General features: G+C 44.4%; 108 protein-coding genes, 1 riboswitch and 1 other annotated feature (2 of these 110 cut by a window edge). Of the genes, 71 read left to right on the forward strand and 37 right to left on the reverse strand.

Annotated elements, in window-relative coordinates; translation table 11 throughout:
* From CWO27_RS06800 to CWO27_RS06810, 3 genes are all read left to right on the forward strand, one after another.
* Window positions 1–126 carry the 3' end of a hypothetical protein gene (locus CWO27_RS06800; RefSeq protein ID WP_107898803.1) on the forward strand. Its footprint begins 354 nt before the window's first position, so only the last 126 of its 480 coding nucleotides appear in the window; the start codon falls outside the window, past its left edge; its stop codon occupies window positions 124–126.
* A 441-nt stretch (window positions 127–567) separates the two neighbouring features.
* Window positions 568–2,049: a serine protease gene (locus CWO27_RS06805; RefSeq protein WP_107898739.1), complete on the forward strand. Its 1,482-nt coding sequence runs from the start codon at window positions 568–570 to the stop codon at window positions 2,047–2,049.
* Window positions 2,050–2,417: 368 nt separating this feature from the next.
* Window positions 2,418–3,074, forward strand: a complete 657-nt coding sequence (locus CWO27_RS06810; protein WP_107898740.1) for a hypothetical protein — start codon at window positions 2,418–2,420, stop codon at window positions 3,072–3,074.
* A gap of 235 nt (window positions 3,075–3,309) precedes the next feature.
* On the opposite strand, the gene CWO27_RS06815 is transcribed toward CWO27_RS06810, so the two are convergent.
* Both CWO27_RS06815 and CWO27_RS06820 read right to left on the reverse strand, forming a co-directional pair.
* Complete coding sequence (locus tag CWO27_RS06815) at window positions 3,310–4,005, reverse strand: outer membrane beta-barrel protein (protein WP_107898741.1); 696 nt, start codon at window positions 4,003–4,005, stop codon at window positions 3,310–3,312.
* Between the two features lie 143 nt (window positions 4,006–4,148).
* Window positions 4,149–5,792: an amidohydrolase gene (locus tag CWO27_RS06820; protein WP_240699567.1), complete on the reverse strand. Its 1,644-nt coding sequence runs from the start codon at window positions 5,790–5,792 to the stop codon at window positions 4,149–4,151.
* A 262-nt stretch (window positions 5,793–6,054) separates the two neighbouring features.
* Here CWO27_RS06820 and CWO27_RS06825 point away from each other — a divergent pair, with 262 nt between their 5' ends.
* Window positions 6,055–6,573, forward strand: coding sequence for a lipocalin family protein (locus CWO27_RS06825; protein ID WP_048669028.1), 519 nt, complete (start codon window positions 6,055–6,057; stop codon window positions 6,571–6,573).
* A 98-nt stretch (window positions 6,574–6,671) separates the two neighbouring features.
* Here CWO27_RS06825 and CWO27_RS06830 read toward each other — a convergent pair whose 3' ends face one another.
* Window positions 6,672–7,046: a hypothetical protein gene (locus CWO27_RS06830; RefSeq protein WP_102432627.1), complete on the reverse strand. Its 375-nt coding sequence runs from the start codon at window positions 7,044–7,046 to the stop codon at window positions 6,672–6,674.
* 48 nt (window positions 7,047–7,094) lie between these two features.
* Window positions 7,095–7,400, reverse strand: coding sequence for a monooxygenase (locus tag CWO27_RS06835; RefSeq protein WP_055320113.1), 306 nt, complete (start codon window positions 7,398–7,400; stop codon window positions 7,095–7,097).
* A gap of 180 nt (window positions 7,401–7,580) precedes the next feature.
* Between CWO27_RS06835 and CWO27_RS06840 the strand changes: the two genes are divergently transcribed.
* Window positions 7,581–8,477 carry a LysR family transcriptional regulator gene (locus CWO27_RS06840; protein ID WP_107898743.1) on the forward strand — a complete coding sequence of 299 codons (897 nt, stop codon included), beginning with the start codon at window positions 7,581–7,583 and terminating at the stop codon, window positions 8,475–8,477.
* A gap of 42 nt (window positions 8,478–8,519) precedes the next feature.
* On the opposite strand, the gene CWO27_RS06845 is transcribed toward CWO27_RS06840, so the two are convergent.
* Window positions 8,520–9,134, reverse strand: a complete 615-nt coding sequence (locus CWO27_RS06845) for a TetR/AcrR family transcriptional regulator (protein ID WP_107898744.1) — start codon at window positions 9,132–9,134, stop codon at window positions 8,520–8,522.
* Window positions 9,135–9,334: 200 nt separating this feature from the next.
* Here CWO27_RS06845 and CWO27_RS06850 point away from each other — a divergent pair, with 200 nt between their 5' ends.
* From CWO27_RS06850 to cyoE, 7 genes are all read left to right on the forward strand, one after another.
* Complete coding sequence (locus CWO27_RS06850; protein WP_107898745.1) at window positions 9,335–10,450, forward strand: efflux RND transporter periplasmic adaptor subunit; 1,116 nt, start codon at window positions 9,335–9,337, stop codon at window positions 10,448–10,450.
* A gap of 8 nt (window positions 10,451–10,458) precedes the next feature.
* Window positions 10,459–13,557: an efflux RND transporter permease subunit gene (locus CWO27_RS06855; protein ID WP_107898746.1), complete on the forward strand. Its 3,099-nt coding sequence runs from the start codon at window positions 10,459–10,461 to the stop codon at window positions 13,555–13,557.
* Window positions 13,558–14,286: 729 nt separating this feature from the next.
* A complete protein-coding gene (gene cyoA, locus CWO27_RS06860) occupies window positions 14,287–15,183 on the forward strand; it encodes a ubiquinol oxidase subunit II (RefSeq protein ID WP_080585195.1) in 897 nt (298 codons plus the stop codon).
* 5 nt (window positions 15,184–15,188) lie between these two features.
* Window positions 15,189–17,267, forward strand: coding sequence for a cytochrome o ubiquinol oxidase subunit I (gene cyoB, locus CWO27_RS06865; RefSeq protein WP_048669033.1), 2,079 nt, complete (start codon window positions 15,189–15,191; stop codon window positions 17,265–17,267).
* Window positions 17,257–17,874 (forward strand): cytochrome o ubiquinol oxidase subunit III, encoded by a 618-nt coding sequence (cyoC, locus tag CWO27_RS06870; RefSeq protein ID WP_010439790.1) that lies wholly within the window; start codon window positions 17,257–17,259, stop codon window positions 17,872–17,874. The genes cyoB and cyoC overlap by 11 nt, the downstream gene beginning before the upstream one ends.
* Window positions 17,874–18,185, forward strand: coding sequence for a cytochrome o ubiquinol oxidase subunit IV (cyoD, locus tag CWO27_RS06875; protein WP_010439794.1), 312 nt, complete (start codon window positions 17,874–17,876; stop codon window positions 18,183–18,185). The genes cyoC and cyoD overlap by 1 nt, the downstream gene beginning before the upstream one ends.
* Window positions 18,186–18,193: 8 nt before the next feature.
* Entirely contained in the window at window positions 18,194–19,063 is an 870-nt protein-coding gene (gene cyoE / locus CWO27_RS06880; RefSeq protein ID WP_102432621.1) for a heme o synthase, read from the forward strand.
* Window positions 19,064–19,170: 107 nt separating this feature from the next.
* Here cyoE and CWO27_RS06885 read toward each other — a convergent pair whose 3' ends face one another.
* A complete protein-coding gene (locus CWO27_RS06885; RefSeq protein WP_012604427.1) occupies window positions 19,171–20,160 on the reverse strand; it encodes an efflux RND transporter periplasmic adaptor subunit in 990 nt (329 codons plus the stop codon).
* Window positions 20,160–20,771 (reverse strand): magnesium transporter, encoded by a 612-nt coding sequence (locus tag CWO27_RS06890; RefSeq protein WP_102480741.1) that lies wholly within the window; start codon window positions 20,769–20,771, stop codon window positions 20,160–20,162. The genes CWO27_RS06885 and CWO27_RS06890 overlap by 1 nt, the downstream gene beginning before the upstream one ends.
* A 1,016-nt stretch (window positions 20,772–21,787) precedes the next feature.
* Here CWO27_RS06890 and CWO27_RS06895 point away from each other — a divergent pair.
* The 4 genes from CWO27_RS06895 (at window position 21,788) to CWO27_RS06910 (ending at window position 25,406) form a co-directional block, all read left to right on the forward strand.
* Window positions 21,788–22,723, forward strand: a complete 936-nt coding sequence (locus CWO27_RS06895; RefSeq protein WP_102432619.1) for a LysR family transcriptional regulator — start codon at window positions 21,788–21,790, stop codon at window positions 22,721–22,723.
* A 216-nt stretch (window positions 22,724–22,939) separates the two neighbouring features.
* Window positions 22,940–23,317: a lactoylglutathione lyase gene (gloA, locus tag CWO27_RS06900; protein ID WP_107898747.1), complete on the forward strand. Its 378-nt coding sequence runs from the start codon at window positions 22,940–22,942 to the stop codon at window positions 23,315–23,317.
* A gap of 14 nt (window positions 23,318–23,331) precedes the next feature.
* Window positions 23,332–24,429, forward strand: a complete 1,098-nt coding sequence (locus CWO27_RS06905; RefSeq protein WP_107898748.1) for an alkene reductase — start codon at window positions 23,332–23,334, stop codon at window positions 24,427–24,429.
* A gap of 110 nt (window positions 24,430–24,539) precedes the next feature.
* Window positions 24,540–25,406: a DMT family transporter gene (locus tag CWO27_RS06910; RefSeq protein ID WP_057621756.1), complete on the forward strand. Its 867-nt coding sequence runs from the start codon at window positions 24,540–24,542 to the stop codon at window positions 25,404–25,406.
* Between the two features lie 64 nt (window positions 25,407–25,470).
* On the opposite strand, the gene CWO27_RS06915 is transcribed toward CWO27_RS06910, so the two are convergent.
* Both CWO27_RS06915 and CWO27_RS06920 read right to left on the reverse strand, forming a co-directional pair.
* The gene (locus tag CWO27_RS06915; protein ID WP_048658261.1) at window positions 25,471–25,899 is read right to left on the reverse strand and encodes a MarR family winged helix-turn-helix transcriptional regulator; all 429 of its coding nucleotides are present in this window, start codon (window positions 25,897–25,899) and stop codon (window positions 25,471–25,473) included.
* 17 nt (window positions 25,900–25,916) lie between these two features.
* Window positions 25,917–26,558 carry a cytochrome b/b6 domain-containing protein gene (locus CWO27_RS06920; protein ID WP_107898749.1) on the reverse strand — a complete coding sequence of 214 codons (642 nt, stop codon included), beginning with the start codon at window positions 26,556–26,558 and terminating at the stop codon, window positions 25,917–25,919.
* Between the two features lie 152 nt (window positions 26,559–26,710).
* Between CWO27_RS06920 and CWO27_RS06925 the strand changes: the two genes are divergently transcribed.
* A complete protein-coding gene (locus CWO27_RS06925; protein ID WP_107898750.1) occupies window positions 26,711–27,133 on the forward strand; it encodes a c-type cytochrome in 423 nt (140 codons plus the stop codon).
* A gap of 130 nt (window positions 27,134–27,263) precedes the next feature.
* Here the strand turns inward: CWO27_RS06925 and CWO27_RS06930 are convergent, their stop codons facing one another.
* The 3 genes from CWO27_RS06930 to CWO27_RS06940 all read right to left on the reverse strand — a co-directional run bounded on the left by CWO27_RS06930 (window position 27,264) and on the right by CWO27_RS06940 (window position 29,024).
* Complete coding sequence (locus tag CWO27_RS06930) at window positions 27,264–27,758, reverse strand: peptidylprolyl isomerase (RefSeq protein ID WP_048658268.1); 495 nt, start codon at window positions 27,756–27,758, stop codon at window positions 27,264–27,266.
* A 202-nt stretch (window positions 27,759–27,960) separates the two neighbouring features.
* Window positions 27,961–28,560 (reverse strand): thiol:disulfide interchange protein DsbA/DsbL, encoded by a 600-nt coding sequence (locus tag CWO27_RS06935; protein ID WP_102432615.1) that lies wholly within the window; start codon window positions 28,558–28,560, stop codon window positions 27,961–27,963.
* 89 nt (window positions 28,561–28,649) lie between these two features.
* Window positions 28,650–29,024 carry a hypothetical protein gene (locus CWO27_RS06940; RefSeq protein WP_102432614.1) on the reverse strand — a complete coding sequence of 125 codons (375 nt, stop codon included), beginning with the start codon at window positions 29,022–29,024 and terminating at the stop codon, window positions 28,650–28,652.
* 287 nt (window positions 29,025–29,311) lie between these two features.
* Here CWO27_RS06940 and CWO27_RS06945 point away from each other — a divergent pair, with 287 nt between their 5' ends.
* Complete coding sequence (locus tag CWO27_RS06945) at window positions 29,312–30,298, forward strand: glycosyl transferase family protein (protein ID WP_258185093.1); 987 nt, start codon at window positions 29,312–29,314, stop codon at window positions 30,296–30,298.
* Between the two features lie 99 nt (window positions 30,299–30,397).
* On the opposite strand, the gene CWO27_RS06950 is transcribed toward CWO27_RS06945, so the two are convergent.
* Complete coding sequence (locus tag CWO27_RS06950) at window positions 30,398–30,682, reverse strand: hypothetical protein (RefSeq protein WP_107898752.1); 285 nt, start codon at window positions 30,680–30,682, stop codon at window positions 30,398–30,400.
* Between the two features lie 184 nt (window positions 30,683–30,866).
* Entirely contained in the window at window positions 30,867–31,100 is a 234-nt protein-coding gene (locus tag CWO27_RS06955; RefSeq protein ID WP_107898753.1) for a hypothetical protein, read from the reverse strand.
* A gap of 304 nt (window positions 31,101–31,404) precedes the next feature.
* On the opposite strand from CWO27_RS06955, the gene CWO27_RS06960 reads away from it, so the two are divergent.
* The 4 genes from CWO27_RS06960 to udp all read left to right on the forward strand — a co-directional run bounded on the left by CWO27_RS06960 (window position 31,405) and on the right by udp (window position 37,055).
* On the forward strand, window positions 31,405–31,821 hold the full coding sequence (locus CWO27_RS06960) for a CBS domain-containing protein (RefSeq protein ID WP_048658272.1): 417 nt from the start codon (window positions 31,405–31,407) through the stop codon (window positions 31,819–31,821).
* Window positions 31,822–32,008: 187 nt separating this feature from the next.
* The gene (locus tag CWO27_RS06965; RefSeq protein ID WP_107898754.1) at window positions 32,009–33,472 is read left to right on the forward strand and encodes an MATE family efflux transporter; all 1,464 of its coding nucleotides are present in this window, start codon (window positions 32,009–32,011) and stop codon (window positions 33,470–33,472) included.
* Window positions 33,473–33,625: 153 nt separating this feature from the next.
* Entirely contained in the window at window positions 33,626–35,983 is a 2,358-nt protein-coding gene (locus tag CWO27_RS06970; protein WP_107898755.1) for a zinc/cadmium/mercury/lead-transporting ATPase, read from the forward strand.
* A 313-nt stretch (window positions 35,984–36,296) separates the two neighbouring features.
* Complete coding sequence (gene udp, locus CWO27_RS06975; protein ID WP_017632176.1) at window positions 36,297–37,055, forward strand: uridine phosphorylase; 759 nt, start codon at window positions 36,297–36,299, stop codon at window positions 37,053–37,055.
* Between the two features lie 197 nt (window positions 37,056–37,252).
* Here the strand turns inward: udp and CWO27_RS06980 are convergent, their stop codons facing one another.
* Together CWO27_RS06980 and CWO27_RS06985 are read right to left on the reverse strand one after the other, a co-directional pair.
* On the reverse strand, window positions 37,253–38,419 hold the full coding sequence (locus tag CWO27_RS06980) for a DUF1887 family protein (protein ID WP_048609362.1): 1,167 nt from the start codon (window positions 38,417–38,419) through the stop codon (window positions 37,253–37,255).
* 197 nt (window positions 38,420–38,616) lie between these two features.
* Window positions 38,617–40,608, reverse strand: a complete 1,992-nt coding sequence (locus CWO27_RS06985) for a methyl-accepting chemotaxis protein (RefSeq protein ID WP_048658275.1) — start codon at window positions 40,606–40,608, stop codon at window positions 38,617–38,619.
* A gap of 277 nt (window positions 40,609–40,885) precedes the next feature.
* Between CWO27_RS06985 and hinT the strand changes: the two genes are divergently transcribed.
* The 7 genes from hinT (at window position 40,886) to CWO27_RS07020 (ending at window position 47,470) form a co-directional block, all read left to right on the forward strand.
* A complete protein-coding gene (gene hinT, locus CWO27_RS06990) occupies window positions 40,886–41,236 on the forward strand; it encodes a purine nucleoside phosphoramidase (RefSeq protein WP_004736268.1) in 351 nt (116 codons plus the stop codon).
* 296 nt (window positions 41,237–41,532) lie between these two features.
* Window positions 41,533–42,924: a COG3014 family protein gene (locus tag CWO27_RS06995; protein ID WP_102478373.1), complete on the forward strand. Its 1,392-nt coding sequence runs from the start codon at window positions 41,533–41,535 to the stop codon at window positions 42,922–42,924.
* Window positions 42,924–43,307: a YcfL family protein gene (locus CWO27_RS07000; protein WP_107898756.1), complete on the forward strand. Its 384-nt coding sequence runs from the start codon at window positions 42,924–42,926 to the stop codon at window positions 43,305–43,307. Before CWO27_RS06995 ends, CWO27_RS07000 begins: the two co-directional genes overlap by 1 nt.
* A gap of 86 nt (window positions 43,308–43,393) precedes the next feature.
* Window positions 43,394–43,984, forward strand: a complete 591-nt coding sequence (lpoB, locus tag CWO27_RS07005; protein WP_048658277.1) for a penicillin-binding protein activator LpoB — start codon at window positions 43,394–43,396, stop codon at window positions 43,982–43,984.
* A gap of 184 nt (window positions 43,985–44,168) precedes the next feature.
* The gene (locus CWO27_RS07010; protein WP_102432606.1) at window positions 44,169–45,023 is read left to right on the forward strand and encodes a phosphotransferase; all 855 of its coding nucleotides are present in this window, start codon (window positions 44,169–44,171) and stop codon (window positions 45,021–45,023) included.
* A 108-nt stretch (window positions 45,024–45,131) separates the two neighbouring features.
* Entirely contained in the window at window positions 45,132–45,671 is a 540-nt protein-coding gene (ycfP, locus tag CWO27_RS07015; protein WP_048658279.1) for an alpha/beta hydrolase YcfP, read from the forward strand.
* Between the two features lie 509 nt (window positions 45,672–46,180).
* Window positions 46,181–47,470, forward strand: coding sequence for an NAD(P)/FAD-dependent oxidoreductase (locus tag CWO27_RS07020; RefSeq protein ID WP_048658280.1), 1,290 nt, complete (start codon window positions 46,181–46,183; stop codon window positions 47,468–47,470).
* 110 nt (window positions 47,471–47,580) lie between these two features.
* Here the strand turns inward: CWO27_RS07020 and CWO27_RS07025 are convergent, their stop codons facing one another.
* The 4 genes from CWO27_RS07025 to CWO27_RS07040 form a co-directional block, all read right to left on the reverse strand.
* A complete protein-coding gene (locus tag CWO27_RS07025) occupies window positions 47,581–48,126 on the reverse strand; it encodes a GNAT family N-acetyltransferase (RefSeq protein WP_048658281.1) in 546 nt (181 codons plus the stop codon).
* A 147-nt stretch (window positions 48,127–48,273) separates the two neighbouring features.
* A complete protein-coding gene (locus CWO27_RS07030; RefSeq protein WP_086712213.1) occupies window positions 48,274–49,041 on the reverse strand; it encodes a peptidoglycan binding protein CsiV in 768 nt (255 codons plus the stop codon).
* 62 nt (window positions 49,042–49,103) lie between these two features.
* Window positions 49,104–52,565, reverse strand: a complete 3,462-nt coding sequence (mfd, locus tag CWO27_RS07035; RefSeq protein ID WP_107898757.1) for a transcription-repair coupling factor — start codon at window positions 52,563–52,565, stop codon at window positions 49,104–49,106.
* Window positions 52,566–52,571: 6 nt separating this feature from the next.
* The gene (locus CWO27_RS07040) at window positions 52,572–53,141 is read right to left on the reverse strand and encodes a hypothetical protein (RefSeq protein ID WP_048658284.1); all 570 of its coding nucleotides are present in this window, start codon (window positions 53,139–53,141) and stop codon (window positions 52,572–52,574) included.
* A 227-nt stretch (window positions 53,142–53,368) separates the two neighbouring features.
* Between CWO27_RS07040 and lolC the strand changes: the two genes are divergently transcribed.
* Genes lolC through lolE form a run of 3 tightly spaced genes read left to right on the forward strand, consistent with a single transcriptional unit; the run spans window position 53,369 to window position 56,507 of the window.
* Window positions 53,369–54,577, forward strand: coding sequence for a lipoprotein-releasing ABC transporter permease subunit LolC (lolC, locus tag CWO27_RS07045; protein ID WP_102478377.1), 1,209 nt, complete (start codon window positions 53,369–53,371; stop codon window positions 54,575–54,577).
* Window positions 54,570–55,262 (forward strand): lipoprotein-releasing ABC transporter ATP-binding protein LolD, encoded by a 693-nt coding sequence (gene lolD / locus CWO27_RS07050; protein ID WP_107898758.1) that lies wholly within the window; start codon window positions 54,570–54,572, stop codon window positions 55,260–55,262. The genes lolC and lolD overlap by 8 nt, the downstream gene beginning before the upstream one ends.
* Window positions 55,263–56,507: a lipoprotein-releasing ABC transporter permease subunit LolE gene (lolE, locus tag CWO27_RS07055; RefSeq protein WP_107898759.1), complete on the forward strand. Its 1,245-nt coding sequence runs from the start codon at window positions 55,263–55,265 to the stop codon at window positions 56,505–56,507. It abuts the gene before it with no gap.
* A gap of 192 nt (window positions 56,508–56,699) precedes the next feature.
* Here the strand turns inward: lolE and CWO27_RS07060 are convergent, their stop codons facing one another.
* Window positions 56,700–57,212 carry a DUF2062 domain-containing protein gene (locus CWO27_RS07060; protein ID WP_048658288.1) on the reverse strand — a complete coding sequence of 171 codons (513 nt, stop codon included), beginning with the start codon at window positions 57,210–57,212 and terminating at the stop codon, window positions 56,700–56,702.
* Between the two features lie 17 nt (window positions 57,213–57,229).
* Between CWO27_RS07060 and CWO27_RS07065 the strand changes: the two genes are divergently transcribed.
* The 11 genes from CWO27_RS07065 (at window position 57,230) to pyrF (ending at window position 68,817) form a co-directional block, all read left to right on the forward strand.
* On the forward strand, window positions 57,230–59,560 hold the full coding sequence (locus tag CWO27_RS07065) for a DNA internalization-related competence protein ComEC/Rec2 (protein ID WP_107898760.1): 2,331 nt from the start codon (window positions 57,230–57,232) through the stop codon (window positions 59,558–59,560).
* Window positions 59,561–59,591: 31 nt separating this feature from the next.
* Complete coding sequence (gene msbA / locus CWO27_RS07070) at window positions 59,592–61,340, forward strand: lipid A ABC transporter ATP-binding protein/permease MsbA (protein ID WP_048664097.1); 1,749 nt, start codon at window positions 59,592–59,594, stop codon at window positions 61,338–61,340.
* Between the two features lie 14 nt (window positions 61,341–61,354).
* Entirely contained in the window at window positions 61,355–62,362 is a 1,008-nt protein-coding gene (gene lpxK, locus CWO27_RS07075) for a tetraacyldisaccharide 4'-kinase (RefSeq protein WP_055320128.1), read from the forward strand.
* Entirely contained in the window at window positions 62,343–62,522 is a 180-nt protein-coding gene (locus CWO27_RS07080) for a Trm112 family protein (RefSeq protein WP_004736429.1), read from the forward strand. Before lpxK ends, CWO27_RS07080 begins: the two co-directional genes overlap by 20 nt.
* Window positions 62,522–63,268, forward strand: a complete 747-nt coding sequence (gene kdsB, locus CWO27_RS07085; protein ID WP_009847141.1) for a 3-deoxy-manno-octulosonate cytidylyltransferase — start codon at window positions 62,522–62,524, stop codon at window positions 63,266–63,268. The genes CWO27_RS07080 and kdsB overlap by 1 nt, the downstream gene beginning before the upstream one ends.
* Before the next feature lie 276 nt (window positions 63,269–63,544).
* Window positions 63,545–64,225: a (d)CMP kinase gene (gene cmk, locus CWO27_RS07090; protein ID WP_017060237.1), complete on the forward strand. Its 681-nt coding sequence runs from the start codon at window positions 63,545–63,547 to the stop codon at window positions 64,223–64,225.
* Between the two features lie 106 nt (window positions 64,226–64,331).
* Complete coding sequence (gene rpsA, locus CWO27_RS07095) at window positions 64,332–66,002, forward strand: 30S ribosomal protein S1 (RefSeq protein WP_010439921.1); 1,671 nt, start codon at window positions 64,332–64,334, stop codon at window positions 66,000–66,002.
* A 121-nt stretch (window positions 66,003–66,123) separates the two neighbouring features.
* Window positions 66,124–66,408 carry an integration host factor subunit beta gene (ihfB, locus tag CWO27_RS07100; protein WP_010439923.1) on the forward strand — a complete coding sequence of 95 codons (285 nt, stop codon included), beginning with the start codon at window positions 66,124–66,126 and terminating at the stop codon, window positions 66,406–66,408.
* A 129-nt stretch (window positions 66,409–66,537) separates the two neighbouring features.
* The gene (locus CWO27_RS07105; RefSeq protein WP_017066774.1) at window positions 66,538–66,810 is read left to right on the forward strand and encodes a LapA family protein; all 273 of its coding nucleotides are present in this window, start codon (window positions 66,538–66,540) and stop codon (window positions 66,808–66,810) included.
* A gap of 12 nt (window positions 66,811–66,822) precedes the next feature.
* Window positions 66,823–67,998: a lipopolysaccharide assembly protein LapB gene (gene lapB / locus CWO27_RS07110; RefSeq protein ID WP_016769333.1), complete on the forward strand. Its 1,176-nt coding sequence runs from the start codon at window positions 66,823–66,825 to the stop codon at window positions 67,996–67,998.
* Between the two features lie 123 nt (window positions 67,999–68,121).
* The gene (pyrF, locus tag CWO27_RS07115; protein ID WP_107898761.1) at window positions 68,122–68,817 is read left to right on the forward strand and encodes an orotidine-5'-phosphate decarboxylase; all 696 of its coding nucleotides are present in this window, start codon (window positions 68,122–68,124) and stop codon (window positions 68,815–68,817) included.
* 102 nt (window positions 68,818–68,919) lie between these two features.
* On the opposite strand, the gene miaE is transcribed toward pyrF, so the two are convergent.
* Window positions 68,920–69,675, reverse strand: coding sequence for a tRNA isopentenyl-2-thiomethyl-A-37 hydroxylase MiaE (miaE, locus tag CWO27_RS07120; RefSeq protein WP_048658293.1), 756 nt, complete (start codon window positions 69,673–69,675; stop codon window positions 68,920–68,922).
* 143 nt (window positions 69,676–69,818) lie between these two features.
* Entirely contained in the window at window positions 69,819–70,583 is a 765-nt protein-coding gene (locus tag CWO27_RS07125) for a hypothetical protein (RefSeq protein WP_048658294.1), read from the reverse strand.
* A 322-nt stretch (window positions 70,584–70,905) separates the two neighbouring features.
* On the opposite strand from CWO27_RS07125, the gene cysB reads away from it, so the two are divergent.
* Both cysB and CWO27_RS07135 read left to right on the forward strand, forming a co-directional pair.
* The gene (gene cysB, locus CWO27_RS07130) at window positions 70,906–71,880 is read left to right on the forward strand and encodes an HTH-type transcriptional regulator CysB (RefSeq protein ID WP_017060244.1); all 975 of its coding nucleotides are present in this window, start codon (window positions 70,906–70,908) and stop codon (window positions 71,878–71,880) included.
* Window positions 71,881–72,032: 152 nt separating this feature from the next.
* Window positions 72,033–73,235 carry a methyltransferase gene (locus CWO27_RS07135; protein ID WP_102432598.1) on the forward strand — a complete coding sequence of 401 codons (1,203 nt, stop codon included), beginning with the start codon at window positions 72,033–72,035 and terminating at the stop codon, window positions 73,233–73,235.
* A 158-nt stretch (window positions 73,236–73,393) separates the two neighbouring features.
* On the opposite strand, the gene ald is transcribed toward CWO27_RS07135, so the two are convergent.
* Window positions 73,394–74,518, reverse strand: coding sequence for an alanine dehydrogenase (gene ald, locus CWO27_RS07140; RefSeq protein ID WP_017060246.1), 1,125 nt, complete (start codon window positions 74,516–74,518; stop codon window positions 73,394–73,396).
* A gap of 156 nt (window positions 74,519–74,674) precedes the next feature.
* Here ald and lrp point away from each other — a divergent pair, with 156 nt between their 5' ends.
* From lrp to CWO27_RS07170, 6 genes are all read left to right on the forward strand, one after another.
* Window positions 74,675–75,169: a leucine-responsive transcriptional regulator Lrp gene (gene lrp / locus CWO27_RS07145; RefSeq protein ID WP_004734558.1), complete on the forward strand. Its 495-nt coding sequence runs from the start codon at window positions 74,675–74,677 to the stop codon at window positions 75,167–75,169.
* A gap of 163 nt (window positions 75,170–75,332) precedes the next feature.
* Complete coding sequence (locus CWO27_RS07150; protein WP_107898762.1) at window positions 75,333–78,491, forward strand: DNA translocase FtsK 4TM domain-containing protein; 3,159 nt, start codon at window positions 75,333–75,335, stop codon at window positions 78,489–78,491.
* Window positions 78,492–78,566: 75 nt separating this feature from the next.
* Complete coding sequence (gene lolA, locus CWO27_RS07155) at window positions 78,567–79,163, forward strand: outer membrane lipoprotein chaperone LolA (RefSeq protein ID WP_048668726.1); 597 nt, start codon at window positions 78,567–78,569, stop codon at window positions 79,161–79,163.
* 64 nt (window positions 79,164–79,227) lie between these two features.
* Window positions 79,228–80,583: a replication-associated recombination protein A gene (locus tag CWO27_RS07160; protein ID WP_276605534.1), complete on the forward strand. Its 1,356-nt coding sequence runs from the start codon at window positions 79,228–79,230 to the stop codon at window positions 80,581–80,583.
* 142 nt (window positions 80,584–80,725) lie between these two features.
* The gene (serS, locus tag CWO27_RS07165) at window positions 80,726–82,033 is read left to right on the forward strand and encodes a serine--tRNA ligase (protein ID WP_048658298.1); all 1,308 of its coding nucleotides are present in this window, start codon (window positions 80,726–80,728) and stop codon (window positions 82,031–82,033) included.
* Window positions 82,034–82,268: 235 nt separating this feature from the next.
* A complete protein-coding gene (locus CWO27_RS07170) occupies window positions 82,269–82,535 on the forward strand; it encodes a DksA/TraR family C4-type zinc finger protein (RefSeq protein WP_048658302.1) in 267 nt (88 codons plus the stop codon).
* Between the two features lie 136 nt (window positions 82,536–82,671).
* Here the strand turns inward: CWO27_RS07170 and bioA are convergent, their stop codons facing one another.
* Window positions 82,672–83,949, reverse strand: a complete 1,278-nt coding sequence (gene bioA / locus CWO27_RS07175) for an adenosylmethionine--8-amino-7-oxononanoate transaminase (protein WP_102431575.1) — start codon at window positions 83,947–83,949, stop codon at window positions 82,672–82,674.
* A gap of 162 nt (window positions 83,950–84,111) precedes the next feature.
* On the opposite strand from bioA, the gene bioB reads away from it, so the two are divergent.
* Genes bioB through bioD form a run of 4 tightly spaced genes read left to right on the forward strand, consistent with a single transcriptional unit; the run spans window position 84,112 to window position 87,798 of the window.
* Complete coding sequence (bioB, locus tag CWO27_RS07180) at window positions 84,112–85,164, forward strand: biotin synthase BioB (RefSeq protein ID WP_048609384.1); 1,053 nt, start codon at window positions 84,112–84,114, stop codon at window positions 85,162–85,164.
* Window positions 85,151–86,314: an 8-amino-7-oxononanoate synthase gene (gene bioF, locus CWO27_RS07185; RefSeq protein ID WP_102431574.1), complete on the forward strand. Its 1,164-nt coding sequence runs from the start codon at window positions 85,151–85,153 to the stop codon at window positions 86,312–86,314. The genes bioB and bioF overlap by 14 nt, the downstream gene beginning before the upstream one ends.
* Window positions 86,315–87,118 carry a malonyl-ACP O-methyltransferase BioC gene (bioC, locus tag CWO27_RS07190; protein WP_102431573.1) on the forward strand — a complete coding sequence of 268 codons (804 nt, stop codon included), beginning with the start codon at window positions 86,315–86,317 and terminating at the stop codon, window positions 87,116–87,118.
* Entirely contained in the window at window positions 87,115–87,798 is a 684-nt protein-coding gene (bioD, locus tag CWO27_RS07195) for a dethiobiotin synthase (RefSeq protein ID WP_048658306.1), read from the forward strand. Before bioC ends, bioD begins: the two co-directional genes overlap by 4 nt.
* Window positions 87,799–87,911: 113 nt before the next feature.
* On the opposite strand, the gene CWO27_RS23545 is transcribed toward bioD, so the two are convergent.
* Entirely contained in the window at window positions 87,912–88,079 is a 168-nt protein-coding gene (locus CWO27_RS23545; RefSeq protein WP_017078977.1) for a hypothetical protein, read from the reverse strand.
* 277 nt (window positions 88,080–88,356) lie between these two features.
* On the opposite strand from CWO27_RS23545, the gene htpX reads away from it, so the two are divergent.
* Complete coding sequence (gene htpX, locus CWO27_RS07200) at window positions 88,357–89,220, forward strand: protease HtpX (protein ID WP_048658307.1); 864 nt, start codon at window positions 88,357–88,359, stop codon at window positions 89,218–89,220.
* A 286-nt stretch (window positions 89,221–89,506) separates the two neighbouring features.
* Here the strand turns inward: htpX and purB are convergent, their stop codons facing one another.
* From purB to mnmA, 3 genes are all read right to left on the reverse strand, one after another.
* Window positions 89,507–90,877 carry an adenylosuccinate lyase gene (gene purB / locus CWO27_RS07205; RefSeq protein WP_017057059.1) on the reverse strand — a complete coding sequence of 457 codons (1,371 nt, stop codon included), beginning with the start codon at window positions 90,875–90,877 and terminating at the stop codon, window positions 89,507–89,509.
* A 143-nt stretch (window positions 90,878–91,020) separates the two neighbouring features.
* Complete coding sequence (gene hflD / locus CWO27_RS07210) at window positions 91,021–91,638, reverse strand: high frequency lysogenization protein HflD (protein WP_009848813.1); 618 nt, start codon at window positions 91,636–91,638, stop codon at window positions 91,021–91,023.
* Window positions 91,639–91,681: 43 nt separating this feature from the next.
* Complete coding sequence (mnmA, locus tag CWO27_RS07215; RefSeq protein WP_017068076.1) at window positions 91,682–92,818, reverse strand: tRNA 2-thiouridine(34) synthase MnmA; 1,137 nt, start codon at window positions 92,816–92,818, stop codon at window positions 91,682–91,684.
* 204 nt (window positions 92,819–93,022) lie between these two features.
* Between mnmA and CWO27_RS07220 the strand changes: the two genes are divergently transcribed.
* Both CWO27_RS07220 and CWO27_RS07225 read left to right on the forward strand, forming a co-directional pair.
* Window positions 93,023–93,292, forward strand: coding sequence for a hypothetical protein (locus CWO27_RS07220; RefSeq protein ID WP_010439986.1), 270 nt, complete (start codon window positions 93,023–93,025; stop codon window positions 93,290–93,292).
* A 102-nt stretch (window positions 93,293–93,394) separates the two neighbouring features.
* On the forward strand, window positions 93,395–94,699 hold the full coding sequence (locus CWO27_RS07225) for an inosine/guanosine kinase (protein WP_017065317.1): 1,305 nt from the start codon (window positions 93,395–93,397) through the stop codon (window positions 94,697–94,699).
* Between the two features lie 194 nt (window positions 94,700–94,893).
* Here the strand turns inward: CWO27_RS07225 and CWO27_RS07230 are convergent, their stop codons facing one another.
* On the reverse strand, window positions 94,894–95,304 hold the full coding sequence (locus CWO27_RS07230; RefSeq protein ID WP_102433210.1) for an H-NS family histone-like protein: 411 nt from the start codon (window positions 95,302–95,304) through the stop codon (window positions 94,894–94,896).
* A 364-nt stretch (window positions 95,305–95,668) separates the two neighbouring features.
* Window positions 95,669–95,846: riboswitch (Lysine riboswitch) on the forward strand.
* A 112-nt stretch (window positions 95,847–95,958) separates the two neighbouring features.
* Between CWO27_RS07230 and CWO27_RS07235 the strand changes: the two genes are divergently transcribed.
* From CWO27_RS07235 to hisIE, 9 genes are all read left to right on the forward strand, one after another.
* Entirely contained in the window at window positions 95,959–97,551 is a 1,593-nt protein-coding gene (locus tag CWO27_RS07235) for a Na+/H+ antiporter NhaC family protein (protein WP_102433209.1), read from the forward strand.
* A 190-nt stretch (window positions 97,552–97,741) separates the two neighbouring features.
* Window positions 97,742–97,877: a sequence feature (His leader region), on the forward strand.
* A gap of 53 nt (window positions 97,878–97,930) precedes the next feature.
* Complete coding sequence (hisG, locus tag CWO27_RS07240; RefSeq protein WP_009848806.1) at window positions 97,931–98,827, forward strand: ATP phosphoribosyltransferase; 897 nt, start codon at window positions 97,931–97,933, stop codon at window positions 98,825–98,827.
* A complete protein-coding gene (gene hisD, locus CWO27_RS07245; RefSeq protein WP_102433208.1) occupies window positions 98,827–100,128 on the forward strand; it encodes a histidinol dehydrogenase in 1,302 nt (433 codons plus the stop codon). The genes hisG and hisD overlap by 1 nt, the downstream gene beginning before the upstream one ends.
* 9 nt (window positions 100,129–100,137) lie before the next feature.
* A complete protein-coding gene (gene hisC / locus CWO27_RS07250) occupies window positions 100,138–101,178 on the forward strand; it encodes a histidinol-phosphate transaminase (RefSeq protein ID WP_102433207.1) in 1,041 nt (346 codons plus the stop codon).
* 131 nt (window positions 101,179–101,309) lie between these two features.
* A complete protein-coding gene (gene hisB, locus CWO27_RS07255; protein WP_102433206.1) occupies window positions 101,310–102,398 on the forward strand; it encodes a bifunctional histidinol-phosphatase/imidazoleglycerol-phosphate dehydratase HisB in 1,089 nt (362 codons plus the stop codon).
* 25 nt (window positions 102,399–102,423) lie between these two features.
* A complete protein-coding gene (hisH, locus tag CWO27_RS07260; protein ID WP_017630681.1) occupies window positions 102,424–103,038 on the forward strand; it encodes an imidazole glycerol phosphate synthase subunit HisH in 615 nt (204 codons plus the stop codon).
* A gap of 43 nt (window positions 103,039–103,081) precedes the next feature.
* On the forward strand, window positions 103,082–103,819 hold the full coding sequence (gene hisA / locus CWO27_RS07265; protein WP_012604374.1) for a 1-(5-phosphoribosyl)-5-[(5-phosphoribosylamino)methylideneamino]imidazole-4-carboxamide isomerase: 738 nt from the start codon (window positions 103,082–103,084) through the stop codon (window positions 103,817–103,819).
* Window positions 103,801–104,574 (forward strand): imidazole glycerol phosphate synthase subunit HisF, encoded by a 774-nt coding sequence (gene hisF, locus CWO27_RS07270; RefSeq protein ID WP_017630683.1) that lies wholly within the window; start codon window positions 103,801–103,803, stop codon window positions 104,572–104,574. The genes hisA and hisF overlap by 19 nt, the downstream gene beginning before the upstream one ends.
* On the forward strand, window positions 104,571–105,221 hold the full coding sequence (hisIE, locus tag CWO27_RS07275) for a bifunctional phosphoribosyl-AMP cyclohydrolase/phosphoribosyl-ATP diphosphatase HisIE (protein WP_009848800.1): 651 nt from the start codon (window positions 104,571–104,573) through the stop codon (window positions 105,219–105,221). Before hisF ends, hisIE begins: the two co-directional genes overlap by 4 nt.
* 183 nt (window positions 105,222–105,404) lie before the next feature.
* Here the strand turns inward: hisIE and CWO27_RS07280 are convergent, their stop codons facing one another.
* The 4 genes from CWO27_RS07280 to CWO27_RS07295 all read right to left on the reverse strand — a co-directional run bounded on the left by CWO27_RS07280 (window position 105,405) and on the right by CWO27_RS07295 (window position 108,695).
* Window positions 105,405–105,929 carry a YchJ family protein gene (locus CWO27_RS07280; protein ID WP_102433205.1) on the reverse strand — a complete coding sequence of 175 codons (525 nt, stop codon included), beginning with the start codon at window positions 105,927–105,929 and terminating at the stop codon, window positions 105,405–105,407.
* Window positions 105,930–106,047: 118 nt separating this feature from the next.
* Window positions 106,048–107,265 carry an EAL and HDOD domain-containing protein gene (locus tag CWO27_RS07285; protein ID WP_102433204.1) on the reverse strand — a complete coding sequence of 406 codons (1,218 nt, stop codon included), beginning with the start codon at window positions 107,263–107,265 and terminating at the stop codon, window positions 106,048–106,050.
* Between the two features lie 123 nt (window positions 107,266–107,388).
* Window positions 107,389–108,123 carry a UDP-2,3-diacylglucosamine diphosphatase gene (gene lpxH, locus CWO27_RS07290; protein ID WP_102433203.1) on the reverse strand — a complete coding sequence of 245 codons (735 nt, stop codon included), beginning with the start codon at window positions 108,121–108,123 and terminating at the stop codon, window positions 107,389–107,391.
* A 77-nt stretch (window positions 108,124–108,200) separates the two neighbouring features.
* On the reverse strand, window positions 108,201–108,695 hold the full coding sequence (locus CWO27_RS07295; protein ID WP_017060275.1) for a peptidylprolyl isomerase: 495 nt from the start codon (window positions 108,693–108,695) through the stop codon (window positions 108,201–108,203).
* Window positions 108,696–108,885: 190 nt separating this feature from the next.
* Here CWO27_RS07295 and cysS point away from each other — a divergent pair, with 190 nt between their 5' ends.
* Both cysS and CWO27_RS07305 read left to right on the forward strand, forming a co-directional pair.
* The gene (gene cysS, locus CWO27_RS07300) at window positions 108,886–110,271 is read left to right on the forward strand and encodes a cysteine--tRNA ligase (protein ID WP_102433202.1); all 1,386 of its coding nucleotides are present in this window, start codon (window positions 108,886–108,888) and stop codon (window positions 110,269–110,271) included.
* A 97-nt stretch (window positions 110,272–110,368) separates the two neighbouring features.
* Window positions 110,369–110,947 (forward strand): thymidine kinase, encoded by a 579-nt coding sequence (locus CWO27_RS07305; protein WP_048658319.1) that lies wholly within the window; start codon window positions 110,369–110,371, stop codon window positions 110,945–110,947.
* A 125-nt stretch (window positions 110,948–111,072) separates the two neighbouring features.
* Here CWO27_RS07305 and CWO27_RS07310 read toward each other — a convergent pair whose 3' ends face one another.
* From CWO27_RS07310 to CWO27_RS07320, 3 genes are all read right to left on the reverse strand, one after another.
* Complete coding sequence (locus CWO27_RS07310; RefSeq protein WP_102433201.1) at window positions 111,073–111,738, reverse strand: YdcF family protein; 666 nt, start codon at window positions 111,736–111,738, stop codon at window positions 111,073–111,075.
* The gene (locus CWO27_RS07315; protein ID WP_107898763.1) at window positions 111,731–112,585 is read right to left on the reverse strand and encodes an NAD(P)H-binding protein; all 855 of its coding nucleotides are present in this window, start codon (window positions 112,583–112,585) and stop codon (window positions 111,731–111,733) included. Before CWO27_RS07315 ends, CWO27_RS07310 begins: the two co-directional genes overlap by 8 nt.
* Window positions 112,586–112,699: 114 nt before the next feature.
* Window positions 112,700–112,930, reverse strand: coding sequence for a TIGR02647 family protein (locus CWO27_RS07320; RefSeq protein ID WP_017630468.1), 231 nt, complete (start codon window positions 112,928–112,930; stop codon window positions 112,700–112,702).
* A 257-nt stretch (window positions 112,931–113,187) separates the two neighbouring features.
* On the opposite strand from CWO27_RS07320, the gene CWO27_RS07325 reads away from it, so the two are divergent.
* Together CWO27_RS07325 and focA are read left to right on the forward strand one after the other, a co-directional pair.
* A complete protein-coding gene (locus tag CWO27_RS07325; protein WP_102433199.1) occupies window positions 113,188–114,495 on the forward strand; it encodes an ATPase in 1,308 nt (435 codons plus the stop codon).
* Between the two features lie 362 nt (window positions 114,496–114,857).
* On the forward strand, window positions 114,858–115,343 hold the 5' portion of the coding sequence (gene focA / locus CWO27_RS07330) for a formate transporter FocA (RefSeq protein WP_048614492.1). The gene runs 357 nt beyond the window's last position; 486 of the gene's 843 nt are visible here — the first part of the coding sequence; the start codon lies at window positions 114,858–114,860; its stop codon lies off the right edge, out of view.

The raw sequence follows: 115,343 nt of genomic DNA on the forward strand, positions 1-115,343 counted from the left end.
TGGAATGGTGTGGTTGCGTTCTTTGCTGTGGTATTTACGATTCTGATTGCCGAAGTGATTGTATCGAAGATCTACTTTACTCTTGATGATAAGCAAGACGCAAACTTGAATGAAAAGACAGCGTAAGCGAAAGTTGAATAGAAATCGAGAGTTTGAAACGAACTCTCAACTGAGAAGGGTTAGCAGTTTTGCTAGCCCTTTTTGGTTTCTGTTTACCTGCATTCCATTTATCGATTTCTTACTTATTTAATAATCCACGCAGTTTTAAGTGTGGCAGTTCAAGGCTTTCTCTATTGACTATATGAAGAGTATAGCTCTGCCGAAACTATCTTCAGAATAGCAAAATACGCTGCTTACCCATGATTCTTTTTGTGTTCAAGTCGCACACCAATTTGTACAGTCAGAGTGGTGTGAATCAATACTAATTATTTCTATCTTGTTGAATATTAGAGTGTACTTTAGGTGTTGAGATTTCTTTACTGAAAATCAAATATGCATTTTGTGTCATATTGTTTATTAGCACATATGTTTGTGGAGGGAACACTACAAATCGATATAGGAAATCTAATGAAAGTAATCTTATCTAACCTTGGGTTAGCGACAACATGTCTATTTTCTTCGTTCGTAAATGCGCAACCACAGCTCATAGTTCAGCCACAGCTTTCGATTCAACCACACCTACCTGTTATTGCTGATGAAGTGATGTATCAACTGTCACATCAAACGTTGACTGAAACATCGGGCGATCGATACACGCAGCAAATTGAACACGCGAGCGCGTCATTCATTAAGCTTCATTTCAATTCGCTTGTTATACCCAAAGGTAGCCTGTTGCGTTTGAGTTCGAGCACCAGTGATGAGGGTGTTGAATATCATGAGAGTCAGACAGATTGGTTTGCTCAGTCTATTTCAGGTGACACCATGTTGATTGAGGCGATGCCAAACGCAAACGGCCAATACCCTGAATTCGAGATAGACTACTACATGGCGGGTAAGAGTGCAGATGAGGAGGCATTGGCAACACTATCGACATGTGGCGTTAACGAGCGCAGAGATGTTGCCTGTTGGAAAGAGTCTCATCCAGGTAAGGTGGCTTGGACAACACCCGTTGCAAGGCTATTAATCAATGGACGTAGTTTGTGTACCGCTTGGCGAGTTGGGCCAAATAACCATATGTTCACCAATAACCACTGTGTCGCATCAGAATCAGAACTGAGAAATACAGAGGTATGGTTTAACTATCAGCGCCGTACTTGTGACGGCTCTATGGCCACCACGGTTAAAGTCATGGGAAGTAAGATACTCAGCACCGATTATGATCTGGATTACACACTGTTTACCGTCGATGATTTTTCAAAGATAGCGTCGTTTGGTTATCTAGGGTTAGACGCTGAAGAGCCGATGTTTGGTGACGGGATTTATATTCCTCAACACGGGGCGGGTAAGCCGAAAGAGCTCGCTATTGAGAGTGATCAAAATGGTTCAGGATTGTGCCAGATCGATGTGGCTTCAGCGAATGGGCGAGGAGTAAATACGGATACTGGCTATTTCTGTGACACGATTGGAGGCTCGTCTGGGTCACCTGTTCTGCGAACCGATAACAACAAAGCCATTGCTTTGCATCATTTCGGAGGCTGCGAAAACCAAGGCGTAAAAATCAGTAAAATTTGGCCATTAGTGGCTTCGTATTTCAATGACGAGCTACCTAACGGCTCAGTTGGTGAGCCTAAGAATGAGATCCCAGAAGTGACTTTAGGAAGCCTAATAACCGATCTCGCCGCGACGTCCGGCCAACAAAAACTGTTTGTGCTCAAAGCCGCAAACCGTACCAGTGATGTAACTGCAACTATCAAGCAAGGAGTGGGTGACGCCGATCTCTATATTCGTTCTGGCGCGCAACCAACGAAAAGTACTTACGATTGCCGACCTTATCGCTCTGGCAACTTTGAAAGCTGCGAGGTGCCTATGGCGGATGAAGATCTCTATATCATGATTAATGCGTTCCGAAGTTTTTCCGGATTATCCCTGTTGTTGTCAGAGTCTCAATAATCAACGAGAAGTCAGTTTACGAAATTCATAATAAAGGCGAGTCGGTTAGGCTCGCTTTTGATTATTATAATTAAACAGAATGATTAATAAAAATGGAGATGGTGGTGATATTTGATAGTTTTAAATATCTAATATGTTAATAGTAAATACCATTTCCTTAATTGTTATAAGGTAATTCTATTAATATAAATCCATAATTTTTTTGAGGCGTTTAATCCTGTTTATATAAAAATATACCCGACACCAAACTTTAATATTCATAAAAGTAATCATTGCTTTAACCAAGATCACAAATATCAATGAGCACTGTATTGCATATTTTGTTTTTGAGTTATTTTCCTGCCGCCAATCATAAAGGAAAAATAATAATGAAAAAAACAATAGCGTTAGTGTCTGTAACCGCCTGCCTAAGTCCGTTTACTTATGCTGATAATAGTAACGTTATCACCGGTGAATCGCCTGAAGGTGTCTACGTTCAATACCAATCGATGAATCAAGTGACTGAATCGATGAAGCAAGATGGCTTTACTTTGCATCGTTGTGGGATCAACACGCTTCGCAATAACATCCAAGCAAATCAAGGCTTGGAAGTCCCTCATAGTCAGATCCAATGTGTGTATTCAAAACCGGGTCAATCAACGAGTGATGAGTCTGAGCTAATCTATTGGCATTTGAACATTCTTTATAGCATGGAGAATGAAAACTTCGTTGCTGAGAGTGAATTTGCTGAGCGTTATACCAGCGAGATCTATACCCATAGCCCTGAATATCTTCTAGACATTGGTCCGCATTATTACCGTCAACGCTCGGAAGTTGAAGCGTTGGGAATGAAGGTAGGTGAATGTAACCTACAAAAAATCTATTACTTTAGTGCACCTACGGAAGAGTCATACTTGTCAGATATAGCATCTTGCCCTGTATATAAGGCCGACGGTGAGCTTTCTGGTAATATTACAGTGGAAATTAATCATACCCCGGCTAATTTGGGTTACAGTGAGCGTCTTGTCAAATTTTACGCTATTTAATCGTGTGAAACTTTGAGCGGATTTTTATATTAATAATCTGACCCATATTCATTTGAAAATTCTAATTTAGTATTAAATGAAAAAGGGTTGGTAATAAATACCAACCCTTTTAGGTCTATCGAAGTTTATGTACATATAGAGATGCCACAGAAAACTCAGAATCGTGTTTTTATTAAAAGGGTTAAAAATCTGAGCTATATAGCATTCAGTTTATAAGCCTCTATTAAATAGAGATTTAAAAATCGTATTTTAGACCAACTTGTGGCATGAATTCGCCTAAGTCGGCACCTTGAGCTTTAAGCTTTCGATAGCCGAGAGCTGCTTCAAAAGCCCAATTGCTGCCGAATTTCGTATCGGAAATGGCATACGTTTCGTATAAGTCAATGTCCTGACCGCTCTCTTCAAGCTTACTAATGCTACCCAAAACTTTCAGTGTCCAATTCTCACTCATATGAATGAAAGAGCCTAGCTCTAAACCATAACCATCCGCGGTGTAGCTCGCATCAGATATATCAGGTGGTGTTATACCATTTTTGCCAGGAGTAGAGCTTCCGGTTGTACCTTTGTAGCTTTGTTTAAATGACGTCTTGTTTACTTTTATATAAGGTGAATAAGAGCCTAACTCGAAGTAGTAGCCGATGCCGAAATCTTGCTTTGTTGTTGAAGCATAGGTTGTTGTTGAAAAATGTTGGCTTTGAAAGCTAGGGCCATCAAATGAGCTATAACTGATGTTGTAGTCAGCAAAGATATGGTCGTAGAAATTCCAAGATAAACGACCGTACCCACTAAGGCTACTTTCTGCATGCCCAATTACTGAGTCAGATAGGCCATCATCAATGCCATATTGAGCACCAAATGAGATAGAAGAGAAGTCATTCGCAGCAGCAGGTAAAGACGTTAACGCAGCAAGTAAAATTAAATGTTTCTTCATGTGTAACTTCATTATTTGTAAAAAGTTGCGGCATTGTAATTACTTTATTTAACCTGTCTGTTGCGGAAACTAACATTCTGAAAATGATATGTAATGATTGTTTTCTTGTGGTGAATAATGTTGCTTATTGTTGGTTGTAAAATCTATTCACCATTTTGATACACCACATCGCCACGCAGTACAGTCATCAATACTTGAGTCTTGGCGATGCCTCTTGCTGACAAGGTGGTGATGTTTTTATCTAGAATGGCGAAATCTGCAGACTTCCCAACTTCAATTGTCCCCGTAATATCATCAATCCCTAGACTTTTAGCTGCGTTGAGGGTGTAAGCGTCGATGGCTGTATAGATATCGGTTAGACCTGTTTTACCCATGATTAAGCTGTTCGCGATGCCGACTAAAGGATTGATGTCGTGTACGTTCCAGTCACTGCTTAACGTGATATTGGCATCGGTTTTGAGGATTGCGTCGAGATTCATCATGGCTTTGGCACGGCGAGCACCTAAGAAGGCATTGGCCCATTCGTGATTGTGTTGCGCGACGTAGTCTGAGCCAACTTGGAAATCTGCAGTTACGCCAAGTTGTTTAAATCGTGGAACGTCCTCATCATTGATCAATTCAACGTGGGTTAACGTGTATGGCTTTTGCGAACCTTGTTTACGCACGCTCTCTATTGCATCCAAAGATTCACGAACCGCACCGTCACCAATAGCATGTATATGAGCGCTAAAGCCGATTTTTTCTAGGGCCGTTAACCACTGTTTCATCTGTGCTGGTGGAATGTAGTTCAAGCCATTAGGAGAGCTTGGTAAATAGGTATCTAAGTAAGGGGCAAGCGTTTTTGCCGTGCCATTGATAAAAATACCATCGCTGTACATTTTCACCTGTTCGACCAGCAGTAGGCGGCTTTTGTCATCGGAATATATTTTCTCAAACACTTCCAATTGAGAAGGCAATGCCATGGAAGGGTAAACCCAAGGACGCAATGAGACGCGCGCTGTGAGATCTTGGTTTTGCTCGGCTTCTAGCCAAACGTCATGCCAACCGCGCTTCCAATACATTCTACCGTCTCCTATGGTGGTGATGCCGTGGGCAGCCGCTTCTTCAAGGCCGTATATTAAGCCTTGGTAGCTCTGCTCAAAGAGCTCGCTTTGACTGTTCCACGCCATTTCCATGACTTGATCACCGGCGTTGTCCAGTAAGATGCCATTGAGCTTACCGCTTGCAGGATCTTTTAAATATGCTCCGCCTTGTGGGTCTGGTGATTGCGGACTAATTCGGGCGATTTTTAGCGCTTTGGAGTTAACCCACATTGAATGTGAAGTCTGCTCCATGATCACGACTGGTCGATCGGGGAAGACACTGTCGATGATCTCAAGTGGTGTGTATTCAGAATCGCTATCGAGAGTCGATTCCAAAGAAAAGCCATAACCCATTAGCCAACCTCTGCCAACGGTATCAGCATTGATCTTACAGGCTTCTAAGTAGAGGATTTGCTCTTCGAGTGTTGCTTCAGAATCGAGTTCACAGGTGCCACCCAGCTCTGAGGCCGCTTCGAAAACATGGTTGTGGTTGTCTATGAATCCTGGAAGGACGAAGTTTTGTTTTAGGTCGATAAATTCAGCGTCAGAGCTAGCAAATTGTCGCGCTTGTTGTTCACTCCCTATGAAAGAAATCTTGCCGTTCTGCGTGACGATACTGTTGGATTCATAGTGACCATAAATGATCGCGTCAGTAAAAACGCGACTATCGGAGGCTGTGACTGTTAATGATGTAGCCAAACCCATTGTACAAACGAGTTGTTTTAATAGTCGTACTTTTAGTTTTGAGTGCATTTTCATAGTGATTCACATTAATAACTTCCCCGTCTATTGTAAGGTTAGAATAATTGATTGGCTGAATCTAAGTTTTATTTCTAAAGAGTTAAACTTACGTTTGTCGAATAAATGTTAGGTAAGTCACTGATTAACAGAGTAAGAACTGAACTTTCCTTTAAAGTTAACGTATAGGGTTATCTATAACGAATAAATTTATCGAGTCGAGGTTATGATGAAGAAAATATTATTGCTGCTGAGTGTCATTCTGTTGGGTGGATGCGTGGGGATGCCAGAAACCGTAAAGCCAGTTCAGCAGTTTGAATTGGATAGATACTTAGGGAAATGGTACGAAGTGGCTCGCTTAGACCATTCTTTTGAGCGCGGCTTAAGTAATGTGAGCGCTGAATACAGCCTACGCGATGATGGCGGCGTGAAAGTGATTAACCGCGGTTATTCGGCTGAAGAGGGCGAATGGAATGAGGCAGAAGGCAAAGCGTACTTTGTTGAAGGTAGCGACCAAGGTTACTTAAAAGTGTCGTTCTTCGGTCCGTTTTATGGTGCCTATGTGGTATTTGAATTGGAAGAGGAAGGGTACCAATACGCCTTCGTTTCTGGGCCCGACACTGATTACTTATGGCTACTAGCAAGAACGCCTGAAGTCGCACCTGAAGTGATGGAAAAGTTTAAAGCGATGTCGAAAGAGCGTGGGTTCAATACCGATGAGCTGATCGTTGTGGAACATACCCAATAAACCGATCGCTGTTATTGGTTAGAGTGATTGAGTGATTGAGTGATGATTGATAAGGCACAGAGGATGAACTTCTCTGTGCCTTTTTAATTATCTGAGAGTTAGTCTTGCTTACGCACTTGCAACACGCTCAGTACTGATAGCGAAAGGAAGAACGCTGGGTCGCTCCAACCAAAGCCAACAAAGATGCCCGTGAAAGCGGCATACAGAGTGATGATCGCACCGAGCATATTGGTGACAACCAAGCCTTGGATGAGTTTCTTGGCACTGACTCCCGTTTCAATATCTCGCAGTAACCATGTTATCGCTGCAATACCACCAAGGAAGATACTGGTATGTTGAGAGAGAAAATAAGCGTACTTATCATTAATTTCCACGCCGTACATAGGCCACATGACCGTTGGTAGAAAAAACAACGCGAAGGCAAAACCTGCGTAAATGATGCCGTGTAGGCTTAAAAACGTTTTATTGTTCATTTGTTATCTCTCTATCTCGTGCCTTTCGCTAATTCTTTATTCATTCCATTAGCCGTTGATTGGGCCTTTGTTAATGGTAGTTAATGGCTGGTTCACGTCAAAAATCACGCCGCGAACTTCATCTACGCCCATCTCTTTCAAGCGAGCGGCATGCATGGCTAAGTAAGCCTCAGCACTGAGTTGATCTTCAAAAAGGTAGACACCACCGCCCAGTTTTTCGGTTTGGTTTTCTGTCCAGATTTTCCAGATCATGCCCGGCTCGTTGTTGATGGACTTAGCTAGGTCTACGAGTGCGTTCGACATCTCTTCACCGAAAGGGCCGTTAAATTCAAAATCAACTTGCAGTAGTTTCATGGTGTTTCTCCGTTTAACAAATTTCGTTTAACAAAATCCGCTGAAAAATAGGTGTTTAAGACAAACAAGCCATTCTCGTTTGTTGTTGAGATTTATATTGCCTGTTGAAATAGATATTACCTGTAAAAAACAGACAGGAAAGTTCATAATATTGCCATTAACTGTCAGGATTTTAGACCGATGAGATTAAAGACCACCCTCGACCAATGGCAAACACTCTATGAGATAGACCGTGCTGGCAGCATTCAGGCGGCGGCACTGCAATTGAATAAGAGCCACACCACGCTGATTTATGCGTTGAGAAAACTGGAAGATCAATTGGGCGTGTCTTTGGTTCAGGTTGAAGGTCGAAGGGCAGTGTTATCGGAAGATGGCAAAGCCTTATTGCGTAGGGCGAGCAGCATGCTGGAACAAGCGCGAGAGCTTGAGCTGATCAGTGAGCAGTTAGCAAAGGGTGTGGAATCTGAAATTGTGGTCGCAGTTGATCACCTATGCTGCCTTGAGCGTCTTTATAAGCCGATGGCTGCGTTTATGGCAGAGAACAACACCACTTCAATCCAAGTGGTTGAAACATCCTTGTCGAAGACCACTGAAATGGTCACTCAAGAACGAGCCGATGTTGCCATCATCAACCTGCCAATTACCAATTACTCGGCCGAAGCCTTTGGGTTTACCAGGATGGAGCCCGTTGTAGCCAGTTCGCACCCGTTGGCTAACGTGTCATCCATATCGCTCAACCAGTTGTCGTCGCTACCACAAATAGTGGTGAGAGATTTAGGCTCGGTTGAAAAACTGGGCGAGAAAAAGGATGTGGGTTGGTTGAAGTCGAGCCAGCGTATTACGGTCGATAATTTTGACCACGCCTTTGGAGCGGTAGAGCAGGGTGTAGGGTATTGCAGGCTACCTAAACATATTGTCGATAGCCGAGGAAGTGACAAGCTCACTGTGTTGAACGTGGAAAATGGCAGTGGCTATCAAGTGCCGCTGCATCTGACTCTGCCGAAAGGTGCGAAGACAGGCCCAGCCGCAAAACGTTTCTACGAACTGCTTCTTGAATCAGCCCAGAATGCGAACTAAGTGCTATGAGAAACTTAACTATGAACTATGAGTTATGAGCTATTAACGAGGCTGGTTGCCGTTCAAGAATAGCGCGACACATTCACGAGTGTAGTGAAGCCTTTCTTCTTCTGACTCGCCGCTATCGTGGCCGAAGAACGACCAATACGCCGACTTACCATGAAACATCAGCAACAGTTGACGTGCCGCTATGATTGGCGAGCTTGTAGAAGAGAGCGTTAAGTCGCTAGACTCTATCTTTGTCTGCAAGTAATCAGCGAGTAACTTAGTGGTCTTCTGTGGCCCTGTTTCTAAATAAATAGAGGCAATTTCTGGGTGCGTGTTGGATTGACTCACCGCGTTCTGAAAGGTTTGTCGAGACTGTTCATCAAGTAACAAATCCTGAAACTTCACACCAAATTTCACCAACTCATCACCCACCGCCGCATTCATATCAAAGGCAGCAGGGCTAAGTTCGCGCTCTGCACACTTGGTTTGCATGCAGGTTTCGAAAAGTTCGTCTTTATTTTTAAAGTGAGAGTAGACCGTTTGCTTGGAAACGTTCGCCGCTTTGGCTATCTGATCCATATTGATCTTGAAGCCATGCTCAGAGAAAAGCTGGCTTGCTGCGGTTAAGATCTGCGATCTCTTCTGTTCACTCTTGATGATTTTAGTCACGTGCTGTTTCTCATTGCTTGGTACTTGGTGTTGCTCAGTTCAATGCATTTCGTTCTGCGTTAAGCATTATGCTTTTTGTGATGGTTTTATCAATCATTAACGATGAAACTTACTTTTAACACAATCAAACTAGACAGTCTAGTTTGGTTTGGTTAGTCTAAAAAAAGAATAGGATTGAGTACCGCATAGGAACAGGAAGTATGTATAAATTGATGAAAGGAAGTGCGGTGGCGTTGTCTCTATCGGCTTTTCTTGTTGGATGTGGCGAAAAGGAACAAGCCCAAGATTCGGTTGATTCAACCAATCAAACGGCTTCGAGCGTCCAAACCATTTTAACTGTAGAAACGATGGCCTTAGCGCTGTCTTCCTCTTATGCAGTGCAGCGTGAATATGTTGGTGTGGTTAAGGCAGGTCAGCAAGCTAATTTAGGTTTCGAGCTGGCAGGTAAAGTGAATGAGATTCTGGTTGATGTCGGTGACATAGTAACCGAAGGTCAACCCCTTATTCGATTAGACACTCAACTGTTACAGACTGAATCGAGCCAGCTAAAAGCGCAAGCAGAAGAAGTGAAAGCTCAACTGAGCCTTGTTGCGGCGAACCTAAAACGTCAACGTTCATTGAAAGCGAAAGGCTTCAGTGCCGAAGCGGAGATTGATTCACTAACCAGTGAGCAACGTGTGTTACAGGCTAACTTACTGCGCATTGACGCCTCGGTAAAAGGTAACGACCTAAAATTGGTTAAATCGACGATTCTTGCGCCGTATTCGGGCACCATCGCAACGCGTTTTGTATCGCTCGGCGATGTGGTCAATGTCGGCAATCCAACTCTTACATTGCTGGCATCGGAAGGCAAAGAAGCCTTCATCGGTATTCCTGCTCACCAAATGCAAAAAGTCACCTCACTTTCTTCCCCTAACATTCGAGTTGGACGTACAGATTATGCCGTGGAGCTGTTGAATCCGGGAGCCATGGTCGACACGCAATCCCGGAGTGTCGGCTTACGTTATCTTTTCCCCGAACAAGCGTCTGTTTTAGAAGGTCAACTTGCGTACCTTAAATTTGATGAACAGATTGATGAGCAAGGTTACTGGGTGCCATTAACGGGTTTGATTGATGGCTTGCGCGGTGTGTGGAATATCTTTGTGATTGGCGATGGCAACAAGGTTGAACGTAGAAGTGTTCAAGTGTTGTTTGCTAACAATCAACAAGCGTACGTGAGTGGTGCGATTGAAGATGGTGAGCAGGTTATTGCGAGTGGTTTACATCGCTTGGTTCCGGGCCAAACCGTGAAGCCAGTAAGCACTGCTGCTGAATAGGGAATAGTATGAAAATCATAGAGACTATTTCCAATACTCGACTGCTCATCTTGATGACGGCGCTACTGATGGTGAGTGGTATTTCTGCGTTCATGACACTGCCTCGTGCAGAAGACCCAGTAATCATCAACCGTTATGCAAACATCACAACCAGCTTTCCCGGTGCCAGTGCCGAACGTGTAGAAACCTTGGTCACTGAGGTGATTGAGAACAAACTGCGTGAGCTGAGTGAAGTTAAACTGGTGAGCTCAACCTCAAGGCCGAGCGTGTCGATTGTCACGCTAGAGCTTAATGACACCATCACTGAGCCCGAACCCGTCTGGTCGCAAGCGCGTGACAAGCTATCTGATATCGAATCCATTTTACCTGCGGGTGCGCATTCTCCCGATCTCGATAGCGACCATACCTATGCTTTCACGACCATCGCATCTCTGACTTGGTCTGGCGCAGGTGAGCCTGACCGTTTAACTCTCGGGCGTTATGCCAAAGAGCTCGCCAAGTGGTTACGAACGTTGTCGGGTACCGAATTCGTTGATGAATACGGTATGCCGCAAGAAGAGATTCAAATCAGTTTACGTACGGCCGATGCCGCTGCTCTAGGGCGTTCAAGTGCCAATATCGCCGAATCGTTAGAAGGGGCAGATGCTAAGAACTCGGCGGGTGAACTGGTCAGTGCGTATTCACGTTTTGGTTTAGAGATTGAATCAGAACTTGATTCCATTGAACGCATCAAGCAAGTCCCAATTGCCACCGACAGCAATGGCCACATCATCCGTATGGAAGATATTGCTTCTGTGAAACGTGGTGAAAAAAAACCACAAGACCAAATTGCCATTATTGATGGTGAGCCGGGAGTCATTGTCGCGGCAAGAATGCACCCTGATCTGCGTGTTGATAACTGGACGTCTCGAGCCAACGCGCTGATTAGCAAGTTTGAGCAAGAGTTACCAAGTAACGTTAAGGTGACAGTACTATTTAATCAGCAAGGTTATACCGAGACTCGCTTAGACGATTTAGGTAAGAGCTTGATGATCGGTTTTGGTCTGATCTTGATTGTACTGTTCGTCACCTTGGGTGTTCGTGCTGCGATCTTAGTGGCGATTTCTCTGCCGTTAACTTCATTGCTGACGCTGTCGATCATGAAAATGACCGGTGTGCCGATTAACCAGATGTCGGTGACGGGCCTAATTGTGGCTCTCGGGATCATGGTGGATAACGCGGTGGTAATGGTTGATACCATTCAAGCTTATCGCCTGAAAGGGCAGCAGCGCGCTGAAGCGACCATGAATGCATTGAAGCATTTATGGGTACCGTTACTGGGCTCGACACTCACCACTGTCCTAGCCTTTGCACCGATCATTCTGATGCCTGGCGCTTCGGGTGAGTTCGTGGGGGGAATTGCGATTACCGTGTCTTTCTCGTTGATCGGTTCTTACATTATTTCACATACCTTAATTGCAGGCTTGGCGACCAAGTTACTACCGAAACAACTCAGTGATGTGGATAAGAAAGGGCAGCACCATTGGTATATGACGGGCTTGAGAATTCCTGCATTAACACGTTGGTTCTCATCTTCTGTTCGCTTTGGTGTCACGCATCCAATCATTACTATTGCGTTGGTGTTGTTGGTTCCGTTTACCGGCTACTGGAGTATGTCTCAACTGACTGAGCAGTTCTTCCCGCCATCAGACCGAGACATGTTTGAGATTCAGGTATACATGCCACCTCAAGCCAGCATTTATGCGACGAAAAATACCTCGGAAAAAATAGACGACATCATTCATCGCTATCCAGAAGTGGAGCGCATTGATTGGCTAGTGGGTGCTAACTTCCCATCTTTCTATTACAACTTGCAAGCAAGGCAAAACAACGCGCCTTACTTCTCACAAGCGATGGTTAAAACAGAGAACTTTGACCAAGCCAACGCACTAATCCCTGAGTTGCAAAAAGTGCTAGATAACGAGGTGCCGGAAGCACAAATCTTGGTACGAAAGCTTAATCAAGGGCCTCCATTTACTGCGCCCGTTGAGCTGCGTGTTTATGGTGAAAACCTCGATACATTAAAAGCGATTGGTGAAGATGTTCGACTGATTCTGGCAGGTGTGCCTCATGTGACTCACACACGAGAAACACTGCAGCCGGGTACGCCGAAGGTGTGGTTGAAGGTTGATGAGGACACTGCGAAACTTAACGGGATTTCACTCAACCAATTTGCAGGTATGCTGCAAACTACGCTAACAGGCCGTGAAAGTGGCTCTGTGATAGAGGGCAGTGAATCGGTACCAATCCGTGTTCGTGTTGCAGATGATGCGCGTGAAAACTTAGCGCATCTGAGTAACATTCGTTTGCCGATTAGTTCTGATGTTTACTCAACGGGGATTAACGTTTCAACTTTAGCAGAGCTTGAACTGACGACCAGTCGCGGCGCGATTACTCGTCGTAACGGACAACGAGTGAATACCATTGAAGGCTACATTGAAGCGGGCGTCTTACCACAAACCGTCCTTAACGAGTTCCAAAAACGCTTAGAAAGCTATGAGATGCCATCGGGTTATACGATTGGTTTTGGTGGTGAATCAGCTGAGCGTGACAATTCAGTCAACAGCCTTATTTCGAATGTCGCCGTTGTGGTGGTATTGATGGTGTTAGTGGTGGTGATGTCGTTCAACTCGTTCCGAATGAGTAGCATCATCTTCATGGTGGCAGGATTAGCTGGTGGCCTAGGGTTGCTGTCGGTGTGGATCTTCGGGTATCCATTTGGCTTTACGGTGATCATCGCTATGCTCGGGATTGCGGGCTTAGCGATTAACGCTGCTATCGTGATTCTGACGGAATTGAAACTCGATGAACAAGCTTCATCCGGTAATGTGGATGCGGTAGTTGAGGCGGTGATGTCGTGTACGCGTCATATCAGCTCAACCACGATAACAACCGTTGGCGGTTTTATGCCATTGATCATCGCTGGTGGTGGCTTCTGGCCTCCGTTCGCGGTCGCGATTGTTGGCGGAACGGTATTAACCACGCTTATTTCTTTCTACTTTGTGCCTGTGGTTTATCATTTAATGACTAAAAACCAGCGTAAGAAAGTCGTCATAGCAACAGCATAATCCCTCTCTTAAGGACGATTACTCCTCTCCTTTGAGGGGAGCAATACTCACTGAAATACATCAAAATACTCATCAAATCGGCTTTTTAGATCGATCTTTTCCATTGTTTTTCGGTACCTCACTGGCATTATTATCAATGAAAAGTAGTGTGTTATTCGAATATCTAATGGGTTGCTGTCTGAAGTGATGTCTTTTCTAAATACCTTTAAAATCGTATGTGAATTCATAAATTTGACATGTGTCACACTTTGCTTAATTCGCTCTTTCTAATGTAATCAATCATTGTTGCTTCTACTGCGTGTTTACTTTTCTCTCTCCCGTTTCGCTTTAATCCTTTTCCGCACATGGCTCAACTCGTGTGGCACGTATATGGTGTGCGTCTGAATTGCATCAATTTCCCACATCTTACTTTCATAACTGGAAGGTTAGTTTCCAAGTTTGTTTGGTGAGCTTTCAATTTCAACTCCTCATAATGCGCCAAATGTAACAATGTATTTCAAAGTGTAACAATTAAGTCATATTTTTTGTGTGGTTTTAACTGTGCGGCAATGTTTCGGCTACGCTGTGCTGTCGTTTTAATTCGGCAGTTTTAACTGTACTGAGAAGGGTTTAATTCAGTTTCGCTTTGAGATGCGTCGTTTCACATGCTCAACACATAAATATTCTAATGACCATGACAACCAGTACTCGGGCGTTCGTTCTGAGGCTGGATAACCATCGAGAAAGTTAATGGAAGCTTCAAGATATAAACGCATTTTATCGAGAGCAAATCTGTCGAGGATTGGTTTGGTGGGAACCGTCCTGATGCTCGAAGGATGCAATTCAGCATTGCTCGACCCAAAAGGTAGCGTTGGCGTTCAGGAAAAGGAGCTAATTATTACTGCTCTGTTGCTGATGCTGATTGTAGTCATCCCCGTGATTCTGATGACCATCTACTTTGCTTATAGATACCGTGAAAGCAACACCACAGAAGAGTATGCACCTGACTGGGCGCACTCAACCAAGATTGAAATAGTGGTATGGACGATTCCAATCATCATTATTGCGATTCTGGCCACCATCACTTGGCGAACAACACACGAACTGGAGCCTTCCAAGCCTCTGGAGAGTGACGTTAAGCCTATGGTGATCGAAGTTGTCTCTCTGGACTGGAAATGGCTGTTCATCTATCCGGAGCAAAACATTGCGACGGTTAACTATGTTGCGTTCCCGAAAGATGTACCGGTGACGTTTAAGCTGACTTCAGACAACATCATGAACGCGTTCTTTATCCCGCGTCTTGGTTCGCAGATTTATGCGATGCCGGGAATGGTGACCAAGCTGAACTTGATTGCTAACCATGAAGGCGACTTCAAAGGTTTTGCATCGAACTACAGTGGTAAAGGGTTCTCTCAAATGAAATTCACCGCATCAGCAATGCCTGACCAAGTGGCGTTTCTAAACTGGGTGGAAAAAGTGAAGGCTAGCCCAGACCGTATTGAAGATTGGGAGCAGTTCCGTTCATTGGCTGCGCCAAGTGTTGCTGAACCTGTGACTTTTTTCTCCAGTATCCCACCATTTTTATTCACTGATGTCGTGACCCAGCACCCTGGTTCAATGAACTGTTTGCCGGAAACCCAAGGATAATCGTCATGTTTGGAAGATTAACTCTAGACTCAATTCCCTACCACGAACCCATTATTGTAGTCACTTTAACCATGATTGCTTTGGTGGGTGCTTTAGTGGTGTTCGCGGTAACTAAAGCAGGTAAGTGGCAATACCTTTGGAATGAATGGTTTACGTCTGTAGACCACAAAAAACTGGGCTTCATGTACATTGCGGTTGCGATGGTGATGTTAGTTCGTGGCTTTGCTGATGCGGTAATGATGCGTAGTCAGCAATTGCTTTCTGCAGCCGGTGAGACGGGCTATTTACCGCCACATCACTACGATCAGATCTTCACTGCTCACGGCGTGATCATGATTTTCTTCGTAGCGATGCCATTGGTTATCGGTTTGATGAACATTATCGTGCCGCTGCAAATTGGTGCTCGTGATGTTGCATTCCCTTACTTGAATAACTTGAGCTTCTGGCTGTTTGTGGTGGGTATCATTCTAACCAACATGTCACTGGGCTTAGGTGAGTTTGGCCGTACGGGTTGGTTAGCGTATCCACCGCTTTCCGGCATTGAGGCAAGCCCGGGAGTAGGTGTCGATTATTGGATATGGGCACTGCAAATATCCGGTGTGGGTACCACACTAACGGGTGTGAACTTCTTTGCGACCATTTTGCGCATGCGTACTCCGTCTATGCCAATGATGAAGATGCCAGTGTTCACATGGGCATCTCTGTGTGCCAACATCCTGATCATCATCTCTTTCCCGATCCTAACTGTGACCATTGCGTTACTGACTTTGGATAGATACATCGGCACGCACTTCTTCACCAATGACCTTGGTGGCAACGTGATGATGTATGTGAACCTGATTTGGGCATGGGGACACCCTGAGGTGTACATCCTAATCTTGCCTATTTTCGGAGTGTTCTCTGAAGTTACTGCGACTTTCTCACGTAAAAAACTGTTTGGTTATACCTCACTGGTATGGGCGACGGTGGCTATCACTATTTTAGCGTTTGTGGTTTGGCTGCATCACTTCTTCACCATGGGTTCAGGCGCCAATGTGAATGCCTTCTTCGGCATTGCAACTATGATTATCTCTATCCCGACCGGGGTTAAGATCTTCAACTGGTTGTTCACCATGTACAAAGGTCGTATCCGCTTTACCACACCTATGTTATGGACGGTCGGTTTCCTTATCACCTTTACGGTGGGTGGTATGACAGGCGTATTGATGGCAGTTCCGGGCGCAGACTTTATTCTGCATAACTCGGTATTCCTGATTGCTCACTTCCACAACGTAATCATCGGTGGCGTAGTGTTCGGTTGTTTCGCTGCTATTGGTTACTGGTTCCCGAAAGCGACGGGTTTCACTCTGAACGAACTTTGGGGAAAACGCGCATTCTACTGCTGGATAATCGGTTTCTTGATGGCGTTCTTGCCGCTTTATGCTCTGGGCTTTATGGGCATGACGCGTCGTTTGAGCCAAGACATCAATCCTGAATTCTTCCCTCTACTGGCGGTTGCGGCTGCAGGTACGGGCGTGATTGCGATGGGTGTTGTTTGTCAGTTCGTTCAGATTTACGTGAGTGTTCGTGACCGCGACCAAAACCGAGATCTAACCGGTGACCCGTGGGGCGGACGCACATTCGAATGGGCAACGTCTTCACCACCGCCGTTCTACAACTTTGCAAAATTGCCTAAGGGCGATGAGATCGATTCGTTCTGGTATCAAAAGCAAAGTGGTGAGTTTGATCCAACTCAGGAAGAAGAATACGAACGTATTCACATGCCTAAGAATACACCGACAGGCATTTATGTGTCTGCATGGGCGTTGGCATTTGGCTTCGCAATGATTTGGTACATCTGGTGGCTAGCGGCGGCAAGCTTAGTGGGCATCGTGGTGACGTGTATTCAACACAGCTACAACGACGATGTGGACTACTACGTGGAAGTTGAAGAGATCAAAGCGATTGAAGCGGCTCGACGTGCACAGCTTGAAGAAGCTAAGAGACAGTCAGTGAAGGGCGACAACTCTGGTCGTGGTAACAGCGCTGACGGTGACAGTGATAACAACAATAAAGATGATTTGGAGACGACGTATGCAAGCTAATACTCCGTCACACACTTATGATCTTGCACACTCGCATGATCATCACCACGAAGCTGCGGGTAACAAGTTGTTTGGCTTCTGGGTTTACTTGATGAGTGATTGTGTCCTGTTTGCCACACTTTTCGCGACTTATGCCGTGCTTGAGAGTGGTTCAATCGCAGGGCCTACAGGCAAAGACATCTTTGAACTGCCGTTCGTGTTTGTCGAAACCATGATGCTGCTGTTCAGTAGTATCACCTTTGGCTTTGGCATGATTGCAATGAAGCGCAAAGACGTTACGGGACTGAAGCGATGGATCAAAGTTACTTTCGTATTGGGCTTAGCCTTTATCTGTATGGAAGTGTATGAGTTCCATCACTTGATTGCAGAAGGTTATGGTCCTCAAGAGAGTGCGTTCCTTTCTGCGTTCTTTACCTTGGTTGGCACACACGGGTTGCACGTAACGTTTGGTCTGATTTGGATGGCAGTGGCGTATCACCAGCTTTCAACCAAAGGCTTGAACGACAACATGTCGATGCGTTTCCAGTGTTTAAGCTTGTTCTGGCATTTCCTTGATATCGTTTGGATTTGTGTATTTACCATTGTGTACTTAATGGGGGTGATGTAATGGAACAGCATCTAGACAGCGGTGCAACGGATTATGTGAAAGGCTTTATTGCGTCACTAATTCTGACCATTATTCCGTTCTACATCGTGTGGTCACATGCGCTACCAAGCACGGAAACTTACGTGATCTTGTTCGGTTGTGCGCTGGTGCAAATCTTTGTGCACTTTAAGTACTTCTTGCATATGGAAGCGAAATCTTCCGATGGGCGTTGGAACTTGGTGTCACTGATGTTTACCGCCATCGTTGTATTGATTCTTATCGCTGGCTCGGTATGGATCATCTACAACATGAACGTCAACATGAAGTTGTAGGCTAGGGTATGCTGAAAAGATATCTGTCTATTACCAAACCGGGCATCATTTTCGGCAACCTGATTTCTGTTGCGGCGGGGTTCTTCCTCGCCGCAAAAACAGAACCAGCCAGTGCGATGTTGTTACTGACAACATTAGCGGGTGTGGGACTTGTGATTGCATCAGGTTGTGTGGTCAACAACATCTTTGACCGAGATATCGACCAGAAAATGAAACGAACCCAGAACCGTGAATTGGTTCAGGGCAACATCAACACAGACGTCGCATTTATCTATGCGTTAGTCATGTTGTTGGCAGGCACGGCGTTGCTGTTTCAATTCGTTAATCCGATGTCTGCGGTGGTGGTGTTGCTTGGTTATGTGTTCTACGTTTTTTTCTACACCATGTGGTACAAGCGTAATTCAGTTTACGGCACCTTAGTGGGCAGTATTTCTGGCGCGGTTCCACCATTGGTTGGCTACCTTGGCGTGACGAACTACCTGAGCTTAGAATCCGTTCTGCTGTTCATCATGTTCTGCTTATGGCAAATGCCACACTCGTATGCGATTGCGATGTTCCGCATTCAAGACTACCGAGATGCAGGCATTCCCGTGTTACCGGTTAAAGAGGGTGTGGATAAGGCCCACAAACATATGAAAGCGTATGTGGTCGCTTTTGGCGCGGTTGCTCTGGGGTTATTTTTACTCGGAGAGGCGGGTTATGAATACCTAGCCGTGTCGGCAGCCGTTTGCTTTATGTGGACCAAAGTGACGTTCCGTAAGGTCGACTGCCTCAACTACATTCAGTGGTCAAAGACTGTGTTTAAGGTGTCCCTGCTGGTGGTAATGAGCATCAGTGGTGTGCTGGGACTGGAGTTGATTCCACTGCCTTTTTCGTAAGGTTGGAACAAGATTAACCTATCAAGCAGTTCGCACCAATAATATAAATACCCCGACGAGCGGGGTATTTTTGTTTATCTTCTATCCAACTCTTACGCGTAACTTGTTTACCAAGCCCCTAAGTATGACTTGTAAGATTGTAGGCGAACGGTTGCTGCGCCAATCACATCAATGAAGCCCCAGAATGGGTGTGGCTTCTCAGCCGAGATCCAAGCCGCGCCAGTTGAACCAATCGGGATGTTGTAACCTTCTGGTTCGATGATCTCAAGTACGATAGTACGACCTAAACCATTGCCGTTTCTTACTACGTGTTGACCGACACTTTGTGGCCCCTGAAGTGGAGAAATACTCGACTCACCGGTACCTGCATTAAAGCTGTGTACTTTTGCCCGGAACACGTGACCTGGATAAGCGTCTACGAAGAACTCAGCAAAGTCACCCACTTGAACATAGCCGTAAGTTTGGTCAGAGATGCGCATCTCTAAGAACTTTTTGCTGGTGTTGTAAAGGTGCATATTCCCCATTACCGAGCCTTCCGCAATGTTCACGATAGAGACTTGGCCATCAAATTCAGCTCGAATGGTTTTCTTCTCTTGTGCCCAGTTAACTTTCTGCAAGTCGGCTTTTAATGACACAAGTTCAGCGTGCAGCACTCGAAGATCGGAGTCGTATTTTTCCACGTCACGCATATTGAAGATTTCAGGTGACGTTTCAGCGCGCTCTAAGTCGCGATTCATTTGCTTGATCTCTTCTTCTTTCTGAACAATTGAAGATTCGATCTTTGCTTTGTCTGCGGCAGAATCAATGTCGACGAGTGTGTAAATTACGTCGCCTTCTTTAACCATTTGGTTGTGTTCAACAAGCACTTGGTCGATCTGCTGACCAAAGATAGGTGACATCACCGCGTGTGGTGCTTTAACTGTGGTTGAGTTGGTTAAATCAACGGGTGCCCACAAGCGAGAGATAACTGCTAATACCGCAAGAATCGTTACACCGCCAATGGCAGCCCATGTGTAGTTTTTGAAATTCTTCTTAAGTGCGCCTGTCGCAAACAGTGACCATACAATTAGGATGTATGGAATCATCATCTCTTTCATTATGCGACCTCTTTATTTGTTGGAGTCTTTTCTTTTGAAGGCTGAGCTTCTGAAGACTGTTCTACTGGAGATTGTTTCGTTTGAGACGGCTCTGTTACCGATTCTTCAGGTGATACGTGGACTACGGCGGCCTCTGTACTTGTCGCATCTTGTTTAGGCTGTACACCACGGCGAATTACATCACTCAGTGATTGGCCAATATGTTTCCAGTTCGCCAATGCGATAACCAAGGCGATCACCCAGAATGTTTTACTGATGAAGAGTCCGCAAAGTGATAGTGCAAACACGATCTGAACGTGAGCGCTCTTATGCTCTTTTGCTTTATGCACACCTAGTTCATGCAACTGCCACATGCCGTAAACACCGGCTAATACCACAGCAATGGTCACTGAGAACAAGTAGCCAGAGAAGTACTCCATCTGGAAGAAGTTCATCATCATTTCATTGGGATGATTGTTGAATTGAGACATGTCGATGTCTTTAGAATGGATTGTGCCTAACGGTGCAAGAGCCCATGCACCAGCAAACATCACCGCCATAAACAGGCAGAATTTAATCAAGACCATTACAATGGCCCAGATTTTCTGGAAAACGAGTTTTATAAAGTTCATATCTCAACCTACATCAATAAGAAGAGAGAATTTGCAGCCTAGAAGTGACCTTTAATGACATCTTAAAAAGTAGATGTCTATTATGTGGGTAGATTGGTACGCATAATAAACAAAAGTAATAGATGCTATTTAAAGTGATACTACTCAGTCCAGACAACCGATTCTCGGTATCAAGAAGCGAATATGCTCCCTTACAAATCAATCTTATTATTTGTCAGTAGACGCAAACAGAATGGTAATTAGACTATCGACTTAACCTTCGTAGCGACTGTCTTTATTATGGGCTGCGCCTCGACCATAGAGGGCTGTTTCATGATAATTGACATGCCACAGTAAATATTTGTTATTTTTCTGTTTGGGCTAATAATTGATTTGCTGGCAGGATAATAGGAAGAGTTTTGAGCAGTATCTACCCAGTATACCGATTTAACAATATCGTAATTACGATGAATTGGCATGGCGCAAAATCGGCAAGTTGAATTATTTGCTAGTGCTCAAATTCGGCTTTAAAACATTGTTAATTAAATTGGCTTGGATCAATGAAATGACTAATAAAAGTATCAATAAGAGAGTTGATAGAATTTATCTTTTTACACGCTTTTTACAATAAAAAGAGTAATACGAATGAATGATGAATTATATACGTACGACAATAAAATTCATTTGCCAGAAAGTATTCATAAAACCTTAAGAAACACATTAATGATACGCTCAGTATATGATTGTAGCTATTAACAAGAACACCTTCTTTGAGCGCTGAATTAAAAATATTGTAGCTATAATTATTTAGATGTATACCTCAATCACTCTGAACACAGTGTCATGACAAGCGAGACAATAGTCCGTTTTATCATTGTCATTAGAGCGTCACTAATTGGCGAGGTTTTTCATCTAAAAGAGTAGTGTATCACGGGATATTAGTGTCTCAATTTATAACTTTAAATTTGAGATTCTTATTTTATGCTATCGTTTTTACGATAGCATAGTGCTTATGGCAGCCTTGAGAGTAATGATATATGAGTAACGACATTCCAAATTTCAATTTACTTGCTGTCTTTTCTGCGGTGATGGAGCAGGGGAGTTTAAGTAAAGCTGCTGATCAACTTAGTACCAATCAATCGACTATTAGTACTGCCTTAGCACGTTTAAAGAGTGATATTGGGCAGGAGCTTTTTGTCCGAAAAGGACGGGGGGTGGTGCCTACTGCATATTCTCAAAGCTTGTATGAGCAAATTAAAGCACCGATCAATGAGTTAAATGGTGTCTTTCAATCGATGACAAATTTTGATGAGCAAGTTTCTGAGCGTAAGTTTGTTATTTCTTCACCTGAACACCTTCAGTGGGTATTGCTCAATAGTTTTGCGGCTCTTCCAAATCAAAACCTCTCGCTTGAAGTCTATGATCAACCAGATAATGATGATCGTATCTATGAAAATCTTCTGACTCAAGAGTTTGATGCGATGATCGATATTTTGGTTCCTGAACATCCTAGCATCGCTAGCGAAACCTTGTATCAGGGAGATTTTGCCATTGTGTGTCGTGAGGGGCATCCACGAATTCAAGGTGAAATCAATGAAGCTCAGTTTATGACCGAAAAACATGCTGTTTTAGATCGAACTCGCCGTAAAGTTCGCAGTTTGAATCACTACACATCTTTAGATCTGTCCCAGCGTAAAATCGTATTTCATGGGCGTTCGCTGTTCAGTAATATCTTGCTGTGTAGCCAATCCGATTACATCACTGTAGTGCCTTTATCCATGGCCGTGCAGTTTCAAGAAAAGTTAAGTTTACAGCTGTTCAAGCCACCTTTTGAATATCAGCCGATGTCTCATTACCTGATTTGGTTGAAGAAGCAGAACAGCGACCCCGCTCATAAATGGTTTCGAGAGCAAGTGATTAATACATCTGATGCGATGTCGAAAACGCTTAAAGATAGGCGTTTGCGGTTTTAATTGAGAGTCGAAATCTAAGGGGAGCATTGGCTTCCCTTTTTTGTGTCTCTTAGTTTGTATTAGTCAATATGTTAATAACAAAAAATTATCACAATGAGAATTTATGATAATTTCATTTATTTGCTGTCAGCTCGTATATTAACCCTAACAAAGAAGTGGATAACCTCCACTCACGATTATATCGGCTCAGGTTACTGGGCTTAAAAAGGGTGAAATATGAAATTCCTACACACAATGATTCGAGTTGCTGATCTAGACAAGTCTATTGAGTTCTACACCAAGGTATTGGGTATGAAAGAACTTGAGCGCCATGACAATAACGATTACCGCTACACATTGGTTTTTGTTGGTTATGAGCAAGGCGGCACCACCATCGAACTGACTTACAACTGGGATACCAACGAGTACGAAATGGGCAATGCATTTGGCCATTTGGCATTGGGTGTGGAAGATATTTACGCGGCATGTGACAAGATTAAATCGCTGGGTGGCAATGTGACTCGTGAAGCGGGCCCTGTAAAAGGTGGTTCAACACACATCGCTTTTATCACTGACCCAGACGGCTACCAAATCGAACTGGTTCAACTAGGTTAATCGAGGAAATAACAATGACAAACGCACTATTTCAACCAATTCAACTTGGTAATATCGAACTAAAAAACCGTATTGTTATGCCTCCGATGACTCGCTCTCGTGCAACGCAACCTGGTAATTCAGCAAACGACATGATGGCGGCTTACTACGCTCAGCGCGCTTCTGCAGGTTTGATCATCGCTGAAGGCACACAAATTTCACCTATGGGCCAAGGTTATGCTTGGACACCAGGTATCTACTCTCAAGAACAAATTGCTGGTTGGAAAAAAGTAACCGATGCCGTACATGAAAAAGGCGGCGTTATTTTCGCTCAGCTTTGGCATGTAGGTCGTGTAACACACCCAGACAACATCGGTGGTGAACAACCAATTTCATCTTCAGCTATCAAAGCGGAAAACGTAAAAGTCTTCATCGATAACGGCACTGATGAGCCGGGTTTTGTTGACGTGGTTGAACCTCGTGAAATGACGAAAGAAGACATCAAAGAAGTGGTTGAGCAATATCGTCAAGCAGCCCTTAACGCAATCGAAGCAGGCTTTGATGGCATTGAGCTTCACGCAGCAAATGGCTACTTGATTAACCAATTCATTGATTCTGAAGCAAACAACCGTACCGATGAATACGGTGGTTCAACTGAAAACCGCCTGCGCTTCTTAGGTGAAGTGGTTGAAGCGATGGTTGAAGCGATTGGTGCTGACCGTGTTGGTGTTCGTCTTGCTCCGTTTACTTCGTTAAATGGCACGGTTGATGCGACGCCAGTTGAAACTTACACAGCGGCAGCCGCGTACCTAAACCTATACAAGATCGTTTACCTCCACATCGCAGAAGTAGACTGGGACGATGCGCCTGAAACGCCAAAAGCGTTCAAAGCTGCGGTTCGTGAAGCATTCAAAGGTGTGCTGATTTACGCAGGTAAATACGACAGTGGACGTGGCGAGCGAGCAGTCGCAGAAGGCGTGACAGATATGGTTGGCTTTGGTCGTCCATTTGTAGCAAATCCAGATTTGCCAGCTCGTATTCAAAATGGTTTTCCTCTAGCTCCGCACGATCCAAATACTCTGTTTGGCGGTGCTGAAAAAGGCTTAACGGATTACCCAGAATACGCAGGCTAAAAACTGCTGCCTGAAACAGAGTATTAAGATAGTATCTTGATCCTGTTGAGAGTTTATAAAAAGCAACCTTGCAGAGCCTGGTTGCTTTTTTGTTATTGGAACGAATAAAAATGATGAACGTGAAAGCAATGCGTGGCGAGCTTTACCTCTTGTGTGCCACTTTACTGGCAGGGGTAGGATGGATTGCATCTAAGCTTGTGGTCATGGAAATGCCGGGACCTGTGTTCATTGGTGTGCGTTTTGTTGTCGCGAGCCTGATTCTACTGCCATTCTGTATTCATCATATTCGCAATCTCTCATTTAAGCAGATCCTGTCATTGTGCGGTGTCGGCTTACTCTTGTCTGCCTCACTTCAGGTGTGGGTGTTTGCGGTTTCGGTAACGGAGAGTTTATCGGAAGGGGCATTTATCATGAGCCTCGCGATGATCATTGCGCCATTCGTCTCTTGGGTTCTGTTTCGAGTAAAGCCTAATCGCGCATTTTGGATGTCATTCCCTATCGCGATCCTTGGTATGTTACTGCTTACCCTCACCAATGGTTGGCATGTTGAACAAAGTCAGATCTACTTCTTGTTGGCTTCTATGTTGCTATCCATTCACTTTGTGATGAACAAGCGTGTGATCACCAATATTAAGCCTATCGCATCAATCTGTGTGCAATTGTTTGTTGTGGGTGTGAGTGGTTTAGCCTTTGCTTCTATGACAGCTCAGCCGGAGTTCGAAATCACCAAAACCTTAGTGTTCTGGTTTATCGTATCTGCGGTGATCGCAACGTCTATTCGTTACTTGTTGCAAACGGTCGGTCAGCACTCCGTGAACATGGAAGTGGCGGCATTGATCATGATTCTTGAGCCAGTGTGGACATTGTTACTGAGTGTCAGCATGTTGGGTGAAACAGTTGAGGTACAAAAGCTGGTCGGTGGAGCGGTGATCATTGCTTCGCTGTTTTGCTATATCAAATGGTCGCGGAAAAAATAAACCCTCGTTCAGGGCGAGGGTCTTATTCAGTTTCTAAGTGGTTACTTTAGCGTGAGCTATTGATCTAGACAGCTGCGACCATTTTTTTAAGTAAACCGATCATCTGTTGCTGCTCTTTTGCATCAAGCGAGGCCATTAGCTCTTCATTCAACTTCACAGGGATGGGTATTAACACTTCTTCAAGTGCTTTACCTTTCTCTGTTAGGTAGATTCTAAAAGAGCGGCGACTGTGTGGATCTACTCTACGCTCTACCAGTTCAAGCTTTTCCAACTTATCTAATGTTCGTGTTGTCGTTGAGTTTTCTACTTTCGACTTAGCGGCAATATCACGCTGGGTAACGCCTTCTTCTTCCCATAAACACATCAAGGTTGGCCACAATGCGATGCTTAAGCCGTGTTTCTTTAGCTCAAGGTCGAAATCTTTGGTCGCTTTGTTGGCGATAACATTGATCATCCATCCAAAACTATTCTGTCTATCAAACTCTTCTGGCATTGGTTAGCCCCTAATTCTTATGACATAACAACTATTGTCATCGTAACTAATACCGATGCAATTAGCACCAACAATGCTTTTCTATTTGATGAGAAAGCCAATTGAGTGCCATTTCCGGAATGAGCGGTAGATAACGATTGATTTTGTTTGCCTGTGATCATAGCGAGCACTAAAGGCTTTGAACGCAGTTTGTAGGTCAAGATAGCCAATAAATGCAGTGCTACAAAAGCGATTAACATACGTGCGGCAATAGTATGAGCTGTGCCGAGTAGGTCAAAAACATCGTCTGTGATGATGATTTCTGAATATGGCAATGTGTCGAAGAACCCAGCTATCGCTAGGCCAGTTATGCATTGGGCGAATAAGGTTGTAATCATCCCCACAACCATCCAAGCACCTAGAGGATTATGCCCCGGCTTAGGTTGAACTCGGTCTCGTAAGTACAGCCAAGCAGATCGAGGTGAGCTCATAAACTGCGAAAAACGGCTGGTATCGCTACCAATCATTCCCCAGACCAAGCGCCAAAGAATCAAACTAAACAGTGCTAGCCCTAGATAAATGTGTGGGCCATTGCCACTAAAGCCTGATGCCGCTAGACCAATGAATAGTGTGGCTTGTAGCCAGTGGTACAGTCGAGTCGGTAGATCCCAAATTTTCATTGTTCAATTTCCTGCTTGTCATTTTTCAAAGTGAGGTTAATTTACACAACAATAGTTGCGCGCGCAACTGTTGTTGTGTAAATTAAATGCATCTCATCGATTCCCGATTGAAAGATCAACAAATCAACCGACCAATGAACAGGAGTGACACTATGAAAAAACTGACTATCGCTTTACTTATCGCCGCGCCAGTAATGGCTATTGCTGCAACTGAAGTTGTGAATAATCGCCAACAGGCTTTCAGCTCAATTGAAAAACTCAATAAACAAGTGTCTTCAGAATTAGGAAACCGAAATACAGATTGGAAAAAGGTTGAGGAGTTAAGTGAAATGTTGGTGGAACATGGTGATGTCTTGAACGCGAGTTTTGCTGAAGCTGATACAGGAGGTAAGGCCAAGAAGGAGGTTTGGAGCAAGCCTGAGAAATTTAACCAACTGATGTTGCAGATGAATCAAGGCTTTGCAGAGGTTTACCAAGCGAGTGTTGAACAAGACTTGTTGAGTGCAGAGCGAGGGTTAACTTCTGCGAATAAGACGTGCAAAGGATGTCACCGTACTTATCGTTCTCGTTGGTAACGATTCTAACAACGAGCTTTGAATATAGGTGGTAAAGTCGACCCCTTACCACCATAGTCCTATCGCGCAGCCTTCTTTTCTTTGTGCAATCAATTCGAATGCACTAGGGGCGGGAAAGTACGTGAGTGAATTAGTCGCGAACAGTGACTTTAGTAATCACAATATCTTCGCAAGGTACATCTTCATGTCCCCAACGAATGGTCGTTGGCGCGGCTGCGATCTTGTTTACCACATCCATACCTGCCGATACTTTACCAAATACAGCGTAACCCCAGCCTGCGTTGGTTGTTGAGGTGTGATCGAGGAAATCGTTGTCATCAAGGTTGATGAAGAACTGTGCCGTTGCAGAATGTGGTGCATCAGTACGAGCCATCGCTACAGAGCCAATCACGTTCTTTAAGCCACGGTTTGCTTCGTTGACGATGGGTGCGCGAGTTGGTTTTTCTGTCATGTCGATAGTGTGCCCACCACCTTGAATCATGAAACCTTCAATAACACGGTGAAATGTCGTGCCTTCGTAGAAGCCATCTTGGCAGTATTTAAGGAAGTTTTTCGATGTTACTGGCGCTTTTTCAAGGTTCAGTTCAATTTCAATGTCGCCAAAGTTTGTGGTCAGAATGATCATAAAGGTCCCAATATTTGAGTGTTAATACTTTGAAGGCTACAGCACAGTGGTTAGCTTATTTGAGTGCAGTATATGAAAAATTGTGGAGGATGCCAGTTAACAATGCTTCCCAAGCGGATTTATGGGAATGGTGAGTGGCTAGGGAGACTTCATATATAAGAAAGCCAGCGATGAATCACTGGCTTTGAGATGAAAAACGGACTTAGAGCGTTAGTAGGTAATTCACTAGTTGGTTGTACTCTTCGTAGCTCTTGATTTGATCCGGTTTCACGATGTATTTGTTGTTAACCAGAACTCCAGGAACACCTGTTAGTGTGCTTTGCTCAAACTCTTTATCGAAACGTTTTTGCATCGAGTTCACTGCAAAGCTGTTGTATGCTGCATCAAACTTCTTCGCATTGATACCGTTATCAATGAAAACGTCACGCAGTTCTGCTTCATTTTTTGGTGTTTGTTGCTTCTCATGGATCTGAGCAAACATGGCAGGAACCATGCTTTCTTCAGCGTCTAGCGCAACCATGGTCGCGTAAGCCTTCGCCATTGGCACTGCCATGTTGTTACCCATAAAAGCGACGTGCACTTTTTGGAAGCTTGCTGACTTTGGCAAGTCTGCTTTTAGGTACTTAATGACCCCTTCAAACTTGTAACAATGTGGGCAGTAGAAAGAGAAAAATTCGGTAACGACAGGCTTGTCGGCCTTTGCTACATCAAGGATTTTGTAGTGCGTGCCTTCTTCAAATTGTGCGGCGTTTACTGAAGCGCTTAAGAGTAGAGCAGCAAAGAGGCTAAATAGTTTTTTCATGTGTTAATTTCCTAAATTCGGATGTCATTTGATACAGCAAAAATGCTGTTATAACTTGGTGGCAGAGATTGCCAAACAGGGACAAACGATTAGGAAATAGGGGGGCGGTATGGCGCTTGTGGTGCAAAAATCGCTTTGTGCGAAGATTCTTTTTCTATCAGTGCCAGTGATTCAATCTGCGGTTCGAAAGATTCAGAAACGATAAGTGGTGGCATTTTCAGTAGACAGACCGATCCACAGCAGTGGTGCTCAACGTTGGATTGTACGCTGGAAAAAGGTGTTGGGGCGCTCTCTACAGAACTGATGTTAGAAGCAGAGAAAGATAAGCTATTGGCAGAAGTTGATTGAGCTTGGGGGGCTTGCAGAGCATTGCTGCTCGCGATGCTGTCCACACTAATGGTGGCCATTAGCATAGCGAAGAGCATGAAAGCGTGTACCCAAATTTTGTTAATCAACTTTGGCATCAATTCTTAGTCTTGGTATATGAACGTGTGTTGGTGCGAATAAAATTGTGCAACCGCTAACCGTAAAATAGGTAAAGTGCAAACGTTCCGATAATACACGACTTGTTTCAGCATCTCTAATCAAACCCGATGAAACTTGCCAGGGTTCTATTTTTGTTTGACCTATCAAGGTGCGCTGCATTCGTTAATTTTACCTCAATCCGTGTATTGATAATTAGGGAGCAGCTGTTGAATCGCTTTGCAATGGACTGCGGGTATCATAGAATCGAAAACGTATGCGAATTTTATTGATATCAACGGAAGAGAATAAACAATCAATGAGTAGTATTTTAGAGTGTATTCGTACAGTTGGACGAGGAGAAAGAGGGCGTAAGCCTTTATTGTTCGAACAAGCCTACCGCATCATGGATGAGTATTTAAGCGGAGAAGTCGGCGACGACCAAATGGCTATGCTACTGATGCTGATTCGTGTGCAGAATGAAACCAATGAAGAGATCGCTGGCTTTGTAAAAGCGTTTCAATCTCGAGTGCCAGATTTAGGTGCTGATATTGATTGGCCGTGTTATGCAGGTAAGCGTAACGATAACGCCAGTGGTAAACCTTGGAACTTGCTGGCAGCAAAAATCCTCGCTGACAGTGGTTATAAAGTCTTAATGCATGGCTACATGGACAAACCGAGCGGTAGGACACACGTTGAAAGCCATTTGCAAGATGTTGGTGTGCAAAGTGCAGAGAACCCTGAACATGCTAAGTCGATTCTTGAACAAGACGGCATTGCTTATTTACCGCTAGCTAACTTTGCTCCCGAAGCGCAAACCATGATCGGTTGGAAACACCGTTACGGATTAAGAACACCAATTAACACGGTAGTTCGAGCATTGAATCCCGGTGGTGGTCGTTTAGGTCTGCGTGGTAGTTTCCATCCTGGCTTCCCACAACTTCATGCGGAAGTTGAGCATGTCATTGGCAATAAATCCCACTCGGTGATTTCATTCAAAGGGATGAACGGTGAGTCGGAATATAATCCTAAAGTTAGCCAAACGGTGTGGATGAGCTCTCCTGATAAAGTCGAGTCGTTCTACTGGGAAGAGATGATGAACTTAGAACTGCCACTTCCTCGTCAATGTGTACTTGGTACGTCGACTGAAGAGATGGCGCTAATGGCGAATACCGTTGTCGACAGCATGACAGCTATTCTCTTTGCAGAAACGCACGATAAAACTGAGGCATATCAGAAAGCGGTGCGCTTGTGGCATGAGTATTGTGCGCGTTAGATGATGGTTTTTAACCAATCAGAGAAGGTCAGCGAGCGCTGGCCTTTTTTATGTTTGGGCATTAGCAAAGGGCTTTTTGCTAATGCCCAAACAATAGAGCTACTTCACTCGCATCAATCGATGCATTTTGTCTTCGAACTGAATCTCAATGACTTGTGAAATTTTCATTTTCTCAACTCGTTCAAGCATTACTGCTTGATAGGCTCGCTTCTTCATCCACTCTAACGGTTCTTTAAAGCCATCTTCATTAATCACAAATGACTGATCGGTAATAGAGTCTTCAAAGATATGAACCACCCAAATGCGTGATTGGAAATCCAATAACTCGCTAAAGTAGCTTTTTAACTTAGATAAGGAGTTAGAGAGATACGTTCGAGAAGACATAGTAAACCGTATTTAGACAATGAAAATCGGCAAGGGCACCGTCTGATCATTATAGCCTTTACCCGTTAGGCTTGTCAGGGCGAATTCGGCAGCCATTATGGCTAATGCTAATGCTAATGCTAATGCTAATGCTAATGCTGCTGTGGCTGCCAGTTCGTGATTAACCAAACCAGTGTCGGACTCACTATTTTACGAATAGGCCGAAGTCGATCTCTTGCTCTCTTTGATACTTCACCAGCTTCACTTTTAGGTCGTGTTTTGCTGCTAAGTCAATGGCTAAGCACGACATGCGTTTTATCTCATCAACGCAGCTTGAAATAAGCGGTTTTTCTTGATTATCTATAGTGGCGATGAGTGTGTTTTCTGTGCCGTCGTTATCTGCATAAACATACGCGTACATGTTGTTGTCGTGTTGCATAAACTTCCTAAATCCGGATTTCTAATTATTAGTGCGGAGAAGATTACAGGGTTTATCTACTCAGGCTAGTTCGGCTAAGTAAGGTTAAGCAAGGGAAAGTAAGGCTTTGTAAGGGCTCTTTTTTTTCCTTTTTTCTGGTGGTCTAAAACGTGCTCAAGCCTTTGTTTGTCTCGCTTTGTTGTCTTGTTAGGTTTTGCCTATCAATAAAATTGTTGAAATCCATTTAGTAAAATCAAGATTTTAGACAACAATTAACTTAACAAGATAGAAAAATATATAACGCAAAGTATTTAGGGAGAACGCAATGCATTCTATTAAAGTGAAAGATTACATGACGCAGCAGGTTGTGACATTTACTCCTGATATGCCGTTAAGTCTAGCGTTAGACAAAGTGATGCGTAGCCACCACATGGGTGGACCCGTAATCGATGATAACGAACAAGTGATAGGCTTCCTTTCTGAGCAGGATTTACTCGAGAAACTTGTGAAGGTCAGTTACTTCTGCCAAGACACACACCTTGTGGGTGATTGCATGCACCAAGAAGTACTGTCGGTGTCACCTGACTTATCCATTATTGAATTGGCGGACATGATGCAGGTGGGCAAACCTAAAGCATACCCTGTAATCGATAATCGAAAACTGGTGGGTATGATCACCAGAACCGATGTTTTGAGAGCAATCGGCAAGAACTTGGAAGAATGCTTCAAACATCAGGTATAGTAGCGTGTTAAGAACGATTATTTTTCTCAATACCCTCAATTGAAAAAAGGCGCACTAGCGCCTTTTTTATGTATAGCACTTTTCTTGGTCGATCCTTTCTTTGTGGATCCCTAGCCTGTTGATTAGTTGATTAGTTGATTAGTTGATAGGGCTTTAGCTCTTGGGTATTCCAACTTTTGGAGGTTTCATGTCAAATCAAACGGCAAAGTTTGTTGAAGGTTCAACGATGCGCCACATATTGGTGATGTCGGGGGCTGGCTCTGTCGGTTTGATGGCGTTATTTGTGGTTGATTTACTCGACATGTTGTTTATCAGTATGCTCGGGCAGGTCGAATTGGCTGCTGCGGTAGGCTTTGCAGGTACGCTGACTTTTTTCTCTACCTCTGTTTCGATTGGTACTTCCATTGCCATGGGCGCATTAGTGTCCAAAGCCATCGGCTCAAAGAATCAAGAACACGCTCGAAACCTAAGCACCAGTATCATGTTGACTGCGTTTGTTATCAGTTCCACCGTAACGGCAATCATGTTCGCTTATATTCCAGAGCTGCTAGCCGCGATAGGCGCCAAAGGCATTGCAGCCGAGCGTGCTCAAGCTTACCTACAGATTTTGTTGCCAAGTGGTCCATTTTTGGCGTTGGCGATGGCCGCGGGTGCGGGCTTGAGAGCGGCGGGCGATGCGAAACGTTCGATGTGGGCGACTTTGTCAGGCGGTATTGTTAACGCGATTCTCGATCCTCTGTTTATTTTTGGTTTTGGTTGGAACATCGAAGGGGCAGCTATAGCTTCGGTTGTTGCTCGCTTCTCGGTGCTGTTCTTCTCGCTTTATCCTCTGATTCGCAGCCATCAGCTGGTGGCTCCACCTTCGTTTGTGCAATGGCGCCTTAATATTCGACCAATATTGGCGATTGCGCTGCCTGCGATTATCACCAATACCGCAACGCCTATCGGTAATGCGATTGTGACGACAGGTATCGCACAATATGGTGAGGATTTTGTCGCGGGCTTTGCCGTGATCGGTCGTCTAACACCGGTTTGTTTTGCGGTTATCTTTGCCTTGTCTGGCGCTGTGGGACCAATCATTGGTCAGAACTTTGGTGCAGAACGCATGGACAGAGTTAAAGAAACACTCAATAACTCATTGCTGGTGACGACACTTTATACCATTGCCGTTTGTATTCTGTTGTACTTCGTTCAAGGTTATGTCGTTCAAGGCTTTAGCTTACAAGGTGATGCGGCCGTTATTGTTGCTGCGTTTTGTACTTATGTAGCGCTGACCTTCACCTTTAACGGCGCACTGTTTGTTGCCAATACCTCCTTTAATAATCTAGGTAAGCCTCTTTATTCAACGGCGTTGAACTTAGGCAAAGCGACGTTAGGTACTCTGCCGTTCGTTTATCTAGGTTCACAATGGTATGGCGCTTTGGGTGTTCTCTATGGTCAAGCCTTTGGTAATGTTCTGTTCGGGATTTTAGGTATTTTGGTACTTCGACATCATATTGCTGAGTTAATGCAGGGCTCTCAAGTTGATCCAGTGGAAGATGATGTGTCGATTGTCAGCTTGAACACTCAGCCATTCTGTTCACACGATGCGGTTCTTATTGATGATGTATCGGCGAACCGTGAAGAGTGTGCGGAGCTTAAATCTCAGTAAGCCATCGGCGCTGGCATAATATTTTTGTTTTCTTGATAACTTCTTCTTGACCTTGGAGTAGCCTCCAAGGTTTATACTTTTGATGAACTTAAGGTTCTGTTGCTCGTGAGTCAGCAACAACCTCAAGGCTTTTGAGTATTAAGGAGATACATTATGTGCGCAAAACATGCAGCGTGCCGCTCAACAAAAGTGGACGTTCAACCTCAAGCGGTGGGAGCTGGTTGCTCTAGCCCTAAAATTTCCAGCATTACGGCAGCAGGTACTTCATCTGGCTGTTGTAGTTCTTCTTCTGCGGCTCCTTCATCGTCAGGGGATGATTGTTGTAGTTCGGACAGTGGAGAAGAGGACAGTCAGTCCTTACCCTCATCTTTCGACGCTCAATTTTCGAAAAGTTGGTTGGTTGCCGGAATGGACTGCCCAGCTTGTGCAAGAAAAATAGAAAACGCGATCAGCAATATTGACGGTGTTATTCAAGCGAAGGTTCTCTTTGCTACCGAAAAGCTGGTTGTGAAATTCGATAATGAAAGCCTTGCCGACACCATTGAACAGGTCTCTATTAAAACGGGTTTCCCTCTTACGGAAGTCGGTTCAAAGAAAGAAAAACAACAACCTGAGACTTTTTGGCAAGCTCATATCCAACCTAATTTACAGATTATCGCGATTGCAGCGGCAATGCTGTTTGCTGCGCTTCTGAAAAGTACCTCTCCTCAATTAAGTGAAGGCTTGTTTACGGTAACTTGTTTGCTTGGTTTATATCCGGTGGCGAAGAAAGCGGTTCAGTTGGCACGCTCAGGTACACCGTTTGCTATTGAAACCTTAATGAGTGTTGCCGCACTGGGTGCTTTGTACCTGGGTGAAACCGCGGAAGCGGCGATGGTTCTATTATTGTTCTTGATTGGTGAGCGCTTAGAAGCGTTTGCTTCATCTAGAGCAAGAAGTGGCGTTCAAGCGTTAATGGCATTGGTACCAGAAAATGCAACTAAGATTATCAACGGTGAACGTGTTGAAGTAGCAGTCAGTGAACTGGTTCCTGGTGATGTGATTGAAGTGGCTGCGGGTTCTCGTTTACCTGCTGACGGTCAATTGATTACAGACGCGGCGAGCTTTGATGAAAGTGCGTTAACCGGTGAATCTGTTCCTGTTGAACACACCGAAGGTAACAGCATTATGGCTGGTGCCGTCGTCGTGGACAAAGTGGTTCGTATAACCATCACTTCAAAACAAGGTGAAAACGCAATCGACCGTATTCTTCACTTGATTGAAGAAGCAGAGTCTCGTAAAGCACCGCTGGAACGTTTCCTTGATAAGTTCAGTCGTTGGTACACGCCATTGATGATGGTGGTGGCTTTACTCGTTATTATCACGCCACCACTGTTGTTCGCTCAACCTTGGGAAACATGGGTATACCGTGGCCTAGCGTTATTATTGATTGCTTGTCCGTGTGCGTTAGTTATCTCGACGCCAGCAGCGATTACTTCTGGTTTAGCGGCAGCAGCGAAACGTGGTGCACTAATTAAAGGCGGTGCAGCACTGGAGCAGCTTGGTAAAATCCAAACTATCGCCTTCGATAAGACGGGCACACTGACCGAAGGTAAGCCTCAGGTTACGGATATTCAGCCTCTTTCGGGTTGGCAACAAGATGCGATGCTGCGTGTGGTTGGTGCAATTGAAGTTGGCTCTACTCACCCATTGGCGCAATCACTTGTCGCTAAAGTAAAAGATCTGAATATTGAGATTCCTGAATCACACAACAAGATCGCACTTATCGGTAGTGGTGTTGAAGGTGATGTTGATGGCGTTAAGTATCAGGTTCTGTCACCGTCTAAAATAGCGTTCGATCTTGGTGCCGATGTGGTTTCTCAGGTAGAAGCATTGGAAGGCGAGGGCAAGACGGTTGTGGTTGCTCTTGAGCTTAAAGATCAAGAAGAATCAAAAGAGCAAAATACGACAGTGATTGGTCTGATTGCTTGGCAAGATACGTTACGCAGTGACGCTAAGCTTGCGATTGAACGACTCAATGATTTGGGTATTCAATCTATCATGCTGACTGGCGATAACCCGCGCAGTGCAGCAGCGATCAGTAGCAAGATTGGTATGCAGTACAAGGCAAGCCTATTGCCAAGCGACAAGGTATCTTACGTTGAAGAGCTGTCTCAACAGTCGCACGTGGCGATGGTCGGTGATGGCATCAATGATGCGCCAGCAATGAAAACGGCGAATGTCGGCATCGCGATGGGTGGTGGTACGGATGTCGCTTTGGAAACGGCGGATTCAGCGCTGACTCATAACCGTTTAACTGAGCTGCCAGCGATGATTGAACTGTCGCAAGCGACCATGAATAACATCCGTCAAAACGTAGCCCTTGCGCTTGGTTTGAAGGGCGTATTCTTGGTGACAAGCTTGTTAGGTATTACTGGCTTATGGGTTGCAGTGTTAGCGGATAGTGGTGCAACTGCATTGGTGACATTGAACGCATTGCGTCTGCTTCGATTCAAGTCTAAGGCGGATTAAGTTCAGATCTCTGACATAGATTATGTCTTATTCAAAGCGACGAATATAGAAAGCGTCTAATCTAAAAAGCGCCTTTAGCGGTAATACGTTAAAGGCGCTTTTTGTCTCATTAGTATGCAACATAGGTATACGGATTACTTATTTTTGTGATGCCAATCGGTTTTTTGTGAAACTTGAATTCTTGTTGCGATCATTCGTGTGACATGCGTCACTTCATTTTGTAATGAGCTTGGTTAGAGTGTGTTCGTACCCCACGAATTTACTATGAGCTTAAATAAGGGTAAAAAGCCCAATAAGCCAAAAGGAGCGAACTATGTCTCAAGCTGTTTTCCACTTAGGTGTTACTGAAGCAGATCTTAACGGTGCTACTCTTGCGATCATCCCTGGTGATCCTGCTCGTGTGCAAAAAATTGCAGAAGAGATGGAGAACCCAGTATTTCTTGCTAGTCACCGTGAATACACGCTTTATCGCGCAGAGCTAGACGGCAAGCCAGTTGTTGTATGTTCAACAGGTATCGGTGGCCCATCTACTTCTATCGCTGTAGAAGAGCTTGCTCAACTTGGTGTTCGTACTTTCCTACGTGTTGGTACTACTGGTGCTATCCAACCTCACGTAAACGTGGGTGACATGATTGTTTCTACAGGTTCTGTTCGCCTAGACGGCGCTAGCCTGCACTTTGCTCCAATGGAATTCCCAGCAGTTGCTGACTTCGAAGTGGCAACAGCGATGAAAGCAGCGGTTGAAGAATCAGGCGCAGCAGTTCACATGGGCGTAACGGCTTCAAGTGACACTTTCTACCCAGGTCAAGAGCGTTACGATACGTTCTCTGGTCGTGTTGTTAAGCGTTTCCAAGGTTCTATGCAAGAATGGCAAGACATGGGCGTTCTAAACTTCGAGATGGAATCTGCAACGCTGCTAACTATGTGTGCAAGTTCTGGTCTGAAAGCAGGTTGTGTTGCGGGTGTAATCATCAACCGTACTCAAAAAGAGACGCCTGATCACGACACACTAAAAGTAACAGAAGCGCGTTCAATCAAAGTAGTTGTAGAAGCTGCTCGTAAAATGCTTTAAGTTGCAAAAAAGATTTAAGTCTTAAACTGACTGCAAATTTTGAAAATGGCCGTATCGAATGATGTGGCCATTTTTTATGTGGCAGAGAAAGTGGACAAGAAAAAGTATCAGATACAAAAAAGGCGAGTGACTTAATCGTCATTCGCCTTTTTAACAATCTGCTTAAGAGCATTTAGCTCTCATGAGTTTATTTGTTTTTAGTACTCTAGATCTTCACTACCACCCGCAGCCGTAAACCATGCCGTTAGGTGTGTTTTAAGATCTTTCAATTCGTCAGGGCCAATCAATGCAAGGCCAAGATCTTCTGCTCGTGTGATGTCGTTATGGCGAAGAGGGCGGAAGCTCACTAACATTGCACGTGCTTGTAGGCCACCCAATAGGTCTCTAAGCGATTCCAGTTTGTACAAGGTGTCATCACCATCGTCACGCATACCTTTGGTCTTACATTCGATGATGTGCAGCTTATTGTTCACCACTGAGGCAACATCAAGCTCGTTACGAACTTCTCGTTCACCCAGTTGACGGTATACCTGAACATTCAAAGAACGATCTTGAATGGTCGGCATGTCATCTTGGATTTGTTTCACTGTGCTGTGAACCAGAGTCTCCAGCCATTCACCGTTTGAGAAGCGGCGTGCGTCTTCATTAGCAAAAGTTAAAATACCATTGTCGTAAGTCGCAATCTTCGCTTCAACTAAATCGCTCAACAGCATGTTCAGTTCACGGTAACCTTGTTGCTTCTCAGAGAGACCAACATCAAGCTTCTGTTCTTTACGGCAGGTCGTTGCAAGGTAGTTTAATGTCGCAAGGCCTGGGCCCAATTCTAACGCGTTACTTGCCCAACGTTCACCCAGTTCATAAAGTTTCTGATCAAGTTGCGGAGATAGCTGAACATCGCTGAACTCGCCACGAGCCCCAAATACCGTTAGGTAGTCGTCGATAGTAATGCGGTCTTGAACTTGTGCGTCTTCTTTTCCGTTCGGGTACAACCAGCACAGCTTGTCACTGTTTGGTTCAACCACGAAGATTGGCCAGTGGTAAGTACGGAATACTTCGTACACCGAAAGTAGGCGGTGACGCAGGCCACAACTAGCGTTGAGCTTCACTTCTTGACCGCGAGCTTTGAGGTCTTCGGCAAGAGTTTGGATAGATTCTTTGATTACAGATGTGTTTACGATGGTCGGAATTTCGAAAAACTCACTGGTAATGTCGCGCTTCTGTAAAACGCTGTCTAAACGTTTGTACATACTGACTTGATTCTTGTCGCCGATAAACACGATGTGAGTGCTGACCGTTCGGTTATCAAGTAAAGGGGTGAGCAAGCGAATAGGGTCTTGATCGATAATGCCAACATGAACAGCCATATAAATTCCTTAATAGCGGCTCGCTCATAAAGGTGAAAGAAAAAACGGGAAGCAGCAAGCCTTAATAATCATATAATGACAAAGCTCATAAAAAACAAGGGCAACCCTTGATAAAAGTTGCCCTAGCTCAATTAGTTACCACTATTGGGTATGAAGTCTCAACAATCTCACTAAATATCTATCGATTCTTCATTTATCTATAGTTTGAATTGATGTACTAAATCACCTTGCTGATTTGCCAGAATCGTTAGGTTTTGGCTGGCTTCTGCAATTGATGACATCGCTTGGTAACTCTTATCTGCGATGTGGTTGATGTCTTCGATATTACGCGCGATATCGCCAGACGTTTCACTCTGCTCTGCGGCTGCTTGAGAGATATGTGTGCTCATGTGGCTAATCTCTAGAATCAAGGCTTGGATCTCTTCCATCGCACTGTTTGCACTTGAAGCTTGTTGGACTGACATGTCCATGTCGCTCATACAACTTTCAATCACGTTACTTGCTGTTTTCGAGCTTGATTGCAGGTTGCTGATCATGGTTTCGATTTCTGACGTTGATTGAGTGGTCTTTTGCGCTAGCACTCGTACTTCATCGGCAACAACTGCAAAACCACGACCTTGCTCGCCAGCACGCGCTGCTTCGATTGCCGCATTAAGTGCAAGTAGGTTGGTCTGTTCAGCAATGCCACGAATAACGTCAAGGATTGAACCAATCTGACTACTCATTTGTTGTAGCTCGCCCACAGCACCCACAGACTCAGTAAGGCGAACCTCAAGCTGATTGATAGTGCTAATGTTGGTGTTCATGATCTGACGACCAGACTCAGAAGCCGATTCTACTTGTTGAACCATGGTGAGTGAGCTTTGCGCGCTGTTTGCTACTTCTTGTACAGAATGAGACATCTCTGTCATTGCGGTCGCGACAGTTGCCGTTTGTTCACGTTGGCTGTTCAGCTGAGCTTGCGTTTCAGAAGAAGTCTTTTGGTTTACGCTTGCTGTCTTGGTTAAGTCATCTGAAGCATCATTCAGCTTCACAAGGATATTGTGCAAGTTGTCCGCCAAGGTGTTGATGTGGCGACTCACACGGCTGAATTCGTTGTCGTAGCGAATATCGATACGTTGAGTCATATCGCCTTGAGTCAGGCCTTCTAATGTCCCGAGAATGCGAGTTAATGGCTCTCTTACGCTATGTGCTATGTGGTAACCAATCGCTGCAGCGAATACGGTCACAATGATGCCAATTGCGATCGCATTGAATAGGCCTTTGTCGTAGATGCTGCTTGCGTCAGCTAACGACGAGTTCAGTTGCTCTTCAGCGGTCACGTTGAATGAATCTAGCACTGCCATTGCTTGGTCTACTTCTACGGCTAGGTTTGCAATGTTGATATACAGAGCTTCTTTCGCTTTCAAGTAGTTGTTGTGTTTGTCCAAGACACCGCCTTTCTGACCAACATCTTTGGTGAACTTTTGAACTGATTCATCAAAGACATTTTTAAGTGCTGGTAGTTGTGTTGATAGGCCACGATAAGCGTAGTTAAGGTGAGTAACGGCCTTTTTATTTTGGTTAACGGCTTTTTGAACGAAGGCTACATCAGAGCTAGCAAGTGCATCAGAGGTAATGACTTCTGCGTCTTGCAGTTTAATGAAGTAGCTTTTTGCCATTACTTTTACAGAGATGCTTTTTTGGTCGGCTACGTACTCTTTCATGCCAACGGTTAATTCTGAATGTAAGCGTTGGAAATCGCGAGACGCTTTTTGTACTTGTTCTTGTGCTTCAAACATAGCGACGTAGTTGTTCATCGCTTCGTCTGCTTCGGCGAAGTAGCGCTCTTCCATCGCTCTTAATTGGGCGATACGTTCGGTGAGCGAAACATTGTTTTGGCTTGCTGCTTCTAAGTTACCTAGCACTTCAGAAAACGAGTTTTGTGATGCAGCAAACTCTGTACGCATTGCAGACATGCGTTCAGCGTTTTGTGTGGTTAAGAAATCTTTGAATGACTTATCAGCAGAGAGCAATTGCACACTTGTTTGATTTGAAAGCGCGACAAGTGGTAATGAGGTTTCTGAGACACTCTCAAAATTGCTGTGTATCTGATTCATGCTGTTCATCATGATGGTTATCGTGACTGCGAACATGATGATGATCAGTGCGAAACCAGCGTACATACGCTTGATCACAGATCCCTTCATGGCTTTCTCCCTAAATAAAAATGCTGACCTAATGTCAGGTCAAAGTAAAACTAACAAAATTATCAGCATTCTATTGAGCTCCGCTTGCGCATTTTATGACGCACACGTCAAAAATAACCCTCAGTTATAACCAACATGCCATTCTTGAGAGCTGAGGCTCGTTTTCTTTGATTTGAACGGTGTTTTTTATTATGCTTTAAAGCAGATTTATTGTGGTTTGATGCGGCATAGCGCATACTCAAAGCATTAAAAAATAAATGTTTTATCGGAGAGAAACATGGCTGAAGAAACCATTTTTAGTAAGATCATCAATAAAGAAATCCCTGCAGATCTACTATACCAAGACGATTTAGTAACCGCATTTCGTGATATTAACCCTCGCGCGCCAAGCCATATCCTAATAATCCCTAACAAGTTGATTCCAACAACTAACGATGTTGAAGTCGAAGATGAAGCGATGATGGGCCGCATGTTTACCGTTGCTCGGAAGTTAGCAAAAGAAGAAGGCATCGCAGAAGATGGCTATCGTCTTATCGTGAACTGCAACTCTCACGGTGGCCAAGAGGTTTATCATATTCACATGCACTTGGTTGGTGGCCGTCCACTTGGTCCGCTATTAATGAGCTAATAAAAAGTTAATGAGCTAATGAAAAGCTAACGAGTTACTGAAAGTTAATGAGCTAGTTTAAACGAGATCATTAGCGGGTTAACACTAGTAGTTAGTTGGAAAATTTGTAGTTTGTATGCCAACTTTAAGTTCTATCTGTTGTCTGAATATCGGCATCGCCTAGGCAGAGGCTAAATCAGTAGGGTTTCAACTGGCTTGAGATCCTTTTTACAATACGTTTCGTTTTGATAATGAGACCACGAAAGGTCAGCAGACCCTAACAAAGTTGGCATTTTAAACATGCACGGAGACGATAAGTGAAGCAACAGTTTAGATTCGCTTCAATTGCCCTGTTATCGGCGTTGACCGTAGGTTGTGCGAGTATTTCTGCAGGAAGCCTATTTAGTCATTACAGCGCACAAAACAAAGCGATCTACCAAGCCGTTAAATCTGGAGATTATTCAGAGGCTCAGCAAGAGCTACCAGATTACGCGGCAGGCGACATCCTTGATAACTTTGAAAGAGGCAGAATTAACCTGCTGGATCAAAAATATCCTGAGAGTAAGTCTTCGTTTGAAGTGGCTGATCAGGCGGTTACTGAGCAGCAACGAAAAGCCGTAATCTCAATCTCAGACAGTGCAACCAGCGTGGGTGCGTTGGCTGTGAATGACAATATTACCGAGTATGTGCCAGCCGATTATGAGTTGGGCTTTCTTCATCTCTATCTCGGTTTAAATTACCTCAAGAAAAATGATTTAGAAGGTGCGGTGATCGAAATGCGTCGCGCCAACCAAGTGCAAGAGCAAGCGAAGAAGCAACGCGAAGCTGAGTTAGACCGGGCAGCTAACGATGCGAAGAAGCAAGGTTTGTCTGCCAATGTCGGTAGCATCCTTGCCAACTACCCAGATGCGGGTAAAAAACTGCAGTCGGTACAGAATGCATATCTGATGTTCTTGTCTGGTCTGCTTTATGAAGCTTCGAATGATCTAAACAGCGCTTATGTTGATTATCGTCGTGCTTTGGCTGTGATGCCAGATAACCAAGAAATCATCGACAGAACCATGGCGACAGCCGCTCGTTTAGGGATGCGACAAGATTTAGCGACACTAGAAAAACGTTATAAGCAGTCTTCTAAACTTAATGTAGGTGAAGGGAGAGTAATTGTTCTTCAAGAACAGAGCGCTGTGCAAGCTATGGACAGTTGGCGACTAGATTTACCTGTTTATGACAGTCGCGATCAGGGAGCGATATACTCTCTTGCGCTGCCATATTACCCGAGCCAAAACGTAGAGCGTTTTTCTGCATTGCGAATCAGTGGGCAGCCGCTACAAGAGCATTTGATTACCGATGTAAATGCAATGGCTCAAAACGATTTATCTGAGCGTATGACGAGCATTGTTATTCGCCAAGCGCTACGTGTGGTTGCGAAAGATCGCATTCGTAAAGAAGCCACCAAAGGCGATGATGTCGGTAATATTCTGTTCAACGTGTGGAACACACTGACAGAGCAACCAGACACTCGCAGTTGGCAATCTTTACCAGCAGAGATTAAGAGCAGCACGTTTGTAGCAAACAGTGGTCAATATACGTTGGAGGCTGGCGCTAAAACGTATGACTTTGATATTCGAGAGGGGCAGACCACCTTGGTGTGGATTTCTCGACAAGGAAACAACGCAACAATGTGGCATAAACAGCTAGGGAGGCTGTAATGAAAAAGTGGTTAGTGAGCTTAGCAGCGGTTATGGCTCTGTCTGGTTGTGCTGATAATACAGCTGGTGTAAGGGTCGATAGTCTGACTCAGAACGTTTTCTTTGGTGACAATGTATTGGGCAGCCGCTTACAGGTTGAAGATATCCGCACTGATTTAGTCGACGGTCATACGCGAGGAATCGTTCGTTTAAACAGTAACTATAAAGGCGATCAACATATCCTTTATCGTTTTTACTGGTACGACGATGCCGGCCTTGAGGTCAACCTAAAGCAAGGCCCTTGGAAGCAAGCGATTGTGCGTGGCTTTGAAAGTATTTCGTTGTCGGAAGTGTCGGTAAACCCGAAAGCGACTCAGTTTAGAGTTCAGTTCCGAGAGCAGTAAGTTAGATAAAACGGATCTAATGGTTCGTAAATATAAGAATTTAAGAGTGTGGGTAACCCCACTCAGTGATAAGTTGAGGAAACAAAATGAAAAAGAGTGTCATTGCGCTACTAGGTTTAGCGGTTATTTTAGGCGGTTGTTCGAACAAGGTAAGCTACGGTGATGCACAAGCAGTAGAAACCACGACAATCGATTTCGGTTCAACTGACCTTCAAACGATTGCGGGTGAAATGGTCGATAGCATGATGGCGTCTGGTTCAGTGGCTTACATTACTCGTGAACAGCGTCCAATCGTGTTCGTTGAGCGAATCAAGAACAAAACAAGTGAGCACATCGATACTGAGTCAATCACTGACACAATCAGTACTAAAATGTTGAATTCTGGTAAGTTCCGTTTCGTTGATATGGATCGTGTTGAGTCTGTTCGTGATCAACTGAACTTCCAAAACAACGATGAGCTTGTAAACCAAAGTTCAGCGATTCAGTTTGGTAAAATGGTGGGCGCTCAGTATATGTTGTACGGCAACCTATCAAGCATCGTTAAGAAAGCGGGTAGCGATGAAGACGTATACTACAAAATGACGATGCGCCTAATGGATCTTGAGTCTGGCTTGATTGAGTGGGCTGACGAGACTGAAATCCGTAAGCAACAATCTAAGAGCCTTCTAGGCCTTTAATTTCGCTTACTTGCCAACTAACGCAGCCAGTTTTGACAGCGCTAGTCTTGGCTGCGCATAGTTTGGCCACATATAGCTTGGTCACACGCCAATGCAGTGCATGATGTGCTGTTTATGAAGAGACACTGGCTTTTGGTCAGTGTCTTTTTTGTAGGGAAATGAAGACGTTTATAGGGAATGAGCAATGGCAATTTTTTCTTGGTCTGAGGCTAAGCTTCTTGATACCAGTCTGAGTTCGCTTGATGGTTACTTTTCTGAGCCTCCAGTTAGAGCTCAGACATTAACAGGCGGTTTGACCAATCGATGTTGGAAATTGGTTGATGTCGATGGCACTGCGTATGTTTGGCGGCCAACCACAGCTATCACTAAAGCCTTCTTCATCTCTCGTCATGAAGAGTACCAAGTGTTGTCGGCAATTGAGCGTCTCGGCATCGGGCCAAGCCCAGTGGTGGTGAATGAGCAGGGTTTATTGGTTGAGTGGATTGCAGGTGAGACACTTTACGAAGATCTAGAGCTCGATGACCTGTTGAAAACGCTGATCTCTGTGCATCTGGTCAATACTGCGCGATTACCACTGCAACCATTCAGTTTCACAGCGCGAGTCGACCACTATTGGCTGCAGCTTGATGCGATTCATAAGACCGAAGCCTGCACTAAGGTTTATCAAGAGTGGCGCGTGGCTCCGAGTGTTACCAATGTCGACCTGTCTTTGTGCCATTTTGATTTAGGTGGTTATAACCTGGTGAGAAACAGTGACGGTATTAAGATTATCGACTGGGAATACGCTGCGCTAGCAGACCCTAGACTCGATTTAACCTTGACCATTGCGGTTACTGGAGTGCCGGCTACTGAAGCGGTTGAGAAGTACTGTCAGCTGCGAGGTATCCATGATGTTCAGCCTTGGCTAGATGGTGTAGCAGCGTGGTTACCAAGAAGCCAAATGATGGCGATGCTTTGGTATTTACTTGCTCATCAGCTTTGGGGCGATGAAAGTTATTTGCAGGAAGCAGAGGCTCTGAGTCACACTTTATGTAGCTAGGATCACGTTTAGGAAGTGAAAAATATAATTTCTCAGCTGTTACCTTTAAAACCTTGTTTTTCGTGTTAGATTGATCAAAACGTACCAATATTCAACGGGGGAGGTACAATGATTATCTATCTACATGGCTTCGACTCAACAAGCCCGGGCAATCACGAAAAAATACTGCAGTTGCAATTCATTGATGATGACGTTCGTTTCATCAACTACAGTACTTTGCATCCAAAACACGATATGCAGCATTTGCTAAAAGAAGTGCATAAAGTGATAGAGCAATCAGATGATCCGCATCCAATTATTTGTGGTGTAGGTTTAGGTGGTTTCTGGTCTGAGCGCATTGGTTTCTTGTGTGGTATTAAGCAGGTGATTTTCAATCCAAACTTGCAACCTGAAAACAACATGGTAGGTCGAATTGACCGTCCTGAAGAGTACGAAGATATTGCGACCAAGTGTGTTGAGCAGTACCGTATGAAGAACAAAGGTCGCTGTTTAGTGGTGCTTTCTCGTGAAGATGAAATTCACGACAATAGCAAAACAGCCGCTGCACTCGAAGATTACTACGACGTAATCTGGGACGAGAAAGAGAGTCATAAATTCAAAAAAATCTCTCAACATCTTCAGGCAATGAAAGCGTTTAAGAACGCTTAATTACTCCGGTTATTTTATAAAAGCAGCACTCATTTGGGTGCTGCTTTTTCACATCTGAATCTTAGATATTGGTATTGATAAAACAGTTGTATATGTTTTATCGGTCGGTTTGTGCATTTATAGATAAGTTTGCGCAAACGTTAACTAATTAGCCGCGAATCCTCATTGTGGGTAAGGATTTTTGTTGCGGTCATCTTTTTGCTATATATAATGTTCTTAAGCAAAATATTTTGACAAATATCAAAAAAAATTGAGAGCGAGTGAAAAACTTGCCCATAATTTGCGTTCTATCTCTCAGCTAGACGCCTTTTTTATCCATGTGAGCAAAGCGACAAACGAATGTTTGTTGTTTGTTATCCCTCTAACTACTCGGTGAGCTGTCGTTATTCTTTTTCGCGGTTATCCAATATGTCACAGCCTTATCAACAAGGCCGAGTAGATACATAGAATTTATCGGTTGGAGTAATCGAGCCGAACCCCATTTATTCATTTTGTAGAGGATTGTCATTGTGACAAAAATTATCGTAGTAGGCGGCGGTGCTGGTGGTTTAGAGCTAGCAACTAAGCTAGGCCGAACTTTAGGTCGTAAGAAGCGTGCCCAGATCACTCTGGTAGACCGTAAAGCAAGCCACCTATGGAAACCATTACTTCATGAAGTAGCAACTGGCTCACTGGATGAAGGTGTTGATGCATTAAGCTACCGCGCACATGCAAAAAACCATTACTTCGACTTCCAAATGGGCAGCCTGAACGACATCGATCGTGAACGTAAAGTGATTGCACTGAGCGAACTGAAAGATGAGCACGGCGAATTGCTGATGCCAAGTCGTGAACTTGAATACGACATTCTTGTTATGGCACTAGGTTCAACGTCGAACGACTTCAACACTCCAGGTGTTCGTGACAACTGTATTTTCCTTGATAGCCCAGAACAAGCGCACCGTTTCCGTACTGAAATGAATAACCAGTTCTTAAAGCTTCACGCTAAGAACGGTCAAGGTACGGTAGACATCGCGATTGTTGGCGCGGGTGCAACAGGTGTTGAGCTTTCTGCAGAGCTACATAACGCAGTAAAAGAGCTTCGTACTTACGGCTTCGGTGATCTAGATTCAAGCAAGCTGAACGTGAACCTAGTTGAAGCGGGTGAGCGTATTCTTCCGGCTCTACCTCCTCGTATTTCAAGCGCAGCACACTCTGAGCTAACGAAGCTTGGTGTGAATGTTCGTACTAATACTATGGTGACTCAGGCGGACTCTGACGGCCTAACAACCAAAGATGGCGACAAGATCCCAGCACAAATCATGGTATGGGCAGCAGGTATCAAAGCACCAGACTTCATGAAAGATATCGGTGGTCTTGAAACCAACCGTATCAACCAGTTGGTTGTGAAAAACACGCTGCAAACAACACTGGATGACAACATCTTTGCTATCGGTGACTTGGCACAATGTACCCAAGCAGATGGTTCATTTGTTCCACCACGTGCACAAGCGGCTCACCAAATGGCAAGCTGTGCATTCAGCAACATCATTGCTAAGCTGAACGGTCGTGACCTAAAAGACTACATCTACAAAGATAAAGGCTCACTGGTTTCGTTAAGCCGTTTCTCTACCGTAGGTAGCTTGATGGGTAACCTAACTAAAGGTTCGATGATGGTTGAAGGTCGTATTGCTCGTGTGGTTTACATCTCTTTGTACCGCATGCACCAAATGGCGCTTCACGGCTTAATCAAAACATCACTGATGATGCTGGTTGGTCGTATTAACCGTGTACTTCGTCCAAACCTAAAGCTTCACTAATCAGCTAAGCCTTATAAGGGCATTTCGCTGATAATAAAAAAGAGCTCTTCGGAGCTCTTTTTTGATCGTGTTGATTGAGTACTATCGCTGGTTGCAGCTAATTGAAGTAGTTAAGAGGTTGGAGGTAGCACAGAATAAACCACGCCATCTTTCGGTTTACCGTTAAACAGAAATCGATTCTTGGCAATGGTTTCTCGCTCAGCGCCACACTTCTCTATCAGCTTTTGGCTTGGTAGGTTCTCGGTATCGCAGACAATCTCCAAGCGCGTTAACTTCAGTTGCGCAAAGCAAAATTCAAACAAGGCCAGCATCGCTTCTTTGGCTATTCCTCTCCTTTGAAAGTCATCACTCACCCAATAACCTAAACTCGCCATATTGAAGGTGTGATAAAGCTCATTGATCGCCACCATTCCGACCAGCTTATCGGTTTTTCGCTCAAAAATACCAAAACCAAACGCGTCGGCTTTCACCCAGTTCAGGCGAGTTGCTAGAATAAACTTCTCGGCTTCGACGATAGAAAACTCATCGTGGCACCAATCTACCCAAGGTAATAAACTCGGTGAAGATTTGATCAGCTGAGCAAACTCTTGAGCATCTGAGGCTTCAATGATTTTGAGGCTTAGATTTTGTGTATTGATCTGAAAGTCTGGGCTCATAGGACGTACCAAATAACATGTAATGGCTAATAAAACGCCCTCACAATGGAGGGCGTATTGAATGCTTAATACAACTTCAATTCTTTATATCAAGTTCCACTCTCTATAAGAATAGTTGAGCTGCTAGCTGAAGACTGATTACGTGGTTTATTGAGCGACGCGACGTACTTGAATCACCATGCCAAGAAGCGGGTGGTCTAGGTAGTGAGTCTCTGTACTGCGCATGCGACGTTTTTGGTCCATGCGGTAGCTTTTAAGGAACTCTTGCACTTCAACGGTCGGAGAGATCTCAGTAAGGTTACCCACCTGAACATTGCTCTCTGCACCACTTACTGGCGAGTCTAGCTCGATTTGCTGTTCTTGCAGCGTCACTTCACGAACGCTTGGCGCTTTTAAATCCAGAGTCGTTTCAGCATATAGATAGTGCTGTACGTAGATCTGTAGCTTGCCGTCTAATTCGTAAAGCGGTTTATCAATAGTCTCTTCTTGGAAGCCATCTGGGTTTGATGCAGTGACAGCACCTTTCTCAGAGCCGTCGGCATTAAACTGTTTAGAGAAGTCTTTACCTGCTTGAATGTGGAAAACAGGTGCTGAACTTTTACCTTGGTCACCTTGACGCCAAGCAGTATGCATCAGAACTTCAAAGCCTGCGTGTTTGCGTAGCTTGTCCTTCTGAGGCGTTAACTTGTATTCCGAGTAAGGAAGCATCTGCACGCCTTTCTTCGCTCGGTACTGGGTATCTTGAAATGAACCAACGCGCTCAAGTGAAATCTTAGGCTGTGTGTTTGGCCAAGATTCATTTACTTTTTCTGCATCAACAGCGCGCTTAAAAATGATCACTTCTATATCAAATTGTCTCTGTGCCAAACTTGGCAGTGAGACGAACAATAGTAGCAGTGGGATCAGTCTTTTCATTTTTACTCCGTCTTCCAGCCGAACTATCGGCTGGATAATTTATATGTGCAGTGGGTTGGGTCTTATGCTGAAGGCAGCAAGTTTTGTCTGAATTCGCCCAATAAATCACTAACAAATTGAATTCGTTTCCGTCTGTCGACCAATGGTATCGTAAACTTGAACTTAGTTGGTCCTTCCATTGAAAACTTTTGCGGTTGAGATTGCAACAGTTTAACAAGGTAGTTCGGGTTTATGTCAGCATCCGGGTAGAATTCGATAAATCCGCCTTTATCGTGCGCTTCAATTTTCTTGGCTTTGATAGATGCCGCCGCTAATTTAAGCTCGGAAACCGATAATAAGTTCTTGGTTGCATCAGGAAGAATACCGAAGCGGTCGATAAGCTCGACTTTTAGCTCTGCAAGTTCATCCGTGTCACTCACGCTCGCAATACGCTTGTATGTTGATAAACGCGTGTTGATGTCTGGAATATAGTCGTCTGGCAATAGTGCAGGCAGACGCATCTCAATTTCAGTTTGTTCACGCAATAGATCATCAAGTGAAGGCTCTCTACCTTCTTTCAATGCTTCTACTGCTTGCTCAAGCATCTCCATGTACAAGGTGAAACCAACCGACTGGATTTGACCACTTTGCTCATCGCCTAATAGCTCACCAGCACCACGAATCTCTAAGTCATGGGTTGCTAGCGTAAAGCCTGCACCTAAGTCTTCAAGTGAAGCTATGGCGTCCAATCGTTTGACCGCGTCTTTGGTCATTGCTTTCGGGGGAGGTGTTAGCAAGTAGGCATAAGCTTGGTGGTGAGAACGGCCCACACGACCACGCAATTGGTGAAGCTGAGCTAAACCAAGGTTATCGGCTCTGTCCATCAAGATAGTATTAGCTGTTGGTACATCGATACCGGTTTCGATGATGGTTGTACACACCAACAAGTTAAAGCGCTGGTGGTAGAAGTCATTCATGATGCGTTCCAGTTCGCGCTCTCGCATCTGGCCATGAGCCACGGTAACGCGCGCTTCTGGAATCAGCTTCTGTAGTGACTCTGCTGTTTTCTCAATCGTGTCGACTTGGTTGTGCAGGAAGTAAACCTGCCCACCACGCATAATTTCACGCAGCACCGCTTCTCTGACGATCGCATCATCACTTTCGCGAACGAAGGTTTTAATTGCCAAGCGTCGTGCGGGTGGTGTTGCGATGATAGACAAATCACGCATACCACTCATTGCCATGTTCAGCGTTCGCGGGATTGGTGTAGCAGTGAGCGTTAGGATGTCGACATCCGCACGCATTGCTTTCACTTTCTCTTTCTGACGTACACCGAAGCGGTGTTCTTCATCGACAACCAGCAAGCCAAGGTCTTTAAACTTAATATCGCTAGAAAGAAGCTTATGAGTCCCCACCAAGATGTCGACCTTACCCTCGGCGACATCTTGCATGATCAACTTCTGCTCTTTAGCTGATTTGAATCGGGATAGAACCTCGACACGAATCGGCAAGTTGGCGAAACGGTCGCGGAAATTTTCGAAGTGTTGCTGCGCAAGTAGGGTAGTAGGGACTAAAACCGCCACTTGTTTGCTGTTATCGGTACACACAAACGCTGCGCGCATCGCGACTTCGGTTTTACCAAATCCAACATCACCACACACCAAACGGTCCATGGCTTTTGCTTGGCACATGTCAGACATCACTGCATTGATGGCCATAGCTTGGTCATCGGTTTCTTCGAATGGGAAACCAGACTTGAAAGTCGCGTATTGGCCACGGTCGAGCACAAATTTGTAGCCAGGTTTCAGCTCACGCTTAGCGTAAACATCAAGTAGCTCCGCTGCAACATCACGGACTTTCTCTGCGGCGCGTTTACGAGCTTTTTGCCACGCTTCGCCACCGAGTTTATGCAGTGGTGCAGAATCTTCAGCGCCACCAGAGTAACGCCCGATTAAGTTCAAAGACGCAACTGGCACGTAGAGCTTGGCATCGTTTTGATACTCAAGCGTTACGTATTCGGTTTTCATGCCGCCGGCTTCGAGTGTTTGCAAGCCGATGTAACGACCAATACCGTGGTCAATGTGCACAACAGGCTGACCCGGTTTAAGCTCTGCCAAGTGGCGAATTACGGTATCGCTATTAACGCTTTTCTTATCTTTCTTACGACGCTGAACAACACGATCGCCAAGTAAGTCGCTTTCACAGATAAGGGCGATGTTGTGCTCTTCATGGATAAAACCGTGTTCAGCAGAGCCAAGGATCAGGCTGAACTTATCTTTGCCTTTAATCGCTTCGTCGAGGTTTTCAACTTCGCTTGGACGAACTTTTATTCCTCGAAGCAACTCACTCAGAGCCTCACGGCGACCTTCAGACTCAACTGAAAAAACCACTTTGCCTTCGAAGGCTTCAGTGAACTTTCTTAGGTTTGCGAGTGGCTCTTTATTCTGATGCTGAACACTGAGGTCAGGCAATGTCACGACCGGTAAGTTAGTGCGGCCTGCTTTCTCTTCAATCGAATCTAGGCTTAGGTTGACTTGTGGCTTCTGTTTGAAGTGTGCGAATAGCTCGTCTTTCTTTAGCCATAGTTGTTCAGGTGTCAGCAGTGGTCGTAATGGATCAACACCGCGCTGTTCGTATCTGTGAGCAACATCAGCAAGGAACGAATCAACAGCTGTTTCTACGTCACCAAGAACTAAGAGTTGCGCTTCATCGGCAACGTAATCAAACAAGGTTTCTGTGTGATCGAAGAACAGCGGTTGCCAATACTCAATACCAGCAGGCCAAGTCCCTTTTGAAACCTGCATATAAACCGATTCTGGTTCGCGGCGGGCATCAAACTGTTGGCGCCAACGAATACGGAAATCTTCAATCGCTGTTTCCGAGGTTGGAAACTCATGAGCAGGTAGAAGGCGAATCTCGGAGATATCTTCGATAGAGCGTTGATTCTCAGGATCGAAGGTACGAATCGTATCGATTTCATCATCAAAGAAGTCTATACGATATGGGTCTTTACTGCCCATTGGGAATAGGTCGAGAATAGAACCACGGCTTGCGTATTCACCTGGGCCAAACACTTGATCAACGTAACGATAGCCTGACTTTTCAAGCTGCAAGCGCAGTTTCTCAAGCGAGTAGAGATCGCCCGTTTTCACCATTAGAGTGTGCTGCAGCAAAAAGTCGCGCGGTGACTGGCGTTGCAATAACGTGCTGATCGGAACGATCGTGATGCCGTCTTTTAATGTCGGCAAAGCATAAAGGCGTGCGATACGATCTGAGATGATCTCTTGGTGCGGCGAAAAGCTGTCGTAAGGCAGTGTTTCCCAGTCTGGGAATAGTGCGACTTCATGTGCCGTAAACTGTTCAATTTCAGATTGTAGCTTAAGTGCGACTTGTGGGTCTGGCACTGCAAGTACGGTATGGCTGTTGTGCTGCTCTGCGAGTTTAGCAATGGCCAAAGCGAGAGACGAACCGACTAGGTTACCGATATGCTTTTTGTCACCGGCACCTTTAAGTTTAGGTAGTGTAAATATGGATTTTTTGGTCATGTTAATTTACTTGTTATCTCGGTCTAGAGAGCGTTGACGCAAGAGTTTCTGTTGTTGATGAAGTGCCGCTTTAATTAGCAGGTCTTGGTCGGTATCGCGAAGATGAGCGTATTTAAATTTGATTTCGAAACCTGAGTCTTTCGCTTCGCTAGCAAATACTTCTGCGTAGCAATAAATGGCTGCTGCTGGGTGCTCTAGGAAAAGTTTGGCTTTTACTAAGCGACCCGGTTCGATGTCTACTTTTGAAAAGCAGGAAAACTGACTCGCACCAAATGAATAGGTGTGAGTACGAAATTTCTCATCATCTTGCTGCGATAACATAAAGCTCAACAAGAGGTTTAATTTTGAGTTTTGTGCATCCAATAAACTGGTGACATTCTTCAAGTCGCTGTTTTTCAGTTCAGCGCGAGCACTGTCAGCTAACAGATCCAATTGGCTAAATTCACTTGCCACCACAAATGGTGCTGGGATCTCAGATTCGAATTGAATTTGAGAGGGTAAAGTGAAGCCGCTGTCCATTGGTTCAATATTAGCGGTAAGGCTATGGTGAACGGTGAAAAACTCTTGTTCTGTCATGCGTTAGTTCCTTGAAGTGATCTATTGATTATCGCTATGTGGCCGCAGTAATCAAGGTCAGTTAATTGAAAGTCTCAAATAGTTGTTTGAAATTTGGCAATTTGACAAGGTTCTGTTTTTCAAGCCTAACTAATTGAGTTAATTCACTCTATATTTTCAATTAACCCCTACACAGTAACAGCAATACCCGTTACATTAACCCGCATCCCCTTTAGATGGTTCAAAGTATGTTTCATCCTATTTCGTTGTTTGTTGGCCTACGCTATTTGAAAGGCCGTTCAGGTGATCGCTTTAGCCGTTTTGTTTCTTATATGTCGACGGCAGGTATCACCATTGGTGTGCTGTCTTTGGTTACTGTTTTATCGGTAATGAATGGATTCGAAGCGCAGTTAAAAGACCGAATTCTTGGTGTTCTTCCTCAGGCCGTGGTTTATGAGCAAGGCGGCACCACCTCTCTTTCTGCTAAAGCGCCTAATTTTGCAGAGCAAATGTCTCTTAATGGTCACGTTGAGCCGATTGTTCGCAGTGAGGCAGTAATTCAGAGTCCGGCTCAGTTATCTGCAGGGCTGTTAATCGGCATTGAGCCTAATTCAGATGACCCTCTTCAGAACCACTTAATTGCAGGTCGATTGTCTTCACTTAAAGCGGGTCAGTATCAGCTATTTCTTGGTCATACCTTGGCGAGAAATTTGAAGGTATCTATGGGTGACAAAGTTCGCCTGATGGTGACCAGCGCTAGCCAATACACACCATTAGGTCGTATTCCAAGCCAACGAAATTTCACTGTTGCTGGTATTTTTAATACTGGCTCTGATATCGATGCTCAATTGATGGTGACAGATATTAAAGATGCTGGGCGTTTGATGCGCTACAAATCAGATACCATTTCAGGCTGGAGACTATTTTTTGAAGACCCGTTTGAAGTCGCAGAGTTATCGACTCAACCATTACCTGAAGGTTGGTTGTGGAGTGATTGGCGAGACCAACGTGGCGAGCTGTTTCAAGCGGTGCGCATGGAAAAGAATATGATGGGCTTGATGCTTGGTCTTATCATCGGTGTTGCTGCATTTAATATTATTTCCGCGCTTATTATGGTGGTGATGGAGAAGCAGTCTGAAGTCGCGATTCTTAAAACACAAGGCATGACCGATGGTCAAGTCATGGGAATTTTTATGGTTCAAGGTGCAAGTAGTGGCGTGATTGGGGCGCTCTCTGGTGGAGTATTGGGCGTTGCCCTAGCAATGAACCTTAATACTATTTTAGAGGCGATGGGGGTTGCTCTATTCTCATTTGGTGGCCAACTACCAATTTTAATTAACCCAATTCAAATCGCCGTTGTTGTGGTTCTGGCTATCGCACTTAGCTTGATTGCCACTGTATTCCCTTCTTATCGTGCATCGTCTGTGAAACCTGCTGAGGCCCTTCGTTATGAGTAATTTTCTTCAATGTAATGATATCCGTAAAACGTACCGTGAAGGCTCGTTAGATACAGAGGTGCTCAAGGGAGTCAGCTTTGAAATCGAAAAGGGTGAGCTAGTAGCAATCATCGGCACCTCTGGCTCGGGCAAAAGTACCTTACTACATATCTTAGGCGCGCTTGATGATGCCTCTGCAGGCAGTGTGAGTTTTCTTGGTCAGGACTTAGCATCTTTGAGTTCAAATAAGCAAGCGAAGCTTCGCAATCAACATCTCGGTTTTGTTTATCAATTCCACCACCTTCTTTCTGATTTTTCTGCACTAGAAAACGTAGCTATGCCGTTACTTATTGGCGGCGAGAAACCTGTGAAAGCAAAACAAGAAGCTCAACTGTTACTTGATAAAGTTGGGTTAAGCCACCGTGTTGATCACCGACCTTCAGAACTTTCTGGTGGTGAAAGACAGCGTGTGGCAATTGCTCGTGCATTGGTAAACAAACCTGCTTTAGTTTTAGCTGATGAGCCGACTGGTAACCTTGACCACAATACCGCATTGTCAATTTATGACTTAATGCGTGAGCTCAACCGTGAATACGATACCGCCTTTTTAGTGGTGACCCATGATGGCGAACTCGCAGCCAAAATGGACCGTCAATTGCACATGCAAGATGGCTTGTTGGTTAACGTAGAAAAAGAGGAGAGCTAAGTGTTTTCTTCTTTATCTCTATTGATAGGCGGTCGATTTAGCCGAGCGAAACAGCGAGACAAGATGGTGTCGTTCATCTCTTTGTCTTCGACAATCGGCATTGCGGTTGGTGTCGCCGTGATCATTATTGGCCTGTCGGCCATGAATGGTTTTGAGCGTGAGCTTGAATCACGCGTGCTTTCTGTTATTCCACACGGTGAGTTTGAGGGCGTGAACGAGCCAGTAACTCGCTGGGAACATGTGATCGAACAGTCCGAAAAACACGACAAGGTTATGGCAGCTGCGCCTTATGTGAAAATTACAGCGCTTGCTGAAAAGGGCAAAGAGTTGAAAGCGATCGAAGTGCGCGGCGTTGACCCTAAGCGTGAGCAAGAAGTCTCGAGCTTGTCTAACTTCATCGACAAACAAGCTTGGAGTGAATTTAAGTCGGGGCAACAACAGATCATCTTGGGCTCAGGTGTAGCAGATGTGCTTGGCGCTAAAGTCGGTGATTATCTGACTTTGATGATTCCAACGGTGAATGGTTCTGTGAAGGTTCAGGCGCCAAAACGTGTTCGAGTGAAAGTGGTGGGTTTGCTGACGCTTAATGGTCAGATAGACCACAGCTTGGCTCTAATCCCTATTGGTGATGCTCAAGTCTACGCAAACTTAGGTGAAGCGGTGACTGGAGTCTCTTTAAAAGTGACCGATGTGCTGAACGCGAACTCTATTGTGCGCGAAGTGGGCAATCAGCTTGATGTGTACGTGTATCTACGAAGCTGGCAACAGAAGTTTGGCTTCTTGTATCGAGATATCCAATTGGTTCGCACCATCATGTATCTGGTGATGGTACTGGTTATTGGCGTCGCTTGTTTCAATATTGTCTCGACTTTAATGATGGCAGTGAAAGACAGAGCATCAGAGATCGCGATCTTAAGAACCATGGGTGCATCAGATGGTCTAGTGAAGCGCATCTTTGTTTGGCAGGGCGTATTCTCAGGTGTGTTAGGCAGTTTAGTGGGGAGTGCGATAGGTGTGTTGGTGGCACTTAACCTCACTACGCTTATTAAAGGGCTTGAAAAGCTTGTCGATCACCAGTTCTTGTCCGGTGACATTTACTTTGTCGACTTTTTGCCATCACAGTTGGATATGACGGATGTTGTTGTTGTGTCCGGTACTGCGATTGTGTTGAGTTTGCTGGCGACATGGTATCCAGCATCACGAGCGGCGAAGTTAAATCCGGCCTCGGTGCTTAGTTCTAAATAATCAGCAGTCAGTTCTCTAGTAGATACAAAAAAGGATCCCAATGGGATCCTTTTTTATTGAATTCAATTCGTGTTCTTTACGACTTTCGTTACATGCCAATCTTGCAGAGGTCAGCGGCTCATCTGATTTTAACTTGTGTGCATTTTAAGTGAAGCGCATACAAGGTTAGATTGAATGACAAGGAACGGTCGTTCAGTACCTTGCTTGTCGCTTTTTCCAACTTCTTACTACTGAGTAACGCCATAAACCGCGAATACCAAAGTAGCCAGTCATTGCTGAAACCACCCCACAAATCAGACAACCCAATAAGAACGGAGGCCCAATGGTGCTCATCTGCGCCAAGATGAAGTCCCAAGACAATTCGAAGTGAAAGGCTTGCGGCGGAACATGCATAACAAACGCCCCGACTTTATAAGCAAAGTAGAAGAGAACGGGCATGGTGACCGGGTTACTGATCCAAACAAGTGCGACAGCCAGAGGCAGATTAACGCCACATGCGACGGCAAGGCCTGCAGACATAATCATTTGACTTGGTAGAGGGACAAACGCCATGAATAACCCAACAGCGAACGCGCCAGCCGCAGAGCGACGATTAAGGCACCATAAGTTGGGGTTGTACAAAACATTGCCAAAAACTTTCAATGCTTTCTGACGCTTGATTAACTCATGGTCAGGCATAAATCGTTTGATAAACTTTCTTGGCATAGGAGGAAGCTACTCTCTTGTTTAACACTTGGTTCTTGATTTCATTTGCTGCGACAGTTGTGTCTGCCAGCTTCTGGCCTGTGATGCCACATTGGGTTTGGGCACCATTGATGCTGTTGCTACTGCTAGCATCAACAAAGTATAGCGTTTTCCGGAGTGCAAGAGGTCCAGTAACAGCATTGATACTAGTTATCTGCCTAGGGAATGCGATTGAAATACAAACGAGTCGCTTATTCCAATCAGGGCAGAATACTACCATAAATGCTTCGGTTGTTAGTCTTTTTAGTGAAAATAGCCACGGTTTTGAAAGCGTAATAGTAGCCAGATCAATTAGCGGCGAAAAATTAATCTCTCCTCAATTGATAAAATTGCGTTTATTCACCCCTTTTAAGTTAACGCTTGGAGATGATGTCAATTTATCTGTGTCCATAAAGCCTGTATGGGGCAAACTCAATGAAGCAGGCTTTGATTTAGAAAAGTACTTGTTTAGTGCAGGCGTGGTTGCCAATGCAACTTACAGGGCCGATACCAAATATCGAATACACTCTAGCACCAACTTGCGAGCCCAATGGTTTGAAACCAGCCTTGAAAGGTTAAGTCGGCTGACAAACCAAGACCTCATTATGGCTTTAAGCTTTGGGTATCGGGAGCTCATTCATCCTCAGCGGTGGGATTTACTTAAAAGTAGTGGCTTAATTCATTTGATGGCTATCTCGGGACTCCATATCGGGATTGCCTTTGGTTTCGGTTATCAGTTAGGCAAGATATTCAGGTTACTTTCACCTTCATATCTTTGGCTTCCTACGATGTTCGGGCTCGGTTTGGCCTATTTCTATAGTTGGTTTGCTGGGTTCACGCTGCCAACTTTAAGAGCTTTAGTGATGTGCGTCATCGCCAGTTATTTTTTGTGGCGTGGGCAGAATATCAGTTTGCTTCGGTATGTCGCTTTAAGTCTGTGCGTGGTTCTGCTGATTTGGCCGTTTTCAGTCTTGTCGAGCAGTCTTTGGTTGTCCTTTGGTGCATTGGGCGCCGTTCTATATATCGCTTTAAATTGTCAGCCTTCATCTTCAGTCTCTACATTTTTCGATCGAGTATTGTTGCTCATTAAGATCCAACTGATACTTACACTCCTGATCGCGCCGTTTTCCATGCTGTTTTTCAAAGGGGTCAGTTTAGTCTCTGTTTTCTACAATTTACTTCTTTTGCCTTGGGTATCGATGGTGACGATCCCGCTGTTGTTTCTGGCAATGTTTCTTAGCTTAATATCGGAGTCAGTGTCTAGTACGCTTGAACTCGGAGTGATAGAGAATGGTTTTGTTAGCCAACTGTGGAAGTTGGTCGACTTGTCGCTTGAGCCTCTCGTATATAGCCTTCCTTTCTCTGAGCGATTTTGGATTCAAGTCGATAATCATACAATTGAGTTATTTGTATTCCTTATTTTGTTTTTCGGCTTTGTTGGTCGATACCTCAAGCAAGCACTATCGATATTGCTAATTGCGCTGTTTGTGCTGTGGTGGGAATTCAGCAAACCCCAGCAAGAAAAGCTAACCATCGATATATTGGATGTTGGACACGGGTTGTCTTTAGTGTTGGAAAAGAACAATCAGATTGTTGTTTATGATCTTGGCAATGCGTGGCCAGGAGGCTCGGTTGTTGAGTCTTTGTTGATTCCTACTTTGAATCAGCGGGGGATTCATGAATTAGAAGGCGTGATTGTGAGTCATTTCGATTCTGACCATGCTGGTGGTTATCCGGCGTTGCTTGAAAACTACAACCCTAAGTGGATAAGAACCAGTCAGAATATTAATCAACAACCCCAATCTACCACTCCAGCTCTGCCTAATATTCAAGCATGTACTCTTGGTGAGGTTTGGAACTGGCAAGGTATTGTTTTTGAAGTGTTATGGCCTCCCAAGCAAGTGAAGAGGGCGTACAACCCACATTCGTGCGTGGTCAAGATATCAGACTCAAATACAGATTTCTCGATGTTGCTCACTGGCGATGTTGAACTAGTAAGTGAGTGGTTACTTGCCCGTGAAGGTGAACGGCTTAGGAGTAATGTCATGTTGGTTCCGCATCATGGCAGTGATTCGTCATCGATTAAGTCGTTTATTGAGGCCGTGTCACCTCAGCTGGCGATAGCTTCTCTAGCCAAAGGAAATCAGTGGGGAATGCCAAGTGCGTCTGTTGTTGAACGCTATCAGGAAGCGGGGAGTACTTGGCTAGATACTGGAGACAGCGGACAAATAACCATCACTCTTAGCAAAGAAGGTTGGCAATATCATGCGATTAGAGAACAACAAGGCGGGCAGTGGTATAGGCAGATGCTTCGTAAGGGAGTAGAATAGATAGATTATTGTGAGAAAATTAAGCGATTCTATGTCAACACAAACAGATGAAACTACCTGGGTCACATTTAAAAGACTTTGGACTTATATTCGACTATATAAGGCCGGCCTAGGTGTTGCGGTAATTGCGCTTATTATAAATGCCGTTTCTGATACCTATATGATTTCCTTACTAAAGCCGTTACTTGATGAAGGCTTTGGTAATGCTGAATCTGACTTTTTACGTACACTTCCACTTATTATCTTTGCCATGATGTTCGTTCGTGGTGTCAGTGGTTTTGTTTCAACCTACTGTTTGAGCTGGGTCTCTGGCAATGTGGTTATGGAAATTCGTCGTAAAATATTCAGCCATTTCATGCACATGCCTGTGTCTTTCTTCGATAAAGAACAGACTGGTGCTCTGCTATCCCGAATTACTTACGATTCAGAGCAAGTGTCTGCAGCAACCAGTAAAGCGTTAGTCAGTATTGTCCGTGAAGGTGCAAGTATTATTGGCTTACTGACGCTGATGTTCTGGAACAGTTGGCAGTTGTCTTTGGTGTTATTCGCTGTAGCACCTCTTGTGGCGTGGGCGATCAGTATCGTATCGAAGCGATTCAGAAAGATCTCTAAGAACATGCAAACCAGCATGGGTCATGTTGCTTCTTCAGCTGAACAAATGCTGAAAGGGCATAAAGTGGTTCTAACTTACGGTGGTCAAGATCTCGAAAAACACCGCTTTGATAAAGTTAGTAACCAAATGCGCCAACAAAGCATGAAGCTAATCACTGCTCAAGCGGCCGCTAACCCAATTATTCAAATGATCGCATCAGTTGCGATTGTTGTTGTTCTATTCCTTGCTAGTGTTGATTCTATTAAAGCCGAGCTCACTGCTGGTACGTTTACCGTTGTCTTCTCTGCAATGTTTGGTTTGTTGCGTCCACTAAAAGCGCTAACTAACGTAACATCTGAATTCCAACGCGGTATGGCAGCAAGTACGACGCTATTTGGTTTGATGGATCTAGATACAGAACAAAACAAAGGCACGTTGAAACCTGAAACCGTAACCGGTGACGTTGCAGTAAAAGATGTGACGTTTACTTATGACGGTGCAGAGAAGCCTGCACTCGATAAGGTGAGTTTCAATATACCGAAAGGTAAAACAGTCGCACTTGTTGGCCGTTCTGGTTCTGGCAAGAGTACCATTGCGAACTTATTTACTCGTTTTTATGACGTAGACTCAGGCTCAATTGAACTTGATGGTCACGATATTCGTGATTATGAGTTGAGAAATTTGCGTGAACACTTTGCTCTCGTTTCCCAAAATGTACATCTATTTAACGATACGGTGGCGAATAACATCGCTTACGCAGCGGAAGAACAGTATTCACGTGAACAGATTGAACACGCGGCTAAGCTTGCTCATGCTAGTGAGTTTATCGAAGGCATGGAAAATGGCATTGATACCGTTGTTGGTGAAAATGGCGCGAGTCTTTCTGGTGGTCAAAGACAGCGTATTGCGATTGCCCGAGCTCTATTGAGAGATGCACCTGTTTTGATTCTTGATGAGGCAACATCAGCACTGGATACAGAGTCAGAGAGAGCGATTCAATCCGCACTAGAAGAGCTGCAGAAAGACAAAACAGTATTAGTTATTGCACACCGACTCTCTACCATCGAGCAAGCCGATGAAATTCTAGTGGTTGATGATGGTCATATTGTAGAAAGGGGAGCACATGCTGAATTAATCGCGCATGATGGCGCCTATGCTCAATTACACCGAATTCAGTTCAGCGGATAAGATTAGGTCTTGTTGTGATCGAAAAGATTTGGTTTAACAACCACCCGTTGAAATATCTTCTCTGGCCGCTATTGTGGCCACTGAGTTTGCTGTTCAAAATGATCAGTGGCCAACGTCGTGACGCTTATCTATCGGGTAAGAAAGAGACCTACCGTCCGCCATTGCCAGTAATTGTTGTTGGTAATATTACCGCTGGTGGTAATGGTAAAACACCGGTCGTGATTTGGTTGGTTGAGATGCTCCAGGCCAATGGTTTTAAACCTGGTGTCGTTTCTCGTGGTTACGGTGCAAAAGCACCAAGCTATCCGCTGGTTTTGGATGAGAATACGCCAGCAGAACACTCTGGTGATGAACCTCGTTTGATCCGAAAGCGAACAGGAGCCCCTGTTGCGGTCGACCCTGTGCGCGCGAATGCGGTGAAGGCTTTACTGAGCGAAGGGGTGAATGTCATCATCACTGACGACGGCCTTCAGCATTATGCACTTGAACGTGATATTGAATTTGCGGTTATCGACGGTGCGAGACGCTTTGGTAGTGAGTGCCTAATTCCTTTAGGCCCATTAAGGGAGCCTATATCTCGTTTAGATGACGTAGACTTTTTGGTGAATAATGGCGGTAAAGCGCACGGGCGAGAGTTCTCGATGTCTTTGCTTCCAAGCCAAGCCGTTAACCTGAAGACAGGTCAGAAAAGGTCTGTGGCAGAATTACAGAAGCTGGTGGCTTTTGCAGGTATTGGCCATCCACCACGTTTTTTTAAAACATTAGACGATCTTGATGGTGATGTGGTGTTCACACAGGGTTTCGCTGACCATCAAGATTTTGATAAAGATGAACTTCATGCCTTAGCTAAGAAAGGCATGAATCTGATTATGACAGAAAAAGACGCTGTAAAATGCGAAGAATATGCTCAAGATAACTGGTGGTATCTTCCAGTTTCTGCGCAGTTTGATGAAGATTCGCAACAGCAAATTTTAAAAAGAATAAAAGAGGTTATGGAATACTATGGATCACCGTCTACTTGAGATCGTTGCTTGCCCTGTATGTAAAGGTAAACTAACTTTTGACAAGGATAAGCAAGAGCTTGTTTGTAAAATTGATCGCCTTGCTTACCCAATTAAAGAGGGTATTCCTGTTCTTTTAGAACCTGAAGCTCGCACCGTTTCAATGGATGAGGGTAAGTAATGTCTTATACGGTTGTTATACCTGCAAGATACCAATCGAGCCGTTTACCAGGTAAGCCTCTGGCTGACATTGGTGGCAAGCCGATGATTCAATGGGTATACGAACAGTCGATGAAGGCAGGTGCTGATAACGTTATTATCGCTACCGACGACGCTCGAGTTGAAAAAGCGGCTAAAGCATTTGGCGCGACCGTTTGTATGACATCACCGAATCATGAATCAGGCACTGAGCGTCTAGCTGAAGTGATTGAAGTTATGAAGATTCCAGATGATCATATTATCGTGAATGTTCAAGGTGATGAGCCACTTATCCCACCTGCGATCATTAATCAGGTTGCGAATAACCTTGCGAACAGTACAGCTCCGATGGCAACGTTAGGTGTGGAAATTACTCATGCTGATGAAGTGTTTAATCCTAACGCAGTTAAAGTTGTAACCGATAAAGACGGTTACGCGTTATATTTTAGCCGAGCAACCATCCCTTGGGATCGCGATGCTTATGCGAACAACGGCACTGCAGCAGAATCGCCTTTGCTTCGTCATATTGGTATCTATGCTTACCGAGCGGGTTTTATCAATACCTACATCAATTGGGAACCAAGTACCCTAGAACGAATTGAGTGCCTAGAGCAACTACGCGTGCTTTGGTACGGTGAAAAAATCCACGTAGACGTTGCGGCTGAAGCGCCTGCTGCTGGGGTTGACACACCTGAAGACCTAGAAGCGGTTCGAGCTATTATTGGCTAAGCTTCTTTGAGCTGATCATAAAACACAGTAGAGCCTTGCTTGTTGCGAGGCTTTTTTCTATCTATCGAAAAGTACGCTATCGATAAGCGCGTGGGTGTCTTATTGACTTACGCAAACGGATATTGAGCTGGTTGCATTTGTTTATGCATCATCAACACGGAATTATCTGAGATTTACCTCGCTCGACTTCCAATTTTTCTCTATAATATGCCGCCTATAAAGTAGTGGCGAATCGCTAGTACAGAATAAAACTTACGACAAAACGTGGAGTAAAAGATGCCTTCTCAAAGCCCAGTGATTACGGTTGATGGACCAAGTGGTGCAGGTAAAGGTACCCTGTGTATGTTACTAGCAGATAAGCTAGGCTTTCATCTTCTAGATTCAGGCGCGATCTATCGCGTATTGGCTTTAGCTGCAATTCACCATGGTGTGGATACAGAATCAGAAGATGCTTTAGTACCGCTTGCTACACACTTAGACGTGCAGTTTATTGCTGAAGGCGACTTAGTTAAGGTTATCCTAGAAGGTGAAGATGTGTCTGGAGAACTTCGTAAAGAAGAGACTGGCATGGCGGCTTCAAAAGTTGCTGCTTTACCTCGCGTTCGAGAAGCACTGCTTCGTCGTCAACGTGCATTCAGCGCTGCGCCTGGCTTGGTTGCCGATGGCCGTGACATGGGAACGGTTGTGTTTCCTGAAGCTGAAGCGAAAATATTTTTAGATGCAAGTGCTGAAGAGCGTGCGAGTCGCCGCCTTAAACAGTTGCAACAGAAGGGGTTAGATGTTAAATTTGACGACCTTTTGAGCGAGATCCAAGAGCGAGACGACCGAGATCGTAATCGCCCAGTGGCGCCACTTCGCCCTGCAGAGGATGCTCTAGTGCTTGATTCCACCTCAATGAATATTGAGCAGGTAGTAGAAAAAGCACTACACTATATTGAATCGAAACTGGCTGGGTAATTTCGCCGAGCTAGTACGAACGTTGGTCGCAAGGATGATGACCGGCGAATTTATCAACCCCATGCGGTAGGATACCCATGGACGTTTAATTATTGAAGATTAAATAATGACTGAATCTTTTGCTCAACTCTTTGAAGAGTTTCTATCTGAAACTGAATTCCAACAAGGCAGCATCGTTAAAGGTACTGTAGTAGCTATCGAGAACGGTTTCGTTCTTGTAGACGCTGGTCTTAAGTCTGAATCTGCTATCCCTGCTGAACAATTCAAGAACGCTGCTGGCGAACTTGAAGTTGAAGTTGGTGCTGAAGTAGACGTAGCTCTAGACGCTGTTGAAGATGGTTTCGGTGAGACTCAACTTTCTCGTGAGAAAGCTAAGCGTCACGAAGCTTGGATCGTACTTGAGAAAGCTTGCGAAGAAGCTGAAACTGTTGTTGGTATCATCAACGGTAAAGTTAAAGGCGGTTTCACTGTTGAACTTAACGGTATCCGTGCTTTCCTTCCAGGTTCTCTAGTAGACGTACGTCCTATCCGTGACACTGCTCACCTAGAAAACAAAGAGCTAGAGTTCAAAGTAATCAAGCTAGACCAGAAGCGTAACAACGTTGTTGTTTCTCGTCGTGCTGTTATCGAATCTGAAAACAGTGTTGAGCGTGACGAACTTCTTGAAACTCTACAAGAAGGTACTGAAGTTAAAGGTATCGTTAAGAACCTTACTGACTACGGTGCATTCGTTGACCTTGGCGGTGTTGACGGTCTTCTACATATCACAGATATGGCTTGGAAGCGCGTTAAGCACCCATCAGAGATCGTTAACGTTGGTGACGAAATCCTAGTTAAAGTTCTTAAGTTCGATCGTGAGCGCACTCGTGTTTCACTAGGTCTTAAGCAACTAGGCGAAGATCCATGGGTAGCAATCGCTAAGCGTTACCCTGAAGGTCACAAGCTTTCTGGTCGTGTTACAAACCTAACTGACTACGGCTGCTTCGTTGAGATCGAAGAAGGCGTTGAAGGTCTAGTACACGTTTCTGAAATGGATTGGACTAACAAGAACATCCACCCTTCTAAAGTTGTTAATGTTGGCGACGAAGTTGAGGTTATGGTTCTTGATATCGACGAAGAACGTCGTCGTATCTCTCTAGGTCTGAAACAGTGTAAAGCTAACCCATGGCAGTCATTTGCAGAAATGCAAGCTAAGGGCGACAAAGTTACTGGTAAGATCAAGTCTATCACTGACTTTGGTATCTTCATCGGTCTAGAAGGCGGTATCGACGGTCTTGTACACCTATCTGACATTTCTTGGAACGCTGCCGGCGAAGAAGCTGTACGTGAATACAAGAAAGGCGACGAAATCTCTGCTGTTGTTCTAGCAGTAGATGCAGAGCGTGAGCGTATTTCTCTTGGCGTTAAGCAAATGGAAAACGACCCGTTCAACGCATACGTTGCTGACAACAAGAAAGGTGTTCTTGTAAACGGTACTGTTACTGCAGTTGACGCGAAAGGCGCTACTATCGAGCTAATCGAAGGCGTTGAAGGTTACATCCGCGCTTCTGAAGTTTCTCGCGACCGTATCGAAGATGCATCTCTAATCCTAAGCGTTGGCGACAGCGTTGAAGCGAAGTTCACTGGTGTAGACCGTAAGAACCGCGTAATCAACCTATCTATCAAAGCTAAAGATGAAGCTGATGAGCAAGAAGCAATGGCTTCACTGAACAAGTCTGAAGAAGGCGCGTTCGGTAACGCAATGGCAGACGCATTCAAAGCTGCTAAAGGCGAATAATAGCTTCTCGTTAAGAGAATTATAGCTATATAGCCAAGAAAGGAGCCGTAAGGCTCCTTTTTTTTTGCTTATTTTTCCGATAGGTCTATAATTTCTAAAAAGAAAACCAACGAGGGTAACTATGACTAAGTCTGAATTGATTGAAAGACTATGCGCTGAGCAAACGCATCTTTCTGCAAAAGAAATTGAAGACGCTGTAAAAGACATTTTAGAGCACATGGCTTCAACACTAGAAAGTGGTGATCGAATCGAAATTCGCGGCTTTGGCAGTTTTTCTCTGCATTACCGTGAACCTCGTGTTGGACGTAATCCTAAAACTGGTGACAAGGTAGAGTTGGAAGGCAAATACGTTCCTCACTTCAAACCAGGTAAAGAGCTACGCGAACGAGTAAACTCAGGACTGTAGCCTACTTATCGGAATTAAGAAAAGCGGCATACTATAATGTATGCCGCTTTTTTATGACCATAATATGGTGGTCTGATTAGTAATTTTCCTGCATAATCGTACAGCTAACCAACCAATGAGTGATGAACTATGAAAATTATAAAAATAGTCGCCGTTATCGCACTTTTCCTAATTGCACTGGCTTTAGGCTCTCAAAACCAAACAACTGTGAATTTCAACTATCTGCTAGCGCAAGGTGACTTCCACCTATCAAGTTTACTAGGCGTTGTATTCGTTTCAGGCTTTGCCCTTGCTTGGTTAGTCTTTGGCAATATGCACATGCGGTCTCAGCTAAAAATTCATCGCTTGAAGAAGCAACTCAATAAGCAATCAAAGCAGGTCGCTGCTGATACTAAAGCTTAAAGGCTATATTTGATGTTAGAGTTACTGTTCTTACTTTTGCCTATCGCAGCCGCTTATGGTTGGTATATGGGTAATCGTAATGCTCAGCAAGAAAAACAAAAACAATCACACCAGATCTCCCGTCAATACGTGACGGGTTTGAACCTATTACTGTCAGACCAATCTGACAAAGCGGTTGATCATTTTATTGAGCTACTTCAAGTAGACAATGAGACCATCGACACTCACTTAGCCTTGGGCAACTTGTTCCGCTCAAGAGGCGAAGTCGACCGCGCTATTCGAATTCACCAAAATCTTATCTCTCGTTCGGGGCTTACTCTCGACCAGAAAAATCTCGCACTGCAACAATTAGCTAAAGACTACATGGTCTCTGGTTTTCTTGATCGCGCCGAAAAAATCTTTGAACAGCTTGTAGAAGAACCCGACCACAAAGAGGGCGCTTTGCAGCAGTTAGTTGCTATTTATCAGCAAACTCGAGAGTGGAATAAGGCTATCCATTACGGAAATATCCTCGTTAAGCTTGGTAAGAAGAAAATGAAAATGCGTGCGACAGTAGCGCATTTTTGGTGTGAACTTGCGATGCAGGAGCAAGCTGATGGCAATCGCTCTAAAGCACTTCAGCACTTCAAGAAGGCGCTTTCTGAAGATCCTAAATGTGTTCGTGCAAGTATTGCTTTAGGTAAGTTCCACTTAGCGAATGAAGATTACCAAAAGACAATTGATTGTCTGGAGTCGGTACTCGAACAAGATATCGATTTTATCAGTGAGGTGTTGCCAACTCTTGCTGAGTGTTACCACAAACTTGGACAAGAAGCTCAACTGGTCGAGTTCCTGAAAGCGTGTATACAGAAGAAAGCCGGTGTATCTGCCGAACTGATGCTGGCGCAATTGGTTGCTCACCATGAAGATGTAGGCTCTGCGCAAGAGCTACTGACCAAGCAGCTTGTTAAAAACCCAACCATGAAAGGTTTTTATCGATTAATTGATTACCACCTAGCGGAAGCTGAAGAAGGTCGAGCGAAAGACAGCTTAACCACACTTCAGTCTATGGTTGGTGAACAACTTAAGGTTAAGCCCCATTATCGTTGTCGTCAGTGTGGTTTCTCAACACATTCAATGTATTGGCACTGCCCTTCATGTAAGGGGTGGGGAACGATCAAGCCTATTCGTGGGCTTGATGGTGAATAGATTTGTGGTCATTTTAAGACCAAATTATTAATTGCAGCTTTCGGGCTGCATTTTTATGACTGTTATTTATCACCTGATTTGGTGATTGAAATTTTTAGAAAGTTAACTGCGTTAGGAGATGAAATGAACGACCAAAAAATCATTGTAGCTTTGGATTATGACAACCAAGCGGATGCGTTAGCCTTTGTTGATCGTATTGATCCAGCATCTTGCCGCCTAAAAGTGGGCAAAGAGATGTTTACTCTGTTTGGCCCTGAATTTGTTCGTGAATTGCATAAGCGTGGTTTCTCAGTATTTTTAGACCTTAAGTTTCACGATATCCCGAACACATGTTCAAAGGCAGTCCGCGCTGCCGCTGAACTAGGTGTATGGATGGTGAACGTACATGCTAGTGGCGGTGAGCGCATGATGACAGCTTCTCGCGAGATTTTAGAACCGTATGGTAAAGATCGTCCGCTGTTAATCGGTGTGACGGTATTAACCAGTATGGAGCAATCTGACTTGGCGGGTATCGGTTTGGATTTGGAGCCTCAGCAACAAGTTATGCGCTTAGCGTCTCTAACGAAAAACTCAGGCCTAGATGGCGTTGTATGTTCGGCACAAGAGGCTTCTTTACTGAAAGGGGCTCTGGGTCAAGAGTTTAAACTAGTGACTCCTGGTATTCGACCTGTAGGCGCTGATGTTGGCGACCAGAAGCGAATCATGACGCCTTCTAAGGCGATTCAAGCCGGCTCAGACTACTTAGTTATCGGTCGTCCAATTACTCAAGCAGCAGACCCTGCAGCAGTACTTGCTGAAATCAACGGCACGCTAGCTTAAGCCTATAATTAAGTCGCAATTCCAATAAAGAAGGCCAGCAATTTGCTGGCCTTTTTGTTTGTTTTCGAGAAACAGAATTCGTTTGGGCTAGATTGGCTTAACTTAAACCGGCGCACCACTATGGAATTTGAAGTCACTGTCTTCTGAAGTGATAAGTTCCGCTTCTACTTGCGCAAAATGAGCAATACGCTCTGAAATATCTTTACCTGCGATCTGTTCTGCTAGCTCAAGGTAATCTTGGTAGTGGCGAGCTTCTGAGCGAAGTAGAGACACGTAAAATTTCTCCATGTCTTCTTCCAAGAAAGGAGCCAATTTAGCGAATCGTTCACAAGAGCGAGCTTCAATAAACGCGCCGATGATAAGCTTATCAACCAGAGCATCAGGCTCGTAAGTCTTAACTTGTTTGATCAAGCCTTTAGCATAACGACCCGCCTCGATTGGCTGGTAAGTTACGCCTTTCTTCTCCATCAACTCCATGACTTGGTAGAAGTGATGCAGCTCTTCTTTGATCAGCAGTACCATCTTATCGATCAGATCAGCACCGTAATTACAGCCTTCTTTCGCTGTGATTTGCTTGGATACGTTGCTTTTACCACGCAGAGACTCTAAGTCTCCGATACGACGGTAAGCAAATTGCTCGTATGGCAAAATCCATTCATTCAGTTGTTTCGCACTTTCTTTATCAACTGCGTACTTGCGGATAAGGAACAAGGCACTCTGTGCTGCTTTAAGTTCACACAGCATGTGATCGCGTAGAATGATGTGCAGATTTTCAGGCTTTTTGGCTTCATCTATCCATGAATCTGGCGTTTCTGCTTTCAGAAAAGAGTGGATTGGAGCGAGTAGTTCTTGATACATGGTCAGGGAAAGTTTGTTGATAATGCGGGGATTTTATCACAGCTCAAGAGATCTCCCTATACAGAGAAAGGAAATTCAACAGCTATAAAAAAGGCCGCCTATTTAATGTAAATAAGGCGGCCTTTAATTGTTGAGTTAGACTGTTACCATTTTTTCTTTTGACCGAAGAGGGCATCCATATCGTCTTCTCGCTCTTTAGATTCGATCTGTTGTAAATCTTGAGCGTTCTTATCTTGGCGTTTTTGATCAAGCTCGTCGAGCATCTGCTGTAGCTTTTCTTTTGCTTGATTAGAGTACGAATCATTTTTGGTTGCTAGCGCATCGATACCTTTACGCAGTAACTGAATTGCTGTTCCCGGTTGCCCACGAGAAATCGAGTCGTTTGCACGTTTGATAACGTTTTCAATGTTGATACGAATTTGAATTGTCTCTAGACGAGCGTTTTCAACCACATAAGCTTGAGTCTCGAAGCGACCCTTATTGTGTTCGTTGCGGACTGTATCACGTAGGCGCTTAACGAGCTTTAGCATCATGATTGCTTGCTTGTCACTACTTGGTACGCGGAAAACTGTGCTCTCACCACCTTTGTAGTTCTCTTTGAGCTGAGTGATCTGTTGTTTTACGCTTTCAATGCGTTGGGCAAGCTGCTTATTTTTTGGATCGAGTTGATACATGTTTTCTAATGCATCAAGAATCCGATTGTTTAAGCACACAAGAAGATCTTGGCTAAACGGCATGTGATGAGCGTTGCCAATCAGTTCTTCTGTACCGTCAATAATGGTTAGATAACGAGAAGCTTCCTGTTTCTTCGCTGTTTCTACCTTAACTTTATATTGAAGCATGATGTTGTAGCCTAAAACTAACACCAAAAGAACGGCTACTAAGGCGATTATTAAACCAATATTCATATATTTGAGTCTGCTTATTATTTTCTATAGCTAACCTGAGAGGATACACGATTCCATTGTGTATCGGCACTCGTAAATTGCAATTTCTGATTATCTCTTGTTGAGCGAAATCGGCAATCAAAACTTACCCACTAATGTATGAGAATGAGGGTTGGGTTGCAAAGCGTTAGTGATGTTTTTGTTTGTTAAGCTAGAAAAACTCAATTTTTCTGTCATTTTTGTGTTTGAAGCGTTATAACTATTAATTATATTACACGAGACTATAACGCTCTCTTTGCAAATAAGTTAGCACAGAAATGAGTAAAGGATTACGAGGTTAGATATGAAGTTACAGCAACTGAAGTACATTGTTGAGGTTGTAAACCATAACCTAAATGTTTCAGCTACAGCAGAGAGTTTGTACACATCTCAGCCAGGCATTAGTAAGCAAGTTAGATTACTTGAAGACGAGCTAGGCATTCAGATTTTTGAGCGTAGCGGTAAGCATTTAACACAGGTTACCCAAGCCGGTGAGGATATCATTCGCATCTCTCAAGAGATTTTGGCTCGTGTTGAGAGCATTAAAGCCGTAGCGGGTGAACACACTCATCCTGAGATGGGTACATTGAATATTTCAACCACTCATACCCAAGCTCGTTATGCTCTGCCTGATGTGATTAAAGGTTTCACTGCGCGTTATCCAAAAGTATCGCTTCACATGCACCAAGGCACACCAAGCCAGATGTCAGAAGCGGTAGCGAAGGGTACAGCGAACTTTGCGATTGCAACAGAAGCTCTGCACCTTTATCAAGATGCGATCATGCTGCCGTGTTACCACTGGAACCGTTCAATCGTTGTGACCAAAGATCACCCTCTGGCACAGAAGCGAAATATAACGATCGAAGATCTTGCGGCTTATTCTCTAGTGACCTACGTATTTGGTTTCACTGGTCGTTCTGAGCTTGATACTGCGTTCAATAAAGTTGGTCTAACACCGCGTGTTGTGTTTACCGCGACCGATGCGGACGTCATCAAAACGTATGTTCGCATGGGCATTGGTGTGGGTGTCATCGCAAGTATGGCGATTGACCACGAGCAAGATACCGATTTGGTTGCAATTGATGCGAGTCACCTATTTGGTGCTAGCACCACAAGCATTGGCTTTAGAAAAGGCACATTCCTGCGTTCTTACATGTTTGATTTTATGGAGCGTTTTGCGCCGCACCTAACTCGCCCAGTAGTTGAGCAAGCCATTTCTTTGAAGTCTAATGAAGAGATCGAAGAGATGTTTAAAGATATCGAACTACCTGTTCGTTAATCTCTTCATTTAAAGCTAGACTCTTATTCGGCCTGTATTTACAGGCCGTTTTGTTTTCGGCTTTATTGGGCGTGCGTTTTTTAGTTCTCTTTGTCTCGAACCTTTCCATTTGAAGCTCTTACCCCTACAATCCACGCACCATAGGGGGAATCATGCATTCACGATTTACAATTCTCGACTCATTTTTGTTAGAGCACCAAGTTTATTGGCGTTCAGAGCCTTTTCACCTATGCCAAACTCAACAGCAACCATGGCAAGAGGCCAATCGTCCACTTGTTGACTGGTTAGAAGACTTAAGCATTGAAAGCATTCAAACTTTAAAAGAAAACCCTGAGCTGTTGGCCGAGGAACTGATTCGTTTCCTTCCTGATTTAGAGCTCGCGAATCAAAATATTCAGTTTGATAATACAGCTTTGGTAGGGCTCCACCTCCCTCGTGGTACTGCCGATGGTATTCCAGGTAGAAAGTTGCAACAAATCGTGTCGATGGGAGAGGCGGTACTTGATCACCACCATGGTAAAGAGTGGCTGGAGTGGTGTTCTGGTAAAGGCTTCCTTGGTCGAATCTTATCTCAACAATCGAAGCAAAAAGTGACCAGCTTCGAGTGGCAACAATCGCTGTGCGAAAGCGGCCAAAAGATTGCAGATGCACAACGTTTAGAAATGACGTTTGTTCAAGGTGATGCCTTTTCTGAGAGTGTTGATGAGGTGTTTAATTCCAATCAACATGCGGTAGCACTGCATGCCTGTGGTGATCTCCATGTTGAGTTAGTTAAAAAGTCCGTGTCGCATGGGCTTCCTGCTGTGACTATATCCCCTTGTTGTTATCACCTTATTCGTGACGACAACTACAAAGCGATGTCATCAGTGGCACAAGCCTCGGCTTTAACATTGAGCAAGAGTGATTTACGAATTCCACTCCAAGAAACCGTTACTGGTGGCGAAAGGGTAAAGCGACATCGCCAATTGGAGATGAGTTATCGCCTAGGCTTCAGTCAGTTACTCAAGGCTGAAATGGGGATTGATGAATACATTCCCGTGCCGAGCATCAAAAAATCAGAATTGTCTGCGGGCTTTAAAGCTTTTTGTTTATGGGCTTCAGAGATTAAAGAGCTCCCAATTCGTTTGGATACCGATTTTGAGTCTTATCTTGTTCAAGGGGAGCAACTTTTCTGGGAGATGGAAAAACTAAGCCTGGTTCAGCAAGTCTTTAGACGACCATTAGAGATATGGCTAGCGTTGGATCGCGCGATTTATTTAAAAGAACAAGGCTACGAAGCCACCATCGAAGAGTTTTGTGAACGTAGTGTCACACCTCGAAATCTGTTGGTTCATGGTGTTAAGAGCGATAGATAAACGATGCGGTTATTAGAAAGCGTGCTAATCATAGCTTTCGAACGATAGTGTTATAGAGACAAAAAAGCCAGTTCGACAAAATCGGACTGGCTTTTTAATGTGTGGATTAACTGAACGCTTCAACGAGAAAATTTGACGCTCAGTTAGTTACTACATCATTAGTTAAACATTGCGATAGCTTCTGCTGGATCTACGTATTCAAGGTCAAAGCTTTCTGCAACTTCTTTACAAGTTACTTTACCGTGAATGACGTTTAGACCTTCTAGGAAGCCTTCATCAGATAGAAGTGCTTCGCGGTAGCCTTTGTTCGCTAGCTTAACAATGTAAGGAAGTGTTGCATTGTTTAGTGCGTAAGTTGAAGTACGCGCTACAGCACCTGGCATGTTTGCAACACAGTAGTGAACTACGTCATCAACGATGTAAGTTGGGTCTGCGTGAGTGGTTGCGTGAGAAGTCTCGAAACAACCGCCTTGGTCGATTGCAACGTCAACAACAGCTGAACCTGGCTTCATCTTAGCGATGTGCTCTTTTGTAACCAGTTTAGGCGCTGCTGCACCAGGGATTAGTACTGCACCAATCACTAGGTCTGCTTCTAGAACATGCTTCTCGATAGCGTCTTCAGTAGAATAAACCACTTTTGCGCGACCTTGGAATTCTTCATCAAGACGACGAAGTGTATCTACGTTACGGTCAAGGATTGTAACATCAGCGCGAAGGCCAACAGCCATACGTGCTGCGTTAGCACCTACAACGCCGCCACCAACAACAACAACTTTTGCTGGTTCAACACCTGGAACGCCACCAAGAAGAAGACCACAACCACCGTTAGATTTCTCTAATGTTTGTGCACCTGCTTGAATAGACATACGACCAGCTACTTCAGACATTGGTGCTAATAGTGGCAAGCGACCCATATTATCTGTTACAGTCTCATAGGCTACGCAGACAGCTTTGCTCTTGATAAGCTCTTCAGTTTGTGGAAAATCTGGTGCAAGGTGTAAATAGGTAAATAATATTTGCCCTTCGCGAAGCATAGCTCGCTCGACAGCTTGAGGTTCTTTAACCTTTACAATCATCTCTGCTTTCGCGAAAACGTCAGCAGCAGTAGGAAGAATGGATGCGCCTACAGCGATGTAATCATCGTCTGAAAAACCGATACCAGTACCGGCATTGGTTTCTACAAAAACTTGGTGGCCGTGTGAGATTAGTTCTCTCACGCTAGCTGGGGTCATACCAACGCGGTATTCGTGGTTCTTGATTTCCTTAGGTACGCCAATGATCATCCTGACTCCTCATTTTATTTTGGTTGTTTTATCTATGTGTAGGGTAATTCTGTCGAATTAATATCTAGTATAGATAGGTTCAGATAAAATTTGATACTGAATATTAAAAAGTTGTAGTATATTTTTTTGCAAGGAAGTAATAAGGTGGAATAAAAAATGGCAGACAATTATAAGAAGCCGTCCAAGGAACTAGATCGTATTGACCGCAACATTCTTAATGAGTTGCAAAAAGACGGTCGTATCTCAAACGTTGAACTCTCAAAACGAGTAGGACTTTCTCCAACTCCATGTCTTGAACGTGTTCGTCGTTTAGAACGTCAAGGTTACATTACTGGGTACACAGCATTGCTGAACCCACAGTACCTTGATGCTTCACTTTTAGTGTTTGTTGAAATTACGTTGAACCGTGGTGCGCCAGATGTGTTCGAACAATTCAACACCGCTGTGCAGAAACTAGATGACATCCAAGAGTGTCATTTAGTGTCGGGTGATTTTGACTATCTTCTAAAAACACGTGTATCTGATATGGGTGCTTACCGTAAGCTATTGGGTGATACGTTACTTCGTCTACCGGGCGTAAACGACACTCGAACTTACGTTGTAATGGAAGAAGTGAAACAAACTAATCAACTTGTGATTAAAACTCGTTAGTCACAATTGGTGAAATGAAAGAAAGCGGACATTTGTTCCGCTTTCTTGCTTTCTGGAATTGGGTTTTTCTGTTTGATATGGTTAAATCAACAGTAGTTTCATTGAAACGAGCGGCTTTTGCCGCTCGAGATGTTTTTATCCCGTTTAATTATTAAGTTGGTTTATGTTCAAGCAGAGCAGTAATAAAGTAGAAACAATCATTAAAACGAGTGAAGAGCCTCAGTCTCCTCGTTTGAGTGGTTCTCAACGTCTCAAAGAGTGCAGCCTGATTCTCGGTGTTCTCTTCTCTATTCTACTTGCCGTTGCGTTATTAACTTTTAGTCCAGCTGACCCATCATGGTCGCAAACGGCGTGGGGTGGTGACATTCAAAATGCGGGTGGTTATCTAGGTGCTTGGTTGGCGGATACACTTTTCTTCATATTTGGTTCTTTGGCTTACCCTTTGCCTATCTTGGTGACGGTTGCTGCGTGGGTATTATTCCGCAAACGTAATGAAGACGAGCAGATCGACTTCATGCTGTGGGGCACTCGCTTACTTGGCCTGACTATCCTAATCCTTACTAGTTGTGGTCTAGCGGATATTAACTTTGACGACATCTGGTACTTTTCATCAGGTGGAGTCGTGGGTGACGTCTTAACAAGCCTTGCACTTCCGACGTTGAATGTTCTTGGTAGTACGCTGGTTCTTCTTTTCTTATGGGGTGCTGGTTTTACTCTATTAACTGGTATTTCTTGGTTAAGCATTGTGGAATGGTTAGGTGAATGTGCCATCAAATTCTTCACGTCTGCTGTTAATAAGGCTCGTGGCCAAGATCAAGAGCTACTAGAGCCTCAGCTAAGAGAATCAGCAGACCGCGATTTAATCGAAGAACGTCATCAAGAGCCGAGTTACCGTGATGTTCCTGCTTTAGAAGATAACAAAGAATCAACAGAGCATGATCCACTAGATCCTGCAATGAGCTTTTCTGCGACCAATGATTCGTCAGATGCGGCTGCAAGTGCGCTAGAGAGCGCTGCGACACCGAAGCGCCATTACAATATTCACATGCCTGTTGAGGCGCCAGCGAAGCAAGAAGCTTCAGAACAAGAAGAACCTCAGGTTCAGCGCCAACCTCAAGTTGCACCTGAGTCGATCCCTATAGCACCTGTTTACCAAGCGCCAGAAGAACCGTTAGAAGAAGGTATTGAGCGCTCGAAGCAGCTTAATGCCACTATCGAGCAGCTAGAAAACGCCGCTATGTATGAAGATGATCTTGCGGAGCAAGAACAGGTTGATGCGCATGAATCTCAAATCGCGTATCAGCAATACATGCAGAATGAGCAACAAGACGTTACCTCTACTGATATGGCTCTTGAAAGTGCAGAACCAGAGATCAATAGCTCGCCAGAAGTAACGAATGAATTCGATGTTGAAGATGTTCAGCCAGAATCTCTATACGCTTCACCAATGGGTGAGCCAGAAGCAACTGTGGAAGACGATTTCTCTGCACAAGCTTCACCATTTGATGTAACGGAAGAGCAGGCTGACGAACAGACTTTCGCTCCTGAAGCTCAGCAGACTGAAACCGAGCAAGCTGATGCAGAGTTAGCGGATGAGCAATTTGAACCTTTCTCTTATCAAGAAGAACATTCAGAGCCTGAACAGCCAACAGCACAAAGCCAAGAGCCAGCTGTTGATCTTCCTTGGGAAGAAGTTACGGAAGAAGAGTCTTCGCATCAAGATCAGGATGTCGCCGCATTCCAAAGCATTATTTCTGAAGCCCAAGCGAATATGGCAGCGGCGCAGAACCCGTTCTTGGTTCAACAAGATGTTAATTTACCGAAGCCTGCTGAGCCATTACCAACACTTGAATTGTTATTCCACCCTGAAAAGCGTGAAACCTTTATTGACCGTGACGCACTAGAGGCAATTGCTCGTCTTGTGGAATCTAAGCTAGCGGACTACAAGATCAAAGCCGATGTGGTTGATATTTTCCCTGGTCCAGTAATCACTCGATTCGAACTTGATCTGGCTCCGGGTGTGAAAGTAAGCCGTATTTCTGGTCTTTCTATGGACTTAGCGCGTTCGCTTTCTGCATTGGCAGTACGTGTCGTAGAGGTGATTCCGGGTAAACCTTATGTTGGCTTAGAACTGCCAAACATGAGTCGCCAAACAGTATTCTTCTCAGATGTGGTTGCTAGCCCTCAGTTCCAAGAAGCGAAATCTCCAACGACAGTGGTTCTCGGACAAGACATCGCTGGTGAAGCCGTCATTGCTGATCTATCGAAAATGCCTCACGTTCTGGTTGCTGGTACAACCGGTTCTGGTAAGTCGGTAGGTGTGAACGTAATGATTCTGAGTATGCTTTACAAAGCATCACCGGAAGATGTTCGATTCATCATGATCGACCCGAAAATGCTTGAGCTATCGGTTTATGAGGGTATTCCTCATCTATTGTCTGAAGTGGTAACCGACATGAAAGATGCGTCGAACGCCCTTCGTTGGTGTGTTGGCGAGATGGAACGCCGTTATAAGCTGATGTCAGCGTTAGGCGTTCGTAACATTAAAGGTTACAACGATAAGCTTAAGATGGCTGCGGAAGCGGGTCACCCAATTCACGATCCACTGTGGAAGCCGGGCGACAGCATGGACCCTGAAGCCCCATTGCTTGAGAAGCTGCCTTACATTGTGGTTATCGTTGATGAATTTGCCGACCTAATCATGGTGGTCGGTAAGAAGGTTGAAGAACTGATCGCACGTTTGGCACAAAAAGCACGTGCGGCGGGTGTTCACTTGATCCTAGCGACGCAACGTCCTTCGGTGGATGTTATTACCGGCCTTATCAAAGCGAACATTCCAACCCGTGTGGCCTTTACGGTATCAACCAAAACGGATTCAAGAACTATCCTTGACCAAGGTGGTGCGGAATCACTATTGGGCATGGGTGATATGCTTTACTTGCCACCGGGCTCTAGTCATACAACTCGTGTTCACGGTGCCTTTGCATCTGATGATGATGTACACGCAGTTGTGAATAACTGGAAAGCGCGTGGTAAGCCAAACTATATTGATGAGATCACTAACGGCGAACAAACCCCAGAAACCTTGCTTCCGGGTGAGAAGATGGAAGGTGATGAAGAGGTCGATCCTCTGTTTGATCAAGTGGTAGAACACGTTGTTCATTCACGTCGTGGTTCAGTTTCAGGCGTACAGCGTCGATTCAAGATTGGTTACAACCGTGCTGCACGCATTGTCGAGCAACTTGAAGCTCAAGGTATCGTAAGTGCTCCAGGCCATAACGGTAACCGAGAAGTCTTGGCACCAGCGCCACCAAAAGATTAGTTCCACTAGGAACTCATACCCATTAAGTCGGTCAAATCGAAAATATGACCGACTTATGTTCTAACAGGATTATTGATGAAAAAAGTATTCGCACTTTTATTTATGAGCTTCTCAGTGTTTGCTTCTCCGAAAGAAGAGTTGAGTAGCCGTTTGGCATTGAACGCAGGCTTTAGTGCTGACTTTAAACAAGTCGTGACCAGCCCTGATGGTGATGTTGTCATGGAAGGCGAGGGCACGGTAGAGATTGCTCGCCCTAGCTTATTCCGCTGGGAAACCACTTTCCCTGATGAAAACCTATTGGTATCTGATGGCCAAAGCTTGTGGTACTACAGCCCGTTCATTGAGCAAGTGAGTATTTATTGGCAAGAGCAAGCGACATCGCAAACACCTTTTGTCTTGCTTACACGTAACCAAGAAAGCGATTGGGATAACTACAACGTCGCGCAAACAGGTAACCAATTTACACTAACACCAACGGCAGCGGACTCTAATCAGGGTGACTTCCAGATTAATATCACCGAGAAAGGCATTGTTCAGGGCTTTAATGTGATTGAACAAGACGGTCAAAAAGGTGAGTTTACCTTTAGCAATGTTGACTTGGGTAAACCTGCAGCAGACCGTTTTACTTTTGTGGCGCCGGAAGGTGTCGAGGTCGACGACCAAAGAAACTGATCTAAAGAAGCAGATCGTTTGGTAGTACGTCGATAGGCATTAATGCCATCAACGAATCAAGAGATTGCAATTGAGTAATTACAGCTTAGATTTTGCGGGGGACGAAGATTTTCGTCCCCTTGCTGCTCGTATGAGACCGGAAACTGTCGAACAGTATATCGGTCAGCAGCATATATTAGGCCCAGGTAAACCACTTCGCAGAGCATTGGAAGCGGGTCATATCCACTCGATGATTTTGTGGGGGCCTCCGGGCACCGGTAAAACGACGTTAGCCGAAGTAGCGGCAAACTATGCGAATGCAGAAGTTGAACGCGTATCGGCGGTAACTTCGGGCGTAAAAGACATTCGTATTGCGATTGAAAAAGCGCGTGAGAACAAGCAAGCAGGGCGCAGAACCATCCTGTTTGTGGACGAAGTCCATCGCTTTAACAAAAGTCAGCAGGATGCTTTTCTGCCTCATATCGAAGATGGTACCGTGACCTTTATTGGTGCGACGACAGAAAACCCTTCTTTTGAGTTGAACAACGCTTTGTTGTCACGTGCGCGTGTCTACAAACTGACTTCTCTCAATACCGAGGATATTTCCCTCGTCATCCGCCAAGCGATTGAAGATAAGCAACGTGGGTTAGGTGATGTGCCTGCTGATTTTGCTGATAATGTTTTAGATCGCCTTGCAGAACTGGTTAACGGCGACGCGCGTATGTCGCTTAATTATCTTGAACTGCTGTATGACATGGCAGAAGACAACGATAAAGGTGAGAAATCGATAACCTTGCAGCTGTTGGCTGAAGTGGCCGGTGAGAAAGTCGCTCGTTTTGATAATAAAGGCGATATTTGGTATGACCTAATATCTGCAGTTCATAAGTCAATTCGTGGTTCAAACCCGGATGCGGCTTTATATTGGTCGGCACGCATGATTGCGGCAGGTTGCGATCCTCTGTATATCGTTAGACGCTTGCTGGCGATTGCTTCTGAAGATATTGGCAATGCTGACCCTCGCGCAATGCAAGTCGCGATGTCGGCTTGGGATTGTTTTACACGTATTGGCCCTGCTGAAGGGGAGCGTGCGATTGCACAGGCGGTTGTTTATCTCGCGTGTGCACCAAAGAGTAACGCCGTTTATACAGCTTGGAAGCAAGCGTTAACAGACGCGCACAATCTGCCTGAATATGAAGTCCCTCATCATTTACGGAATGCACCCACAACTTTGATGAAGGACATGGGCTACGGGCAAGAATACCGTTATGCTCATGACGAACCTGGAGCCTACGCCGCTGGTGAAAAGTATCTACCTCCTGAAATGGGAGAGAAGCAATACTATTTCCCAACAAAACGAGGCTTAGAGACCAAAATTGGCGAGAAGCTAGATTATCTGGCGGATTTGGACGCAAAAAGCCCACAAAAACGCTATGAAAAGTAGTCTTTTTTGGATATCGTTACCTAGTCATAAAATTTCAATTAAATCGTTATAAATTGGTCGAAATAGCACCAATTTTAGGGGTTTAGCAGTGATTCAGTAGCAGACTACTGAATATTCAAATAACTAAAGCATAGGATTAGCAATGCTGGATTCTAAATTACTTCGAGCTGAGCTGGATGAAACAGCGGCAAAATTAGCACGTCGAGGCTTCACCCTTGATGTAGAGACAATTCGTGAACTTGAAGAAAAACGTAAGTCCCTTCAGATGAAAACTGAAGAGCTACAAGCGTTACGTAACTCTCGATCGAAGTCCATTGGTCAAGCGAAAGCAAAAGGCGACCATGAAGAAGCTGAGCGTATCCTTGCAGAAGTAGGCAACTTAGGCGCAGAACTAGATCAAGCTAAAGTAGCATTGGCTGATCTTCAATCTGAGCTAGAAACGATCACAATGTCTATTCCTAACCTACCTGATGCAGAAGTGCCAGATGGTAAAGATGAAGACGACAACGTAGAAGTTTCTCGTTGGGGTCAACCTAAGGCTTACGACTTTGAAGTGAAAGATCATGTAGATCTTGGCGAAATGTCTGGCGGTCTTGATTTTGCTAGCGCAGTTAAAATCTCTGGTTCTCGTTTCATCGTGATGAAAGGCAAATTCGCACGCCTACACCGTGCTATTGCTCAGTTCATGCTGGACCTTCACACTGATGAGCACGGCTACACAGAAATGTACGTACCGTACCTAGTGAACCACGATAGCCTTTACGGTACTGGTCAACTTCCGAAGTTCGGCGAAGACTTGTTCCATACAAGCCCGCTAACTGAGCAAGTAAGTGACGTACCTCTTAAGACTCTATCGCTTATCCCTACTGCGGAAGTACCGGTAACGAACATGGTTCGTGACACTATTACTGATGAAGCTGAACTGCCACTTAAGATGACAGCTCACACGCCATGTTTCCGTTCTGAAGCGGGTTCTTACGGTCGTGACACTCGTGGTCTTATCCGTATGCACCAATTCGACAAAGTTGAATTAGTACAAATCACTAAGCCAGAAGACTCAATGGCAGCGCTTGAAGAGCTAACTGGTCATGCTGAAAAAGTACTTCAACTTCTAGAGCTTCCTTACCGTAAAGTAATTCTATGTACGGGTGATATGGGCTTCGGTTCTGCGAAAACTTACGACTTAGAAGTATGGGTTCCAGCACAAGAGACTTACCGTGAGATTTCTTCTTGTTCAAACATGTGGGATTTCCAAGCGCGTCGTATGCAAGCTCGTTTCCGTCGTAAAGGCGAGAAGAAACCTGAACTTGTACACACACTAAACGGTTCTGGTCTTGCTGTTGGTCGTACTATGGTTGCTATTCTTGAGAACAACCAAGAAGCTGACGGTCGTATTGCTATCCCAGCTGTACTTCAGCCATACATGGGCGGTGTAACGCACATCGGTTAATCGTTCGACGATTTAGTGAGTTCATAAATTATTGAAAACCCAGCCTATTGGCTGGGTTTTTTATTATCTGAAAAATATATTGGTGCGTTCTTTGACTACTTTCACCTAAATATTATTACGAAAAAGTAATAGTGTTTTGTTATTTTTGCATATTATTACTTAATTGTAATGTGGCTATAATGTCCTCTTACCGCGGTAGGTAAAGATTTTCTCGTTTATGTACAGAGGAGGGCTTATGGCCGTAGGATGGGCTGGAGACGATAGTGTCAGCCAGCAAATACAAAATACCATTGATGATGAGATCTCTCGTGTCAGAGGAAACCTTCGAGGTGGTGAGAGTTTGCGTTATTGTGATGAGTGTGGTGATGAGATACCGGAACAAAGACGACTCGCGATCAAAGGCGTTCGTTTGTGTATCGAATGTCAGTCAATATTAGAGCATGACGCACATCGACATTCATTGTTTAACCGTCGAGCAAGTAAAGATAGCCAATTACGTTAAACTGACGGTTACCTTCAAAACAGTTAAGGCCTTACTTTTATGTAAGGCCTTTAAGTTTAATTAAGTGATTTATTATTGAAGATATATAGAAATAATCATCGCTCTTGTTCAGAACAATAAACGCATTATTTAATTACTATTTAAAGCAATGAGCATTTTGTAATGCAGTGTCGATAGCTGCGACCAATTGCTCAATATGTTGTGGTTCGCTAATAAACGGAGGCATCATATAAATTAACCTTCCGAACGGACGAATCCAAACACCTTGCTCAACAAAATGAGCTTGAATGGTTTCCATATCGACAGGTGTGTGTGTTTCAACAACGCCAATCGCTCCTAGCCAGCGTACGTCTTTTACAAGATCATGCTCTCGTAAAGGTGGCAGTAATTCAGAGAAGAGCTGTTCGATCTGTTGAGTCTGATTTTGCCAATCGCCTCGCTCTATGATCGACAAGCTTGCCGCACCGACTGCACAAGCTAATGGGTTCCCCATAAAGGTTGGCCCGTGCATAAAGCAGCCCGCTTCACCGCCACATACCGTATCAGCGACTTCTTTGCTCGCCAGTGTTGCTGAAAGGGTCATGTAGCCACCAGTCAGCGCTTTGCCAACACATAAAATATCAGGTTGAACATCGGCATGTTCACAAGCGAACAGTTTGCCTGTGCGGCCAAACCCGGTAGCAATCTCATCCAAGATCAGCAATACGTTGAATTCATCACACAGCAATCGAACCTGTTTTAGTAACTCAGGGTGGTAGATGCGCATACCGCCAGCACCTTGGACAATTGGCTCCAAGATCACGGCTGCGACTTCTTGATGATGTGTTGCTAGCTTTTCACGGAAGCTGTTTATGTCGTTAGCGTCCCATTGTTCCCAAAAACCTGTTTTCGGTGAATCTGCAAAAATATGTTCAGGCAAAAAGCCTTTGTAGAGGCTGTGCATCGAGTTGTCAGGGTCGGTCACTGACATCGCTGCAAAGGTATCACCGTGGTAGCCATCTCTGAGTGTGAGGAACTTCGAGCGAGGTTGTCCTTTGGCATGCCAGTATTGAAGCGCCATTTTAAGACTCACTTCTACGGCAACTGAGCCTGAATCGGCCAAGAATACATGTTCAAGATTACTTGGTGCTAGGTTGAGAAGCTTCTTACATAAATCGATGGCAGGCTGGTGGGTGATACCACCAAACATAACGTGTGAAACCTTATCTATTTGGCTATGAGCAGCGGCATTTAGCTCTGGATGATTGTAGCCGTGGATAGTTGACCACCAAGACGACATACCATCAATAATTCGTTTTCCGCCTTCTAATTCTAAGTAAACACCGTCTGCATTGGTGACTGGGTAGCAGGTCAGAGGTGTTAACGTTGATGTGTAGGGATGCCAGATATGCTGGCGATCAAAGGCGAGATCCATAGTAACTTCCATTCTTGGTGTGATTAGAAAATAATCAGATGTAAACTTTTGATATTATCAATGTGTTGACAGTCTAAAGCTTGTCGGTAGACTAGCCAAGCATAAATGCAAACTCTAGACGCAGAGTTGTAACATCAAAAAAATAAAAAAAAGGATCGACACGTGGAAGTTCGTCATGACTGGACAGTTGCTGAAGTAACAGCGCTGCTTGAAAAACCGTTTATGGATTTAATGTTTGAAGCTCAAGTCGTTCATAGACAGTACCAAGAGCACAACCACGTGCAGGTGAGTACGCTTTTGTCGATAAAGACAGGTGCTTGTCCTGAAGATTGTAAGTACTGCCCTCAAAGTGCTCACTACCGAACGGATGTCGACAAAGAACGCTTAATGGAAGTTGAGCGTGTTTTGGATGCAGCGCAAAAAGCCAAGAATGCGGGCTCAACTCGTTTTTGTATGGGCGCTGCATGGAAAAACCCGAAAGAACGCGATATGCCTCACCTAACTGACATGATCAAAGGTGTGAAAGGCATGGGTCTAGAAACCTGTATGACCCTGGGCATGTTAACGCCGGATCAAGCAGGTGAGCTAGCCGACGCAGGTTTGGACTACTACAACCATAACCTTGATACGTCTCCAGAGTTTTACGGCAGCATTATTACCACTCGTACTTACCAAGATCGTTTAGATACGCTATCTCACGTGCGTGATGCCGGAATGAAGATCTGTTCTGGTGGCATCATCGGTATGGGCGAAAGCACCAATGACCGCGCAGGCCTTCTTGTAGAACTGGCGAACCTTCCAGTACACCCTGAAAGTGTACCAATCAACATGCTTGTAAAAGTGAAAGGCACACCGATGGAAAACGTCGATGATGTCGAGTCTTTCGACTTCATCAAGCTGATTGCAATTGCACGTATTATGATGCCTATGTCTGCGGTTCGCTTATCTGCAGGCCGTGAGAACATGAACGAACAGATGCAAGCGATGTGTTTCATGGCGGGTGCGAACTCTATCTTCTACGGTTGTAAGCTACTGACGACGCCAAACCCTGATGAAGACACGGATATGCAGTTGTTTAAGAAGCTGGGTATCAACAGCCAAGAAGTGGCTCAAAAGCCAGACGAAATTCAAGAAAACGAACTGTTAGATCAAGTGGTGGAGCGCGTTGCGGCTCGTCCAACTAAAGATGACATGTTCTACGATGCCACTGTTTAAAGCTCGCATTAAAGAAGCCCTTGTTCATCGCCATGAGCAAGGGTTGACTCGCCAACTCAAGGTGCTCGAAAACAGCAATGGACCTTTGCTGAATAGCGAAGGTTCTAGTTTCATCAATTTTTCGAGTAATGATTATTTAGGCTTGGCGAACGATCCTGAACTGGTGGATGCATGGCAAACGGGTCTTTCACAATATGGAGCTGGAAGTGCGGCGTCGCCATTGGTTACAGGCTTTAGTCCTGCTCATCGAAATTTAGAGGCTCAACTGTGTGAATGGTTGGGCTTTGAACGTGCCATTCTCTTTAGCTCTGGTTTCAGCGCCAATCAAGCCTTGTTGTTCTCTCTTCTTGAGAAAGACGACTCACTGTTGCAAGACAAACTTAACCACGCTTCTTTGATGGAGGCGGGGATGCTTTCTCCTGCAACAATGAAACGTTTTAAGCATAACGATACGCAACATCTAGAGTCGCTACTGAGCCGTTCTCCACAATCCTTAGTTGTGACGGAAGGCGTGTTCAGCATGGACGGCGACCAAGCTCCTCTCAATCAAATATCTCGCCTGACCAATCAATACGACAGTTGGCTAGCGGTTGATGATGCCCACGGTATTGGCGTACTAGGTGATAAAGGGGCGGGGAGCTGTAACGCGGCACAAATAACGCCTGATATCTTAATTGTGACTTTTGGTAAAGCCTTTGGTCTTTCTGGAGCTGCGATTCTTTGTTCATCAGAAGTGGGTGATTACTTAACTCAGTTCGCTCGTCATCATGTGTATTCGACGGCAATGCCACCTTCACAAGCAGTGGCTTTGTCTCATGCGTGTCAGATGATTCAAACACAAGAGTGGCGTCGCGAGAAGCTAACCGAGTTAGGGGCTCTTTATGCAGAGCAGCTGAATGGCGTGAAAGGCTTTGTTGATACTCAGACTCCAATTAAGCCATTTGTGATAGGTGAAGCTCAGGCTGCATTATCTATAGCTGAAGAGTTAAAGCAAAACCAAGTTTGGGTGACCGCAATAAGGCCGCCAACCGTTCCAGCCGGAACCGCTCGATTACGAATCACGCTAACGGCTAACCACAGTCAGAAACAGATTCTTCAGTTAACCAGCTCGTTGCTTAAAGCAATAGAGCTAAATAATGAGGCTCAGTAAATGTCACAAGAAGCAGTAGTGCATGATTACATAGGCCAAGATAAAAGTGCGATTGCCGAAGCTTTCGGTAAAGCAGCAACAACCTATGATAAACACGCTGAGTTTCAGCGCGATGTTGGTCACCGGCTATTGGATAAGTTACCGAGCGACCTCTCAGGGTTAAAGGTGCTCGATTTAGGTTGTGGGACTGGCTATTTCTCCGAACAGATGGTGAAACGCGGTGCTGAAGTGGTATGCGCTGATCTTTCTGATGGAATGCTGCAAAAAGCAGAACAGCGCTGTGGCGCAAGTGTTTGTCTATATCAACAAGCTGATGCCGAACAATTACCGTTTGAAGATGGGTCTTTTGACATCGTTTTTTCAAGCCTTGCGTTGCAATGGTGTGACGATTTATCGTCGCCTTTGAGAGAAATGAAGCGTGTTGCTGCCGCTGGTGGGCGTGTTATTTTCTCAACTTTGCTTGATGGGTCACTGTTTGAGTTGAAAAAGTCGTGGTCTAAAATTGACTCACATCAACACGTTAACCATTTTATTACAATCAATCAGGTAAAAATTGCGTTAGCGCAATCTAGCTGTACAGCTCATCAACTAGACTTGCCCACCATCACCGTTTGGTACGACACTGCGTTTGAACTGATGCGCGACCTTAAAGGTATTGGCGCTAATCACGTAAGTGGTCGCTCACAAGGTTTAACAAGTCGTCGCATGTTGCAGCTTGTTGAACGGGAATATCGAGAGTTTAAAAACCATCAAGGTTTCTTGCCAGCAACATATCAAGTTTGTTTAGGGGTTATTCAATTATGATTGATGCATTATTTATTGCAGGTACGGATACCGAAGTGGGAAAAACTGTGGTTTCAAAAGCGATTCTTCAAGCTTTGGCCGCACAAGATCTATCAACAATTGGTTACAAGCCAGTTGCAGCAGGGAGTGAGAAATCCCCTGAAGGTTTACGTAATAGTGATGCTCTGCATCTTCAAGAAGCAGCGACGCAAGATATTGCTTACGAAGACGTCAACCCGTATGCGCTATTGTTACCGTCATCGCCTCACATCGCTGCTAAACATGACGGTGTTGTAATTGATGAAGCGGTATTATCAGCGAAGCTAGAACAGCATAAGCAAAATTCTGACATAGTTCTAGTTGAAGGTGCTGGTGGCTGGCGTGTACCGGTTTCAGATGATGAATATTTGTCTAGCTGGGTTAAAAAAGAGCAGTTGCCAGTAGTACTTACTGTGGGTATTAAGCTTGGTTGTTTGAGCCACGCTCTATTAACGGCAGAAGCGATTCGTGCTGATGGCCTAAACCTAGTAGGTTGGGTCGCAAACCGTATCAATCCGGGTACTGAGCACTACGCAGATATTATTGCGATGCTTGAAGATAAGCTAGGTGCGCCAAAGTTAGGTGAAATCCCTTACGTACCAAAAGCGAAGTCTAAGAACATTGGTAAGTACATTGATGTGCAGCCTTTGCTTGCGCTTTAATTATCACCTTATGTACTAAATAAGAAAAGGGCTGCGATTGCAGCCCTTTTGCTATTTTAAGCCTTTAGATCTTAAGTTGATAAACAACCGGTCTTTTAATAGAAAGCTTGGGATTAATGTTCTTTTGTCAGTCCCATTAAAGCTTGCTGTGTTTCTGTGATCTTTGTCTGTGCAGTTTGCGGTGTTAGGATTCCGATCTGCTTTTTCGCTTCTTCTTCAGTAATCCCTAGGTGACAGCACAGTAAATCGATAGCCATTTGAGTGTTAGTACCTTCAACCATGATTCTTCCCTTTTTGTACATGGACTAGCCAATAAATCATCTGAAGTCACTGTAAACGGATTGTTATATCGACACCATACGACTTAGGTCTAATAGACTAGATTTAATTCGGATATGGTCTCGTAATCAAATGTTGCAATTTAATGCTTAACCTTGTTTTCTTAATCTAAGACTATATGTATAAGTAAGTATAAGTCTTCAAGGTTGGAATCTATTGCTGTCTACCTTGTCTATAACAATAAGTTTTATAAAAACAGCTTTCATGCGGAGATAAGTAATGAAGCGAGTAATGTTGTTCCTTGCAACCAACCTAGCGGTTGTATTGGTTCTAAGTGTTGTTCTTAATATTGTATACGCAGTCACAGGTATGCAACCCGGTAGCCTCTCAGGCTTATTGGTGATGGCTGCGGTATTTGGTTTTGGCGGCTCATTCATTTCATTAATGATGTCAAAGAAAATGGCGCTACGCTCTGTAGGCGGCATGGTCATTGAAAGCCCGCGCAACGAAACAGAACATTGGTTGATGGAGACGGTAAGCCGTCAATCTCAACAGGTTGGTATTGGTATGCCAACAGTGGCGATCTACGACTCGCCAGACATCAACGCATTCGCGACAGGCGCTAAGCGTGACGATTCATTGGTCGCAGTATCAACAGGCCTGCTGCACAACATGACGCGTGATGAAGCTGAAGCGGTATTGGCTCATGAAGTTAGCCATATCGCGAACGGCGACATGGTGACAATGACTCTAATGCAGGGTGTTGTGAACACGTTCGTTATCTTCCTATCTCGTTTCATCGCCAACATTGTTGCGTCGAATGACAACGAAGAAGAGGGTGGCAGCAACATGATGGTGTACTTCGGTGTGTCTATGGTGCTGGAATTGGTATTTGGTTTCCTAGCGAGCTTCATTACGATGTGGTACAGCCGCCATCGTGAGTTCCATGCTGATGCAGGTGCTGCGCACTTGGTAGGTAAAGATAAGATGATTGCAGCGCTAGAGCGTCTAAAAGTGAGCCACGAGCCGCAATTAGAAGGTTCTATGATGGCGTTTGGTATTAACGGTAAGAAGTCTCTTACTGAGCTATTAATGAGCCATCCGCCACTAGATAAGCGTATTGCGTCTCTACGTAACATGTAATTTCTAATATGATTAGCCATCGCTAGTCGACAAGAAAAATCTAAAGGCTTCCTTCGGGAGGCCTTTTTTGATCTTGGCGCTTAAGATAACAAGTGTTGAGACATGAAGTATGAGATACGAGGTGTAGTTGTCGCTAGGTGATTAAATTGAATAAGCAGGGGGCGAGTAGATCAATTGGAGGAGGCTTGGTGTTCTTATGTTTACGATTCTTGTGTCGATAGATTTAATTCCGCGCAATAAAAAGGCTTCCACATGGGAAGCCTTAGTCTATTCTGCGATTCGAATCTTACAGCTTGTCAGTTAGCTCGATTGCTTGACCGATGTAGTTTGCTGGAGTCATCTCTTTCAGGCGAACTTTCTCGTCTGCAGGGATTTCAAGACCGTCGATGAATGCACGCATGCCTTCTCCATCTACACGCTTACCACGAGTTAGCTCTTTTAGCTTCTCGTATGGCTTCTCGATGCCGTAACGACGCATTACTGTTTGTACTGGTTCAGCAAGAACTTCCCAGTTTTTGTCTAGTTCAGCAAGTAGTGCTTCACGGTTAACTTCTAGCTTGCTAATACCTTTCAGAGTTGAAGTGTATGCAATGATTGCGTAGCCAACACCAACACCTAGGTTACGAAGAACTGTAGAGTCAGTTAGGTCACGTTGCCAGCGAGAAACTGGAAGTTTTTGTGCAAGGTGGCTAAATACTGCGTTAGCTAGACCAAGGTTGCCTTCAGAGTTTTCGAAGTCAATTGGGTTAACTTTATGCGGCATTGTAGAAGAACCGATTTCGCCAGCAATAGTCTTCTGCTTGAAGTGACCAAGAGCAATGTAGCCCCAAACGTCACGGTCGAAGTCTAGAAGAATCGTGTTGAAACGAGCAACCGCGTCGAATAGCTCAGCGATGTAATCGTGAGGTTCGATTTGAGTTGTGTACGGGTTCCAAGTTACGCCAAGAGATTCAGTGATGAACTCTTCAGAGAACTGGTGCCATTCAACTTCTGGGTATGCAGAAAGGTGTGCGTTGTAGTTACCTACCGCGCCGTTGATTTTCGCTAGGATCTCAACGCTTTCGATTTGCTTGTATTGACGTTCCATACGGTACGCAACGTTAGCCATCTCTTTCCCCATAGTAGAAGGAGAAGCTGGCTGACCGTGTGTACGAGAAAGAAGAGGAATGTCACGGTACTCGTTCGCAAGTGCTTTGATAGCATCAATTACGTTACGAATTTCTGGAAGAATCACTGTGTCACGAGCTTCTTTAAGCATAAGCGCATGAGATGTGTTGTTGATGTCTTCAGAAGTACATGCAAAGTGAATGAATTCGTTAACTGCGTGAAGCTCAGGAACGCCCGCAACTTTCTCTTTCAAGAAGTACTCAACCGCTTTTACGTCGTGGTTTGTCGTGCGCTCGATCTCTTTGATACGCAGAGCGTCTTCTTCGCTGAAGTTAGCGGCTAGTTCATCAAGAAACTGGTTAGCTTCTGCACTGAACGCTGGTACTTCCTTGATTGCATCAGTAGCTGCAAGCTTTTGTAACCAACGAATTTCAACGATAGAGCGGTACTTTAGTAGTCCAAACTCACTAAAGATGCTGCGTAATGCAATAGTCTTACTTCCGTAACGGCCGTCTACTGGTGAAACAGCAGTCAATGCTGACAGTTCCATGGTGTTCTCCTGAATTGAGTTTTCTAAATTTTGAGAGGTTTATACCAGTAACAATCTCAATTGTCACGCACATTGCGCAATCGTTTGCGTGAGAGTTGTGTTGATACAAAAAACAAGCTCGCGACAAGGCGCGAGCTAATAAATTACATTCGAGCTAGTAGGATTTGAGCCTGCTCGATCATCTTCTTGCGACCGAAGATAAGGTGGCGGCGTTTACCACCAACCTGGCGCCATAACACAGCGCTTCGAATCCCTGATAGAAGCAGTGCGCGAACCTTATGTTGGCTCGAGGTTTGTTGAAGTACAGCTGGTGTGCCAGAAACCTGAATACGAGGGCCTATTGGGCTCACAACATCAAGGTAGATGCTCGCAAGGTTGCTGATCATTTGCTCGTCAAACAGATCAAAGTGTTCAGTTTGGCGCTCTGCAGTTTGAATGCGGTCACCAAGCTGAGACATAGAGTCGTTGCGAGAAGATAGCTTACGCTCAAGAGCCATCAAGCTGATAATGTAACGAGTAATATCGCTACCAGCTGGAGTACTATCGATACCTTTTACTAAGCACTCAAGGCCAAGCTTTAGGTTCGCTTCACGTCCAAATACGCCAACTGTATTTGCTGGGTTGGTATTTAAAATAGCACTGAGTGAAGCTTCGAAGGCATCTTTATCACAATGGCCGTCTTTCGCTACTTGTTGAACCAAAGCCACAGCTTGGCAAATTCCGGCGAAAGCAATAGTACGGTCATAAAGTGTATTAGCCACGTAGTAACTCCTAGTTGTCTTCTATCGTTTGTCGTTCGATTAGTTAGATGCGTTTTTCGATGATACCGCCACCAAGACATACTTCGTCTAGGTAGAACACTGCCGATTGACCTGGGGTCACAGCAATCTGAGGTTCATCAAAAATAACCTTAATGTTCTCATCATCAATTGGGATGATTGTACAAGGAATATCAGTCTGACGGTAACGTGTTTTTACCGTGCATGTCATAACTTCAGTAATTGGTGTGCGATTTACCCAATGAAGCTGAGAAGCGATCAAACCTTCTGATTTCAAAAGAGGGTGGTCTTTACCTTGTACTGCGATCAAAACATTACGCTTGAGATCTTTTTCACCAACAAACCATGGTTCTTCATTACCGCCGCCACCTTTAGTGCCACCGATATGAAGGCCTTTGCGCTGACCTAGCGTGTGGTACATCAAACCTTGGTGTTGACCAATCACTTGGCCTTCAGGTGTTTCGATGTTACCCGGTTGTGCTGGTAGGTATTTGCCTAGGAATTCAGTGAACTTACGCTCACCGATAAAGCAGATGCCTGTAGAATCTTTCTTCTTCGCTGTGATCAAGTCTTGCTCTTCAGCAATACGTCGCACTTCTGGCTTTTCTAATTCACCGACAGGGAATAGGCTGCGTGCCACTTGATCTGAGCTTAGCGTGTATAGGAAGTAGCTTTGGTCTTTGTTGCTGTCTAGACCACGTAGCATTTCTGGTTTTACGCCAGCATCAAGCTCTTCTTGAGTTGGGAAAGTACGACGAACGTAGTGACCCATCGCAATATAGTCTGCGTCTAGCACTTCATCCGCAAACTCTAAGAATGCTTTGAATTTGATTTCTTTGTTACAAAGGATATCAGGGTTCGGTGTACGACCCGCTTTGTACTCTTCAAGGAAGTACTCGAATACATTGTCCCAGTATTCCGCAGCAAAGTTGATCGTGTGTAGGTGGATGCCTAGTTTGTCACATACCGCTTGAGCATCAGCAAGGTCTTCAGCTGCCGTGCAGTATTCTTCGTTATCATCTTCTTCCCAGTTTTTCATGAAAAGGCCTTCTACCTGATAGCCTTGTTGCTGAAGAAGATACGCCGATACTGACGAATCTACACCGCCGGACATACCGACAATTACTTTCTTTTCGCTGTTTCCAGAGCTGATATCTGACATGTCTAAACACCGTTACTATTACTTGGTCGCAGATTCTAACAGAAAGAGAAACGCCGTGACAGATCCGAGACCGGAATCACAGTTTCATTTGCACAAATAGTGCGCTGACTTTGTTAGAGAATCGCATGAGAGCGAGGTGAGTCGCTAGGATGTCAGAAGTATATGTGGCATAGTCGCTCGAAATCCAAGACCTGAGATAAAAAAATGTCTGAACAAAATGAATTTATGCAAGAAGAAGAGCTGATTGAGATTATCGAAAACCAGCTTGAAGATGGCGAACCTGTAAAAGTTAAAGAGACGCTGATGCGTTTAATGATGACTGGTACTCCTCGTGAAGAGGCAATTGCGGCTATGGCATGTGCACTGGCAATTGAAGTCTTTGACGTTATGAAAAACGGCGCGGAGTTCAATCAAAAACGTTACGCAGAGCATTTGGGTATGCTGCCTGATCTGAGCTTTATGGAAGGCGAATAAAAAAAACCTTCAGCAAACGTTTGCTATAGTTTGAAAGATTGCCGCGTTAAATATAGCGCGGTAGAATCCGCCACCTATTTCCCCTTGACTTAGACTAGCCCTATGAAATTCCCTGGACAACGTAAATCAAAGCACTACTTTCCGGTTCACGCTCGTGATCCTCTAGTGAGCCAAGCTCAAAGCAGTAAAAGAATGTCACGCACTCATATTATCGGTATTGACCAAACATTGGTGGATATTGAAGCAAAGGTGAGTTCTGAACTTATTGAGAAGTATGGTTTGAGCAAGGGACATTCACTGGTTATTGGTGACGCAGCCGCTGAATCTTTATATCAAGAATTAAAAGAACAGTGCCTGATTACCAATGAATACGCTGGTGGCACAATTGGTAACACATTACACAACTATTCAGTGCTAGCGGATGACCGTTCTACTCTACTGGGTGTAATGAGCCAAGATATTAAGATTGGTAGCTACGGTTACCGCTATTTATGTAATACATCAAGCAGAATGGATCTGAACCATTTACAAGGGGTAGATGGCGCAATTGGTCGCTGCTTTGCATTAATTACAGAAGACGGTGAACGTACTTTCGCAATTAGCGAAGGACAAATGAACCAATTAAAACCAGAAAGCATTCCTGAAAAGATCTTCAAAAGTGCTTCTGCTTTAGTTTTAACGGCTTATTTAGTTCGTTGTAAGCCAGGTGACCCTATGCCTGAAGCAACAATGAAAGCGATCGAATACGCGAAGAAATACGATGTGCCTGTTGTTTTAACCCTTGGTACTAAATTTGTTATTCAAGATGATCCAGAATTCTGGAAAGATTTCCTTGAGCAACACGTAACTGTTGTTGCAATGAATGAAGATGAAGCTGAAGCATTGACAGGCGAGAGTGATCCGCTTGCTGCTTCAGATAAAGCGTTAGAGTGGGTAGACCTTGTTCTATGTACCGCGGGACCTGTTGGCCTATTCATGGCGGGTTACACGGAAGATGCAGCTAAACGTGAAACGTCACTGCCTTTACTTCCAGGTTCAATCGCAGAGTTCAACCGTTTTGAATTTAGCCGTCCTGCGCATAAAGATTTATGTGAAAACCCAACCAAAGTGTATTCGCATATTGCGCCATACATGGGTGGTCCGGAAAAAATCAAAAATACCAATGGTGCAGGTGATGCTGCTTTATCGGCTTTATTACATGATATGGCTGCGAATAAGTACCACAAAGAAAACGTGCCAAACTCAAGTAAGCACCAACATTCATTTTTGACCTATTCTTCTTTCTCACAAGTTTGTAAATATTCAAACCGTGCTAGCTATGAAGTGTTGGTTCAACACTCTCCACGTTTATCTCGTGGTCTTCCTGAAAGAGAAGATAGCCTAGAAGAAGCGTACTGGGAAAGATAAGTTACTTTCTTTAATCAGTAGTACTATCAGTATCAGTTAGTTTCTAATACTGATAGTACAAATATAAAAAAGGCTCCGAAAGGAGCCTTTTTTGTTTCTGAATATATTGAAGCCGTAAATAATACTTTGGTCGACTAAAATATTAATTCTATTGCTTAGCGTGTAATTGATTACTCACTAAGTAAACTAAATGTTTAGATTGCAAACTCTTCTAGAGATTTACCAGCATCTAGCTGTTCTTGGATAGCTGAAGGCGTACGACCTTGACCTGTCCAAGTCTTCTCATCGCCATTTCCGTCTACATATTTGTATTTCGCAGGGCGAGGAGCGCGTTTAGCTTTAGTTGTTTTAGATTTTGCTTCACCAGAAAGTGCTGCAATTAGATCTGCAACATCAATTCCGTCTTTTGCAATTTGTTCAGCAATAGCAGAAAGCTTAGCTTCTTGCTCTGCTTTAGCAGCACGCTCTTCAGCTTCAGACTCTTGACGCTCTTGTACAACAATAGTCAGCTTGTCTAGCGCTTCTTCAAGTTGCTCAAGAGTTAATTCACGTGAGAACGCACGAAGGCTGCGGATATTTAATAGAGTTTTTGTTAATTCAGACATGATATTTTCCATCAAGGTAAACTAAATAATCCTCCTAATAATAAACAGAGCCTAGGAATAAAACAAATAGTATTTCTTCTATTACATATTTAAATATAAAAGTGAGATGAATAGTTGAAAATTCAGAGCCGTATTTCTATCGAATTTATAATAATTATTAAGATTATCTTAAAAACTGATATGTGACTGGTGGAGTAGTTAACTTATGTAGACTATTCTCTTATTGATTAGTTCATTAGCAAAAAGCTATTTTTCTCGGAATGATATGTTGCATTGTTGCTCTTGATGAGTACAATTGCGGCTACCTGATGCGAGGTATTGGTTAATTTGTTGTTAAACTCTGGTTTGCACGGTTAATAATGTTATCGCACGTAGAGGTGCAATTATAAAAAGTAACTTCCGTTGGGGTGATGCCAATGAACGGGAATGAAAGGTGTAATTGCCGAAGTAAATTGTATATCTAAGCAATTTGCTGGGGTTGTGCTCAATAGGTACAACACTGCCATAGTCTTAATTTTAAACTATGGAGCGCTACTGTAGGGTTGGGTGAAGTGTTCACTTCCCTTTCGCTTAGTTCAACATGAGCTTGGTCAGCCGTATCAAGTTTGTCTGCAGTAGATCTCTAGCCAAATAAAAAACTGGTTTTTGAAGATCATGAATTTAATAGATTTTGCAACATCACCTTTATCTTTGCTTCCGCCCCTTGTGGCTTTGAGCCTTGCTATTGTTACCCGCCGTGTATTGGTTTCTTTGGGTGTCGGTATCATCATGGGTGCGATTCTACTTGCTGACTACTCAGTAGGTAACGCAGTTAGTTACGTGTTTACTAAAGCATCTGGTGTTTTCATCGAAGATGGTGGCATCAACACTTGGAACATGAGCATCATTGCATTCCTAATTATTCTTGGAATGACAACTGCACTATTAACACTGTCTGGCGGTACTCGCGCATTCGCGGAGTGGGCACAGTCTCGCGTTAAGAGCAAACGTGGTTCAAAATTACTTGCTGCTTTCTTAGGTGTATTCATCTTCGTTGATGATTACTTTAACAGCCTAGCGGTTGGTGCCATCTCTCGTCCTGTAACAGACCGTTTCTACGTATCTCGCGCTAAGCTTGCTTATATCCTAGATTCAACGGCTGCTCCTATGTGTGTGATCATGCCTGCTTCTAGCTGGGGTGCTTACATCATCACTATCATTGGTGGCATCTTAGTGACACACGGTGTGACAGAGTATTCTGCACTGGGTGCATACGTTCGTCTTATCCCAATGAACTTCTACGCTGTATTCGCACTATTAATGGTGTTTGCAGTGGCATGGTTCGGTCTAGACGTTGGTAAGATGCGTGAGCATGAAATCGAAGCATCTCAAGGCCGTGGCTTTGAAGGCGACAACGATCAAAAGCAAGCACACGATCTAAACGAAGAGCTAGATATCGAAGAGAGCGAAAACGGTTCAGTTTCTGATCTGGTTATGCCAATCGTATCGCTAATTGTAGCGACAGTTGCAGCAATGCTTTACACAGGTGGCCAAGCGCTGGCTGCTGATGACCAAGCATTCAACCTTCTAGGTGCATTCGAAAACACGGATGTAGGTAAGTCTCTTGTTTACGGTGGTGTTATCGGTTTACTAGTAGCACTAGCGACAGTATTCAAGCAAAAGCTCTCTATGGCTGATATCGCAAGAACAATGTGGATCGGTGCTAGCTCTATGTTTGGCGCGATTCTGATTCTTGTGTTTGCATGGACTATCGGTTCTGTCATCGGCGACATGAAAACGGGTTCTTACCTATCGTCTCTAGTAACAGGCAGCATTGATTACCACTGGCTACCGGTTATGTTGTTCCTTCTAGCGGGCGTTATGGCGTTCTCGACAGGTACATCTTGGGGTACGTTCGGTATTATGTTACCTATCGCGGGCGACATGGCTGCAGCATCGGACATCGCGCTGATTCTTCCTATGCTAAGTGCGGTTCTAGCGGGTGCTGTATTTGGTGACCACTGTTCTCCAATCTCAGACACAACGATTCTGTCTTCTACTGGTGCTCGTTGTAACCACATTGACCACGTATCGACTCAGCTTCCATACGCGCTGTCTGTGGCGTTCGTATCGTGCATTGGTTTCATTACCTTAGGTATGACATCTTCAATTGGCATCGCATTTGGCGCAGCGTCTCTAACGTTTGTTGCTGTATGTTTTGCATTGGCTTACTTCTCTCGCTGCAAAATGGCGACGTGCAAAAGCTAAAACTGAAAGCTAATCAGTAAACTATCAGGGAGGCATTAGCCTCCCTTTTTTGTGCTTGTTAATTTAATTTTAAGTTTAGTGAAAAAAGTTCGAATAAATGGTTGAAAAAGGATCTCAGCTTAGTTAGTGTGGAGACAAGAAAGCAAACAACTGAAGAGCTTATAAGTATGCGTAAATTAGTAATGAACATTCATCACCATCATCACCCTATCTAGTCTTTCGGGGAGATTTACGTATACCCGGGAGCAAGAATTCTCCCGGAGGTTAAGTCAAAGAATTTAGATTTAAACCCTCGGGATGACAAAGTCTTCCGAGGGTTTTTTAGTTTTAGCGCTTTTAAATAATCAATAAATTCAAATATTTGCACAGGGATACAGCAATGCAGACACAACGCCTAAGAATCGCAATTCAAAAGAAAGGTCGCTTAAGTAAAGAGTGCCAAGACCTACTTAAAAAATGTGGTGTTAAATTTAACATCATGGGTGAGCGCCTAGTTGTTCATTCACTAAATATGCCAATCGACTTGTTATTAGTTCGTGATGATGACATCCCAGGTCTTATCATGGATGGTGTGGTTGACCTTGGTTTCATCGGTGAAAATGAACTAGAAGAAGTTCGACTAGACCGTGTTGCTCTAAAAGAGCCATCAGAGTTTCGCACACTACGCCGTTTAGACTTCGGTGGTTGCCGTCTTTCTATCGCAATCAACAAAGATGAAGTCTACAACGGGCCACAAGATCTTGCGGGCAAGCGTATTGCGACAACTTACCCACAACTACTGAAAGCCTACATGGATGAGCAGGGTGTTGAATTCAGCACTTGTATGCTAACAGGTTCGGTTGAAGTTGCTCCTCGCGCAGGTCTAGCAGACGCTATCGCTGATTTAGTTTCTACAGGTGCAACGCTTGAAGCGAATGGCCTAAAAGAAGCTGAAGCTATCTTCCAATCGAAAGCAACACTGATTCAACGTGTTGGTGATTTCGACGCAGACAAAACCGCACTGATTGAAAAACTACTGACTCGTATGCAGGGTGTTCAACAAGCGAAAGAGTCGAAGTACATCATGCTTCACGCGCCAACCTCTCAGCTAGAGCAAATCAAAGCACTACTGCCTGGTGCTGAAGATCCAACGGTTCTTCCGCTATCTACAGACAAAGACAAAGTTGCCGTTCACCTAGTAAGTACAGAGAACTTGTTCTGGGAAACAATGGAGCAGCTGAAAGAGTTGGGTGCAAGCTCGATTCTAGTATTACCAATCGAAAAAATGATGGGGTAGTGACGATGAGAACCGTTGTTTGGCAATCTTTAAGTGAATCACAGCAAGACTCGGTATTAGAGCGTCCAGCTATTACTGAAGGTGCAAACATCACCGCGACTGTTTCTGATGTGATTGCAAAAGTACGAAATGAAGGCGATGCCGCGCTTAGAGAGCTGACTGCAAAGTTTGATGGTGTGACTCCAGAATCCATTCGAGTCAGTTCGGGTGAGATCGAAGAGGCGTGTGCTCGTCTAACACCAGAGATGAAGCAAGCGTTAGAGCAAGCTTATAGCAACATTGCGAAGTTTCACGAAGCTCAAAAGCCGCAGCCAATTAAGGTTGAGACACAGCCTGGTGTTGTGTGTGAGCAAGTGACGCGCGCTATTAATACTGTTGGCCTTTATATTCCAGGTGGCAGTGCGCCACTTCCGTCAACGGTTCTTATGTTAGGTGTTCCCGCTCAAATCGCAGGTTGCCGCAAGGTTGTGCTTTGTTCACCTCCACCAATCGCAGATGAAATCTTGTATGTCGCTAAGCTTTGTAAGATCGACGAGGTTTACAACGTTGGTGGTGGTCAAGCGGTGGCTGCAATGGCTTACGGTACCGAGAGTGTAGCTAAAGTCGATAAGATCTTCGGCCCTGGCAACGCGTACGTAACGGAAGCGAAACGCCAAGTTAGCAACGACTTCCGCGGTGCGGCGATTGATATGCCTGCTGGCCCGTCTGAAGTGTTAGTGATTGCCGATGAAACTGCAGATGCAGATTTCATCGCGGCGGATTTACTGAGCCAAGCGGAGCACGGTCCTGATTCTCAGGTTGTGCTAGTAACACCATCTCCAGTGGTTGCTGACCAAGTAACAGAAGCGGTTCAGAAGCAATTGAAAGAACTGTCTCGTGCGAACATCGCTCAGCAAGCATTGGCTTCAAGCTTAATTATCATTGCTGAATCGATCACTCAAGCGATTGCGATTTCGAACTTCTACGGTCCTGAGCACTTGATTGTTCAAACCAAGAATCCACGTGAATTGCTGCCATTGCTAGATAATGCAGGCTCAATCTTCCTTGGTGACTGGTCTCCAGAATCTGCAGGTGACTACGCATCAGGCACAAACCACGTTCTTCCGACTTACGGTTACACGAAAACGTATTCAAGCCTGGGTTTAGCTGATTTCTCTAAGAGAATGACGGTGCAAGAGCTAACGGCTGACGGTTTGAAAGGCCTAGCGCCAACGGTAGTAACAATGGCGGAAGCCGAAGGCTTGGATGCACACAAACGCGCTGTGACCATCCGAGTTGAAAAGTTAAATAAAGCGAAATAAGGGTAGGGCATGGAAAAGTTAGCAAGAAAACAAGTTCAGGCTCTTACACCTTACTTGTCTGCAAGACGCATTGGCGGTACTGGTGATGTATGGCTCAATGCCAACGAATCTCCGTTTGATAACGAGTACAACCTAAACCTGTCTCGTCTTAATCGCTACAGCGAATGTCAGCCTAAAGAGTTGATTGACGCTTATGCACAATACGCCGGTGTGAAATCAGAGCAAACACTAACGACTCGTGGTGCTGATGAAGGCATCGAGTTATTGATTCGTGCTTTCTGTGAGCCGAACGAAGACGCTATTCTTTACTGCCCACCTACTTACGGTATGTACGCAATCAGTGCAGAGACGATTGGTGTTGAGCGTAAAGTTGTGCCTCTAACTTCTGAATGGCAACTGGATCTTCCTGCGATTGAAGCTCAACTCGACAACGTAAAGGTGGTGTTTGTTTGTAGCCCAAACAACCCAACCGGTAATTTGGTTAATCGTAAAGACATCATCAAGTTGCTTGAAATGACTCAAGACAAAGCGATCGTGGTGATGGACGAAGCGTATATCGATTTTTGTCCAGAAGCGTCAACCGTTGATTTGCTTGAGCAATATCCAAACCTCGCGATCCTACGCACCTTGTCGAAGGCTTTTGCTTTAGCGGGTTTACGTTGTGGTTTTACGCTGGCGAATAAAGCGCTTATCGATGTGCTGTTGAAAGTGATTGCTCCTTACCCAGTGCCAATCCCTGTTGCTGACATTGCCGTTCAAGCACTTTCAGAGCAAGGACTTGCACGAGCTAAGTTCCAGGTCCTGGATTTAAGTGCGAACCGAGCGTATTTGCAAGCGGGTCTATTAGGTATGCCTCAAGTGACGGTATTTGATGGTTGGGGTAACTACCTACTGGTTAAATTCCCGAACGGCGATAAGTTGTTTAAAGCGGCTTGGGATACGGGCATCATCTTGCGTAATTCACCAATTGAAGACTGTGTTCGCATTAGTATTGGTAACCGCGAAGAGTGCGAAAAGACACTTGGATTCATTCGTAACTTTTATCAGTAACGAAAGGCTTACCAGTAATAACATTTACCAGTTTGATTTGATTAATCGCAGGCTGGTAAGTGAAACCAATATTTTGGGTTAGCGTTTGATTTTAGCTAGGCCACCAGATTTAAAATTAAAAGGAAGTTCAAGTGAGTAAACAACAGAAAATACTTTTTATAGACCGCGACGGCACCTTAATTGTTGAGCCGCCAGTTGACTTTCAAGTAGACCGTTTAGACAAGCTAAAATTCGAACCGCTAGTGATTCCTAGCCTGCTTGCACTGCAAGATGCTGGTTACCGTCTAGTGATGGTGACTAACCAAGACGGCCTAGGTACCGATAGCTACCCACAAGAAGATTTCGATGCGCCACACAATATGATGATGGAGTTCTTCGAATCTCAAGGCGTTAAGTTTGACGACGTGCTTATTTGCCCTCACTTTGACGAAGACAACTGCTCTTGCCGCAAGCCTAAATTAGGTATGGTTAAAGAGTATTTACAAGGCGGTAAAGTCGACTTCCAACACTCTGTTGTGATTGGCGACCGAATGACGGATCTTCAACTTGCAGAGAATATGGCAATCCGCGGTATTCAATATGGCCCTGATGCAGAAACGGAAGGTACGCTTAACTGGCCACAAATCGTTAAAGATCTGACGGTTAATGCTCGCGTTGCTGAAGTGGTTCGTACAACTAAAGAAACCGACATTAAGGTAGCTGTAAACCTTGATGAAACCGGTGGTAATAAGATCGATACCGGCATGGGTTTCTTCGACCACATGCTTGATCAAATCGCGACACACGGTGGTTTCCAAATGAACCTGACGGTGAAAGGCGATCTACACATTGATGATCACCACACAGTGGAAGATACGGCACTTGCGTTAGGCCAAGCTCTGAAAGATGCACTAGGTGACAAACGTGGTATTGGCCGTTTTGGTTTTAGCCTGCCAATGGATGAATGTTTGGCTCAGTGTGCGCTAGACCTTTCTGGTCGTCCATACCTGAAGTTCGATGCTAAATTCAGTCGTGAGCAAGTGGGTGATCTTTCAACAGAGATGGTGGTTCACTTCTTCCGTTCTCTAACCGACACTCTGGCTTGTACGCTACACCTTTCTTCTGCTGGCAATAATGATCACCACATCATTGAGAGCCTGTTCAAAGCGTTTGGCCGTACTCTTCGCCAAGCAATCAAAGTTGAAGGTAATGAGTTACCAAGCAGCAAAGGCGTCCTGTAAGGCTAACGTTAGCAAGGAAAAAACAATGAAAGATCAAAAAGTCGTCATCATTGATACTGGGTGTGCCAACGTTTCTTCGGTTAAATTTGCCATTGAACGTTTGGGTTACGCAGTTGAAATTTCAAAAGAACCTGAAGTTGTTCTTGCTGCCGATAAGCTATTCCTACCCGGTGTAGGTACAGCAAGTGAGGCAATGAAGAACCTGCAAGAGCGCGACCTTGTTTCTCTTGTGAAGAAAGTAGAGAAGCCTCTGCTTGGTATTTGTTTAGGTATGCAACTGTTAGGCAAATTATCTCAAGAGAAAGGCCAAAAGGCTGACGAGTTAGTTGAATGTCTAGGTTTGTGTGATGGTGAAGTGCGTTTACTCGAAACGGGCGATTTGCCATTACCACACATGGGTTGGAACACAGTAACTTCGACACCTAACCATCCTTTGTTTAAAGATATTGAAGAAGGCGAATATTTCTACTTCGTTCACAGCTTCGCAATGCCAGTGGGCGACTACACAATCGCACAATGTGATTACGGTAATCCGTTTACAGCGGCGGTTCAAAGTGGCAATTATTATGGTGTTCAGTTCCACCCAGAGCGATCTTCGAAAGCTGGCTCTAAGCTGATTCAGAACTTCTTGGAATTGTAATAAGGATTAGGCAGCGGCTAACGTTGCCATATAAGGAATGTAAATGATTATTCCCGCGTTAGATTTAATTGAAGGTCAAGTAGTTCGCTTATTCCAAGGAGACTACGGGCAAGTAACAGAATACAAAGTAGACCCAGCAGAGCAGTTTAACCTGTATCACCAAGCTGGCGCAGGTTGGCTGCATCTTGTTGACTTAACGGGTGCAAAAGACACAACGGCTCGTCAGTTAGACTTGATTGCTAAGCTACTTGCTAGCACGCCTGCGAACATCCAGATTGGTGGTGGCGTGCGTAACGAACAAGATGTCGTTGACCTACTGGAAGCTGGTGCACAGCGCGTTGTGGTTGGTTCTACAGCAGTTAAGCAACCAGAGCTGGTTAAAGGTTGGATGGAAAAGTACGGCGCTGAAAAAATCGTGCTTGCTCTGGACATCAACATCGATGAAAGCGGCACACGTAAAGTGGCAATTTCAGGTTGGCAAGAAGATTCAGGCGTGACTATTGAAGCGCTGATTGAAGACTACCTAACAGTGGGTCTTAAACACGTTCTATGTACTGACATTTCACGTGATGGCACGCTAGAAGGGTCAAACGTCGAGCTTTATGTTGACCTTTGTAAACAATACCCACAGGTTCAATTCCAATCATCGGGCGGCATTGGCAGCTTAGCGGATATCGAAGCTCTAAAAGGCAGCGGTGTTGCTGGTGTGATTGTTGGTCGTGCGTTACTTGATGGCAAGTTTACCGCAGAGGAGGCATTTGCATGTTGGCAAAGCGAATAATCCCTTGTTTGGATGTCCGTGACGGACAAGTGGTGAAGGGCGTTCAGTTCCGTAACCACGAAATCATTGGCGACATCGTTCCGTTAGCACAGCGCTATGCGGAAGAGGGCGCTGATGAGCTCGTATTTTATGACATCACGGCATCGAGTGATGGCCGTGTCGTCGATAAAAGCTGGGTGAAGCGCGTAGCAGAAGTGATTGACATTCCTTTCTGTGTTGCTGGTGGTATTAAATCAGCAGAAGATGCAGCGCGCATTCTTGAATTTGGTGCCGATAAAGTATCGATCAACTCGCCTGCACTTGCTAACCCTCAATTGATCACTGACCTTGCTGATAAGTTCGGCGTGCAGTGTATTGTTGTCGGTATCGATTCATACTTCGATAAAGAAACCGGTAAATATCAGGTTTACCAATTCACTGGCGATGAGGCGCGTACTAAAGCGACCAAATGGGAAACCAAAGATTGGGTGCAGGAAGTACAGAAACGTGGCGCAGGTGAGATTGTGTTAAACATGATGAACCAAGATGGCGTTCGTAACGGCTATGACATCGAACAGTTAAACATGGTACGTGAAGTATGCAATGTACCTCTGATTGCTTCTGGTGGCGCAGGTGCAATGGAGCACTTTGCTGAAGCCTATAAGAAGACCAACGTGGACGGAGCGCTAGCAGCTTCGGTATTCCACAAGCAAGTCATCAATATTGGTGAACTTAAACAGTATTTAAAACAACAAGATGTAGAGGTGCGACTATGAGTTTTGAAACCGCAAGCTTATCAAAAACAGAAGTAGGCGCATTATCAGAGCGTATTAACTGGGAAAAAGTAGATGGCTTAGTACCAGCTATTGTTCAAGATTACCAATCGAGCCAAGTGTTAATGATGGGATACATGAACCCAGCAGCACTTGAGAAAACAGGTGAAACTGGCAATGTGACGTTTTTCTCTCGCACCAAAGAGCGCCTTTGGACGAAAGGTGAAACGTCAGGCAACGTATTACAACTGCAAAACATCGCCTTGGACTGTGACAGCGACACTTTACTGGTTAAAGTTAATCCCATTGGTCCAACGTGCCACACAGGTACAACAACGTGTTGGGATGGAGACAAGCAAGAAGAGTCTCAGATGGTGTGGCTTCATCAGCTTGAGCAGCTACTGGCTGCCCGCAAGGACGCAGACCCTGAGTCTTCTTATACTGCCAGTCTATATGCCCGTGGCACCAAGCGTATTTCGCAAAAAGTGGGCGAAGAAGGCGTTGAAGTCGCGCTTGCGGCGACGTCGGGCGATAAGGCGGAACTAGTGTGTGAATCAGCAGATTTGATTTACCACCTAATGGTTCTTCTTCAAGACCAAGGCCTATCGATGAACGACGTGGTAAATAAACTTAAAGAGCGTCATAAGTAAGCCTCTTTAGATTTATCGAACCGCGTAAAAAATAGATAAAAGCCCCGTAAACAACCATGTTTACGGGGCTTTTTAATCATCTAAGATATTAATCTACTTTAAAAGCACTGAACATCGTCATTCCGAGGAGCTTAGGTGACATCAGGAATCTATCTCAGCGCTTAGCTACCTTAAATCTCAGTATTACCCGCAGCACTTTTTATATTTCTTCCCACTACCACAAATGCAAGGGTCATTACGGCCAATCTTGAAGCTCTCTACGGTTTGGTTTAGGCGAGGGTCAATCTCTGGTTCTGTTAGCTTTTCATGTTCGTTTTCTTGCTCTGGGAACTCGCCATCGATATAAAACCATAGGCCGTTTTCACGAACGAAACGCGAGCGCTCTTGCATACAGTACTGCGCGCCGTCTTCATTGAAGTAAGCTTTAAATTCAACAAAGCCTTCGTCTTGGTGCGAGCCTGCCGCCGTATCGATGACTTCAAGACCTGCCCAATCACTGTCGATAGATTCGGTAATGCCTTCTCTTTGCGACTCAGCATCACAGCTAGGGTGATAGGTAGCAATTACATAATCAACCAATCCTAAAACGTGCGCGGAATAACGAGAGCGCATCAGCTGCTTTGGAGTTTCAACTGAGCTGTGATCGAGGTGCGCTGATTCACAGCACTGTTGGTAAGTATTATTACTACCGCATGGGCATAAAGACATAGTCAGATCCTGTAAAAATGGCCTCTATTAAGAGGCCATAAATGAATGCGTGGGAGTTTACCAAGAAACGATCGCTCACCAAAGTTAAGTTTCTATTGAAGTTGTTGTGTGAATTACGCTATTTCAGGGCTGGAGATAATAGTTCTTGGGCCCAAGTCGTCGCTTCGTCATAAGCTTGACCAAGTTGAGCTTCACTCAGTTTGAGAAGCTGGCGAATACGAGTCGCTTCATCCCAACGAGCTTGTTCATAAGCAACCACCATCGCCAACACAGCACCTAACACGCCTTTACGTTGAATTAAGGCTTGTTTGATCTCTACGTCGATCGGCACTGAATCGAGTACTTGTTTCAATGGTTGGTCAAAGAGTGAGTCCAATAGAGAGAACATACCGGTCAAAAAGGCTTGTCCAGGCTCAACCTTAACATTCATCTTCTCGACTAAGAGTTCACATTGACGTGCGCGTATTACCGCTAAACCATAGAGAGAGTCCGGCTTATCTTCTTTCGCGGAGGCGATAGCCACAAGAGAAACGAACTTACGCAGCTTTTGTTCGCCAAGGTAAATAAGCGCTTGGCGGAATGAGCGAATCGTCGTTGCTGAACCACCTGCAGAGTTTACGTAGGTAAGTAGCTTATACGACATGGTCACATCAAGCGTAATTAAACGCTCTACTTCACCAAAGTCGATAGGGTCGTGTGCAATCTCTTTTAACAGCTGAACGGTCGTCAGGAATGCAGGGTTGAGCGCACGCGTTTGGATCATTTCTGGCTTGCTAAAGAAGTAACCTTGAAAGTAAGTGAAGCCTGCTTTCTTCGCTTCTTGGTATTCTTCGTACGTTTCTACCTTCTCAGCTAGGAACTTGATATCTAGCCCTTTGAGTGAGTTCATAAACATCGCTGCTTTGGCAATTGGCGTCAAACGGATATCGAACTTGATAATCGAAACGTAGGGTAAGAAGCGCTTCCAAGCTTTACTTGGTACAAAGTCATCTAACGCGATGGTATAACCTGCATCAAAGATAGTTTTGATTGCTTCAAGTAACTCGTCTGTCGGTTCGCAGTCTTCAAGAACCTCTACAACGAGGCTTTCTTTGGGAAACAGAGTAGGGACCAAGTTGATTAGGCTTGCGTAAGGGAAGTTCACGAACCCAAGCTTATCACCCAACGTATTATAGTGGGTCGATAAGAAGTGATCGGAAAGCAAACGGCTAGTAGCGAGCTCCGGCTCTACTTCAGGGAAAGTGTTCTTAGGACCATCCCTGAATAGCAACTCGTAACCTATGGTCTTCTTGTCTGAATCGAGTATTGGTTGACGCGCTACGTATGAATATTTCAACTTGGTACTGTGTTCGGTTTATTTCTGGTAGAGAGATAATAGCTAATTCAGTAGAAATTACCATACACTTTCTAAGAAAGTCTGACCGACAATAATAATCAAACTGAAAGTTTAAGAGTGACGTTAAAAGCTATTGCTAAACGCTCGATTCTGTAGTTCAAAACTTTGCGGCGTGAACACCAGCACGGAACCTTGCGTATACCAATCGCCAAGTACGATACGGGTTTTAGTGCAATTGTTGGCACTAAATGTATGGATGTCTGGACGATGAGTATGGCCGTGGATCATCAGATCAACGTTGTTTCGTTCCATCACATCTTCGACTTCTTGTTGTGTCACATCCATGATGTCGAGAGACTTAGTCTGCTTGTCATCTTTGATATCGGATTGAACCTTCGAGACGATCTTCTTCTTGATGAAAAATGGAATTCTGTTGAAGACCCATTGAAGCCATGGTTGATGTACTTTTTCTCTGAAGGCGAGATACTTTACATCTTCGGTGCATAGAGTATCACCATGTAACACAACCGCTTTTTGGCCATAAATATCGATAGTCGATACTTCGTCTAGCAGTTTCACACCGGTTTGCTTGGCAAACTTTTTGCCGACAAGGAAATCACGGTTACCTTGAGTGAAGTAGCAAGGTACGCCTGTTTTTACCAAATCAATAAATGCTTGGCGGATAGAAGTCGCGAACTCACTTTTGTCGTCGTCACCAATCCAGAATTCGAAAAGGTCACCTAATACGTAGAGTGCATCCGCTTCTACCGCTTCGTTCTTCATGAAGGTTAGGAAGCAGTCGGTGATGTCTTGTCGTGAGGGAGCAAGGTGCAGATCTGATATAAAATATGTTTTCATAGGTCTAAAAAAAGGGAGCGATTCGCTCCCTATATCCTGATTTTATCGGCTCATCAATACTAACCGAAAGCGATGAATTAAGCTTCGATTGTAGTACCAGTGATGATCACTTCTTCTAGAGGTACATCTTGGTGCATACCCATAGAACCAGTGCTAACACCTTTGATCTTGTTTACGATGTCCATGCCTTCAACAACTTCTGCGAATACACAGTAGCCCCAACCGTCTAGGCTTTCGCTACGGAAGTTTAGGAAAGAGTTGTCGTTAACGTTGATGAAGAACTGAGAGCTCGCTGAATGCGGTTCCATAGTACGAGCCATTGCTAGCGTACCAACTTTGTTCGCTAGACCGTTGTTTGCTTCGTTCTTGATAGTTGCACGAGTTGCCTTTTCTTTAAGGCCAGAAGTCATGCCGCCGCCTTGAATCATGAAACCATCGATAACACGGTGGAATAGTGTGTTGTCGTAGAAACCGTCACGGCAATACTGTAGGAAGTTTGCGCTTGTTTCTGGTGCTTTTTCTTCGTTTAGTTGAACTTTGATGTCACCAAAATTTGTGTGAAGGATGATCATGATTGTTACCTTACTGTCTTTTTAATATGAAGTTCGAATTCTAGCGCATGTTGGCGGACTTTCAAATCATCAAATCATTCACTTAACTCAGATGTTTGAGGTAATTCCTGCTTTTGGGGATTACCTATTAAGGTATGACTTGTTATACTGCGAGCTTATTTTTGATTAATACACAAAATAGATAGAGATCATGCTGAAGATATATAACACGCTCACAAGACAGAAAGAGGAATTCAAACCAATTACAGCTGGCAAAGTCGGCATGTATGTCTGTGGGGTAACCATATACGATCTCTGTCACATTGGTCATGGTCGTACGTTCGTTTCTTTCGACGTAGTAACTCGTTACCTTCGTTACCTTGGTTACGATTTGAACTTCGTTCGTAACATCACAGATATTGATGACAAAATCATCAAGCGCGCTAACGAAAACGGCGAGTCTTGTGACTCTCTGACTGATCGTCTAATCGGCGAAATGCACGCTGATTTCGATGCGTTGAACATGAAGCGTCCAGACGTTGAACCTCGTGCAACGGATTTCATCACTGAAATCATCGAACTTGTTGAAAAGCTGATTGAACGCGGCTACGCATATGTTGCAAGTAACGGCGACGTAATGTTCGAAGTTAAGAAGTTCGAAGAATACGGTAAGCTTTCTAAGCAAGACCTTGATCAGCTTCAAGCTGGCGCTCGTGTTGACATAGACTCTGCAAAACGTAGTCCGCTAGATTTCGTGGTTTGGAAGATGTCTAAGCCAGGTGAACCAACATGGGAATCACCATGGGGTCCAGGTCGTCCAGGTTGGCACATTGAATGTTCAGCAATGAACTCGTCTATTCTAGGTAATCACTTCGATATCCACGGTGGCGGCTCAGATCTACAATTCCCACACCACGAGAATGAAATCGCGCAATCTTGCTGTGCACATGGTACTGACTATGTAAACACATGGATGCACAGTGGCATGGTGATGGTAGACAGAGAAAAAATGTCTAAGTCACTAGGTAACTTCTTCACTATCCGTGATGTGCTAGCACACTACGATGCTGAAACAGTGCGTTACTTCCTAATGTCTGGTCACTACCGTAGCCAACTGAACTACAGTGAAGACAACCTAAACCAAGCTCGCGCATCGCTAGAGCGTCTATACACGTCACTTCGTGGCCTAGACCTTACCGCAGCTCCTGCTGGTGGCGAAGAGTACGTAACTCGCTTCTCTACTGCGATGAACGATGATTTCAACACGCCTGAAGCTTACTCAGTGCTGTTTGAAATGGCGCGTGAAATCAACCGTATCAAGCCTGAAAGCATCGAAAAAGCAAGCGGACTTGGTGCATTGATGCGTGAACTAGCGGACATCATCGGTATTCTTCACCAAGAGCCAGAAGCCTTCCTACAAGGTGATGCGGCTGGTAACGATGACGAAGTGGCTGAAATCGAAGCGTTGATCAAACTGCGTAACGACTCTCGAGCTTCAAAGGATTGGGCAAATGCCGACCTTGCACGTGATAAGTTAAACGAGTTAGGCATCGTTCTAGAAGACGGCCCAGAAGGTACGACTTGGCGTCGCAAGTAAATCTTATAAAAAAGGGCTGATTTTCAGCCCTTTTTTCTAGCAAAAATTCTCTAATTTCACCTTTTCATATTCAATTTTATTTAACAGGAATATTTCTGTGGCTCAGATGTATTTTTACTACTCGGCAATGAATGCGGGTAAATCAACAACGCTTCTTCAATCGTCATTCAACTACCAAGAACGTGGTATGACGCCAGTGATCTTCACGGCTGCATTGGATGATCGCTATGGTATCGGTAAAGTAAGCTCAAGAATTGGTCTGCAATCTGAAGCTCAACTTTTTAAAAATGACACTAACATGTTTGATGCGATCAAAAAGCTGAACGACGAAGAGAAGCGTCACTGTGTGTTGATCGATGAGTGTCAATTCTTGTCGAAAGAGCAGGTGTATCAGCTTACAGAAGTAGTGGATAAACTTCATATTCCTGTGCTGTGTTATGGCTTACGCACTGACTTCTTGGGCGAGCTGTTTGAAGGTAGCCGTTACTTACTGTCTTGGGCGGACAAGCTGGTGGAGCTGAAAACCATCTGTCATTGTGGCCGTAAAGCGAACATGGTTATTCGTACCGATGAGCACGGTGTCGCGATCGCTGAAGGTGATCAAGTGGCAATTGGTGGCAATGACAAATACGTTTCTGTTTGCCGTCTGCACTACAAAGAAGCATTAGGTAAATAAGCAAAACTATTTGCTGTTGTTACTAACAGGAAAGAATGAAAAACGGTGACCAAGTGTCACCGTTTTTGTTTACTGAACTTATGTTTTTACTTTATGCCAAGCCTAGCTTTTACTTTATTGGAGACTTATTCGAATCCGAGCTTCTTCAATGCTTGATAGGCGTGGTCAACGTCATCGGGGATGGGCATCTCAACCTGAAAGCCTTTCTCTGGGTAGGATTTGATTCGTTCGTAATCAGCAATCAATGCACCTAACACCATGTCTAACGGCAACTCTTCATTAAAGTAATCATCCCAATTTTGCCAACGTGATGTCACGGTTATCTCGGACGTTTCGTCAGGCCACTGTTTACTAAAGGTCGCGTAAGTTCGTTTTTCCATAAAGGGCTTCTGAACTAAGGTTAGCCTCTTCGGTGATAACCCTTGCTCTTTCAGTAACTCATGAGTGAAGCGGACATTTTCCCCAGTGTTTGTCGCGTGTTTCTCTATGATAATGTCAGAGTCAGGCACACCACAATCTCGTGCGATAGAAGCGAATGTTTCAGCTTCTGAGCGCTCAAAGCTTCCTTCGGTAAAGCGTCCCACACCACCAGAAAAAACAATGTAAGGCGCGATCTGTTGGTGATAAAGCTCAGCTGCATATTCAGCGACGCGAGTATCATTGCTGCACAATACAAAGATGCAGTCTGAAGGCGTAACCTTGTGACCCATCGACATAAAGTTCCAAAGGGTGTCTACCGAGCGGTGCAGTTTTGTGTTGGGATATTTGTTAGCCATAGATTGTTCAGTCATGAAGTGCATCCAATGTGGATTCGAATTTAAATGAATAACCTAAATCGAGAATCTTCTTCGAAGAGATTAATTTGTCTGGGGTATCAACAACAGCGGGTAGAGGCTCACTGCTGTTGGCGCTTTTCAGTGCTGCGGCATAAAACTCCGCCTTACTGACCGTATTTGGCGTCGTCACGTTAACCACTTCGTTGTGCAGCTGACTGATAGCGAAATCGACAGCGCCAATCGCGTCATCAAGGTGCAGCATGTTGGCTGGAGCTTGAGTGCTCACTTGCTTTAGCTTACTAGCAAACCTTGATGGGTGACGACTTGGACCTATTAATCCACTAAAGCGAAGAATGGTGTAGTCGATACCTGAATCAATCACTGACTGTTCAGCTTGCAGCATGATTCGCGCGTTATCGGAAAATGAAGATGCGTTCTCGTTACCTGAGGTTGAAAGGGGGAGCGATGCATCCAGCTCATTCAACACACACGGCTTGGTTGGGTATACCGTAGTTGAACTGACCATAATGAGCTTTTTAATGTTGGCCTTTTGACATGCATTGGTGAGTTGCTGCCAGTAGTCGGCATACTCTTGTCCTGCTCCTTTTCTAAAGCCAGGAGGGAAGCTGCCAATTACAATTTCAGTGTTGTTTTCGAGTAACAGTGAATAGAGTCGCCCGATAGTCTGTTCTGGCTTTGATGAGTCAAAACTAAACACTTCACATGGGATTCGTTCGTTACCAATGGCCTCCGCTCCCGCTTGGGTCGTTTTCGTGACCACCACTCGGTTACCATGTTTTTCTAGATGTTTGGATAAAGGTGCACCGACCCATCCTGCACCGACAATAAATATAGAAGCCATCTGTACCTCACAACGACAAGCTATGGATTTACAATAAGCCTAACAAACCTTGGCCCAAAAATGAAAAAACTCCACGGCCGAAGCGAGTGGAGTTTTTACTAGAACAATGGAGCTTTATTTAAGTACGCGAAGTAGCTTATCTGCGCGCTCTGCCATCTCGATACCTTCATCTGTTAAATAACCGCCGTCTGGCTGAGTACAAAGGTTTTTTTCGAATAGGCGCTTAACAGCGTCTTGAGTTTCTTGAGCAGCCTCTTGATGAACTTTAATTCCAGTAGCAGCGCTACTTACATCAAATTGAAGAAGGAGGTTTAAATCAGCAATATGTTCAGCGTTGTACTTCATAATTAACCTATATATTCATAACGTTCTCTACCTTCACCTTAGTGCGCATTCACGGCTCAGGCAATAGCAAATAAGGAGAATTGATAAGTGATACCAAATTGATTGATTAATCATCGAGTGATGGGTTTATTTTGGTTATATTGGGTGATTTGCACCCACTTAAATCATCAATGATGTTTATTGCTAAGTGGTTGTAATATATTGTGACTAGAAATAATTTGCATTGAGCGAATATTGTATAAAAAGGATATGCATAAGTGAGAGCGAACAAAGTAGCATTAACGATCAGTATGCTATTTGCTATCTCAGGTTGTCAAAGCACACCCTCAGAGCAGACAGACGCGAACCAAACCACAAACAACAATAATGAATCTACAATAGAGGTCCGTTCATTTCAGTCTGTCCAAAGCGTTTACTCCGAATGGGAAGTTAAGCTTGAAGACCATGCTCAATTGTCTCTCTATGCACCAGAGAATTACAATGAACTATTAGACGCATGGGATGATGCTGAAAGCATTTATGCGGACTTACTGAAAGACGAAACTCGGATAACCAAGAGCTACTCCATTTTTTCGAGCCTGACTTACGCTGAAGCCTTTGATGAAAAAATAGCGTTGATCAAATCAAATTATGACTCGATCTTAGTGTTAAAGAAGAAGGCTGACCGAGTACTCGCTGATTCGATTGTCCAAATGGATTACCTGAAGTTTCTTGGCGCAGATACCATGTTTACTTCGAGCTACAAACGTTTGTATTCAGAATACAGCGAGTTGTTCGAATATGTGCTGGTCGATGAGCTTGAAGACGCTCAAGAAGCGCAGGTGGAGTTTCTTAACAATGCTCGCTTACTAGAAGTTAAAGTGGCGCATAAGAAATACATCGAACCTTTGAAGAACGAATTAGAGTTCTTGGAAGATGAAGATTTTTATGATGTTGCTCCGCTGACCTTTGCTAAGGCAGCATCTCAAATTGCGTTGGCCGAAAGCCAAGTGAAAGCCAGCCCTCGTGAAAAGTCGATCATTGAAGATGCGGTTCACGCTGCTGAGTTTGAATTGAACCACGTGCGCAGTGTCGCTCATGAAGTCAAAGTGCTGGCGAGTGTAAAAGGCGACAAGTTCGAACAGTCGGTTTTGAATGCAGAGAACCAACTACTGAGTATTTCACAAATCGTCAATGATGAAGATTACCGTGATGTTGGGTTACGTCAGCAATCTCAAAAGATTGTAGCGAGTATTAAAGCGTTAAAAAGCTCCGACATGACAGGGCTATTAAAGTCAGAGATTGAAACTTTGACTGAGCAATTGGCTAACCTGGAATCTGAAAACCAGAAGCAAGCACAGCAATTGTCTGAAGCAACCAAGCATAGTGAGTTGCTCGGTGAGCAGATTACGAAGAGCGATGCTCACATAAAAAGCTTAGAAGAACTAGTCGATAGTTTGAAAAGCTTAGGTGGTAAAGTTGCCAACGAAAGTGATTCTGATGCGATCTCGCCGAGTATTGAAACAAATCTAGAGAACCCGGCTCTAGAACTATCATCAGAAGAAGTGATTGAACCTTCGGTTTAGCATAACCAATGTCTTTATTTGTGACTGACTTAAAAGCGCCTCAGGGCGCTTTTTTACGTTCTGTTGATCTATGTCAAAATCTGAAAAGAAAAGCTCTCAAAACACGGCTATAGTGTACGTCATTCTTATGGTTTTAACGTAACTTGTTGATATTTATAGATGTGTTGTTTTTATCGTTGGTAATTTTTCATTCATCAGAGTTTTCTTTTTACTACTAAAGTCGTAAGAAATTTCAATATCATTGAAGGTTTGGCGTTTTCTTAGTTGTTGAAGGAAATTCGAGCTTAAAATAGCTCTTGAATTCAGAAATGAAAGAGAGGATTATCGCGCTCCCGACGACATGTTTCAAAATGTAAATCATCATGAATCTAAACCAATTTGACTCATTATTACCGCCACAAATGGCTGAGCGCGCTGCAGATATTGGCGTAGGTAAAGCAACTAAAGATCCAATCAAATCTTTTCTCCTAGCGATTTCAGCTGGCATCCATATCGGTATTGCGTTTGTGTTCTACACCATCGTAACGACCGGTGCTGGTGATTTGCCTTGGGGTATTACTCGCCTATTAGGTGGCCTTGCATTTAGCCTGGGCTTAATTCTCGTTGTTGTTACCGGTGGTGAGTTATTTACCAGTTCGGTGCTTACTCTGGTTGCTCGTGCAAGTGGTAAAATTACTTGGCGCACGCTCGTCAAGAACTGGGCTACGGTTTATGTAGGTAACTTGATTGGCGCATTGTTGCTGGTGGCATGTATGCTTCTGACTAAACAGTACATGTTTGACCATGGCCAGGTTGGTTTAAATGCAATGGCGATTTCCCAACACAAGATGCACCATGATTTTATCCAA

Source organism: Vibrio sp. 10N.286.51.C3 (genome assembly GCF_003050065.1).
Classification (GTDB): Bacteria; Pseudomonadota; Gammaproteobacteria; order Enterobacterales; family Vibrionaceae; genus Vibrio; species Vibrio crassostreae.

Bases quoted from the DNA above. Each gene is read 5' to 3' on its own strand.
- CWO27_RS06805 (WP_107898739.1), top strand. From the start codon at position 568: ATGAAAGTAATCTTATCTAACCTTGGGTTAGCGACAACATGTCTATTT.
- CWO27_RS06810 (WP_107898740.1), top strand. From the start codon at position 2,418: ATGAAAAAAACAATAGCGTTAGTGTCTGTAACCGCCTGCCTAAGTCCG.
- CWO27_RS06815 (WP_107898741.1), bottom strand. From the start codon at position 4,005: ATGAAGAAACATTTAATTTTACTTGCTGCGTTAACGTCTTTACCTGCT.
- CWO27_RS06820 (WP_240699567.1), bottom strand. From the start codon at position 5,792: ATGGGTTTGGCTACATCATTAACAGTCACAGCCTCCGATAGTCGCGTT.
- CWO27_RS06825 (WP_048669028.1), top strand. From the start codon at position 6,055: ATGAAGAAAATATTATTGCTGCTGAGTGTCATTCTGTTGGGTGGATGC.
- CWO27_RS06830 (WP_102432627.1), bottom strand. From the start codon at position 7,046: ATGAACAATAAAACGTTTTTAAGCCTACACGGCATCATTTACGCAGGT.
- CWO27_RS06835 (WP_055320113.1), bottom strand. From the start codon at position 7,400: ATGAAACTACTGCAAGTTGATTTTGAATTTAACGGCCCTTTCGGTGAA.
- CWO27_RS06840 (WP_107898743.1), top strand. From the start codon at position 7,581: ATGAGATTAAAGACCACCCTCGACCAATGGCAAACACTCTATGAGATA.
- CWO27_RS06850 (WP_107898745.1), top strand. From the start codon at position 9,335: ATGTATAAATTGATGAAAGGAAGTGCGGTGGCGTTGTCTCTATCGGCT.
- CWO27_RS06855 (WP_107898746.1), top strand. From the start codon at position 10,459: ATGAAAATCATAGAGACTATTTCCAATACTCGACTGCTCATCTTGATG.
- cyoA (WP_080585195.1), top strand. From the start codon at position 14,287: ATGGAAGCTTCAAGATATAAACGCATTTTATCGAGAGCAAATCTGTCG.
- cyoB (WP_048669033.1), top strand. From the start codon at position 15,189: ATGTTTGGAAGATTAACTCTAGACTCAATTCCCTACCACGAACCCATT.
- cyoC (WP_010439790.1), top strand. From the start codon at position 17,257: ATGCAAGCTAATACTCCGTCACACACTTATGATCTTGCACACTCGCAT.
- cyoD (WP_010439794.1), top strand. From the start codon at position 17,874: ATGGAACAGCATCTAGACAGCGGTGCAACGGATTATGTGAAAGGCTTT.
- cyoE (WP_102432621.1), top strand. From the start codon at position 18,194: ATGCTGAAAAGATATCTGTCTATTACCAAACCGGGCATCATTTTCGGC.
- CWO27_RS06885 (WP_012604427.1), bottom strand. From the start codon at position 20,160: ATGAAAGAGATGATGATTCCATACATCCTAATTGTATGGTCACTGTTT.
- CWO27_RS06890 (WP_102480741.1), bottom strand. From the start codon at position 20,771: ATGAACTTTATAAAACTCGTTTTCCAGAAAATCTGGGCCATTGTAATG.
- CWO27_RS06895 (WP_102432619.1), top strand. From the start codon at position 21,788: ATGAGTAACGACATTCCAAATTTCAATTTACTTGCTGTCTTTTCTGCG.
- gloA (WP_107898747.1), top strand. From the start codon at position 22,940: ATGAAATTCCTACACACAATGATTCGAGTTGCTGATCTAGACAAGTCT.
- CWO27_RS06905 (WP_107898748.1), top strand. From the start codon at position 23,332: ATGACAAACGCACTATTTCAACCAATTCAACTTGGTAATATCGAACTA.
- CWO27_RS06910 (WP_057621756.1), top strand. From the start codon at position 24,540: ATGATGAACGTGAAAGCAATGCGTGGCGAGCTTTACCTCTTGTGTGCC.
- CWO27_RS06915 (WP_048658261.1), bottom strand. From the start codon at position 25,899: ATGCCAGAAGAGTTTGATAGACAGAATAGTTTTGGATGGATGATCAAT.
- CWO27_RS06920 (WP_107898749.1), bottom strand. From the start codon at position 26,558: ATGAAAATTTGGGATCTACCGACTCGACTGTACCACTGGCTACAAGCC.
- CWO27_RS06925 (WP_107898750.1), top strand. From the start codon at position 26,711: ATGAAAAAACTGACTATCGCTTTACTTATCGCCGCGCCAGTAATGGCT.
- CWO27_RS06930 (WP_048658268.1), bottom strand. From the start codon at position 27,758: ATGATCATTCTGACCACAAACTTTGGCGACATTGAAATTGAACTGAAC.
- CWO27_RS06935 (WP_102432615.1), bottom strand. From the start codon at position 28,560: ATGAAAAAACTATTTAGCCTCTTTGCTGCTCTACTCTTAAGCGCTTCA.
- CWO27_RS06940 (WP_102432614.1), bottom strand. From the start codon at position 29,024: ATGCCAAAGTTGATTAACAAAATTTGGGTACACGCTTTCATGCTCTTC.
- CWO27_RS06950 (WP_107898752.1), bottom strand. From the start codon at position 30,682: ATGTCTTCTCGAACGTATCTCTCTAACTCCTTATCTAAGTTAAAAAGC.
- CWO27_RS06955 (WP_107898753.1), bottom strand. From the start codon at position 31,100: ATGCAACACGACAACAACATGTACGCGTATGTTTATGCAGATAACGAC.
- CWO27_RS06960 (WP_048658272.1), top strand. From the start codon at position 31,405: ATGCATTCTATTAAAGTGAAAGATTACATGACGCAGCAGGTTGTGACA.
- CWO27_RS06965 (WP_107898754.1), top strand. From the start codon at position 32,009: ATGTCAAATCAAACGGCAAAGTTTGTTGAAGGTTCAACGATGCGCCAC.
- CWO27_RS06970 (WP_107898755.1), top strand. From the start codon at position 33,626: ATGTGCGCAAAACATGCAGCGTGCCGCTCAACAAAAGTGGACGTTCAA.
- udp (WP_017632176.1), top strand. From the start codon at position 36,297: ATGTCTCAAGCTGTTTTCCACTTAGGTGTTACTGAAGCAGATCTTAAC.
- CWO27_RS06980 (WP_048609362.1), bottom strand. From the start codon at position 38,419: ATGGCTGTTCATGTTGGCATTATCGATCAAGACCCTATTCGCTTGCTC.
- CWO27_RS06985 (WP_048658275.1), bottom strand. From the start codon at position 40,608: ATGAAGGGATCTGTGATCAAGCGTATGTACGCTGGTTTCGCACTGATC.
- hinT (WP_004736268.1), top strand. From the start codon at position 40,886: ATGGCTGAAGAAACCATTTTTAGTAAGATCATCAATAAAGAAATCCCT.
- CWO27_RS07000 (WP_107898756.1), top strand. From the start codon at position 42,924: ATGAAAAAGTGGTTAGTGAGCTTAGCAGCGGTTATGGCTCTGTCTGGT.
- lpoB (WP_048658277.1), top strand. From the start codon at position 43,394: ATGAAAAAGAGTGTCATTGCGCTACTAGGTTTAGCGGTTATTTTAGGC.
- CWO27_RS07010 (WP_102432606.1), top strand. From the start codon at position 44,169: ATGGCAATTTTTTCTTGGTCTGAGGCTAAGCTTCTTGATACCAGTCTG.
- ycfP (WP_048658279.1), top strand. From the start codon at position 45,132: ATGATTATCTATCTACATGGCTTCGACTCAACAAGCCCGGGCAATCAC.
- CWO27_RS07025 (WP_048658281.1), bottom strand. From the start codon at position 48,126: ATGAGCCCAGACTTTCAGATCAATACACAAAATCTAAGCCTCAAAATC.
- CWO27_RS07030 (WP_086712213.1), bottom strand. From the start codon at position 49,041: ATGAAAAGACTGATCCCACTGCTACTATTGTTCGTCTCACTGCCAAGT.
- mfd (WP_107898757.1), bottom strand. From the start codon at position 52,565: ATGACCAAAAAATCCATATTTACACTACCTAAACTTAAAGGTGCCGGT.
- CWO27_RS07040 (WP_048658284.1), bottom strand. From the start codon at position 53,141: ATGACAGAACAAGAGTTTTTCACCGTTCACCATAGCCTTACCGCTAAT.
- lolC (WP_102478377.1), top strand. From the start codon at position 53,369: ATGTTTCATCCTATTTCGTTGTTTGTTGGCCTACGCTATTTGAAAGGC.
- lolD (WP_107898758.1), top strand. From the start codon at position 54,570: ATGAGTAATTTTCTTCAATGTAATGATATCCGTAAAACGTACCGTGAA.
- CWO27_RS07060 (WP_048658288.1), bottom strand. From the start codon at position 57,212: ATGCCAAGAAAGTTTATCAAACGATTTATGCCTGACCATGAGTTAATC.
- msbA (WP_048664097.1), top strand. From the start codon at position 59,592: ATGTCAACACAAACAGATGAAACTACCTGGGTCACATTTAAAAGACTT.
- CWO27_RS07080 (WP_004736429.1), top strand. From the start codon at position 62,343: ATGGATCACCGTCTACTTGAGATCGTTGCTTGCCCTGTATGTAAAGGT.
- kdsB (WP_009847141.1), top strand. From the start codon at position 62,522: ATGTCTTATACGGTTGTTATACCTGCAAGATACCAATCGAGCCGTTTA.
- cmk (WP_017060237.1), top strand. From the start codon at position 63,545: ATGCCTTCTCAAAGCCCAGTGATTACGGTTGATGGACCAAGTGGTGCA.
- rpsA (WP_010439921.1), top strand. From the start codon at position 64,332: ATGACTGAATCTTTTGCTCAACTCTTTGAAGAGTTTCTATCTGAAACT.
- ihfB (WP_010439923.1), top strand. From the start codon at position 66,124: ATGACTAAGTCTGAATTGATTGAAAGACTATGCGCTGAGCAAACGCAT.
- CWO27_RS07105 (WP_017066774.1), top strand. From the start codon at position 66,538: ATGAAAATTATAAAAATAGTCGCCGTTATCGCACTTTTCCTAATTGCA.
- lapB (WP_016769333.1), top strand. From the start codon at position 66,823: ATGTTAGAGTTACTGTTCTTACTTTTGCCTATCGCAGCCGCTTATGGT.
- pyrF (WP_107898761.1), top strand. From the start codon at position 68,122: ATGAACGACCAAAAAATCATTGTAGCTTTGGATTATGACAACCAAGCG.
- miaE (WP_048658293.1), bottom strand. From the start codon at position 69,675: ATGTATCAAGAACTACTCGCTCCAATCCACTCTTTTCTGAAAGCAGAA.
- CWO27_RS07125 (WP_048658294.1), bottom strand. From the start codon at position 70,583: ATGAATATTGGTTTAATAATCGCCTTAGTAGCCGTTCTTTTGGTGTTA.
- cysB (WP_017060244.1), top strand. From the start codon at position 70,906: ATGAAGTTACAGCAACTGAAGTACATTGTTGAGGTTGTAAACCATAAC.
- CWO27_RS07135 (WP_102432598.1), top strand. From the start codon at position 72,033: ATGCATTCACGATTTACAATTCTCGACTCATTTTTGTTAGAGCACCAA.
- ald (WP_017060246.1), bottom strand. From the start codon at position 74,518: ATGATCATTGGCGTACCTAAGGAAATCAAGAACCACGAATACCGCGTT.
- lrp (WP_004734558.1), top strand. From the start codon at position 74,675: ATGGCAGACAATTATAAGAAGCCGTCCAAGGAACTAGATCGTATTGAC.
- CWO27_RS07150 (WP_107898762.1), top strand. From the start codon at position 75,333: ATGTTCAAGCAGAGCAGTAATAAAGTAGAAACAATCATTAAAACGAGT.
- lolA (WP_048668726.1), top strand. From the start codon at position 78,567: ATGAAAAAAGTATTCGCACTTTTATTTATGAGCTTCTCAGTGTTTGCT.
- serS (WP_048658298.1), top strand. From the start codon at position 80,726: ATGCTGGATTCTAAATTACTTCGAGCTGAGCTGGATGAAACAGCGGCA.
- CWO27_RS07170 (WP_048658302.1), top strand. From the start codon at position 82,269: ATGGCCGTAGGATGGGCTGGAGACGATAGTGTCAGCCAGCAAATACAA.
- bioA (WP_102431575.1), bottom strand. From the start codon at position 83,949: ATGGATCTCGCCTTTGATCGCCAGCATATCTGGCATCCCTACACATCA.
- bioF (WP_102431574.1), top strand. From the start codon at position 85,151: ATGCCACTGTTTAAAGCTCGCATTAAAGAAGCCCTTGTTCATCGCCAT.
- bioC (WP_102431573.1), top strand. From the start codon at position 86,315: ATGTCACAAGAAGCAGTAGTGCATGATTACATAGGCCAAGATAAAAGT.
- bioD (WP_048658306.1), top strand. From the start codon at position 87,115: ATGATTGATGCATTATTTATTGCAGGTACGGATACCGAAGTGGGAAAA.
- CWO27_RS23545 (WP_017078977.1), bottom strand. From the start codon at position 88,079: ATGGTTGAAGGTACTAACACTCAAATGGCTATCGATTTACTGTGCTGT.
- htpX (WP_048658307.1), top strand. From the start codon at position 88,357: ATGAAGCGAGTAATGTTGTTCCTTGCAACCAACCTAGCGGTTGTATTG.
- purB (WP_017057059.1), bottom strand. From the start codon at position 90,877: ATGGAACTGTCAGCATTGACTGCTGTTTCACCAGTAGACGGCCGTTAC.
- mnmA (WP_017068076.1), bottom strand. From the start codon at position 92,818: ATGTCAGATATCAGCTCTGGAAACAGCGAAAAGAAAGTAATTGTCGGT.
- CWO27_RS07220 (WP_010439986.1), top strand. From the start codon at position 93,023: ATGTCTGAACAAAATGAATTTATGCAAGAAGAAGAGCTGATTGAGATT.
- CWO27_RS07225 (WP_017065317.1), top strand. From the start codon at position 93,395: ATGAAATTCCCTGGACAACGTAAATCAAAGCACTACTTTCCGGTTCAC.
- CWO27_RS07230 (WP_102433210.1), bottom strand. From the start codon at position 95,304: ATGTCTGAATTAACAAAAACTCTATTAAATATCCGCAGCCTTCGTGCG.
- CWO27_RS07235 (WP_102433209.1), top strand. From the start codon at position 95,959: ATGAATTTAATAGATTTTGCAACATCACCTTTATCTTTGCTTCCGCCC.
- hisG (WP_009848806.1), top strand. From the start codon at position 97,931: ATGCAGACACAACGCCTAAGAATCGCAATTCAAAAGAAAGGTCGCTTA.
- hisC (WP_102433207.1), top strand. From the start codon at position 100,138: ATGGAAAAGTTAGCAAGAAAACAAGTTCAGGCTCTTACACCTTACTTG.
- hisH (WP_017630681.1), top strand. From the start codon at position 102,424: ATGAAAGATCAAAAAGTCGTCATCATTGATACTGGGTGTGCCAACGTT.
- hisA (WP_012604374.1), top strand. From the start codon at position 103,082: ATGATTATTCCCGCGTTAGATTTAATTGAAGGTCAAGTAGTTCGCTTA.
- hisF (WP_017630683.1), top strand. From the start codon at position 103,801: ATGTTGGCAAAGCGAATAATCCCTTGTTTGGATGTCCGTGACGGACAA.
- hisIE (WP_009848800.1), top strand. From the start codon at position 104,571: ATGAGTTTTGAAACCGCAAGCTTATCAAAAACAGAAGTAGGCGCATTA.
- CWO27_RS07280 (WP_102433205.1), bottom strand. From the start codon at position 105,929: ATGTCTTTATGCCCATGCGGTAGTAATAATACTTACCAACAGTGCTGT.
- lpxH (WP_102433203.1), bottom strand. From the start codon at position 108,123: ATGAAAACATATTTTATATCAGATCTGCACCTTGCTCCCTCACGACAA.
- CWO27_RS07295 (WP_017060275.1), bottom strand. From the start codon at position 108,695: ATGATCATCCTTCACACAAATTTTGGTGACATCAAAGTTCAACTAAAC.
- cysS (WP_102433202.1), top strand. From the start codon at position 108,886: ATGCTGAAGATATATAACACGCTCACAAGACAGAAAGAGGAATTCAAA.
- CWO27_RS07310 (WP_102433201.1), bottom strand. From the start codon at position 111,738: ATGACTGAACAATCTATGGCTAACAAATATCCCAACACAAAACTGCAC.
- CWO27_RS07315 (WP_107898763.1), bottom strand. From the start codon at position 112,585: ATGGCTTCTATATTTATTGTCGGTGCAGGATGGGTCGGTGCACCTTTA.
- CWO27_RS07320 (WP_017630468.1), bottom strand. From the start codon at position 112,930: ATGAAGTACAACGCTGAACATATTGCTGATTTAAACCTCCTTCTTCAA.